Origin of the sequence: Escherichia sp. E10V5 (assembly GCF_004212315.1) — a bacterium.
In the GTDB taxonomy this organism is placed as follows: Bacteria; Pseudomonadota; Gammaproteobacteria; order Enterobacterales; family Enterobacteriaceae; genus Escherichia.
In genome coordinates this window covers 1-113589 of sequence record NZ_RHJM01000007.1, presented here as the reverse complement: position 1 = coordinate 113589, position 113589 = coordinate 1, and the positions used below count along the sequence as shown (strand labels likewise).

The 113589-nt window shown below is 50.9% G+C and carries 120 protein-coding genes, 2 pseudogenes and 1 riboswitch (1 of these 123 only partly in view); of the genes and pseudogenes, 73 read left to right on the top strand and 49 right to left on the bottom strand.

From position 1 onward, the window contains the following. Positions 1-65, top strand: the end of a protein-coding gene (locus D9738_RS06455; RefSeq protein ID WP_130259789.1) for a hypothetical protein. Its footprint begins 286 nt before the window's first position; only the last 65 of its 351 coding nucleotides appear in the window; its start codon lies beyond the left edge, outside the window; its stop codon occupies positions 63-65. 348 nt (positions 66-413) lie between these two features. On the opposite strand, the gene D9738_RS06450 is transcribed toward D9738_RS06455, so the two are convergent. From D9738_RS06450 to bioA, 3 genes are all read right to left on the bottom strand, one after another. Further along, positions 414-1697, bottom strand: a complete 1284-nt coding sequence (locus D9738_RS06450) for a putative acyl-CoA thioester hydrolase (RefSeq protein ID WP_130259788.1) — start codon at positions 1695-1697, stop codon at positions 414-416. Positions 1698-1848: 151 nt separating this feature from the next. Continuing rightward, positions 1849-2325: a kinase inhibitor gene (locus tag D9738_RS06445; RefSeq protein ID WP_000767391.1), complete on the bottom strand. Its 477-nt coding sequence runs from the start codon at positions 2323-2325 to the stop codon at positions 1849-1851. A gap of 58 nt (positions 2326-2383) precedes the next feature. Next, positions 2384-3673: an adenosylmethionine--8-amino-7-oxononanoate transaminase gene (gene bioA, locus D9738_RS06440; RefSeq protein ID WP_130259787.1), complete on the bottom strand. Its 1290-nt coding sequence runs from the start codon at positions 3671-3673 to the stop codon at positions 2384-2386. Positions 3674-3759: 86 nt separating this feature from the next. Here bioA and bioB point away from each other — a divergent pair, with 86 nt between their 5' ends. From bioB to uvrB, 5 genes are all read left to right on the top strand, one after another. Beyond that, on the top strand, positions 3760-4800 hold the full coding sequence (bioB, locus tag D9738_RS06435; RefSeq protein ID WP_130259786.1) for a biotin synthase BioB: 1041 nt from the start codon (positions 3760-3762) through the stop codon (positions 4798-4800). Further along, the gene (bioF, locus tag D9738_RS06430; protein ID WP_130259785.1) at positions 4797-5954 is read left to right on the top strand and encodes an 8-amino-7-oxononanoate synthase; all 1158 of its coding nucleotides are present in this window, start codon (positions 4797-4799) and stop codon (positions 5952-5954) included. Before bioB ends, bioF begins: the two co-directional genes overlap by 4 nt. After that, a complete protein-coding gene (gene bioC / locus D9738_RS06425) occupies positions 5938-6693 on the top strand; it encodes a malonyl-ACP O-methyltransferase BioC (protein ID WP_130259784.1) in 756 nt (251 codons plus the stop codon). The genes bioF and bioC overlap by 17 nt, the downstream gene beginning before the upstream one ends. Beyond that, positions 6686-7366: a dethiobiotin synthase gene (gene bioD, locus D9738_RS06420; protein ID WP_130259783.1), complete on the top strand. Its 681-nt coding sequence runs from the start codon at positions 6686-6688 to the stop codon at positions 7364-7366. The genes bioC and bioD overlap by 8 nt, the downstream gene beginning before the upstream one ends. 574 nt (positions 7367-7940) lie before the next feature. After that, positions 7941-9962 carry an excinuclease ABC subunit UvrB gene (gene uvrB / locus D9738_RS06415; protein ID WP_130205097.1) on the top strand — a complete coding sequence of 674 codons (2022 nt, stop codon included), beginning with the start codon at positions 7941-7943 and terminating at the stop codon, positions 9960-9962. A gap of 191 nt (positions 9963-10153) precedes the next feature. On the opposite strand, the gene yvcK is transcribed toward uvrB, so the two are convergent. After that, entirely contained in the window at positions 10154-11062 is a 909-nt protein-coding gene (gene yvcK / locus D9738_RS06410) for a uridine diphosphate-N-acetylglucosamine-binding protein YvcK (protein ID WP_130214903.1), read from the bottom strand. A 265-nt stretch (positions 11063-11327) separates the two neighbouring features. Beyond that, positions 11328-11472: riboswitch (molybdenum cofactor riboswitch) on the top strand. Between yvcK and moaA the strand changes: the two genes are divergently transcribed. The 7 genes and pseudogenes from moaA to D9738_RS06375 all read left to right on the top strand — a co-directional run. Beyond that, positions 11460-12449 carry a GTP 3',8-cyclase MoaA gene (gene moaA, locus D9738_RS06405; RefSeq protein ID WP_001295301.1) on the top strand — a complete coding sequence of 330 codons (990 nt, stop codon included), beginning with the start codon at positions 11460-11462 and terminating at the stop codon, positions 12447-12449. It overlaps the preceding riboswitch by 13 nt. A gap of 21 nt (positions 12450-12470) precedes the next feature. Continuing rightward, positions 12471-12983, top strand: a complete 513-nt coding sequence (gene moaB / locus D9738_RS06400; RefSeq protein WP_000084634.1) for a molybdenum cofactor biosynthesis protein B — start codon at positions 12471-12473, stop codon at positions 12981-12983. Positions 12984-12985: 2 nt separating this feature from the next. Next, positions 12986-13471, top strand: a complete 486-nt coding sequence (gene moaC / locus D9738_RS06395; RefSeq protein ID WP_000080885.1) for a cyclic pyranopterin monophosphate synthase MoaC — start codon at positions 12986-12988, stop codon at positions 13469-13471. Further along, on the top strand, positions 13464-13709 hold the full coding sequence (gene moaD / locus D9738_RS06390) for a molybdopterin synthase sulfur carrier subunit (protein WP_000598612.1): 246 nt from the start codon (positions 13464-13466) through the stop codon (positions 13707-13709). The genes moaC and moaD overlap by 8 nt, the downstream gene beginning before the upstream one ends. A gap of 1 nt (position 13710) precedes the next feature. Continuing rightward, entirely contained in the window at positions 13711-14163 is a 453-nt protein-coding gene (moaE, locus tag D9738_RS06385) for a molybdopterin synthase catalytic subunit MoaE (RefSeq protein ID WP_000852287.1), read from the top strand. Positions 14164-14301: 138 nt separating this feature from the next. Then, on the top strand, positions 14302-15006 hold the full coding sequence (locus D9738_RS06380; RefSeq protein WP_130214899.1) for a Bax inhibitor-1/YccA family protein: 705 nt from the start codon (positions 14302-14304) through the stop codon (positions 15004-15006). A gap of 125 nt (positions 15007-15131) precedes the next feature. Beyond that, positions 15132-15314 (top strand): annotated as a pseudogene (locus tag D9738_RS06375) (BAX inhibitor (BI)-1/YccA family protein); the annotation flags it as partial. Between the two features lie 35 nt (positions 15315-15349). On the opposite strand, the gene D9738_RS06370 reads toward D9738_RS06375, so the two are convergent. From D9738_RS06370 to D9738_RS06360, 3 genes are read right to left on the bottom strand one after another with little or no spacing between them, the layout of a single operon-like run. After that, on the bottom strand, positions 15350-16306 hold the full coding sequence (locus D9738_RS06370; RefSeq protein ID WP_130259782.1) for a YbhN family protein: 957 nt from the start codon (positions 16304-16306) through the stop codon (positions 15350-15352). Then, positions 16306-17547, bottom strand: a complete 1242-nt coding sequence (gene clsB, locus D9738_RS06365; protein ID WP_130259781.1) for a cardiolipin synthase ClsB — start codon at positions 17545-17547, stop codon at positions 16306-16308. Before clsB ends, D9738_RS06370 begins: the two co-directional genes overlap by 1 nt. Next, positions 17544-18305, bottom strand: a complete 762-nt coding sequence (locus tag D9738_RS06360; protein WP_130259780.1) for an endonuclease/exonuclease/phosphatase family protein — start codon at positions 18303-18305, stop codon at positions 17544-17546. The genes clsB and D9738_RS06360 overlap by 4 nt, the downstream gene beginning before the upstream one ends. A 132-nt stretch (positions 18306-18437) precedes the next feature. Here D9738_RS06360 and D9738_RS06355 point away from each other — a divergent pair, with 132 nt between their 5' ends. Continuing rightward, positions 18438-18848 (top strand): YbhQ family protein, encoded by a 411-nt coding sequence (locus D9738_RS06355; RefSeq protein ID WP_077737778.1) that lies wholly within the window; start codon positions 18438-18440, stop codon positions 18846-18848. Here the strand turns inward: D9738_RS06355 and D9738_RS06350 are convergent. The 5 genes from D9738_RS06350 to cecR are packed head-to-tail and all read right to left on the bottom strand — an operon-like array spanning position 18810 to position 24451. Then, positions 18810-19916, bottom strand: a complete 1107-nt coding sequence (locus tag D9738_RS06350) for an ABC transporter permease (RefSeq protein WP_130259779.1) — start codon at positions 19914-19916, stop codon at positions 18810-18812. The two genes, D9738_RS06355 and D9738_RS06350, sit on opposite strands and share 39 nt — an antisense overlap. A gap of 10 nt (positions 19917-19926) precedes the next feature. Continuing rightward, entirely contained in the window at positions 19927-21060 is a 1134-nt protein-coding gene (locus tag D9738_RS06345) for an ABC transporter permease (RefSeq protein ID WP_000070131.1), read from the bottom strand. Then, positions 21053-22789 carry an ATP-binding cassette domain-containing protein gene (locus D9738_RS06340; protein WP_130259778.1) on the bottom strand — a complete coding sequence of 579 codons (1737 nt, stop codon included), beginning with the start codon at positions 22787-22789 and terminating at the stop codon, positions 21053-21055. The genes D9738_RS06345 and D9738_RS06340 overlap by 8 nt, the downstream gene beginning before the upstream one ends. Then, the gene (hlyD, locus tag D9738_RS06335) at positions 22782-23777 is read right to left on the bottom strand and encodes a secretion protein HlyD (RefSeq protein ID WP_130205709.1); all 996 of its coding nucleotides are present in this window, start codon (positions 23775-23777) and stop codon (positions 22782-22784) included. The genes D9738_RS06340 and hlyD overlap by 8 nt, the downstream gene beginning before the upstream one ends. A 2-nt stretch (positions 23778-23779) precedes the next feature. Further along, the gene (cecR, locus tag D9738_RS06330) at positions 23780-24451 is read right to left on the bottom strand and encodes a DNA-binding transcriptional regulator CecR (protein ID WP_024191852.1); all 672 of its coding nucleotides are present in this window, start codon (positions 24449-24451) and stop codon (positions 23780-23782) included. Positions 24452-24679: 228 nt separating this feature from the next. On the opposite strand from cecR, the gene rhlE reads away from it, so the two are divergent. The 7 genes and pseudogenes from rhlE to ybiE all read left to right on the top strand — a co-directional run bounded on the left by rhlE (position 24680) and on the right by ybiE (position 31583). Then, positions 24680-26044, top strand: a complete 1365-nt coding sequence (gene rhlE, locus D9738_RS06325) for an ATP-dependent RNA helicase RhlE (protein ID WP_130205115.1) — start codon at positions 24680-24682, stop codon at positions 26042-26044. Positions 26045-26200: 156 nt separating this feature from the next. Next, positions 26201-26641: a hypothetical protein gene (locus tag D9738_RS06320; protein WP_001522657.1), complete on the top strand. Its 441-nt coding sequence runs from the start codon at positions 26201-26203 to the stop codon at positions 26639-26641. Further along, complete coding sequence (locus D9738_RS06315; RefSeq protein WP_130259777.1) at positions 26641-26922, top strand: type II toxin-antitoxin system RelE/ParE family toxin; 282 nt, start codon at positions 26641-26643, stop codon at positions 26920-26922. Before D9738_RS06320 ends, D9738_RS06315 begins: the two co-directional genes overlap by 1 nt. A 170-nt stretch (positions 26923-27092) precedes the next feature. Further along, a complete protein-coding gene (dinG, locus tag D9738_RS06310; RefSeq protein ID WP_130259776.1) occupies positions 27093-29243 on the top strand; it encodes an ATP-dependent DNA helicase DinG in 2151 nt (716 codons plus the stop codon). A gap of 27 nt (positions 29244-29270) precedes the next feature. Then, positions 29271-30233 carry a DNA-binding protein YbiB gene (ybiB, locus tag D9738_RS06305; protein WP_130259775.1) on the top strand — a complete coding sequence of 321 codons (963 nt, stop codon included), beginning with the start codon at positions 29271-29273 and terminating at the stop codon, positions 30231-30233. Positions 30234-30373: 140 nt separating this feature from the next. Continuing rightward, on the top strand, positions 30374-31444 hold the full coding sequence (locus tag D9738_RS06300) for a malate/lactate/ureidoglycolate dehydrogenase (protein WP_130259774.1): 1071 nt from the start codon (positions 30374-30376) through the stop codon (positions 31442-31444). A gap of 80 nt (positions 31445-31524) precedes the next feature. Further along, a pseudogene (gene ybiE / locus D9738_RS25045) lies at positions 31525-31583 on the top strand (protein YbiE). A 13-nt stretch (positions 31584-31596) separates the two neighbouring features. Here ybiE and ybiJ read toward each other — a convergent pair. The 5 genes from ybiJ to mcbA all read right to left on the bottom strand — a co-directional run bounded on the left by ybiJ (position 31597) and on the right by mcbA (position 35989). Then, complete coding sequence (gene ybiJ, locus D9738_RS06295) at positions 31597-31857, bottom strand: DUF1471 family protein YbiJ (protein ID WP_130259773.1); 261 nt, start codon at positions 31855-31857, stop codon at positions 31597-31599. A 264-nt stretch (positions 31858-32121) separates the two neighbouring features. Continuing rightward, positions 32122-32388 carry a C4-type zinc finger protein YbiI gene (gene ybiI, locus D9738_RS06290; RefSeq protein WP_130259772.1) on the bottom strand — a complete coding sequence of 89 codons (267 nt, stop codon included), beginning with the start codon at positions 32386-32388 and terminating at the stop codon, positions 32122-32124. A 73-nt stretch (positions 32389-32461) separates the two neighbouring features. Then, a complete protein-coding gene (gene ybiX / locus D9738_RS06285; RefSeq protein WP_130205129.1) occupies positions 32462-33139 on the bottom strand; it encodes a PKHD-type hydroxylase YbiX in 678 nt (225 codons plus the stop codon). A gap of 42 nt (positions 33140-33181) precedes the next feature. After that, positions 33182-35464 (bottom strand): catecholate siderophore receptor Fiu, encoded by a 2283-nt coding sequence (locus D9738_RS06280; protein WP_130259771.1) that lies wholly within the window; start codon positions 35462-35464, stop codon positions 33182-33184. Positions 35465-35728: 264 nt separating this feature from the next. Then, positions 35729-35989 carry a DUF1471 family periplasmic protein McbA gene (gene mcbA, locus D9738_RS06275; protein WP_130205133.1) on the bottom strand — a complete coding sequence of 87 codons (261 nt, stop codon included), beginning with the start codon at positions 35987-35989 and terminating at the stop codon, positions 35729-35731. A gap of 275 nt (positions 35990-36264) precedes the next feature. Between mcbA and rlmF the strand changes: the two genes are divergently transcribed. After that, positions 36265-37191 (top strand): 23S rRNA (adenine(1618)-N(6))-methyltransferase RlmF, encoded by a 927-nt coding sequence (rlmF, locus tag D9738_RS06270; RefSeq protein WP_165383320.1) that lies wholly within the window; start codon positions 36265-36267, stop codon positions 37189-37191. On the opposite strand, the gene ybiO is transcribed toward rlmF, so the two are convergent. The 6 genes from ybiO to rhtA all read right to left on the bottom strand — a co-directional run bounded on the left by ybiO (position 37188) and on the right by rhtA (position 43999). Continuing rightward, positions 37188-39413, bottom strand: a complete 2226-nt coding sequence (gene ybiO, locus D9738_RS06265; RefSeq protein ID WP_130259769.1) for a mechanosensitive channel protein — start codon at positions 39411-39413, stop codon at positions 37188-37190. The genes rlmF and ybiO overlap by 4 nt on opposite strands. Positions 39414-39673: 260 nt before the next feature. Then, complete coding sequence (gene glnQ / locus D9738_RS06260; RefSeq protein ID WP_032302757.1) at positions 39674-40396, bottom strand: glutamine ABC transporter ATP-binding protein GlnQ; 723 nt, start codon at positions 40394-40396, stop codon at positions 39674-39676. Beyond that, the gene (glnP, locus tag D9738_RS06255) at positions 40393-41052 is read right to left on the bottom strand and encodes a glutamine ABC transporter permease GlnP (protein ID WP_061090926.1); all 660 of its coding nucleotides are present in this window, start codon (positions 41050-41052) and stop codon (positions 40393-40395) included. Before glnP ends, glnQ begins: the two co-directional genes overlap by 4 nt. A gap of 107 nt (positions 41053-41159) precedes the next feature. Next, the gene (glnH, locus tag D9738_RS06250) at positions 41160-41906 is read right to left on the bottom strand and encodes a glutamine ABC transporter substrate-binding protein GlnH (RefSeq protein ID WP_130205139.1); all 747 of its coding nucleotides are present in this window, start codon (positions 41904-41906) and stop codon (positions 41160-41162) included. A gap of 403 nt (positions 41907-42309) precedes the next feature. Next, complete coding sequence (dps, locus tag D9738_RS06240; RefSeq protein WP_064530112.1) at positions 42310-42813, bottom strand: DNA starvation/stationary phase protection protein Dps; 504 nt, start codon at positions 42811-42813, stop codon at positions 42310-42312. A 298-nt stretch (positions 42814-43111) separates the two neighbouring features. Then, positions 43112-43999: a threonine/homoserine exporter RhtA gene (gene rhtA, locus D9738_RS06235; protein WP_130259768.1), complete on the bottom strand. Its 888-nt coding sequence runs from the start codon at positions 43997-43999 to the stop codon at positions 43112-43114. A gap of 233 nt (positions 44000-44232) precedes the next feature. Here rhtA and D9738_RS06230 point away from each other — a divergent pair, with 233 nt between their 5' ends. Both D9738_RS06230 and ompX read left to right on the top strand, forming a co-directional pair. Then, a complete protein-coding gene (locus D9738_RS06230) occupies positions 44233-44298 on the top strand; it encodes a protein YliM (protein WP_120795379.1) in 66 nt (21 codons plus the stop codon). A gap of 52 nt (positions 44299-44350) precedes the next feature. Then, on the top strand, positions 44351-44866 hold the full coding sequence (gene ompX / locus D9738_RS06225) for an outer membrane protein OmpX (protein ID WP_105289445.1): 516 nt from the start codon (positions 44351-44353) through the stop codon (positions 44864-44866). A gap of 49 nt (positions 44867-44915) precedes the next feature. Here ompX and opgE read toward each other — a convergent pair whose 3' ends face one another. Both opgE and mntS read right to left on the bottom strand, forming a co-directional pair. Beyond that, positions 44916-46499, bottom strand: coding sequence for a phosphoethanolamine transferase (gene opgE / locus D9738_RS06220; protein WP_130259767.1), 1584 nt, complete (start codon positions 46497-46499; stop codon positions 44916-44918). A gap of 268 nt (positions 46500-46767) precedes the next feature. Then, positions 46768-46896 (bottom strand): manganase accumulation protein MntS, encoded by a 129-nt coding sequence (gene mntS, locus D9738_RS06215; protein ID WP_001001761.1) that lies wholly within the window; start codon positions 46894-46896, stop codon positions 46768-46770. 185 nt (positions 46897-47081) lie between these two features. Between mntS and mntR the strand changes: the two genes are divergently transcribed. Together mntR and D9738_RS06205 are read left to right on the top strand one after the other, a co-directional pair. After that, on the top strand, positions 47082-47549 hold the full coding sequence (mntR, locus tag D9738_RS06210) for a manganese-binding transcriptional regulator MntR (RefSeq protein WP_130259766.1): 468 nt from the start codon (positions 47082-47084) through the stop codon (positions 47547-47549). Continuing rightward, a complete protein-coding gene (locus D9738_RS06205) occupies positions 47546-48664 on the top strand; it encodes an anion transporter (protein WP_130205147.1) in 1119 nt (372 codons plus the stop codon). The genes mntR and D9738_RS06205 overlap by 4 nt, the downstream gene beginning before the upstream one ends. Before the next feature lie 214 nt (positions 48665-48878). On the opposite strand, the gene ldtB is transcribed toward D9738_RS06205, so the two are convergent. Beyond that, positions 48879-49799, bottom strand: coding sequence for a L,D-transpeptidase (ldtB, locus tag D9738_RS06200; RefSeq protein WP_001056384.1), 921 nt, complete (start codon positions 49797-49799; stop codon positions 48879-48881). Between the two features lie 218 nt (positions 49800-50017). Between ldtB and D9738_RS06195 the strand changes: the two genes are divergently transcribed. Beyond that, positions 50018-51610 (top strand): ABC-F family ATPase, encoded by a 1593-nt coding sequence (locus D9738_RS06195; RefSeq protein ID WP_130259765.1) that lies wholly within the window; start codon positions 50018-50020, stop codon positions 51608-51610. A 239-nt stretch (positions 51611-51849) separates the two neighbouring features. Here the strand turns inward: D9738_RS06195 and D9738_RS06190 are convergent, their stop codons facing one another. The 4 genes from D9738_RS06190 to D9738_RS06175 all read right to left on the bottom strand — a co-directional run bounded on the left by D9738_RS06190 (position 51850) and on the right by D9738_RS06175 (position 57559). Continuing rightward, positions 51850-53109: a DUF1479 domain-containing protein gene (locus D9738_RS06190; RefSeq protein WP_130259764.1), complete on the bottom strand. Its 1260-nt coding sequence runs from the start codon at positions 53107-53109 to the stop codon at positions 51850-51852. A 151-nt stretch (positions 53110-53260) separates the two neighbouring features. After that, positions 53261-54076, bottom strand: a complete 816-nt coding sequence (gene ybiV, locus D9738_RS06185) for a sugar-phosphatase YbiV (protein ID WP_130205153.1) — start codon at positions 54074-54076, stop codon at positions 53261-53263. A gap of 145 nt (positions 54077-54221) precedes the next feature. Beyond that, positions 54222-56654 (bottom strand): glycyl radical protein, encoded by a 2433-nt coding sequence (locus tag D9738_RS06180; RefSeq protein ID WP_130259763.1) that lies wholly within the window; start codon positions 56652-56654, stop codon positions 54222-54224. 5 nt (positions 56655-56659) lie between these two features. Beyond that, positions 56660-57559, bottom strand: coding sequence for a glycyl-radical enzyme activating protein (locus D9738_RS06175; RefSeq protein WP_130259762.1), 900 nt, complete (start codon positions 57557-57559; stop codon positions 56660-56662). Positions 57560-57688: 129 nt separating this feature from the next. On the opposite strand from D9738_RS06175, the gene fsa reads away from it, so the two are divergent. Beyond that, complete coding sequence (fsa, locus tag D9738_RS06170) at positions 57689-58351, top strand: fructose-6-phosphate aldolase (RefSeq protein ID WP_130259761.1); 663 nt, start codon at positions 57689-57691, stop codon at positions 58349-58351. 147 nt (positions 58352-58498) lie between these two features. On the opposite strand, the gene moeB is transcribed toward fsa, so the two are convergent. Together moeB and moeA are read right to left on the bottom strand one after the other, a co-directional pair. After that, positions 58499-59248 carry a molybdopterin-synthase adenylyltransferase MoeB gene (moeB, locus tag D9738_RS06165; RefSeq protein ID WP_130259760.1) on the bottom strand — a complete coding sequence of 250 codons (750 nt, stop codon included), beginning with the start codon at positions 59246-59248 and terminating at the stop codon, positions 58499-58501. Further along, a complete protein-coding gene (gene moeA / locus D9738_RS06160; RefSeq protein WP_130205163.1) occupies positions 59248-60483 on the bottom strand; it encodes a molybdopterin molybdotransferase MoeA in 1236 nt (411 codons plus the stop codon). Before moeA ends, moeB begins: the two co-directional genes overlap by 1 nt. A 203-nt stretch (positions 60484-60686) precedes the next feature. Between moeA and iaaA the strand changes: the two genes are divergently transcribed. The 7 genes from iaaA to D9738_RS06125 all read left to right on the top strand — a co-directional run bounded on the left by iaaA (position 60687) and on the right by D9738_RS06125 (position 70782). Then, on the top strand, positions 60687-61652 hold the full coding sequence (gene iaaA / locus D9738_RS06155; RefSeq protein ID WP_130259759.1) for a beta-aspartyl-peptidase: 966 nt from the start codon (positions 60687-60689) through the stop codon (positions 61650-61652). Next, positions 61639-63486 (top strand): glutathione ABC transporter ATP-binding protein GsiA, encoded by a 1848-nt coding sequence (gene gsiA, locus D9738_RS06150; RefSeq protein WP_130259758.1) that lies wholly within the window; start codon positions 61639-61641, stop codon positions 63484-63486. The genes iaaA and gsiA overlap by 14 nt, the downstream gene beginning before the upstream one ends. A gap of 43 nt (positions 63487-63529) precedes the next feature. Next, positions 63530-65068 carry a glutathione ABC transporter substrate-binding protein GsiB gene (gene gsiB / locus D9738_RS06145; RefSeq protein WP_130259757.1) on the top strand — a complete coding sequence of 513 codons (1539 nt, stop codon included), beginning with the start codon at positions 63530-63532 and terminating at the stop codon, positions 65066-65068. Positions 65069-65085: 17 nt separating this feature from the next. Continuing rightward, positions 65086-66006 carry a glutathione ABC transporter permease GsiC gene (gene gsiC, locus D9738_RS06140; RefSeq protein WP_130259756.1) on the top strand — a complete coding sequence of 307 codons (921 nt, stop codon included), beginning with the start codon at positions 65086-65088 and terminating at the stop codon, positions 66004-66006. A 2-nt stretch (positions 66007-66008) separates the two neighbouring features. Continuing rightward, positions 66009-66920, top strand: coding sequence for a glutathione ABC transporter permease GsiD (gene gsiD / locus D9738_RS06135; RefSeq protein ID WP_130205171.1), 912 nt, complete (start codon positions 66009-66011; stop codon positions 66918-66920). Between the two features lie 177 nt (positions 66921-67097). Next, the gene (locus tag D9738_RS06130) at positions 67098-69446 is read left to right on the top strand and encodes an EAL domain-containing protein (protein WP_130259755.1); all 2349 of its coding nucleotides are present in this window, start codon (positions 67098-67100) and stop codon (positions 69444-69446) included. A gap of 7 nt (positions 69447-69453) precedes the next feature. Continuing rightward, positions 69454-70782: a GGDEF domain-containing protein gene (locus D9738_RS06125; protein ID WP_130259754.1), complete on the top strand. Its 1329-nt coding sequence runs from the start codon at positions 69454-69456 to the stop codon at positions 70780-70782. A gap of 46 nt (positions 70783-70828) precedes the next feature. Here the strand turns inward: D9738_RS06125 and rimO are convergent, their stop codons facing one another. The 3 genes from rimO to D9738_RS06110 all read right to left on the bottom strand — a co-directional run bounded on the left by rimO (position 70829) and on the right by D9738_RS06110 (position 74853). Then, complete coding sequence (gene rimO, locus D9738_RS06120) at positions 70829-72154, bottom strand: 30S ribosomal protein S12 methylthiotransferase RimO (RefSeq protein WP_130205175.1); 1326 nt, start codon at positions 72152-72154, stop codon at positions 70829-70831. A gap of 127 nt (positions 72155-72281) precedes the next feature. Further along, positions 72282-73517 (bottom strand): oligosaccharide MFS transporter, encoded by a 1236-nt coding sequence (locus tag D9738_RS06115; protein ID WP_130259824.1) that lies wholly within the window; start codon positions 73515-73517, stop codon positions 72282-72284. Between the two features lie 253 nt (positions 73518-73770). Beyond that, entirely contained in the window at positions 73771-74853 is a 1083-nt protein-coding gene (locus tag D9738_RS06110) for a LacI family DNA-binding transcriptional regulator (RefSeq protein ID WP_130259753.1), read from the bottom strand. Between the two features lie 233 nt (positions 74854-75086). Here D9738_RS06110 and D9738_RS06105 point away from each other — a divergent pair, with 233 nt between their 5' ends. From D9738_RS06105 to yliI, 3 genes are all read left to right on the top strand, one after another. Continuing rightward, positions 75087-77162, top strand: a complete 2076-nt coding sequence (locus D9738_RS06105) for a beta-galactosidase (protein WP_130259752.1) — start codon at positions 75087-75089, stop codon at positions 77160-77162. 83 nt (positions 77163-77245) lie between these two features. Continuing rightward, on the top strand, positions 77246-77629 hold the full coding sequence (bssR, locus tag D9738_RS06100; protein ID WP_130259751.1) for a biofilm formation regulator BssR: 384 nt from the start codon (positions 77246-77248) through the stop codon (positions 77627-77629). 110 nt (positions 77630-77739) lie between these two features. Continuing rightward, complete coding sequence (gene yliI, locus D9738_RS06095; protein WP_130259750.1) at positions 77740-78858, top strand: aldose sugar dehydrogenase YliI; 1119 nt, start codon at positions 77740-77742, stop codon at positions 78856-78858. Here yliI and gstB read toward each other — a convergent pair. Then, positions 78855-79481 (bottom strand): glutathione S-transferase GstB, encoded by a 627-nt coding sequence (gene gstB, locus D9738_RS06090; protein ID WP_130259749.1) that lies wholly within the window; start codon positions 79479-79481, stop codon positions 78855-78857. The genes yliI and gstB overlap by 4 nt on opposite strands. A gap of 246 nt (positions 79482-79727) precedes the next feature. On the opposite strand from gstB, the gene dacC reads away from it, so the two are divergent. Next, the gene (dacC, locus tag D9738_RS06085) at positions 79728-80930 is read left to right on the top strand and encodes a serine-type D-Ala-D-Ala carboxypeptidase (RefSeq protein WP_130259748.1); all 1203 of its coding nucleotides are present in this window, start codon (positions 79728-79730) and stop codon (positions 80928-80930) included. Positions 80931-80977: 47 nt separating this feature from the next. On the opposite strand, the gene deoR is transcribed toward dacC, so the two are convergent. Then, complete coding sequence (deoR, locus tag D9738_RS06080) at positions 80978-81736, bottom strand: DNA-binding transcriptional repressor DeoR (RefSeq protein ID WP_130259747.1); 759 nt, start codon at positions 81734-81736, stop codon at positions 80978-80980. A 57-nt stretch (positions 81737-81793) separates the two neighbouring features. Continuing rightward, complete coding sequence (ybjG, locus tag D9738_RS06075; RefSeq protein WP_130259823.1) at positions 81794-82390, bottom strand: undecaprenyl-diphosphate phosphatase; 597 nt, start codon at positions 82388-82390, stop codon at positions 81794-81796. A gap of 273 nt (positions 82391-82663) precedes the next feature. On the opposite strand from ybjG, the gene mdfA reads away from it, so the two are divergent. Beyond that, the gene (gene mdfA, locus D9738_RS06070; protein ID WP_130205191.1) at positions 82664-83896 is read left to right on the top strand and encodes a multidrug efflux MFS transporter MdfA; all 1233 of its coding nucleotides are present in this window, start codon (positions 82664-82666) and stop codon (positions 83894-83896) included. 40 nt (positions 83897-83936) lie between these two features. On the opposite strand, the gene ybjH is transcribed toward mdfA, so the two are convergent. The 3 genes from ybjH to D9738_RS06055 form a co-directional block, all read right to left on the bottom strand. Next, positions 83937-84221, bottom strand: coding sequence for a protein YbjH (gene ybjH, locus D9738_RS06065; RefSeq protein WP_130259746.1), 285 nt, complete (start codon positions 84219-84221; stop codon positions 83937-83939). Positions 84222-84305: 84 nt separating this feature from the next. Beyond that, a complete protein-coding gene (gene ybjI / locus D9738_RS06060) occupies positions 84306-85121 on the bottom strand; it encodes a 5-amino-6-(5-phospho-D-ribitylamino)uracil phosphatase (RefSeq protein ID WP_130205195.1) in 816 nt (271 codons plus the stop codon). Further along, entirely contained in the window at positions 85121-86329 is a 1209-nt protein-coding gene (locus D9738_RS06055; RefSeq protein ID WP_130259745.1) for an MFS transporter, read from the bottom strand. Before D9738_RS06055 ends, ybjI begins: the two co-directional genes overlap by 1 nt. Positions 86330-86412: 83 nt before the next feature. Between D9738_RS06055 and D9738_RS06050 the strand changes: the two genes are divergently transcribed. Then, the gene (locus tag D9738_RS06050; RefSeq protein ID WP_130259744.1) at positions 86413-87018 is read left to right on the top strand and encodes a TetR/AcrR family transcriptional regulator; all 606 of its coding nucleotides are present in this window, start codon (positions 86413-86415) and stop codon (positions 87016-87018) included. A gap of 81 nt (positions 87019-87099) precedes the next feature. Here D9738_RS06050 and D9738_RS06045 read toward each other — a convergent pair whose 3' ends face one another. The 4 genes from D9738_RS06045 to D9738_RS06030 form a co-directional block, all read right to left on the bottom strand. Next, the gene (locus tag D9738_RS06045) at positions 87100-87369 is read right to left on the bottom strand and encodes a hypothetical protein (protein WP_001032044.1); all 270 of its coding nucleotides are present in this window, start codon (positions 87367-87369) and stop codon (positions 87100-87102) included. 58 nt (positions 87370-87427) lie between these two features. Beyond that, complete coding sequence (locus D9738_RS06040) at positions 87428-88459, bottom strand: tyrosine-type recombinase/integrase (protein WP_061348780.1); 1032 nt, start codon at positions 88457-88459, stop codon at positions 87428-87430. An 86-nt stretch (positions 88460-88545) separates the two neighbouring features. After that, positions 88546-89517 carry a hypothetical protein gene (locus D9738_RS06035; RefSeq protein ID WP_096975267.1) on the bottom strand — a complete coding sequence of 324 codons (972 nt, stop codon included), beginning with the start codon at positions 89515-89517 and terminating at the stop codon, positions 88546-88548. Between the two features lie 12 nt (positions 89518-89529). Further along, positions 89530-90456: a phage repressor protein CI gene (locus D9738_RS06030; RefSeq protein ID WP_001589054.1), complete on the bottom strand. Its 927-nt coding sequence runs from the start codon at positions 90454-90456 to the stop codon at positions 89530-89532. 88 nt (positions 90457-90544) lie between these two features. Here D9738_RS06030 and D9738_RS06025 point away from each other — a divergent pair, with 88 nt between their 5' ends. From D9738_RS06025 to D9738_RS05960, 14 genes are all read left to right on the top strand, one after another. Continuing rightward, a complete protein-coding gene (locus tag D9738_RS06025; protein ID WP_000188448.1) occupies positions 90545-90766 on the top strand; it encodes a hypothetical protein in 222 nt (73 codons plus the stop codon). A 32-nt stretch (positions 90767-90798) separates the two neighbouring features. Beyond that, complete coding sequence (locus D9738_RS06020) at positions 90799-91308, top strand: phage regulatory CII family protein (protein WP_023568853.1); 510 nt, start codon at positions 90799-90801, stop codon at positions 91306-91308. 7 nt (positions 91309-91315) lie between these two features. Beyond that, on the top strand, positions 91316-91516 hold the full coding sequence (locus tag D9738_RS06015; RefSeq protein ID WP_000956182.1) for a phage filamentation protein Fil family protein: 201 nt from the start codon (positions 91316-91318) through the stop codon (positions 91514-91516). After that, positions 91480-91821: a DUF5347 domain-containing protein gene (locus tag D9738_RS06010; protein WP_000963473.1), complete on the top strand. Its 342-nt coding sequence runs from the start codon at positions 91480-91482 to the stop codon at positions 91819-91821. The genes D9738_RS06015 and D9738_RS06010 overlap by 37 nt, the downstream gene beginning before the upstream one ends. 67 nt (positions 91822-91888) lie before the next feature. Further along, a complete protein-coding gene (locus D9738_RS06005) occupies positions 91889-92122 on the top strand; it encodes a DUF2732 family protein (protein WP_032209919.1) in 234 nt (77 codons plus the stop codon). Continuing rightward, positions 92122-92349, top strand: coding sequence for a TraR/DksA family transcriptional regulator (locus D9738_RS06000; RefSeq protein ID WP_000752613.1), 228 nt, complete (start codon positions 92122-92124; stop codon positions 92347-92349). The genes D9738_RS06005 and D9738_RS06000 overlap by 1 nt, the downstream gene beginning before the upstream one ends. Then, entirely contained in the window at positions 92346-92648 is a 303-nt protein-coding gene (locus D9738_RS05995) for a DUF3850 domain-containing protein (protein WP_000196280.1), read from the top strand. Before D9738_RS06000 ends, D9738_RS05995 begins: the two co-directional genes overlap by 4 nt. Then, positions 92645-93502, top strand: a complete 858-nt coding sequence (locus D9738_RS05990) for a DNA adenine methylase (protein WP_130259743.1) — start codon at positions 92645-92647, stop codon at positions 93500-93502. Before D9738_RS05995 ends, D9738_RS05990 begins: the two co-directional genes overlap by 4 nt. Next, positions 93499-95913: a replication endonuclease gene (locus D9738_RS05985; RefSeq protein WP_130259742.1), complete on the top strand. Its 2415-nt coding sequence runs from the start codon at positions 93499-93501 to the stop codon at positions 95911-95913. The genes D9738_RS05990 and D9738_RS05985 overlap by 4 nt, the downstream gene beginning before the upstream one ends. Before the next feature lie 153 nt (positions 95914-96066). Beyond that, a complete protein-coding gene (locus tag D9738_RS05980; protein WP_001154431.1) occupies positions 96067-96255 on the top strand; it encodes a hypothetical protein in 189 nt (62 codons plus the stop codon). 10 nt (positions 96256-96265) lie between these two features. Beyond that, positions 96266-96499: a DinI-like family protein gene (locus tag D9738_RS05975; protein ID WP_001217575.1), complete on the top strand. Its 234-nt coding sequence runs from the start codon at positions 96266-96268 to the stop codon at positions 96497-96499. A gap of 270 nt (positions 96500-96769) precedes the next feature. Beyond that, positions 96770-96985, top strand: a complete 216-nt coding sequence (locus tag D9738_RS05970) for a hypothetical protein (RefSeq protein WP_000094764.1) — start codon at positions 96770-96772, stop codon at positions 96983-96985. Further along, on the top strand, positions 96985-97827 hold the full coding sequence (locus D9738_RS05965) for a hypothetical protein (RefSeq protein ID WP_024220380.1): 843 nt from the start codon (positions 96985-96987) through the stop codon (positions 97825-97827). Before D9738_RS05970 ends, D9738_RS05965 begins: the two co-directional genes overlap by 1 nt. 340 nt (positions 97828-98167) lie before the next feature. Then, positions 98168-99463, top strand: a complete 1296-nt coding sequence (locus D9738_RS05960; RefSeq protein WP_024220381.1) for a hypothetical protein — start codon at positions 98168-98170, stop codon at positions 99461-99463. A 157-nt stretch (positions 99464-99620) separates the two neighbouring features. On the opposite strand, the gene D9738_RS05955 is transcribed toward D9738_RS05960, so the two are convergent. Then, on the bottom strand, positions 99621-100688 hold the full coding sequence (locus tag D9738_RS05955; RefSeq protein WP_061358318.1) for a phage portal protein: 1068 nt from the start codon (positions 100686-100688) through the stop codon (positions 99621-99623). Next, positions 100688-102454, bottom strand: a complete 1767-nt coding sequence (locus D9738_RS05950; protein WP_001098431.1) for a terminase ATPase subunit family protein — start codon at positions 102452-102454, stop codon at positions 100688-100690. Before D9738_RS05950 ends, D9738_RS05955 begins: the two co-directional genes overlap by 1 nt. Before the next feature lie 142 nt (positions 102455-102596). On the opposite strand from D9738_RS05950, the gene D9738_RS05945 reads away from it, so the two are divergent. The 18 genes from D9738_RS05945 (at position 102597) to D9738_RS05860 (ending at position 113088) form a co-directional block, all read left to right on the top strand. Then, positions 102597-103430, top strand: coding sequence for a GPO family capsid scaffolding protein (locus tag D9738_RS05945; protein WP_047669567.1), 834 nt, complete (start codon positions 102597-102599; stop codon positions 103428-103430). Between the two features lie 16 nt (positions 103431-103446). After that, positions 103447-104505, top strand: a complete 1059-nt coding sequence (locus D9738_RS05940) for a phage major capsid protein, P2 family (RefSeq protein WP_050010546.1) — start codon at positions 103447-103449, stop codon at positions 104503-104505. Between the two features lie 3 nt (positions 104506-104508). Further along, the gene (locus tag D9738_RS05935) at positions 104509-105159 is read left to right on the top strand and encodes a terminase endonuclease subunit (protein ID WP_024238782.1); all 651 of its coding nucleotides are present in this window, start codon (positions 104509-104511) and stop codon (positions 105157-105159) included. Between the two features lie 95 nt (positions 105160-105254). Next, entirely contained in the window at positions 105255-105719 is a 465-nt protein-coding gene (locus D9738_RS05930) for a head completion/stabilization protein (protein ID WP_000673523.1), read from the top strand. Then, entirely contained in the window at positions 105719-105922 is a 204-nt protein-coding gene (locus D9738_RS05925) for a tail protein X (protein ID WP_000868192.1), read from the top strand. Before D9738_RS05930 ends, D9738_RS05925 begins: the two co-directional genes overlap by 1 nt. A 3-nt stretch (positions 105923-105925) precedes the next feature. Then, positions 105926-106141 carry an HP1 family phage holin gene (locus tag D9738_RS05920; protein WP_000171568.1) on the top strand — a complete coding sequence of 72 codons (216 nt, stop codon included), beginning with the start codon at positions 105926-105928 and terminating at the stop codon, positions 106139-106141. Further along, complete coding sequence (locus D9738_RS05915) at positions 106122-106634, top strand: lysozyme (protein WP_024238780.1); 513 nt, start codon at positions 106122-106124, stop codon at positions 106632-106634. The genes D9738_RS05920 and D9738_RS05915 overlap by 20 nt, the downstream gene beginning before the upstream one ends. A 1-nt stretch (position 106635) precedes the next feature. Then, entirely contained in the window at positions 106636-107013 is a 378-nt protein-coding gene (locus tag D9738_RS05910; RefSeq protein ID WP_049066388.1) for a DNZ54_00345 family protein, read from the top strand. Further along, positions 107010-107438 (top strand): Rz-like lysis system protein LysB, encoded by a 429-nt coding sequence (gene lysB / locus D9738_RS05905; protein WP_001513113.1) that lies wholly within the window; start codon positions 107010-107012, stop codon positions 107436-107438. The genes D9738_RS05910 and lysB overlap by 4 nt, the downstream gene beginning before the upstream one ends. Further along, complete coding sequence (gene lysC / locus D9738_RS25040; RefSeq protein ID WP_224732563.1) at positions 107323-107571, top strand: Rz1-like lysis system protein LysC; 249 nt, start codon at positions 107323-107325, stop codon at positions 107569-107571. The genes lysB and lysC overlap by 116 nt, the downstream gene beginning before the upstream one ends. Then, on the top strand, positions 107534-107965 hold the full coding sequence (locus D9738_RS05895; RefSeq protein ID WP_001039937.1) for a phage tail protein: 432 nt from the start codon (positions 107534-107536) through the stop codon (positions 107963-107965). Before lysC ends, D9738_RS05895 begins: the two co-directional genes overlap by 38 nt. Next, positions 107958-108404: a phage virion morphogenesis protein gene (locus D9738_RS05890; protein ID WP_000829119.1), complete on the top strand. Its 447-nt coding sequence runs from the start codon at positions 107958-107960 to the stop codon at positions 108402-108404. The genes D9738_RS05895 and D9738_RS05890 overlap by 8 nt, the downstream gene beginning before the upstream one ends. Before the next feature lie 68 nt (positions 108405-108472). Further along, on the top strand, positions 108473-109051 hold the full coding sequence (locus D9738_RS05885) for a phage baseplate assembly protein V (RefSeq protein WP_000993775.1): 579 nt from the start codon (positions 108473-108475) through the stop codon (positions 109049-109051). Beyond that, positions 109048-109407 carry a GPW/gp25 family protein gene (locus D9738_RS05880; protein ID WP_053285599.1) on the top strand — a complete coding sequence of 120 codons (360 nt, stop codon included), beginning with the start codon at positions 109048-109050 and terminating at the stop codon, positions 109405-109407. The genes D9738_RS05885 and D9738_RS05880 overlap by 4 nt, the downstream gene beginning before the upstream one ends. Continuing rightward, entirely contained in the window at positions 109394-110302 is a 909-nt protein-coding gene (locus tag D9738_RS05875; protein WP_053285598.1) for a baseplate assembly protein, read from the top strand. Before D9738_RS05880 ends, D9738_RS05875 begins: the two co-directional genes overlap by 14 nt. Beyond that, complete coding sequence (locus D9738_RS05870; RefSeq protein WP_001086824.1) at positions 110295-110900, top strand: phage tail protein I; 606 nt, start codon at positions 110295-110297, stop codon at positions 110898-110900. The genes D9738_RS05875 and D9738_RS05870 overlap by 8 nt, the downstream gene beginning before the upstream one ends. Continuing rightward, on the top strand, positions 110897-112483 hold the full coding sequence (locus D9738_RS05865) for a phage tail protein (RefSeq protein ID WP_097432672.1): 1587 nt from the start codon (positions 110897-110899) through the stop codon (positions 112481-112483). The genes D9738_RS05870 and D9738_RS05865 overlap by 4 nt, the downstream gene beginning before the upstream one ends. Beyond that, positions 112483-113088, top strand: a complete 606-nt coding sequence (locus D9738_RS05860) for a tail fiber assembly protein (protein ID WP_049143284.1) — start codon at positions 112483-112485, stop codon at positions 113086-113088. The genes D9738_RS05865 and D9738_RS05860 overlap by 1 nt, the downstream gene beginning before the upstream one ends. On the opposite strand, the gene D9738_RS25035 is transcribed toward D9738_RS05860, so the two are convergent. Together D9738_RS25035 and D9738_RS05850 are read right to left on the bottom strand one after the other, a co-directional pair. Beyond that, the gene (locus D9738_RS25035) at positions 113057-113254 is read right to left on the bottom strand and encodes a hypothetical protein (RefSeq protein ID WP_001440573.1); all 198 of its coding nucleotides are present in this window, start codon (positions 113252-113254) and stop codon (positions 113057-113059) included. The two genes, D9738_RS05860 and D9738_RS25035, sit on opposite strands and share 32 nt — an antisense overlap. After that, a partial coding sequence (locus tag D9738_RS05850) for a hypothetical protein (RefSeq protein WP_240780577.1) occupies positions 113241-113589 on the bottom strand: 349 nt, incomplete at its 5' end. The genes D9738_RS05850 and D9738_RS25035, both read right to left, overlap by 14 nt.

Sequence of the window (113589 nt, the reverse complement as noted above, 5' to 3'; positions counted from 1 at the left end):
TTAGTGGTTTGCTAATACCCTATTTTTTATCAAAGCTATCGAAATTTCAGACAAAGGGATTGTGATTGAAAATGTGGATGTCCCATACTCATTAAAAAATTTTCTGCAGGAAATAACGTCAGGGTATTTATTTAGTTTTATTTGAAAGGGAAAAAATATGTTTATGCGACGACCAGCAAAAATGAACTGGAGTGGGAGACTAAAGCGGAAGGGATAAATTTTCCTGAAACAGATGCTAAAAAAAGATTAATTAGTGTATTGGAGCGAAATAAGAAAAACGCTAAAGTTATTTTCTTTCCGTTATCGATAAAAATTGCAGCGGTTTTATTTGTCATGATGTTAATATTGACTTTCATGACTTTATAATTCCGGATGAGATGTATACACATCACCATCCGGTAATTTTAAACGTATTACTTCTTCGCTTCTGCAACCACTTTGCTACCCACGCCGCGGTTATTGTATTCCCACATGCGGTTGTAGTTAGTGTCATTCAGATTGCGCTGTACTTCGTCGCTATCGTCAACGCTGCCGGTATTACCCGCAAATGGACGATTGGAAATCACCGCATCAGCCCACGGTTTAGCCGTGTTAAAACCTTCGTTGATGGCGCTATCACGGATCACCACCTGACCGTTGGTATTGGCATCAACATCCAGCGAGCGGCCCAGTTGCGCCACGCCATCACCGGAAGCATTGAAACGGCTGTTTACGGCGAGGAAACCGTAATAGATGTTAGACAGCGTAGCCGGTGCAAACACATACGCTTCTTGCTGGGTACGGGAGTTCACCACGCGGAATTCGGTGTTATCGAACACCACCGCGCCGCGACCAGAAACGATATCCACATCCCCTTCAATATAGCTATTCGTCACCAGAGTACGCGGTTGACGATTGGTTTCCAGACGGTTTTGCACACCACTGTTGGTGACAAAGAAGGTGTTCTGACGACCGAGAATGTTGACGTTATTGATCTGCACTTTGTCGCCATCAGTACGCAGCGCCACCGCCGGATGGTTACCCGCATCTACGCTATCGCCCAGCGTGTTTTCGATGGTCAGGTTTTGCAGTTGCAGGCCATTGTTTTGTGACCAGAAAACCGCAGAGCAGAGCACGCCAATGCTGTCGCTGCGTTTGCTCTGGCAGCTATCGTACATATACCACGCTGGTTTACCTGGCATATATTTGCCGCGCGGGTTGACGTCGTGACGCCAGTCGGCAGGACTCATGCCACCATCAAGGGAAAGCCCAATCTTCACATCAATCGGTTTTTCGCCTGTACCGTAAACGGTGATTCCACCCGGAGCTGCAGGGACATAGACCGTGCCTTCATACTCACCTGGCATCACAGCAATATATTGGCGTTTATTGGTACGTTTGATAATTGCCGCATCCACCGCTGCCTGAATAGTCGTGTGCGTCACGCCCGGTGTACCCGCCGGTCCGACAACAAAGTCAGGTTGCGCAGGCAGAGTAATCGGGGAAGGATTCCACGCCGCAGCACCAGGCGTCAGGGACGCAAAATAGTGTTGAGCATCGAAATTCTGCGCTTCTTTTGCCGACAGAATCGGGCGAGAAGAGGTACCAGGCGCGGTTTGATCAGAAGGACGTTGATCGGGCGGTGTTGAGCTACAGGCGGTCAGCGTCACGCCAAAAGCCAATGCCAGCGCCAGACGGGAAACTGAAAATGTGTTCACAGGTTGCTCCGGGCTATGAAATAGAAAAATGAATCCGTTGAAGCCTGCTTTTTTATACTAACTTGAGCGAAACGGGAAGGTAAAAAGACAAAAAGTTGTTTTTAATACCTTTAAGTGATACCAGATGGCATTGCGCCATCTGGCAGAGTGATTAACTGAACATCGCGGTAATCGATGCGCTGGCGAGAGAGTGGAAATGGACGTTAAACCCGACCATCGCGCCGCTGGCACCTTCATCGACATCAATACGTTCTACATCCAGCGCGTGAACGGTAAAAATGTAGCGATGCGTTTCGCCTTTCGGCGGCGCGGCGCCATCGTACCCGGTTTTACCAAAATCGGTACGCGTCTGCAAAACGCCGTCTGGCATTGCTACCAGACCAGAGCCAAACCCCTGCGGCAATACGCGGGTATCAGCGGGTAAGTTAACCACTACCCAGTGCCACCAGCCGGAGCCGGTTGGCGCATCCGGGTCGTAGCAGGTGACAACAAAACTTTTCGTTCCCGCAGGAACATCATCCCACGCCAGATGCGGCGAAATATTATCGCCATCGTAACCCATGCCATTAAAGACATGACGATGTGGCAGCTTATCGCCATCGCGCAGATCATTACTGATGAGTTTCATGAACCCTCCTTTCTTGTTTGCAGAAAGTGTAGCCAGAAACCTTCAGGCTGACTGCTCGTTATTGGCAAAAAAATGTTTCATCTTGTACCGCACGGTTAACCGCTGCGGTCAGGCGCTGCAACTGTTCAGGGCGAATAATATAGGGCGGCATCAGGTAAATTAGCTTGCCAAAAGGCCGGATCCAGACGCCCTGTTCGACAAAGAATTTTTGCAGCGCTGCCATATTCACCGGGCGAGTGGTTTCGACCACGCCAATTGCCCCCAGCACGCGCACATCGGCAACCATTTCGGCATCACGGGCGGGGGCAAGTTGCTCGCGCAGCTGTACTTCAATAGCCGCCACCTGTTGCTGCCAGTCGCCAGATTCGAGAATCGCCAGGCTGGCGTTTGCTGCTGCGCAGGCCAGCGGATTGCCCATAAACGTTGGCCCATGCATAAAGCAACCGGCTTCGCCGTTACTAATGGTTTCCGCAACCTCACGCGTGGTAAGCGTGGCGGAAAGGGTCATCGTGCCTCCGGTTAAGGCTTTACCGAGGCACAAAATGTCCGGCGCGATTTCTGCATGTTCGCAGGCAAACAGTTTGCCGGTACGACCAAATCCGGTGGCGATCTCGTCAGCAATTAGCAAGATACCTTCACGGTCGCACATTTTGCGGATTCGTTTTAACCATTCCGGATGGTAGATGCGCATCCCGCCTGCGCCCTGGACAATCGGTTCAATGATCACCGCCGCGATTTCATGGCGATGCGCTGCCATCAGGCGGGCAAAGCCCACCATATCGCGCTCATCCCATTCGCCATCCATACGGCTTTGTGGAGCCGGAGCAAACAAGTTTTCTGGCAGATAGCCTTTCCACAGGCTGTGCATTGAGTTGTCCGGATCGCACACCGACATCGCGCCAAAGGTATCGCCATGATAACCATTGCGGAAGGTCAGAAAACGCTGGCGCGCTTCGCCTTTGGCCTGCCAGTACTGCAACGCCATCTTCATCGCCACTTCCACCGCCACGGAACCGGAGTCCGCGAGAAAAACGCATTCCAGCGGTTGTGGCGTCATTGCCACCAGTTTGCGGCACAGCTCAATGGCTGGCGCATGGGTGATACCGCCAAACATCACATGCGACATAGCATCAATTTGCGACTTCATCGCGGCATTGAGTTGCGGATGATTGTAGCCGTGGATCGCCGCCCACCAGGACGACATACCGTCAACCAGGCGTCTACCGTCAGACAAAATCAGCTCGCAACCTTCGGCGCTCGCCACCGGATAAACCGGCAGCGGGGAGGTCATGGATGTGTATGGGTGCCAGATATGGCGTTGGTCAAAGGCAAGATCGTCCGTTGTCATAATCGACTTGTAAACCAAATTGAAAAGATTTAGGTTTACAAGTCTACACCGAATTAACAACAAAAAACACGTTTTGGAGAAGCCCCATGGCTCACCGCCCACGCTGGACATTGTCGCAAGTCACAGAATTATTTGAAAAACCGTTGCTGGATCTGCTGTTTGAAGCGCAGCAGGTGCATCGTCAGCATTTTGATCCTCGTCAGGTGCAGGTCAGCACTTTGCTGTCGATTAAAACCGGAGCTTGTCCGGAAGATTGCAAATATTGCCCGCAAAGCTCGCGCTACAAAACCGGACTGGAAGCCGAGAGGTTGATGGAAGTCGAACAGGTGCTGGAGTCGGCGCGCAAAGCGAAAGCGGCGGGATCGACGCGTTTTTGCATGGGCGCGGCGTGGAAGAATCCCCACGAACGCGATATGCCGTATCTGGAACAAATGGTGCAGGGGGTAAAAGCGATGGGCCTGGAGGCGTGTATGACGCTGGGTTCGTTGAGTGAATCTCAGGCGCAGCGCCTTGCGAATGCCGGGCTGGATTACTACAACCACAACCTCGACACCTCGCCGGAGTTTTACGGCAATATCATCACCACACGCACTTATCAGGAACGTCTCGATACGCTGGAAAAAGTGCGCGATGCCGGGATCAAAGTCTGTTCTGGCGGCATTGTCGGCTTAGGCGAAACAGTAAAAGATCGCGCCGGATTATTGCTGCAACTGGCAAACCTGCCGACGCCGCCGGAAAGCGTGCCAATCAACATGTTGGTGAAGGTGAAAGGCACGCCTCTGGCCGATAACGATGATGTCGATGCCTTTGATTTTATTCGCACCATTGCCGTAGCGCGGATCATGATGCCGACCTCTTACGTGCGCCTTTCTGCCGGACGTGAGCAGATGAACGAACAGACTCAGGCAATGTGCTTTATGGCTGGCGCAAACTCGATTTTCTACGGCTGCAAACTGCTGACTACGCCGAATCCGGAAGAAGATAAAGACCTGCAACTGTTCCGCAAACTGGGGCTGAATCCGCAGCAAACCGCCGTTCTGGCGGGCGATAACGAGCAACAACAGCGTCTGGAGCAGGCGCTGATGACCCCGGACACCGACGAATATTACAACGCGGCAGCACTATGAGCTGGCAGGAGAAAATCAACGCGGCGCTCGATGCGCGGCGTGCTGCCGATGCCCTGCGTCGCCGTTATCCGGTGGCGCAAGGAGCCGGACGCTGGCTGGTGGCGGACGAGCGCCAGTATCTGAACTTTTCCAGCAATGATTACCTCGGTTTAAGCCATCATCCGCAAATTATCCGTGCCTGGCAGCAGGGGGCGGAACAATTTGGCGTCGGTAGCGGCGGTTCCGGTCATGTCAGCGGTTATAGCGTGGCGCATCAGTCGCTGGAAGAAGAGTTGGCCGAGTGGCTGGGCTATTCGCGGGCGCTGTTGTTTATCTCTGGTTTTGCCGCTAATCAGGCGGTCATTACTGCGATGATGGCGAAAGAGGATCGTATTGTTGCCGACCGGCTTAGCCACGCCTCCTTGCTGGAGGCTGCCAGTTTAAGCCCGTCGCAGCTTCGCCGTTTTACTCATAACGATGTCGCTCATCTGGAACGTCTGCTTGCTGCCTCCTGTCTGGGGCAGCAACTGGTGGTGACAGAAGGTGTGTTTAGTATGGACGGCGATAGCGCGCCGCTTACGGAAATTCAACAGGTAACGCAACAGCACAATGGCTGGTTGATGGTCGATGATGCCCACGGCACGGGGGTTATCGGTGAACAGGGGCGAGGCAGTTGTTGGCAGCAAAAGGTGAAGCCGGAACTGCTGGTAGTCACTTTTGGCAAAGGATTTGGTGTCAGCAGCGCGGCGGTGCTTTGTTCTGATAGCGTGGCGAATTATCTGCTGCAATTCGCCCGCCATCTTATCTACAGCACCAGTATGCCGCCCGCTCAGGCGCAGGCATTACGTGCATCGCTGGCGGTCATTCGTAGTGATGAGGGTGATGCACGGCGCGAAAAACTGGCGGCACTCATTACGCGTTTTCGTGCCGGAGTGCAGGGGCTGCCGTTTACGCTTGTGGATTCATGCAGCGCCATCCAGCCATTGATTGTCGGTGATAACAGCCGTGCGTTACAACTGGCAGAAAAACTGCGCCAGCAAGACTGCTGGGTCACGGCGATTCGCCCGCCAACCGTACCCGTCGGCACTGCGCGACTGCGCCTGACGTTGACTGCGGCACATGAAACACAGGATATCGACCGTCTGCTGGAGATGCTGCATGGCAACGGTCAATAAACAAGCCATTGCGGCGGCATTTGGTCGGGCAGCCGCGCAATACGAGGAACACGCAGATTTACAGCGCCAGAGTGCCGATGCCTTACTGGCAATGCTCCCACAGCGTAAATACCCCCACGTACTGGATGCTGGCTGTGGACCAGGCTGGATGAGCCGCCACTGGCGCGAACGTCACTCGCAGGTGACGGCCTTAGATCTCTCGCCACTTATGCTTGCGCAGGCACGCCAACAAGATGCCGCAGATCATTATCTGGCGGGCGATATCGAATCCTTACCGCTGGCGAATGCGACGTTCGATCTTGCATGGAGCAATCTCGCGGTGCAGTGGTGCGGTAATTTATCCACGGCACTCCGCGAGCTGTATCGGGTGGTGCGCCCCGGAGGCATGGTCGCGTTTACCACGCTGGCGCAGGGATCGTTACCCGAACTGCATCAGGCGTGGCTGGCGGTAGACGAACGCCCGCATGCTAATCGCTTTTTACCGCCAGATGAAATCGAACAGTCGCTGAAAGGCTTGCGTTATCAACACCATATTCAGCCCGTCACACTGTGGTTTGATGATGCGCTCAGTGCCATGCGCTCGCTGAAAGGCATTGGCGCAACGCATCTTCATGAAGGGCGCGACCCGCGAATATTAACGCGTTCGCAGTTGCAGCGATTGCAACTAGCCTGGCCGCAACAACAGGGGCGATATCCTCTGACGTATCATCTTTTTTTGGGAGTGATTGCTCGTGAGTAAACGTTATTTTGTCACCGGAACGGATACCGAAGTAGGGAAAACCGTCGCCAGTTGTGCGCTTTTACAGGCCGCGAAGGCGGCAGGCTACCGGACGGCAGGTTACAAACCTGTTGCTTCCGGCAGCGAAATGACAGTAGAAGGCTTACGTAATAGCGACGCACTGGCGTTGCAACGCAACAGTAGCCTGCAGCTGGATTACGCCACGGTAAACCCTTACACCTTCGCAGAACCGACCTCGCCGCACATCATCAGTACGGAAGAGGGCAGACCCATCGACCCCGTGGTTATGAGCGCCGGATTACACGCGCTGGCACAGCAGGCAAACTGGGTACTGGTAGAAGGTGCAGGAGGCTGGTTTACGCCGCTTTCTGAGTCTTTCACTTTCGCGGATTGGGTAACGCAAGAACAACTGCCAGTGATACTGGTTGTGGGCGTGAAACTCGGCTGTATTAATCACGCGATGCTGACCGCACAGGCTGTACAGCAAGCCGGACTTACCCTTGCAGGGTGGGTAGCGAACGATGTCACTCCACCAGGCAAACGTCACGCTGAATATATGGCCACGCTCAAGCGGATGATTTCCGCACCGCTGCTTGGGGAGATCCCATGGCTTGATGAACCCCCTGAAAACGCGCTAACCGGAAAGTACCTCAATCTCACCGCATTGTTGTAGCAATATATTTGGTTAAATTGCGAGCGAGATCGCGTCGTCTGCTGCCTGCAATTCAACCAATTAAATTTCAAAAGAATTGAGAAAAAATATTTACCCCCACAATATGCGGTTAGTGTGGGAATTGCCCAAGCGGCAGGGCATACGGGCTGCAGGCAGTTATCCACTATTCCTGTGGATAACCATGTGCATTAGAGTTAGAAAACGCGATGCAAGCGAGAGAATACGCGGCTTGCACGCGAATTGACGCGAAAGAAGGCTTAAGGAAATATTTGTTATTTTTCAATTAATTATATAAAAGCAATGGCAGTCATGAAAGTGACATCTCTTGCCATAAATCCGTCATCAGCCATCTTGACAATTGTTAAAAAAGCCGTTGCTTTGGGGATAACCCCGCAATCCTGGAGTTTTATCTCGTCACTGAGCAAATTATGCTCATGATTGATACCTTCGTTGACGGTGTAACAGAAATAATGTGGCGTGAAACTGTTTTTTTATCCAGTATAATTTGTTGGCATTATTAAGCACGACGAGTAAAATTACATACCTGCCCGCCCACTCCTTCAGGTAGCGACTCATGAGTAAACCGTTCAAACTGAATTCCTCTTTTAAACCTTCTGGCGATCAGCCTGAAGCAATTCGACGCCTCGAAGAAGGGCTTGAAGATGGCCTGGCTCACCAGACTCTACTCGGCGTAACGGGCTCCGGGAAAACATTTACCATTGCTAACGTCATTGCCGACCTTCAGCGCCCGACGATGGTGCTGGCGCCCAACAAAACGCTGGCAGCCCAGTTGTACGGCGAGATGAAAGAATTTTTCCCGGAAAATGCGGTGGAATACTTCGTCTCTTACTACGACTACTATCAACCGGAAGCCTATGTGCCGAGCTCGGACACCTTCATTGAAAAAGATGCCTCGGTAAACGAACATATTGAACAGATGCGGCTTTCAGCGACCAAAGCTTTGCTGGAGCGGCGCGATGTGGTGGTGGTCGCCTCTGTTTCAGCCATCTACGGTCTGGGCGACCCTGACTTATATCTTAAGATGATGCTGCATCTGACGGTCGGCATGATTATCGATCAGCGCGCGATTCTGCGGCGCCTGGCGGAACTGCAATACACCCGTAACGACCAGGCGTTCCAGCGCGGGACTTTCCGTGTTCGCGGGGAAGTGATTGATATTTTTCCGGCGGAGTCCGACGACGTTGCGCTACGTGTTGAATTGTTCGACGAAGAGGTAGAGCGGTTGTCGCTTTTCGACCCGTTAACAGGGCAGATTATCTCAACCATTCCCCGCTTTACCATTTACCCGAAAACACACTACGTTACCCCGCGTGAACGTATTGTGCAGGCGATGGAAGAGATCAAAGAAGAGCTGGCCGATCGGCGCAAAGTGCTGCTGGCAAATAACAAGCTGCTGGAAGAACAACGCCTGACTCAGCGTACCCAGTTTGATCTGGAGATGATGAACGAGCTCGGTTATTGCTCAGGCATTGAAAACTATTCGCGCTTTCTTTCCGGTCGTGGACCCGGTGAGCCACCGCCGACGCTGTTTGATTATCTCCCCGCCGATGGCCTGTTGGTGGTCGATGAATCCCACGTGACTATTCCGCAAATTGGCGGCATGTATCGAGGCGACCGTGCGCGTAAAGAGACGCTGGTGGAGTACGGTTTCCGCCTGCCCTCGGCGCTGGATAACCGTCCGCTGAAATTCGAAGAGTTCGAAGCGTTAGCCCCGCAAACCATCTATGTTTCTGCAACACCCGGTAATTACGAGCTGGAGAAATCCGGTGGCGACGTGGTGGATCAGGTCGTGCGTCCAACAGGGCTGCTGGACCCGATTATCGAAGTGCGCCCGGTAGCGACCCAGGTTGATGATCTTCTCTCAGAAATTCGCCTGCGGGCGGCAATTAACGAACGCGTACTGGTCACGACGTTGACTAAGCGGATGGCGGAAGATCTCACCGAATATCTGGAAGAACACGGTGAACGCGTGCGTTATCTTCACTCGGATATCGACACCGTCGAGCGTATGGAAATCATCCGCGACTTGCGTTTGGGCGAGTTTGATGTGCTGGTGGGGATCAACTTACTGCGCGAAGGTCTGGATATGCCAGAAGTTTCGCTGGTGGCGATCCTCGACGCTGACAAAGAAGGCTTCCTGCGTTCCGAACGTTCATTGATTCAGACCATTGGTCGCGCGGCGCGTAACGTCAACGGTAAAGCGATTCTCTACGGCGATAAGATCACCCCATCAATGGCGAAAGCGATTGGCGAAACCGAACGTCGCCGCGAGAAGCAGCAGAAGTACAACGAGGAACACGGCATTACGCCGCAAGGTTTGAACAAGAAAGTGGTCGATATCCTGGCGCTGGGGCAGAACATTGCCAAAACCAAAGCGAAGGGCAGAGGAAAATCGCGCCCGATTGTTGAGCCGGATAATGTACCGATGGATATGTCGCCTAAAGCGTTGCAGCAGAAAATCCATGAACTGGAAGGGCTGATGATGCAACACGCGCAAAATCTGGAGTTCGAAGAGGCGGCGCAAATTCGTGACCAGTTGCATCAGCTGCGTGAGTTGTTTATTGCGGCTTCGTGACAGGATAACGAAGAAGAGAGATGGCAAAAGCAAAATTGCCTGATGCGCTACGCTTATCAGGCCTACATGATCTCTGCAATACATTGAATTTGCGCGGTTTGTAGGCCGGATAAGGCGTTCACGCCGCATCCGGCATGAACAACGTGTACTTTGTCTTCAATAGGAAGCCGGAATTTTCTTTCGACTTCCCGTTAACCCAAAGCCTGTAATGCCTTTTCCAGTGCGTTATGTAACAACTGGCGGTCATGACGATAGGGGATATCGCTGGCCTCCAGTACGTCCTGAATGACTAATCTGTCGTTAACTGTAGAAACATCGACCTTCGGCCCAACAATAACCGCATCAATCACCTTTTTACCGACATACTGCTCCATAATCGCCAGCTTGTTTTCAAGCTTCAGATTCGCCGCAGGCAGGCTTAATTCTCTTCCCAAATTGCCAATATAAACCATCGGGGCTGGCGTGCGGCGTAGTGCCTGCGCCATTTCCTCAAGCAGCAGGATTGGCATCAGGCTGGTATAAAAACTGCCTGGCCCGATGATTATCAGGTCAGCCTCATTAATTGCCAGCACCGCTTCACGGGTGGCAGGTACGTTGGGGGTTAACAGTAGTTCCTGAATCGGCGTAGTTAGCTGGTCGATGTTGACCTCGCCGTAAACTTCATGTCCCTGATCGTCAATGGCCATCAGATCAACGGGATGCTCTGACATCGGAATTAATTGCGCGTCCACTTTCAACAGATTACGAATTAAATTGATGGCTTCCAGAGGCCGCACGCTAAGGTGATCCAGCGCCTTTAACATCAAGTTTCCGAGATTATGACCGGAAAGCTCGCCATTGCCGCCAAAACGGTATTCAAACATCGCGGAGGCGACGCTCGGTTCCGTTATCAGTTGGTTGAGACAGTTGCGCATATCGCCCCAGGCAATACCGCCTTCCGAGCGACGAATACGTCCCGTCGAGCCACCGTTATCCGTGGTGGTGACGATACCCGTTAAGCGAGAGCCTAAAGACGAAAGTGATGAGAGAACGCGTCCCAGTCCATGCCCCCCGCCGAGAGCAACGACACGATCAAGGTCAGCCAGCGTACGATTGCGCATATACATTCCTGAAGTCAGATTATCCGCGCTACAGTAGCGCAAATTACGGGGAAACAGCAATTAGCCTGCCAATATTGAGGATACAACTCATGGTTTTCTACCCCCAAAGGACAATATTCGCTCTGCGTCCCTGATGATGTATATCAAAGTAAAACCGCCATTTTCCCTTATTCTGTAGCGAAATAGGCCGATCATGACGCTATATACATGATTACATAGCGAAAAGGGTGAATGGTAAAAATCTCATTTACGCGCTAGTATCGGCATAACCACTAAACACTCTAGCCTCTGCACCTGGGTCAACTGATATGGTGCTTTGGCCGTGACAATGCTTTGAAAGGTTGCCACCAGGGCGAAGGAAGAAATGACTTCGCCTCCCGTATCTGGAAAGGTGTACATGGCTTCACAACTGACTGATGCATTTGCGCGTAAGTTTTATTACTTGCGCCTGTCGATTACCGATGTGTGTAACTTTCGTTGCACATATTGCCTGCCGGATGGCTACAAGCCGAGCGGCGTCACCAATAAAGGCTTTCTGACCGTCGATGAAATTCGCCGGGTTACGCGCGCCTTTGCCAGTCTGGGCACCGAAAAAGTTCGTCTGACAGGCGGAGAGCCGTCTTTACGTCGCGACTTTACCGATATCATCGCCGCAGTGCGGGAAAATGACGCCATCCGTCAGATTGCGGTCACCACTAATGGTTACCGTCTGGAACGCGACGTGGCGAACTGGCGCGATGCCGGACTGACGGGCATTAACGTCAGTGTTGATAGTCTCGACGCTCGTCAGTTTCATGCCATTACCGGCCAGGATAAATTCAATCAGGTCATGGCTGGCATCGATGCTGCATTTGAGGCGGGCTTTGAGAAGGTCAAAGTCAATACCGTGCTGATGCGCGATGTCAACCATCACCAGCTCGACACCTTTCTGAACTGGATCCAACATCGTCCTATCCAGCTGCGTTTCATCGAACTGATGGAAACGGGAGAGGGCAGCGAGCTATTCCGTAAACATCACATCTCTGGTCAGGTTCTGCGTGACGAGCTACTGCGTCGCGGCTGGATCCACCAATTACGTCAACGTAGCGACGGTCCCGCGCAAGTCTTTTGTCATCCGGATTATGCCGGAGAGATTGGCCTAATTATGCCGTATGAAAAAGACTTCTGCGCCACTTGCAACCGCCTGCGTGTCTCCTCCATTGGTAAACTCCATCTCTGCCTGTTTGGTGAAGGCGGCGTTAACCTGCGCGATCTGCTGGAAGACGATACCCAGCAACAGGCGCTGGAAGCGCGTATTTCAGCGGCGCTGCGGGAGAAAAAACAGACCCATTTCCTGCATCAAAACAATACCGGTATTACGCAAAACTTATCGTACATTGGCGGATAAAACGTCAAAAGGAGAGATCAGATGAGTCAGGTAAGCACTGAATTTATCCCGACCCGTATTGCTATTCTTACGGTTTCTAATCGTCGCGGTGAAGAAGACGATACCTCCGGTCACTATCTGCGCGATTCGGCGCAGGAAGCGGGCCATCACGTTGTCGATAAAGCCATTGTCAAAGAAAACCGCTACGCTATTCGCGCTCAGGTATCTGCGTGGATAGCCAGTGACGATGTACAAGTGGTGTTGATTACTGGCGGCACTGGCCTGACGGAAGGCGATCAGGCTCCCGAAGCACTGCTGCCGCTGTTCGACCGTGAAGTCGAAGGTTTTGGTGAAGTGTTCCGTATGCTGTCGTTTGAGGAGATTGGCACAGCAACGTTGCAATCCCGTGCGGTAGCGGGCGTCGCTAATAAGACACTGATTTTCGCCATGCCGGGTTCGACCAAAGCGTGCCGCACCGCGTGGGAAAATATCATCGCGCCGCAGCTGGATGCCCGTACGCGTCCGTGTAATTTCCATCCACATTTGAAGAAATAAGTATGTCGCAACTGACCCATATCAACGCCGCTGGCGAAGCGCACATGGTGGATGTCTCCGCCAAAGCGGAAACTGTACGTGAAGCGCGGGCGGAAGCCTTTGTCACCATGCGCAGCGAGACGCTGGCGATGATCATCGATGGTCGCCACCACAAAGGCGACGTGTTTGCTACCGCACGTATTGCCGGTATTCAGGCGGCAAAACGCACCTGGGATCTGATCCCGTTGTGTCATCCGCTGATGCTCAGTAAAGTCGAAGTCAATTTACAGGCCGAGCCGGAACACAATCGGGTACGTATAGAAACCTTATGCCGCCTGACCGGGAAAACCGGCGTTGAAATGGAAGCGTTAACCGCGGCCTCCGTGGCGGCGCTGACCATTTATGACATGTGCAAAGCGGTGCAAAAAGATATGGTGATTGGTCCGGTACGTTTGCTGGCAAAGAGCGGCGGCAAGTCGGGTGACTTTAAGGTGGAAGCGGATGATTAAAGTTCTTTTTTTCGCCCAGGTACGCGAGTTGGTGGGAACAGATGCAACCGAAGTGGCTGCGGATTTCCCAACCGTTGAAGCGTTACGCCAGCACCTGGCTGCGCAGAGCGATCGCTGGGCGCTGGCGCTGGAAGATGGCAAATTGCTGGCTGCCGTCAACCAGACGCTGGTGAGTTTTGACCATCCGCTGACTGACGGCGACGAAGTGGCTTTCTTCCCGCCGGTAACCGGAGGTTAAAATGGCAGAAACCAAAATTGTTGTCGGCCCGCAGCCGTTCAGTGTAGGGGAAGAGTACCCGTGGCTGGCGGAGCGTGACGAAGACGGTGCAGTGGTCACGTTTACCGGTAAGGTGCGCAATCATAACCTGGGAGACAGCGTCAAAGCATTAACCCTCGAACACTATCCGGGAATGACAGAAAAAGCACTGGCGGAAATCGTTGATGAAGCGCGTAACCGCTGGCCGCTGGGGCGCGTCACGGTAATTCACCGCATTGGTGAATTATGGCCGGGTGATGAAATTGTTTTTGTCGGTGTTACCAGTGCGCATCGCAGCAGTGCGTTTGAAGCCGGGCAGTTTATTATGGATTATCTCAAAACCCGCGCGCCGTTCTGGAAGCGCGAAGCCACGCCGGAAGGCGACCGCTGGGTCGAAGCTCGGGAGAGCGATCAGCAGGCGGCAAAACGCTGGTAGTTTTTAGCAGGCCGGATACCGCCGCACAGCTGCATCCGGCAATTTCACCGCTCAGTACATGCGTTTACGCTGCGTCGATGCACAGCCCCATCATTTGCAGTATCCTTAAGATATTCCTTATATCTTCAGGAGAAAGTCATGGACAGATTCCCACGTTCTGATTCAATCGTACAAACCCGAACTGGCCTGCAAACCTATATGGCACAGGTCTATGGCTGGATGACAGTAGGCTTGCTGCTTACTGCGTTTGTTGCCTGGTATGCGGCCAATTCTGCCGCCGTTATGGAGCTGTTATTCACCAACCGCATCTTTTTAATTGGTCTGGTAATAGCACAATTAGCTCTGGTTATTGTGTTATCAGCGATGATTCAAAAGCTGAGTGCAGGTGTGACAACCATGCTCTTTATGCTTTATTCAGCGCTGACGGGCCTGACGCTTTCCAGTATTTTCATTGTCTATACCGCTGCCTCTATCGCCAGCACCTTCGTCGTTACTGCCGGGATGTTCGGCGCAATGAGCCTGTACGGTTACACCACCAAACGCGATTTAAGCGGCTTCGGCAATATGCTGTTTATGGCGTTGATCGGCATTGTGCTGGCATCGCTGGTCAACTTCTGGCTGAAAAGCGAAGCGTTGATGTGGGCGGTCACCTACATCGGCGTGATTGTCTTTGTCGGATTGACGGCGTATGACACTCAGAAATTGAAAAATATGGGTGAGCAGATTGATACCCGTGACGCGTCGAACCTGCGCAAATATTCCATTCTTGGCGCATTAACCTTGTATCTGGACTTCATCAACCTGTTCCTGATGTTGCTGCGAATTTTTGGCAATCGTCGTTAATTCTTTTTTCACCACCAATATCCCGGCCATGTGTCGGGATTTTTTTATTTAAAACGATAACAAACAAGAGTCTGGTATAAAAAGCAATTTATGGCGTGGTGGTTGTGTTTTTCGCATCCATCTTTCATGGACGAAATAAGCTCCTTGAACTGGCGGGAAAATGCCATAGTGAAGAATTATGGAGTTCGGTTCGTTGCGCTTTTATAGGTGCATTAACACTCTATTACTATTTTATCGGCTTCTTTGGGATACTTGCAGCAATAGCGATAACGCTTGTCTGGCAAAGGCATACGCGGTTTTTTCATTAGTCGTAAATGCACATACTAAAGAACTTAACCGAACTTCACATCGCCGCTTCATTTTTCGCCCGTAGCTTCTTCGCCTGGCTTTCCAGCAACAGGTAACAGATCAGCGCCAGCAGCAGCGGGATAAAGTAATACAGCACACGGTAAGCGAGCAGGGCGGCGATAATTGTGCCTTTGGATGTATGCTCCCCAGCCAGTAGCGCGATAAATACCGCTTCCAGCACGCCAATACCCGCTGGAATATGCACAATTACCCCGGCAATACTGCTGACCAGCAACACGCCCAGTACAAAGAAATAGTTCACGCTTTGACCAAGTAACAGCCAGATAATCGCTCCCATTACCATCCAGTTAACGCTGGAAATCAGCATCTGGGCGAGGGCGAATTTCCATGAAGGCAGCACCAGCTTTTGCCCTTTGATGGTCATATGGCGGTGCTTTGCGAAAGCGCAAAACCACAAATAAACCGCGATAATCATCATTAAGCCAATGCCGAGAATACGCAGCGTAGTTTGATCGACATACCAGTGATCCGGCAGTTCCACCACGCCTGCGGTAAAGATAATCCCTGCCAGTAAAATATAGCCCAGCCAGTTGGTGGTAATACTGAGCGAGAAAATCCGCGTAATGGTGCTACCAGGCAATCCCAGACGAGAGTACAAACGATAGCGCATACCAATGCCGCCGACCCAGGTACTGAGCGTCAGGTTGAAGGCATAGCAGATAAACGACACCAGCATCACCTGGCGTTTCGCCAGTTTGTGACCGCAGTAAAAGCGGGCGAGCAGGTCATAGCAGCCGTAAATCAGATAACTGATGACCACCAGCCCGACCGCACTGAGCAGCGCAACGCGATTGTAGTCGCGGATGACCTTCCAGACCTCTTCCCAGTCCACCTTTTTGGCGTAGACCACCAGCAACACAATCACCGCGATAAAAAACAGCCAGGTGAGGATCTTCTTTGCTAAGCGCCAGCGCGGATGTGATTTACTCATCAGGGCTTCATCCCCGAACTTTCAGTTTCGACCCGATCCTGCGTTTCCATTGCCGGTTGTGCGGGGGGATCAACTTGCGCCAGATGTGGCGTGTGCGCCGGAAGCCAGCCCACCAGCGCCGGGAAGTGGCGTAAAAAGTGGAACGCCAGCACGCTTTTGGTCAGGTTCCACCAGGTCCGTTTTGGCAGCATACTTTCATCCACTTGCTGGCAATCGGCGGTGATAATGCCGTTAAGATTGTCTCGCAGCGTCTGGTTAAAGTTTCGATCGTGGATGATGACATTTGCTTCGAGATTCAGCGACAAACTGAGCGGATCGAGATTACTGGACCCTACCGTCGCCCAGTGATCGTCCATCAATGCGACTTTGCCATGTAGCGGGCGGCGGCGGTACTCAAACACCTGAACGCCGCCTTTAACCAGATAGTTATACAGCAAGCGTGCGCCGACTCTGACAATGGGCATATCCGGTTCGCCCTGAATGATCAGTTTGATCCGCACCCCGCGCCGTGCCGTTTTACGTAAGGCGTGTAAAAATCGATAGCCGGGGAAGAAGTAGGCGTTGGCGATAATGACTTCCCGCCGCGCCTGAGTGAGCATTTTCAGATAGTGACGTTCGATATCATCGCGATGTTCTTCGTTATCGCGCCAGACCAGCAATACCTGCGCTTCTCCCGGCTGGCGGTTTTCTTCCGCTTTATGATGACGTCGCCACCAGCGTCGTGCCGCGCTCTGTCCTGGCAGGTTTTCCAGTTCAAACTGGAGAATATCTTCAACAATCGGCCCTTCGAGGCGTACCGCGTAATCCTGTTTAGCCTCTGGACCGTAGCTGGACATATGCTCAGCGGAGTAATTCAGCCCGCCAATAAAGGCGATACGCGCGTCGATCACCACAATTTTGCGATGCATCCGGCGAAACACATTGGTGCGCATACCAAAAAGGCGAGGGCGGGGATCGTAGTAGCGGAACACCACGCCAGCCGCCGTCAGTTCATTGACAAACTCATCGCTGAGATCCGGCGAACCGTAGCCATCCAGCAAGACTTCCGCTTTTACCCCGCGTTGCGCTGCTGCCAGTAGCGCCGCATGCAGCTGTTTGCCGACGTCATCCTCAAACCAGATAAACGTTTCAAGAATGATGCGTTCTTGCGCTTCGCCAATTGCTTTAAACACAGCGGGATAATATTGCTCGCCATTTTCCAGCAACTGGATCTTATTGCCTTCGCGCCAGCTACATTTCATAAATGAATCTCCGCACTTAAAGGGGCATGATCAGAAAGGTGTCGCCATGTCCGCAGCGGCAACGCGGTTGGCGCGCTGGCGCTGGCATTTTTGACGTAGATCCTGTCCAGTCGTAGTAGAGGAAATTGCACCGGAAACGTGCGCGCCGGGCGTCCGTGGGCGCGGGTAAAAATCTCATCCAGCCCGGCCTGCACTTTTAACGGATGATTAGCTTTTTGCCGCCAGTCGTTGAAATCACCCGCCACCAATACCGGTTCGCCGTCCGGCAGCTCATTCACCCATTCGGCGAGCATCGCAATCTGCGCCTGACGGTGCGCCTCACGCAGGCCCAAATGTACGCACATCACATGAATCGCTTTCCCGGTCATCGGCGGCACAATGCGGCAGTAGAGCACGCCGCGCTTTTCCGCACCATCGACCGAAACATCACGATTCTCATAATGTTCAATGGGATAGCGCGACAGTACGGCGTTGCCGTGATGCCCTTCCGGATACACAGCATTGCGACCGTAGGCAAAATCGCTCCACATTGTGTCGGCGAGAAACTCGTAGTGCGAGGTATCGGGCCAGTTTTTCACATGTAGCGGATGAACTTCGTGCGCGCCCATCACTTCCTGCAGGCAAACTATATCGGCGCCGACGGTGCGCACGGCGTCGCGAAGTTCCGGCAAAATGAAGCGTCGGTTAAACGCGGTAAAACCTTTGTGAATATTGATGGTGAGTACCTTGAACGAAAAATGTTGTGTTTGATCGGGCATAATTTTCCCGTTTTGGCCTCTTATCTCATTGAAATAGTGTAGTCGGCGTCACAAAAAGGTGCGGTCTTACGGAATTTTCCGTAAAGTTCGGTACTCTGAGTAAGTAGAGATAAATTCTTCAGGAGAGAAGCCATGAAGTGGCAACAACGTGTTCGTGTCGCAACTGGCCTAAGTTGCTGGCAGATTATGTTGCATTTACTGGTAGTGGCGCTGCTGGTGGTGGGCTGGATGAGTAAAACTCTGGTTCACGTCGGCGTGGGATTATGCGTGCTGTATTGTGTCACCGTGGTAATGATGCTGGTGTTTCAGCGTCACCCCGAGCAACGCTGGCGTGAGGTGGCGGATGTGCTGGAAGAGCTGACCACCACCTGGTATTTTGGCGCGGCGCTGATTGTGCTGTGGCTGCTGTCCCGCGTACTGGAAAACAACTTTTTGCTGGCGATTGCAGGGCTGGCAATCCTTGCCGGCCCGGCGGTAGTATCTTTGCTGGCGAAAGATAAGAAGTTACATCACCTTACGTCTAAACATCGCGTACGCCGCTGACCCTGTCGTGGCCGTTATCACCAGTAGCGGCCACAAACTGTTCCACACAATATCCAGACTCGCATCCTTCAAATAAATCTGCTTGGTAATGTCCGTAAAGTGGCGAATAGGGTTAATCCACGTCAGGTTTTGCAGCCATACTGGCATGTTCTCCACCGGCGAAACGTAACCGGAAAGCAGAATGGCGGGCATCATAAAGACGAACACGCCGATAAACGCCTGCTGTTGCGTTGAACAAAGTGATGAAATCAACAGACCGAATCCCACCAGCGATAAACCGTAAATCACCATCGTAAAGTAGAACAGCGCCAGCGATCCGGCGAAGGGGATTTGATACGCCCAGATACCAATCGCCAGCACAATGGTGGCCTGGAAGGTGGCGACAATTAATGCCGGTACGGCTTTGCCGATGAATATCTGCCAGGTGGTGAGCGGCGAAACCAGTAGCTGATCGAGCGTACCTTGTTCACGTTCGCGGGCGACGGAAAGTGAAGTGACGATCATCACGCCGATAGTGGTGATCATGGCGATCAGCGACGGCACCACAAACCATTTGTAGTCGAGATTCGGGTTATACCAGTTGCGTACCACCAGCTCGCTGTTGTTGGGTTTCGGTTTTCCTTCCAGCAGTTCCTGCTGATAATTTTTGACGATCTGTTGTAGGTAGTTAGCGGCAATTTGCGCACTGTTGGAGTTACGCCCGTCGAGGATCAACTGCAACGGCGCGCTCTGGAAGGTATCCAGTTTGCGCGAGAAGTCAGCCGGGAAACGCACCAGTAGGAGCGCCTTTTGTGTGTCGATGGTCGGGCGGATCTCCTGTGGGCTTTTCAGCAGCAGCACATGGGTAAAGGCGCTGGCGCGGGCAAAACGTTGAGTAAGTTCTACCGAGTGCTCGCCGTTATCTTCATCGTAGATGGCGATGGTGGCGTTGGTCACTTCCAGCGTGGCGGCGAACGGGAACAGGATCACCTGAATCAGCACGGGTAAAATCAGAATCGCGCGGGTTTGCGGTTCGCGCAGCAGCGACTGCAACTCTTTGCGGATTAACGTCCATAAGCGATGAAACATGCTCTTCTCCCTAATCCAGCCGACGTTTGGTTTTAAGCCATGTCAGGCCGATAAACATCACCGCCGAAGCGATCAAAAACAGCACGTTCACCACCAGCACCACTGGAATATTCCCGGCGAGGAACAGGCTTTGCAGGGTGCTGACGAAATAACGTGCGGGAATAATGTACGTCACCGCGCGGATCACCGCGGGCATACTGTCGATCTGAAATATAAAGCCGGAAAGCATAATCGACGGCAGGAACGCGGCGTTCAGGGCGACCTGAGCGGCGTTGAACTGGTTGCGGGTAATCGTTGAAATCAGCAGCCCCATCCCCAGGGTACTGAGTAAAAACAGGCTGGAGATAAAAAACAGAATCAGCAGCGAACCGCGATACGGCACGCCGAGAATAAACACCGACACCAGCATACACAGCAACATCGCCAGCATACCGAGGAAGTAATAAGGGATCAGCTTACACAGCAGCAGTTCCGTGCGGGTAATCTCCGTAGAGAGCAAAGCCTCCATGGTGCCGCGCTCCCATTCTCGCGCCACCACCAGCGAGGTGAGAATCGCGCCGATGACCGTCATGATAATGGTCACCGCACCGGGGATAATAAAGTGTTGGCTTATCGCCGCCGGGTTAAACCAGTAGCGGGTTTGTACATCAATAAGCGGTTCAAAAGTCTGCCCGTTATCCTCCGCTCGCTGCATTTGCCAGATCTGCCAGATCCCTTCGACATACCCCTGCACAAAGTTGGCGGTATTCGGCTCACTGCCGTCGGTGATCACCTGAATCGGTGCGGTGGCGTTGGCGCGCTCCATCTGTTCCGCAAAATCCACCGGAATCACCACCAGACCACGAATTTTTCCCGCCTGCATTTTGGCGATCAGTTCCTGACGGTTATCGCTGATGGTGGCGTCGATGTAGGGCGAACCGGTCATGGTGTGGGTGAAATCCAGCGCCGCTTCGCTACGCTGTTCCAGTAAAATCCCGACGCGCAGCTTGCTGGAGTCGAGGTTAATGCCGTATCCAAAAATAAACAGCAGTAGCAGTGGGATCACTACCGCAATCAGCCAGCTACTCGGATCGCGAACGATCTGCCGCGTCTCTTTGACGCACAGCGCCCGCACGCGACGCCAGGAAAGGATCGGATTACTCATTGCCATGCTCCTTATCCCAGTCGTGGATCAGCTGAATAAAGGCTTGCTCCATAGTGGGATCGGGTTGCTCATTGTTAGCCGACTGTGCTTTCAAATCGTCCGGCGTGCCGCTGGCGATTAATTTCCCACGGTACACCAGGCCGATGCGGTCGCAATATTCCGCTTCATCCATAAAGTGGGTGGTGACCATCACCGTGACGCCTTTCTCTACCATGCTGTTGATGTGCAGCCAAAATTCACGGCGGGTGATGGGATCAACGCCGGAAGTTGGTTCATCGAGAAACAGAATGTCCGGTTCATGCATCAGCGAACAGGCCAGTGCCAGCCGCTGTTTAAAACCTAATGGCAGTTCATCGGTGGCGTGTGAGGCAATACTTTTCAGGCCAAATGCCTCGCTCATACGGGAGATTTTTTCGTTCTGCGCCCGACCGCGTAAGCCATAAACACCAGAAAAAAAGCGTAAATTCTGTTCGACCGTCAGGTTGCCGTAGAGCGAAAACTTTTGCGCCATATAGCCGAGATGCTGGCGCGCTTTACCTGAACTCTCTTTCAGATCCATCCCCAGTACCAGCGCCTGACCAGAGGTCGGCACCAGCAAACCACACATCATCTTAAAGGTGGTGGATTTACCCGCGCCGTTTGGCCCGAGCAAACCAAAAATCTCCCCACGTTTAACGGCAAAGTTGACGTGATCGGTGGCGGCAAAATCACCAAATTTCTTGGTCAGTTCTTTCGCTTCGATCACCGTCTCGCCAGGTGTACCTTCCACCGTATGTAATATTGCGCCCAGCGGCGATTCTGAGGTTCCGGCACCGCCCAGCAAGTCAATAAACGCATCTTCAAAGCGGGGCGTGGTTGGGTTGATGTCGATTTCCGGCATCCCGTCGGCATGGCGAATATCGTCTGGCGTGGCCTCTTTTTTGAGGATCAGGCGTACCGATTTCCCCTGAATCATGCCGTCGCTGACCTGTGGCAGTTTCAAGGCGCGTTGCAACAGTTTGCGGTTGCCCTCGTGTGGACTGGTCATCAGAAAGCTGCGTCCGGCCATGGTTTGCGTCAGGGCCGTCGGTTCTCCCTGATACAACAACTCGCCTTCATTCATCAGCAGCACATCGCGGCACTGTTCGGCTTCGTCGAGATACGAGGTGCTCCAGAGGATTAACATTCCTTCGCCTGCCAGCTCATGCACCATCTGCCACAGTTCGCGCCGTGAGATAGGGTCAACGCCGACGCCGGGCTCATCGAGCAGCAACACTTTCGGTTCGCCCACCAGGGTACAGGCCAGGCCGAGTTTTTGCTTCATCCCGCCGGAGAGCTTGCCCGCCAGCCGTCCGGTAAACGGACCAAGAGACGTAAACTCCAGCAGGCGAGCAAAAGTCTGTTTACGTGCTTCACCGGTGACGCTGCGCAAATCCGCGTACAGATTGAGGTTCTCCATCACCGTCAGATCTTCATACAGACCGAATTTCTGCGGCATATAGCCGAGAACGGCGTGCAGCGCAGCGTCGTTTTTGATCGGATCAAAGCCAATCACCGTGGCGCTGCCGCTGTCGGGTTTCAGTAATCCCGCCAGCATCCGCATCAGCGTGGTTTTGCCCGCACCGTCCGGCCCCACCAGCCCCGTCACATAACCGGCATGAATGGTACAATCGAGCGGCGCGACGGCGGGCTTTTCCATGCCCGGAAAGCGTTTTTCCAGGCCGTTCAGCGTGATAACGGCATCATTCATGTCCTGCCTCGTTACCGAATTGTACCGTCACCGGCATTCCCTGGCGTAACGCATCATCGGCGTCGGTCACCACAATACGCAGGCGATAGACGAGGTCGGTACGCAGATCCGGCGTTTCGACGGTTTTCGGCGTAAATTCAGCGGTTGGCGAGACAAAGCCAATTTGTCCGTGATAGGGCTTATTCGGGCGACCATCGGTATAAAGCAGCACTTTGCGACCTGGCTGGGCCTGGTCGAGATTACGTTCGTCAACATAGGCACGTACCCACACCGGACGCGTTAGTGAAACGGTAAACACTGTGCCACCTTCATTGAGCACCGTGCCAGGCTCTACCGCGCGGGTTAACAGCGTGCCATCAGACGGAGCTACCAGCGTTGAGTCCTGTAAATTCAGTTCCGCCTGCGCCAGTTGCGCCTGTGCCTGTTCGAGGCTGGCTTTCGCCTGGGCGATGTCCTGTTCACGGTTACCGGAACGGTACTGACGCAATTTATCCTGTGCTGATTTCAGCGTGGCTTGCGCCTGGTCGCGCGAGGAGCGGGCATTTTCCAGGTCATTTGCCGAAATGGTGCGGCTTTTCCACAATCCTTGCTGACGAGCATAGAAGTTCTGTGCATAGTCATAAGCGGCCTGTGCCTGTTTTACAGCGGCGGCAGCCTGAGCGATTTCTTCATCGCGATACCCGGCAAGCATCAGGTCATACTGCGCCTGCGCCACCGAAACGCCCGCTTTCGCCTGCATCAGCGCAATCTCATATGGCTTGTGATCCAGCTCGCCCAGCACCTGACCCGCTTTGATCGCATCACCTTCGTCCACCGCCAGCGATTCAACGCGACCACCGACACGGAAGCTCAGATTTACGGTGCGAATATCCACATTGCCATACAGCGTCAGGCCGTTATCCTGGCGACTTTGATACCACCAGTAGCCTCCGGCAATCACGGCGGCAAGTACCACTACCGCCAGTCCAATCACGACAGGTTTTTTCATCACTACAAACTCCTTTGCGATAATCCTTGCAAAATCAGGTCGATATGACAGGTTACCGTCTGGTTAATCAGTTCGGTCTTTTCTTCATCGAACGCGGTCCAGCCGGTACGTAACAGAATCGTTTCTTTGCCGAGACGAAACGCCAGAATCTCGCCGATCAGCGCATGGGTATGAAGGATCATGCGGGTGTCATTGGCGTCGCAGCCGGTCCAGGCGGCAATCAGGCGTGTCAGGTGGCTGTGTAGCGGGCTAATCACCTGTTCATGCACCAGATGGTAGGCCGCCGTGGGAGAGAGCTGTTCACGGGAGATAAACTTGCTGAGGTTGACGGTGTCATCCTGGGTGAGCAGTTGGATCATGTTCCTGCAGGCGCGAAGGATCAGTTCGCGGATAGCGGCGCGATCCGGCTGTGGTTGTGCGAACAAGCGTTCGGCTTCCTCGGCGTGCGGACGGAACTGCTCGCCAATAAAATCGGCAATCCACTGGGCGCAGGCGAGGTACAAATCTTCTTTCGAACCGAAGTAATAGGTAATGGCAGCGATATTCTGCCCGGCCTGGGCGGCGATATCGCGGGTGGTGGCGTTCATTCCATACTCACCAAACTGTGCCAGTGCCGCAGCAATCAGCTGTTTTTTCGCCTGTTCACCTTTGGTTGTCATGGCAGGACTATTCATAGCACAGCCCATTCTTAATCAAATGATTGATTAAGATTATGACTCATTTTTAGCGTTGTCCAGTATGGCCAGGAATTTTAGCAACGCCAGTCACAGGGATAATTTATGCGCTGCGTCACAAAAACTGCTACACTCCGCTCCCTCATGACATTGTGGTTTTTGTCATTTTCCTTTTCAGTATCTCCCTGAAAACTACACCGGTAACGGTCGGGGCGGTTCGGAGTAGTTATGTCTTTCGATTCTTTGGGTTTAAGCCCTGATATCCTGCGCGCCGTTGCCGAGCAAGGTTACCGTGAACCCACCCCTATTCAGCAGCAGGCGATCCCTGCGGTGCTGGAAGGCCGCGACCTGATGGCCAGTGCCCAGACCGGCACGGGCAAAACAGCGGGCTTTACGTTGCCGCTACTACAACACCTGATTTCCCGCGAGCCGCACGCCAAAGGGCGTCGTCCGGTACGTGCGCTCATTCTTACCCCGACCCGTGAACTGGCGGCGCAGATTGGCGAAAATGTCCGTGATTACAGCAAATACCTGAACATTCGTTCGCTGGTGGTGTTTGGTGGTGTGAGCATTAACCCGCAGATGATGAAACTGCGTGGCGGCGTTGATGTTCTGGTGGCAACGCCGGGACGTTTGCTGGACCTGGAACATCAGAATGCGGTGAAGCTGGACCAGATAGAAATCCTCGTCCTCGATGAAGCTGACCGCATGCTCGACATGGGCTTTATCCACGATATTCGTCGCGTGTTAACAAAACTGCCAGCGAAGCGCCAGAACCTGCTGTTCTCCGCCACTTTCTCTGACGATATTAAAGCGCTGGCAGAAAAACTGCTGCACAACCCGCTGGAAATCGAAGTGGCACGCCGCAATACCGCGTCTGATCAGGTGACCCAGCACGTTCACTTTGTTGATAAGAAACGCAAACGCGAATTGCTGTCGCATATGATTGGTAAAGGGAACTGGCAGCAGGTGCTGGTGTTTACCCGTACCAAACATGGCGCTAACCATTTGGCGGAACAGCTCAATAAAGATGGCATCCGTAGTGCGGCGATCCACGGTAATAAATCGCAAGGTGCGCGTACTCGTGCGCTGGCCGATTTTAAATCGGGCGATATTCGCGTGCTGGTGGCAACTGACATCGCTGCGCGCGGTCTGGATATCGAAGAACTGCCGCACGTCGTCAACTATGAACTGCCAAACGTACCGGAGGATTATGTCCACCGTATCGGGCGTACCGGTCGCGCGGCAGCTACTGGTGAAGCGTTGTCGCTGGTATGTGTTGATGAACACAAACTGCTGCGTGATATCGAAAAACTGCTGAAAAAAGAGATCCCGCGCATTGCGATTCCTGGCTATGAGCCGGACCCGTCAATCAAAGCGGAACCAATCCAGAATGGTCGCCAGCAACGTGGTGGCGGCGGTCGTGGGCAAGGTGGTGGTCGCGGTCAACAGCAACCACGCCGCGCTGAAGGTGGTGCGAAGTCTGGTAATGCGAAGCCCGCAGAAAAACCGTCTCGTCGCCTCGGCGATGCCAAACCGGCAGGCGAGCAACAACGTCGTCGCCGTCCGCGTAAACCTGCCGCTGCGCAGTAATCTTTTATGCCGGGCTATGCCCGGCATCTTCGCAACAAGTCTCTTTCTACCGCAATTATATCTTGGGCAATTTACGATCAAGGTGCTGCAACTTATTATTAATTGCGCTATCTTTAATTATAAATTGCATGCCGTATACAAAGAGGTTAGCGCATTATGGCACCAGAAACGATCGATCACTCAACCTTACATAAACTGGTTGAATCTGGCGTAGTGGATGCAGCACACGTTATTGGCACTCAGGGAGGCTGGTCGTTGACCGTGAAATACGGCCACACTGAACGGCCTCTTGCAGCACAACGCAGTCGGCAAATTCGCTTGTTTAAACGGCTGGAAACGGTTGTCAACTACCTGAAAGATGTTGGTATTGCCCGGTTTGAAGTCGACGCCTCTAATTACGACCCGGACGGTCAGAAGAAAACGACCCGACCTGACAGGGCAGAGGCATTAAAACGAGCTCATGAAGCTGCCGCGTATGATGCCTGGTTTCGTGAACAGGTGCAGGCCGCCATTGACGACCCACGTCCGGCACTCTCTCATGAAGAGGCCAAAAGTCTATTTGCTGCCCGTAAAAAAGCCTTGTTGAAGGGGGATTAATACGTCTGGAATGGAAGCCAATGTCCCTGTCTGACAGGGAGCAAATCATGGAATACATCAGTAAAGATAATCCGCAAGCGGCAATTGCCCTGGATAATCAATTTGAAGCCATTGCGGAACAGGCATGTGAACGCCCGGATATGTACCGGGCCGGACGAGTCGCTGGTACACATGAAGCCGTTGTCAGGCCGCATTATGTGCTTATCTATCAAGTGGAGGGCGATACGCTCTCGGTATTGCGTGTTTTACATACCGCCCTGCAATGGCCGCCAGCGCAATAAGCCTGCGTGCATTGTCTTTTACTACGCAATGATGCTTCTTCTGCTGCGGGAAAATCTCACCTCCAGTAAACGTTATTGCGAGCCGCTTTCCAGAAACAGAAAAACCATTACCCCTGAAAACCGAAAAATGCCACAATATTGGCTGTTTATACAGTATTTCAGGTTTTCTCATGGCATTAACCGCCGCGCTTAAAGCGCAAATCGCCGCCTGGTATAAGGCGCTTCAGGAACAGATCCCCGACTTTATTCCCCGTGCGCCGCAGCGGCAGATGATTGCGGACGTCGCCAAAACGCTGGCCGGAGAAGAAGGACGCCATCTGGCGATTGAAGCGCCCACCGGCGTTGGGAAAACGCTCTCCTATTTGATCCCCGGCATCGCCATTGCCCGCGAAGAGCAAAAAACGCTGGTGGTGAGTACCGCCAACGTGGCGTTGCAGGATCAGATCTACAGCAAAGATTTACCGCTGCTGAAAAAGATCATTCCCGATCTTAAATTCACTGCCGCTTTTGGGCGTGGGCGCTACGTTTGCCCGCGTAATCTGACGGCGCTCGCCAGCACTGAACCCACGCAACAAGATCTGCTGGCGTTTCTTGACGACGAACTGACGCCAAATAATCAGGAAGAGCAAAAACGTTGTGCGAAGCTGAAGGGCGATCTCGACACTTATAAATGGGATGGTCTGCGCGATCATACTGATATCGCGATAGATGACGATCTCTGGCGTCGTTTGAGTACCGACAAGACCAGTTGCCTTAACCGCAACTGTTATTACTATCGCGAATGCCCGTTTTTTGTTGCCCGTCGGGAGATTCAGGAAGCGGAAGTGGTGGTGGCAAACCATGCGCTGGTGATGGCGGCGATGGAAAGCGAAGCCGTATTACCTGACCCGAAAAATCTGCTGCTGGTGCTGGACGAAGGTCATCACCTGCCGGATGTGGCGCGAGATGCGCTGGAGATGAGCGCCGAAATCACCGCACCGTGGTATCGGCTACAGCTGGACTTGTTCACCAAACTGGTCGCTACCTGCATGGAGCAGTTTCGCCCGAAGACAATCCCACCGCTGGCGATCCCTGAGCGTTTGAATGCGCATTGTGAAGAGTTGTATGAGCTTATCGCCTCGTTAAACAACATTCTCAATCTCTACATGCCTGCCGGACAGGAGGCAGAACACCGTTTTGCGATGGGCGAACTGCCTGATGAAGTGCTGGAGATCTGCCAGCGGCTGGCAAAACTCACCGAGATGCTGCGTGGTCTGGCGGAGTTATTTCTTAACGATTTAAGCGAGAAAACTGGTACTCATGACATTGTGCGTCTGCACCGTTTGATTTTGCAGATGAACCGCGCGCTGGGGATGTTTGAGGCGCAAAGCAAACTCTGGCGGCTGGCCTCGCTGGCGCAATCTTCCGGTGCGCCCGTGACCAAATGGGCGACGCGGGAAGAGCGCGACGGGCAGCTGCATCTCTGGTTTCACTGCGTGGGAATACGTGTTAGCGATCAGCTGGAAAGGCTGCTGTGGCGCAGCATTCCGCACATTATTGTCACCTCCGCGACCTTGCGATCGCTGAACAGTTTTTCGCGTTTGCAGGAGATGAGCGGGCTGAAAGAGAAAGCGGGCGACCGCTTTGTGGCGCTGGATTCTCCCTTCAACCACTGCGAACAGGGCAAAATTGTTATTCCTCGGATGCGCTTTGAGCCTTCCATTGACAACGAAGAACAGCACATTGCTGAAATGGCGGCGTTCTTCCGTGAGCAGGTGGAGAGCAAAAAACATCTCGGTATGTTGGTACTGTTTGCCAGCGGGCGTGCGATGCAGCGGTTTCTCGACTATGTGACGGATTTACGGTTGATGTTGCTGGTGCAGGGCGATCAGCCGCGTTACCGTTTAGTTGAACTGCATCGCAAACGCGTCGCCAACGGTGAGCGCAGCGTACTGGTGGGTTTACAGTCTTTTGCCGAAGGGCTGGATTTGAAAGGCGATCTTCTCAGCCAGGTGCATATCCACAAAATCGCTTTTCCGCCTATTGACAGCCCGGTGGTGATCACCGAAGGAGAATGGCTGAAAAGCCTCAACCGCTATCCGTTTGAGGTGCAAAGCCTGCCGAGCGCCTCGTTTAACCTGATCCAGCAGGTTGGGCGTTTGATCCGAAGCCACGGCTGCTGGGGGGAAGTGGTGATTTACGATAAACGCTTGCTGACCAAAAACTATGGCAAGCGACTACTGGATGCATTACCGGTATTTCCGATTGAGCAACCGGAAGTCCCTGAAGGTATAGTTAAAAAGAAAGAAAAAGCGAAATCCCCACGCCGTCGGCGGCGTTAATGATGTGAGTCAGGTAAGGAGTCGTAAATGGACTATCGCAAAATCATTAAAGAGATCGGGCGCGGGAAAAACCACGCGCGCGATTTAGACCGGGATACTGCGCGCGGTCTGTATGCCCATATGCTCAACGGTGAAGTCCCTGACCTCGAGCTGGGCGGCGTATTGATTGCGCTACGTATCAAAGGGGAAGGGGAAGCAGAGATGCTCGGCTTTTACGAAGCCATGCAAAATCACACCATCAAGCTGACGCCGCCTACCGGCAAGCCGATGCCCATTGTCATCCCCAGTTACAACGGTGCGCGTAAACAGGCCAACCTGACGCCGTTGCTGGCACTTCTGCTACACAAACTCGGTTTTCCTGTGGTGGTTCACGGCGTTAGCGAAGATCCAACCCGCGTGCTGACCGAAACCATTTTCGAACTGATGGGTATTACGCCAATGCTACATGCCGGGCAGGCGCAGGCGAAGCTCGACGAACATCAACCGGTGTTTATGCCTGTAGGCGCGTTTTGCCCGCCGCTGGAAAAACAACTGGCGATGCGCTGGCGGATGGGCGTGCGTAACAGTGCGCATACCCTGGCGAAACTGGCGACGCCATTTGCCGAAGGTGAGGCGCTGCGTCTTTCCAGCGTTTCGCATCCGGAATATATCGGGCGAGTCGCAAAATTCTTTAGCGATATTGGCGGACGAGCGCTGTTAATGCATGGCACCGAAGGTGAAGTTTATGCTAATCCGCAACGCTGCCCGCAAATCAATTTGATCGACCGTGAAGGGATGCGGGTGCTGTATGAAAAACAGGACACTGCTGGCAACGAGCTACTGCCACAAGCAAAAGACCCGGAAACCACGGCGAAGTGGATTGAGCGTTGCCTGGCTGGCAGCGAACCGATTCCTGAATCGCTGAAAATCCAGATGGCTTGCTGCCTGCTGGCGGCGGGTGAAATGGCAACCGTTAACGACGGTCTGGCGCGCGTTAATCAGGCATTTTAATTTTTTTCTCCGCCGGATGAGCAATGTCATCCGGCCTTTACCCCACCGCAATATGAAATTCCTGCATCTTTATTGACCTTCCCGCGTCCGGCGTGCAGCATAAAAAAACAACAAACACAAAACATAAACAGGAGTTAACCATGGAAAGTGGTCATCGCTTTCATGCTCAGACGCTGCACAGTTTTATTCAGGCTGTATTTCGTCAGATGGAGAGCGAGGAACAGGAAGCAAAATTAGTTGCCGATCATTTAATCGCGGCAAATCTGGCTGGGCATGATTCACATGGTATTGGCATGATCCCAAGCTATGTGCATTCCTGGAGGCTGGGTTCTTTGCAAATCAACCATCACGCCAAAATTATCAAAGAGGCGGGGGCTGTGGTCACGCTTGATGGCGATCGCGCATTTGGTCAGGTAGCGGCACACGAAGCGATGGCGCTGGGGATTGAGAAAGCGCGTCAGCACGGCATTGCCGCCGTGGCGCTACATAACTCGCATCATATCGGCCGAATCGGTTATTGGGCGGAACAGTGCGCGGCGGCGGGGTTTGTCTCTATCCACTTTGTTAACGTGGTGGGTATTCCAATGGTTGCTCCGTTCCACGGCCGCGACAGCCGCTTTGGCACCAATCCGTTCTGTGTGATTTTCCCACGTAAAGATAATTTCCCGCTGTTGCTCGATTACGCCACCAGCGCCATCGCATTTGGCAAAACCCGTGTCGCCTGGCATAAAGGCGTCCCCGTTCCACCAGGCTGCCTGATTGATGTTAACGGTGCGCCGACGACCAATCCGGCGGTAATGCAGGAGTCGCCGTTGGGGGCGCTGTTGACCTTTGCCGAACATAAAGGCTACGCGCTGGCGGTGATGTGTGAAATTCTTGGCGGGGCGCTTTCCGGCGGTAAAACGACGCATCAGGAAACGTTACAAACCAGTCCCGATGCCATTTTTAACTGCATGACCACTATCATCATCAACCCGGAACTCTTCGGCGCACCGGATTGTAGCGCGCAGACCGAAGCCTTTACCCAGTGGGTGAAAGCTTCGCCGCATGATGAAGATAAACCGATTTTGCTACCGGGCGAGTGGGAAGTGAATATGCGCCGTGAACGGCAGGAGTTTGGGATCCCGCTGGATGCCGGGAGCTGGCAGGCCATTTGCGATGCAGCGCGACAGGTTGGTATGTCAGAAGAGACGTTGCAGGCTTTCTGCTAACAATTAGCCAGCTAAAAAAAGCCCGTCCAGTATCGGACGGGCAAACAAGGGTAACATAGGATCAATGAGGGTTAGAGCATATGCGTCTGTCGGCAAACAGACAGGGAAATACTGTGCTGGACGTAGCGTAAACGCTTGATCCGGCTTACGAATTACTTATAAATTACCGCGGTACCACTTAATTTATTAGTGTTGGTGGCGGAAGTAATGCTGTATCCACTAGCACCGGCTGCCGCAGCTTTCTCAGCCAGTTTCGCTTCCAGGGCATCGAGGGTGGATGCGCCATCGGCAGAAACTACGCCGATTTTATTCATGCTCTGGGCCTGAGATGCCGTTACCGGTTCCGCCGCAAACACGCCAAATGACAGAGTTGAAAGAGCCATAGCAGCAACAACAGTATTGATAGTTTTCATAATTAATCTCTCGCAGGTGATTTTTGTTTAAGTGACGTTGTTTCGTCGATGTGATGAGTATCACGTTTTTTTACGAGAGATAAAATCGAAGAGAATTGACCGCCTTGTTCAAATAAATTGATTGATATCTAACATATTGATAAACCATTTATTTGTTGTACTTATGGACCCGTTTTATATCGCGTGGCAGTCACGATAGCGTTAAAGGCACGGAATGCCACGCAAAATACAAATTATACTCGCTATGCATCGCGCCAGTTGCAGTTAACGTAACTGGCTGTCTTTCGAACCTCTGCGATTATATCCTGTATAAGCTGGTTTTTGTAAATCTTTCTCCTGCTGACAATGAATGCATAAGCGCACGCCAGGAATGGCTTCCCGACGGGCCTGCGGGATGGGGGCGCCACACTCTTCACATTCATACAGGCTTTCGCCACGCGGAATTTCATCCCGAGCTCGGGCAATCGCATCTTCAATTGTACTGTTGATCTGTTCGTTGACGGCGTCATCGTTAGCCCAACCGGATGCCATATCGTCCCCTCCATATCAATGCTTGTACAGTTAAGTGTAGCTAATATAGGGACGAACTCGGGCAGTTCAAGCGTCAGATCTCCGACCATTCCCGCAGCAGATTATGATAAAGATTGAGCAGCGACAGGATCTCTTCACTTTCGCCATAGCGGCTTTTCAGCGACTGAATATTGTTGTCCAGTTCAAACAGCATGGCGCGCTTTTTATCATCGCGGATCATCGACTGGATCCACATAAATGATGCCACTCGCACGCCGCGGGTTACGGGTGTCACGCAGTGCAGGCTGCTGGAGGGGTACAACACCAGATCGCCAGCCGGGAGTTTTACCCGATGTTGTCCGAAGGTGTCATTAACGACCAGTTCGCCGCCGTCGTAGCTTTGTGGATCGCTCAAAAACAGCGTGGCAGAAAGGTCAGTGCGCATCCAGCCGTTTTGTGGATGGCTGCGTACTGCGCCATCCACATGAAAACCATAAGTTTCATTGTTCTGATAGCGATTAAACAGCGGTGTGGAAAGGGTACGCGGCAAGGCAGCGGCAAAGAACAAAGCATGTTGGTTAACCGCGTTCAGCACCTCATTTTGCAGTGCGGCGTACAGGGCGCTGCGGGTGTCCACTTGCTGATTGCTCTTAACTTGTGCGCCTTGTGCACCGGTGGTGACTCGTCCATCAACCCATTCGGCTTGTTCCAGTTGTTCGCGAAACCGGGCGACGTCCTGTGGCGATAGCACGCCAGGAATGTGGTACATCATACAAATTCTCCAAAAAGTGGGGCCGTGCGCCCCACATCTGAATCAGAAATGCATATTGGCGGTGAGCAGGAACGTTCTTGGTTCGCCCGGGTGATAACGGTAGCCGCTCTTGTTGATCGAGGCGACGTAATCGGTATCAAACAGGTTGTAGACATTTAGCTGGAAGTCGAGATTGCGATTAACCCGATACCCCAGTTTGGCATCGGCGACCCAATAACCTTCGGTAAATGCTGGCGTTCCCACCGCGCCGTCTGAACCTTTATGCATACTGCCGATGTAACGCGCGCCCGCGCCAACGGAAATATCATCGGTTGCCTGATATTGGCTCCATAAGGTAAAGGCGTGCTCCGGCGTATATGGCAGTGATGATGAACCATCCTGAGCCACGTCCGCGCCATTTTTAATGGTCGCTTTTTGCTGGGTATATCCGCCAATCACCTGCCACGCGGGCGTGATATTCCCGGCCACGGATATCTCATAGCCTTCGACGCGTTTTTTACCGTATTGCGAGTAAGTTCCGTCATCGTTTTGCTCAACTTCATTTTCGATATCAGTACGGAACAGCGCGGCGGTAAGCAACAGGCGTTTATCCAGCACCTGCCATTTGGTGCCAATCTCACTGGTGTTGGCTTTTTGCGGTTTAAAGTCGGTGCGGCTGGCGCTGTTACCGCTGCCAGACTGCGCAAGGGCGAAGTTGTTGCCGCCTGGCGGCTGCTGGGAAACGGCATAGTTAATATAGACATTGCCGTTTTCCGTCAGGTGATACAGCGCCCCGGCTTTCCAGTTCACCAGATTGCCCGACTTGGCAGTGTCGATGGTGGTGACCGGAGAGCCGTTTGCCACGCCAGCAGGGCAGGTGACTGCGCCGCGTCCACTGCCGCCGCAGGCGGTGGCACTGTCATATTCAGTATGATAATTATCCAGACGGATCCCGCCGTTCAGCTCAAAATCACGGGTGATTTGCAGCGTATCGAAGGCATAAATTGCGAAGGTATCCGTCTGACCATCGGCGTTTGCGCCGTTGCGCGTCAGGCCGCCGGGATGAATGCTGCTGTCAGGATGATAAATATTCACCGCCGGTAACGTCACCGGATTAACGCCGTAGTTGGTCTGCGTTTCACGGGTAAATTCCACGCCAGTACTGACATCATGACCGACAGAGCCGGTATAAAATGTGGTAGTCAGGTTGGTCTGGTTGGTGAGAATTTTATTACTCACATCTTTGGTGTTCGCCGTACGTGACCAGGTCCAGGTATTCACATCGCTGGTGGGCTGGGTAATATTCGACGCCCCGCCCATAATCGCCGTCATCAGGTAATCCTGCTTTACGCGCGACCAACGAGTCGTATTGCGAATGGTGGTGTTATCGTTGATGTCGTGCTCAAAACGCATGGTGGCGGTATCGGTGGTCGAATCGTCGTAATCGGAATCCGTGCCATAAAAGTTATGCGTATCTACTTTTCCGGAATGATTCAGTGCCGCTGTTCCCGCAGATGGGGCGGAATAGCCCGGCAAACCGATGGTCGGAATGCCGCCGTCTGGCGTGTTGTGCTGGGTGACATGCAGATAATTAAGATACAAACGATTCGCTGTGCCAAGGCCAAAAGCGACAGAAGGGGCGACGCCGTAACGCTCATTTTTGACTTTGTCGCGTCCGGCATCGTGCGTTTTTTCGCCCATCACATTCAGACGCACCGCGGAGGTATCGCCAATCACCTGATTGACGTCCAGCGTGCCGCGGCGGAACCAGGCGCTGCCAATACTGGCGGAGGCGTCAATGCCGGAATCATTGCGTGGCTGCTTGCTGATCATATTGATTGAGCCCGTCGGCGCGCTGCGCCCGTAGTCGGTACCGGACGGGCCTTTAATCACTTCGACCTGTTCGGTATTGAAGGTGTCGCGCGAGACGCTGCCGATATCGCGAATGCCATCAATATAAATACTGTTAGAAGTATCGGCACCGCGCATATAAATGGCGTCGCCAGTGGTGGAGTTACCGTTCTCACCAGCAAAAAATGCGCCTACGCCGGGGACGTTTTTGAGTGCGTCGGTAAGGTTAGACGCGCCCTGATCTTTAATCACCTGTTCGGAAATCACCGTCATCGTGCGGGTCGTATCCGCTACCGGACGCGAGAATTTCGGATCGGCAGATTGTTGTGGCGCATAAAGCGAAGGCGTTGATGCTTCGACAACCAGCGTGTCATCCGCGTTAGTTTGCCCTTCGGCGGCGAGTGCCTGTGCCACAGGCGTGATGCCAATACAAAGACCGGCAAAGAACGTGAGCGAATGAAATTGTCTGGCAGGGAAATTGCGATTGTTTTCCATTTAGCAGGTGACTTTTTCTTATATGTTTAAGTTTTCACTGTCACGAGAAAGCATCTCTGCGGATGCAATGCCACTGTTAATCCCGTAATAGTACTTGTGAAAGTGATAATAATTTTGATAAGCATTATCACTTGGAGCGATTTTCTATCACCCATTGCGCGAAAAAGAAATACATTTATTTACATTGTGTTCATATTTGATGTTTTTTGATTACAAAACAGACGAAAACTGCATCCAGAGGCGAATGCAGTTACGTTGGTGGGGTTATTTGTAGATGGTTGCAGTACCGAACATCTGGTCATTTCCGCCTGCGGAATTAATGACATAACCTTTCGCGCCTTGTTCGCGCGCTTTTTCTGCCAATTTATCCTCCAGATCGCTTAGGTTTGATGCGCCGGTCGCCGAAACGGTACCGGCGGGCCGTAGCTGACCGCTGTCCTGGTTACTCAGAGGCTGCGCGGCATAAGCCGTGAGAGAGATTCCGCTCAGGACGGTGGCAATCAGTAGTGCGAGGCACTTTTTCATAATGACATCCTCAGAAATACAACGAGTAGTGCCTGATAAGTGTAGGTCGCCTGTGCGATGCAAATGACGCAAAAAATTGACAGAGATGTGCTTGTTTTTTGAACGATATATTTTTACAAAATAAGACCAATCAATGACATGCATGATGCTGATTTTTATGGTGAATTGCCATAAACCATAGTCATGTTAAGGTTTTGGGGAATGATAAATGCAGCCAGATATTTACCCTGTCGCGTTATGCGGGTATCTTACGCCGCTGCTTAAAGGAGAATGCTATGTCCGCCCAGAAACCGGGGTTGCATCCGCGCAACCGTCATCACAGCCGCTACGATCTCGCCACGCTTTGTCAGGTCAATCCTGAACTCAAGCAATTCCTCACGCTTACACCCGCCGGGGAGCAAAGCGTAGACTTTGCCAATCCGCTGGCGGTGAAGGCGCTCAATAAGGCGTTGCTGGCCCATTTTTACGCCGTAGCGAACTGGGACATTCCGGACGGTTTTCTCTGCCCGCCAGTACCGGGCCGGGCGGATTATATTCATCACCTTGCCGATTTACTGGCAGAAGCAAGCGGAACAATTCCATCTAAAGCCAGCATTCTGGATATCGGCGTTGGTGCGAACTGTATTTACCCGCTGATTGGCGTACATGAATATGGCTGGCGTTTTACCGGCAGCGAAACCAGCAGCCAGGCGTTAAGCAGTGCGCAGGCGATCATCAGTGCTAATCCGGGGCTTAACCGCGCCATTCGTCTGCGTCGGCAGAAAGAGAGCGGGGCGATTTTTAACGGTATCATCCACAAAAACGAGCAATACGACGCGACCTTGTGTAACCCGCCATTCCACGATTCCGCCGCTGCGGCACGGGCAGGTAGTGAGCGTAAACGCCGTAACCTTGGGCTGAACAAAGACGATGCACTGAACTTTGGTGGTCAGCAACAGGAGTTGTGGTGTGAAGGCGGTGAAGTCGCCTTTATCAAAAAGATGATTGAAGAGAGCAAAGGCTTCGCGAAGCAAGTGATGTGGTTTACCTCGCTGGTATCTCGTGGTGAAAACTTACCGCCGTTGTATCGTGCTTTGACGGACGTGGGCGCGGTGAAGGTGGTAAAAAAAGAGATGGCCCAGGGGCAAAAGCAGAGTCGCTTTATTGCCTGGACCTTTATGAACGACGAGCAGCGTCGCCGTTTTGTCAATCGCCAGCGTTAAAGCGTTGGCTCCCCCGGTGGCAGCGGTTCTGCCGGGGCCGCGCCCGGCGCCGGCAGCACCTGATAAGTCTGCACTGGCGCGCGAACACCCGCCAGGTCGAAATGCTTTTTCACCTGGCTGTCGAGGGCAAAGCGTACCGTCCACTGTTTGAGTGGCAGAGTGGTGAACGACACTCGCAACGTAAACGCGGTATTGCTTAAGCCGACAATCCCGGCAAAGTTCGGTTCACCAATAATCAGCCCGCGAATTTCTTCGTTTTCCATCAGTTCCGTTACCGCATCTTTCAGCGCCTGATTGGCTTTATCAGTATCTTCATGGCGATCAACATCGTAATTTGCCACCACTGAACCAATGCCACGGACAAAGTTGGCAAAGGTGGTAATCGAAGACCACGGAATGATGTGATACGCCCCGGTATCCTGGCGCACGCCAACGGATCGAATCGACATTCGTTCCACCGTACCCGTCAACGGCCCGATGGTCACTAAATCTCCGGTGTTCATACCGTTTTCAAACTGAATAAATACCCCGGTGATAATATCTTTCACCAGCGTTTGCGAACCGAAAGAGATAGCCAGCCCCAACGCCCCCGCACCTGCCAGCAGCGGCGCAATGTTGACGCCGATTTCCGACAACACAATCATGATGGTGATGGTACTGATGATCACTGCCAGCGCGTTACGAAACAGCGTCAGCAGGGTACGCGTGCGGGCGCTGGGTAGCGGGCGGCCATGAATATCCGAAGCCAGCCGGTTTTCGATCAAACTGGCGAGCACCGTCCAGCCAACCGCTGAGAAGAAAAGAATGAGCGCGATACGGATCAGGATATCTACCGTTTTTTGCCCCGCACCGTTTTGCAGCCAGTTCCAGAAATCGAACAATCCCCATGCGCTCAACAGCAACATTACCGCCACGCAGACTGTCAGAATACGCGCCGTTTTCAGCGCCGCCGAAAGCCAGCCATTCAGCCGTTTTTGCAGCTCCGGATAATTTCGCTGAGTATGTGGCGAGAGAGTGATGGTTTTCGCCAGCCAGCGGGAAAACATACCGGAAACAAACGCTGCGATACCAATAATCGCCAGACTGCGTACCGTCGCGCCCATCATAAATTTCAGGCTGTTGCCTGGATCGAACAACGAAAAGAAAAACAGCACGATAAAATAGGCGCTTGCCAGCCAGTGCCAGACCAGCGCAAAGGCGCGGATAAACAGGCTGAAAAAGGCCAGCGAATGCTCCGCAAAGTTGAGCAAATGTTGGGTAATCTCTTTTTTATTACGAAAGATCAGGTACAGCGCCCAGATGGTCATGCACAGCATGATTGCCACGTTTGCCAGCGCGCCAATTTGTACATTCACCTGATTAGAGATAATCGGCACTGCCACAATCAGGCCATAGCCTATCAAACTGCTTAACCAGCTAAGGCGGCGACTCCAGTAACGGGCGCTCTCGTCCTGAATCGTGAACGGGCGCAGCTCCGCCACGTTTGGGCAAAAAATCAGGCGTAGTACGGCTTTGAAAAATTCAATCAGGGCAAAGGCGTTGAGAAACAAACTTTGTTGGAAAGCGATGGTGCGACTGCCCGCATTCAGGTTGTCGCTTAAAACCTGACCGACAAATAATGTCAGAGCCAGTAACAGCAGGTCGATAATAAACGCCCCGATAATCATTGCCGGAAGCTGCAACCAGTTACTGCGCTCACGATTTTTTTGCCGCGCCCACTGGCCCATTTTGCGATACAGCGGCAGTGCGCACAGGCGAATCAGCCAGTAAAAACCAAACACTAAAACCGCTAACATTGAAAAATGGGTCAGCGCATTGCTGAAGGTTTGTGGATTAAACGGCTTATGCGGGGAGCCGGTGATATTGCGATAAAGTTGCCCGAAGCGGGCGGAAAGGGCTTCACCATAATGGCGGCTGACTTCGGTGACCTTTTGCAGCACAGTTTGCTCTTCAACCAGCGTTGGCGGCACGATCTTCGGGACCGGTTCCGCAGGGGGCGTCGCGGCGACGGTGCGCAACTGGTCGATCAACTCTTTACGCGAGGTGTCATTATCCAGCACATCCGCCAGTGCGCCATAGGCCGCTTTTTTTTGTTCGATATCCGGTTCCGGGGCCGATTCAGTCGTTGAGTCCGTTGTCGTTGTGGTTGTAACGCCGGGTATGGATACCGCGTGGGCAGGTGCGCCCAGCAGGCAGAAGAGGATGAACAGGATCCACCGCATGACTCCTCCAGTGAGAAAACAGTGCAAAAAGATAAGTATAGATGCTGGGGGAGGGGCGATTTTAAATGAGAGGAATCTGGTGTGCCTCCCTTTCGGGTGAAAGGGAGGAAGGGATATTAAGCAGGTTGCTGACAACGTGCGGGCTTTTTTGCCGGATGCGGCGTGAACGCCTTATCCGTCCTACAAGTTCATGCAATTTTAATAAGTTGCCATATATCCTGTAGGCCTGATAAGCGTAGCGCATCAGGCAATGTGTCTTATTAAGAGACGTGCTGTAAAAATTCCTGCAAGCGCTGGCTCGGCGGATTTTTGATCAACGCCTGCGGATCGCCATCTTCCGCAATCCGGCCTTTGTCGATAAAGATCAGGCGCGAAGCTACTTTCTCGGCAAAACCGATTTCGTGGGTCACGATCACCATCGTCATGCCTTCTTCAGCCAGATCCTGCATAACCTTCAGCACTTCATGGCGCAATTCCGGGTCAAGAGCGGAAGTCGGTTCATCAAACAACATCATTTTCGGTTTCACCGCCAGCGCGCGGGCAATCGCTACACGCTGCTGTTGACCACCAGAAAGTTCGGAAGGGTAGTGATGTGCACGTTCTGCCAGACCGACTTTCGCCAGCAGTTCACGTGCCAGTTTTTCCGCCTCTTCTTTGTTCGCGCCACGCACGCGTAGCGGGCCAAACATGACGTTTTCCAGCGCCGTCAGATGCGGGAAAAGGTAAAACTGCTGGAACACCATACCCGCTTCCTGGCGAATCAGGCGCTCGTCAACTTTCGGATCGTTAACCTTCAGGCCATCGACAATCAGATCGCCGGAGGTGATTTCTTCCAGTTTGTTGATGCAGCGCAGGAGGGTCGATTTACCGGAACCGGACGGCCCGATAATCACCACGACTTCGCCCTGGGCAATATTCAAATCGATATTGTGCAGCACCTGGGTTGGGCCAAAGTGCTTGGAGACGTTTTTAAATTCAATCACAGGATTTTCATCCTTCTTTCCAGTCGACGCAGAATAAAGCTCAGCACTAGGGTAATAATCAGATAGAACACCGCCACGGCGCTCCAGATTTCAAGGGCGCGGAAGTTACCGGCAATAATTTCTTGCCCCTGACGGGTCAGTTCCGCCACGCCGATAACAATAAACAGCGATGTATCTTTAATGCTGATGATCCACTGGTTACCCAGCGGCGGCAGCATGCGGCGCAGTGCCAGCGGTAAAATGACGTAGCGAATGGTTTCCCAACGTGAAAGGCCGAGCGCCAGTCCTGCTTCACGAAAACCTTTGTGGATTGACAGCACCGCACCACGCGTGATTTCCGCAATGTACGCGCCGGAGTTGATCATGATGGTGACCACCGCCGCAGTAAACGGGTCGATGCGTAAGTCGTTAAACGCCATCGGCAGGGCGAAGTAGATAAACATCACCTGGACGACGATAGGTGTGCCGCGGATCACTTCAATAAAGACCAGCGCGACGTGGTTGGCTATCCAACCACCGAAGGTGCGTGCAAAACCTGCCGCCAGTCCGATAACCAGGCCGCCAGCCAGACCGAGGACCGAAATCCACAGGGTCATTTTGGCGCCTTCAATCAGAAGCGGAATGGCAGGCCAGATGGCACTCCAGTCAAACTGCATATGTTGTTCCTGTTACCGTGGTGTAAATACCCGAGCCAGAAGGTTGGCGGGGAGAAACGCTGGCCCGGTATGCAAAAGGCCACCGGGCCATAAATTAAAGGCAATCATTATTTCGGTTCAGTACCGAACCATTTTTTGTAGATTTCGTTGTATGTGCCGTTCTCGCGCAGGGTTTTCAACGCGCCGTTGATTTTGTCACGCAGCTCGTCGCTACCTTTCGGGAACGCAATACCGTATTGTTGTGCTTCCAGAGAGTCACCTACCGCTTTGAACTGACCGTTCCCGGCGGTTTTGATGAAGTACAGAATGTTTGGTGTGTCGTGCAGGACGGCGTCTGCGCGGTTGGTACCCAGTTCCATATAGGCGTTATCGATGTTCGGGAACTGACGCAGATCTTTGGTTTTGATGTTCGCTTTTGCGTAATCAACGGAGCCGGTGCCGCTTTTCACAGCAACCACTTTACCGTCGAGATCTTTCACGCTTTTCACATCGTTATTGTTGGCTTTCACCATCACTAACAGGCCGCTTTTGTAGTAGCCGTCAGAGAAATCGATCGCTTTTTTACGCTCGTCGGTAATGGTAATGCCCGCCAGCGCCAGATCGATGTTTTTGGTTTGCAGTGCTGGGATGATGCCGCTGAAATCCATTGGTTTCAGTTCGTAATCCAGCTTCAGTTCTTTGGCGATAGCAGCCCACAGATCCACATCAAAACCAACGTATTTGTCGCCCTGTTTAAATTCAAACGGAACGAAGGCGGTATCCGTCGCCACAACCAGTTTTTTATCCGCGGCATGAGAAGAAACCGCAAAAGCCAGGGTCAGTGCAGCCAGTGAAACTTTTAATACAGACTTCATAGCATTTCCTTTTTTCTATCCACGGGACGATCCCCTGCGTGACATTTACGTATATGAAAAAATCGTGCCAGTTTTACAACTCTTTGATTTTTATAGGAGCAGTTAAAACGGGTTGCACAATTTATGGGGCAACATCTCCGGTCTGCACCATATTGGGGCGCCAAAGTGGTGCGCAAAAATAGTGCACTCAACACATAGGTTATTTAGCGTAAATTATGATGAAAAAACAATCTTTATGTAACGATTGTGTGATGTTGCTGATACAAATATTTTACTTTGACAGGCGGGAAAGACGATGAGTTGCACTAAAAAAGTGCGTAGAGGCGGGCAGCAATACAAAACGGCTTCCTGCCAGGAAGCCGCCTTTATCGCTTACTTAAGTTCTGCACCATCTGCGATGGATTTATTCGATATTAGATTCGATAAACCACAAGAATTTATCCAGGTCGCGGGAAGCGGCGGTCAGGATATCTGCGGTGTCGTCATCTTTCGCTTCGCCAATCGCTTTACGTACATCATTAGCGACAATCGCGTAACGGTCAGCCAGTTCTTTCAGGTGATCCTGAACGCTGTGGATGTCCAGCGGGTAGCTTTTCAGCGGGGTTTTGCTGTTAATAACTTGAGTGGTACCAAGGGCAACGCCGCCTAGCTGCACCGCGCGCTCTGCCATAGTATCCAGGTGATCGGTCAGTGCGGTACGGAAACCATCCAGCATCTCATGTACGGCAATGAAGTTAGCGCCGCGCATGTTCCAGTGCGCTTGTTTGGTAATCAAAGAGAGATCAATAAACTGGATAACCTGGCGATTCAGCAACTCAACTGTCGCTTTCTTCTCGCTGTCAGAGACATCGTTGCGGGTATAAAGCAGATTTGTCGCTTTTGCTTTAACTAATTTAGCGGTACTCATAATTTCATATCCTCTTGATGTTGTGTCCCAGTAATTAACGAGACTAAGTATAGCACCACCCTGGTGTTCCGCTATTCTGGCTGTCCCTATCACACTAATAGCGGTAACAAGCGTGAAAAATAAAAACCATATAAATTCACATAGTTATGTATATTGCTGGAGGCGATTCTTATTTTCTTTTTTACGCGAGCTATTCAGAGAGAATAGGTTTTAGGATAACAAGATATATAAAAAGGGCAGGGATGAAGAGTCGTGTAATATTCTGCATGGTTATGCATAACCATGCAGAAAGCTAGCTTTAATTAATATCTAATTCTTTAATTTTAGTCTCTTTGCGCGCTGTCAGCGTTGAGCCCATTGAGGCGGCAATAATCGCGCCGAGGGCCAGTAGTTGTATTGGCGCCAATGTCTCACCGAGGAAAATCATTCCGGAAACGGCAGCCAGTGCAGGTTCCATACTCATTAGCGTACCAAATGTCCGGGTCGGCAGACGGGTGAGGGCAATCATCTCAAGCGAATAGGGCAGAGCGGTAGAGAGGATAGCGACAGCCAGACCCAATGGAACAACCGACCAGTGCCAGAGCGCCTCTCCGGCCTGGAATGCGCCAATCGGCACGAAAATAAGCGCCGCAATCAGCGAACCGATTGCCACCGTCGCCGGGCCGTGTTCCGCACCGGCGCGTTGCCCACTTAATATGTAGATAGCCCAACAAGCACCGGCGCCGAGCGCCAGCGCACAGCCGGTTAGGTCGACATGCGAAACATCCTGCCCCAGCGGCAGCAGGAACCACAGGCCGAGTACCACCAGCACAACCCAAACAAAGTCTACGGGGCGGCGTGAAGAGAACAGCGCCACTGCCAGTGGTCCGGTGAATTCCAGCGCCACCGCAATCCCAAGCGGTACGGTCTGAATAGAAAGATAAAAAAGATAGTTCATTCCCCCCAGTGAGATGCCGTAAAACAACAGCGGCAAGCGCTGTTCCTTGGCAAACCGCAGTCGCCACGGTTTAAAGAATGCGATAAGAATCAGTGTTCCCAGCGCCAGGCGCAGTGCAGTCACGCCCGGCGCGCCGACCAGTGGAAAAAGCGACTTTGCTAATGAGGCCCCGCCCTGAATAGACGCCATGGCAACGAGCAATAATAATATCGGTAACCAGACCGGCATTTTACGTAATGTCCCTGGCATCCGTTCCCCCATAAATTTGTATAGTCAGGTAAAGCGAGGAGTGTACTGGATATAACTAAAACTGGTTGAGCATTTGTTGAAAAATTTTTCCCCGATTTGACTAAAATGCGCCAGGATTGATTGATTCATCAGCTTGGTGATTAGGAATAATCTGGATGAACGGCAGTGAAAATATGCGTAATACTTACGCAGTTCACTGAAAAAATGATGTAAATTTAGATGGATAGCGGCATGTGGAAACGTTCTGTTACATGAAATGGCCCGTTAGACATCACAAATCGCGAAGAGTTTCCCATTAATTTTTGATATATTTAAAGCTTAGGACTTATTTGAATCACATTTGAGGTGGTTATGAAAAAAATTGCATGTCTTTCAGCACTGGCCGCAGTTCTGGCTTTCACCGCAGGTACTTCCGTAGCTGCTACTTCTACCGTAACTGGCGGTTACGCTCAGAGCGACGCTCAGGGCAAAATGAACAAAATGGGCGGTTTCAACCTGAAATACCGCTATGAAGAAGACAACAGCCCGCTGGGTGTGATCGGTTCTTTCACTTACACTGAAAAAAGTCGTACTAACAGTGCAGGCGATTACAACAAAACCCAGTACTACGGCATCACTGCTGGTCCGGCATACCGCATCAACGACTGGGCGAGCATCTACGGTGTTGTAGGTGTGGGCTACGGTAAATTCCAGGACACCAACTACCCGACCTATAAACACGACACCAGCGACTACGGTTTCTCCTACGGCGCAGGTCTGCAGTTCAACCCGATCGAAAACGTTGCTCTGGACTTCTCTTACGAGCAGAGCCGTATTCGTAGCGTTGACGTAGGCACCTGGATCGCCGGTGTTGGTTACCGCTTCTAATCACTTCGGTGATATAAAAAATCCGCCCCTCGGGGCGGATTTTTTTATCTTAGGATTTCGGGTCGAAAATATCGGTTCCGAGATGGTTGTAGTCCACCTTCTGTAACTGGAAGTTGGTGATGTAGATTGGCCCGGCTTTCTTCTCGGAAATAAACGGGTAGTTGATGTTGATTTCCTGCGCTTTAATTCCCGTCCACTGTGAGAAAAAACCTAAGAAATCATTGGCTGAACGGCGGGCTTTAATCACCCGATGCGCTTTATCGTCGCTGGAAATGACCATAAAAGGCACCTGGAAATTCTGCTGATATTTATCATCGTGGGCCAGGTATTGCACTTCTTTTCCGCGTTCTTTAAAGGCTAAACCGTGGTCTGAAAAATAAACCATGGAGAAACTGCTGCCGCTGTTGCGTAACTGGTCGTACAGTTTGCGCAGTAAATCGTCAGTTTGCGTCATGGTGTAGAGATAGCACGATGTTTCTTTCGATTGTACAAAGGTTTCGTATTTGCCTTGTGTCCGGTCACAGGCCTGAGGATGTGAGCCCATCAGATGCAAAACAATCAGTTGCGGCTGCGAGTGTTCTTCCGCCAATACCTGAGCAGTCATTGTCAGTAGCTCTTCGTCTTTAGCGTTCTTATCTGCTTCAAAATTACCGTTTTTCAGGAATTGCACTTCATCTGCACGTTTAGCGATGCTGGCGATAGCCGTATCGTATTCGCCGATTTGCCCCTGATTAGAAAACCACCAGGTCTGGAATCCTGCTCGGTTGGCCAGGGTCACAAAGTTATCCTGAAACTGTGGTTTGCCATCGACCACGCGGTTAAGCGTTAATCCGAGAGATTTCTGTGTGGAGCCACTGGCAGCAATATAATCAGAAAAAATCAGGCCGTTAACGCTGCTGGCAAACGGGGTATTATTCCAGTGACCGCCAAAGGCACCGAGGGCATCGCGACGTGCGCTTTCGCCAATGACCACCACATAAGTGTGATATTTGGGTTTAACTGCAGTGACTGTCCAGGTATCTTTCATCCCGGAAAGTTTCGCCATCCGTTCCTGCTCTTCAATCACCTCGTTATTGTTGACGATGACATCCCTGGCAAAACGAAATACCGGATAACCGGTGTCTTTGAGTTTAAATACACCGCCCCAGGCGAGATTTTGAACCGGAGCGACAAAAAATGTCGCCACACTGAATACCAGACACAGGCTGTCGAATTTATTCCAGCGTGCTTTTTCATCCTCTATTTTCCGCCTGATCGCAATCACGCCGAGCGCAAAAATAAATAAGCCGACCAGATAGCTATACCACGGGAAGATCGTAAGAATTTCGGTCGACTCTTCCATATTGGTGGAATGCAGCGCCAGCAATGTATTGAAGTTAGGCGCACCGTACGCCTGAGCAAAAGGGAAATAACAGGCCGCCACCAGCGAACAGACGCCTATTAAGGTTTTTTGCACGCGCGGCAACATCCGCCATAGCAAAAGCAAAATGGCAGTAAAAGCGGCGGTGTAGAGAAAACTAAAGGGATAACCTAAACCAAGGTTAATCAATAGCGACTGTAAAAAGTAGAACGCAGTCCACGGGCTAAAAACCCGGCTACGGGAAACAAGCGATTCTTTAAGGGTTAAGTTCATATGCCACTATCGTAACAAACGCCATGTGCTTACCCTGGCGTCAAGGGTCAATACCTGCAAGAGTGCGTGAAGAGGGGGAAGGGTCCGCATCTGCGAGCCGCAATATACGCAGGGCTGCAAGAAGATAGAGCGAGCTGCCGTTCAGGTCAACTACTGAGGAACAAATCTTTTGCGAAGAGAATAGCAAATCCGATAAAAAGTGGGGGGGCAATCCAGAACAATCTATGCCTGCAATAAAGCAGGAGCAAAGCGGCGTACCGCGACGCCGCTATTTATCGGAAGGTTTATCTTGCTGCGGTTTGTTGTTGACCATATCGCACAACATCGAGAGCAGCATTAACCGTACTTTAAAGGGAGAGTGACTAAACACGCGCATACACCTCTTGAACTCATTCATAAGACCTCCTGACTTGCTAATCCCGTCGTTCCATGAGGGATGATTGCATTACATACAGATATAGCACAGGCTATATTATATAGCTATTGCTAAAACGTTAATTTTTTGTACCTTCGCAACTCTGGTTTACAATGTGCGCACGAAATGAGAACGCTATGTATGTGTCACCATAATGAGGAAGCACAATGAGTCGTCGCGCAGGTACGCCAACAGCAAAAAAAGTGACGCAGTTAGTGAACGTGGAAGAGCACGTTGAAGGATTCCGCCAGGTCAGAGAGGCACATCGCCGTGAACTTATCGACGATTACGTTGAGCTGATTTCTGACCTGATGATGGAGGTGGGAGAAGCGCGCCAGGTTGATATGGCCGCCCGTCTGGGAGTCTCTCAACCTACGGTGGCTAAAATGCTTAAGCGACTGGCAACAATGGGATTGATTGAAATGATCCCCTGGCGTGGCGTGTTTTTAACGGCAGAAGGAGAGAAGCTGGCGCAGGAAAGTCGCGAGCGTCATCAGGTCGTCGAAAATTTCTTGTTGGTGTTGGGCGTTAGCCCGGAAATCGCCCGTCGCGACGCGGAAGGCATGGAGCACCATGTCAGTGAGGAGACGCTGGACGCCTTTCGTTTGTTTACCCAGAAACACGGTGCTAAATGAGCCTGCCTTTTTTACGCTCGCTGCAAGGCGATCGCTTTTTTCAGTTATTAATTCTTGTTGGCATCGGATTAAGTTTTTTCGTTCCTTTCACACCTAAGTCCTGGCCTGGCGCTATTGACTGGCACACCATCATCACCTTAAGTGGCCTGATGCTGTTGACCAAAGGTGTTGAATTAAGCGGTTATTTTGATGTGCTTGGGCGAAAGATGGTGCGCCGTTTTGCTACTGAGCGTCGACTGGCGATGTTTATGGTGCTGGCAGCGGCGCTGCTTTCTACGTTTCTGACCAACGACGTCGCGCTGTTTATTGTGGTTCCGCTGACCATCACGCTAAAAAGACTGTGTGAGATCCCGGTTAATCGGCTGATTATTTTCGAGGCGTTGGCGGTGAATGCCGGATCGTTGCTGACGCCGATTGGCAATCCGCAAAATATCCTAATCTGGGGACGCTCTGATCTTTCGTTTGTCGGTTTTATTGCCCAAATGGCCCCGCTGGCTGGTGCGATGATGCTGACACTACTGCTGCTGTGTTGGTGTTGTTTCCCTGGAAAGGCGCTGCAATACCATACTGGTTCGCAGATGCCGGAGTGGAAGCCTCGGCTGGTGTGGAGTTGTCTGGGGCTGTATATCGTCTTCCTTATGGCGCTGGAGTTGAAACAAGAGCTGTGGGGGTTGGTGATTGTGGCGGCGGGCTTTGCGCTTCTGGCGCGTCGCGTGGTGCTGAGCGTGGACTGGACGTTGCTGCTGGTGTTTATGGCGATGTTTATCGACGTCCATTTACTGACCCAACTTCCGGTATTACAGGGCGTGTTGAGCAACGTGAGTCATTTATCTGAACCTGGATTATGGCTGACGGCGATTGGTTTATCGCAGGTAATCAGTAACGTGCCGGGCACGATTTTGCTGCTCAATTATGTGCCTCCGTCTTTACTACTGGCATGGGCGGTAAATGTAGGTGGCTTTGGTTTATTACCCGGATCGCTGGCAAATTTGATTGCGCTACGGATGGCGAACGATCGCCGTATCTGGTGGCGTTTCCATCTCTATTCAATACCGATGCTGTTGTGGGCGGCGCTGGTGGGATATGTTTTGTTGGTTATGATCCCGGCGGGGTAAGGTCTGACAAATTAAAAAGGCGGATTATTAGTCCGCCTCTGAGTGTTGGTAATACGCGCTTTGTTCATGCCGGATGCGGCCTACAAAAACTTGCGGATTCAATATATTGCAGGTTCTGCGTAGGCCTGATAAGCGTAGCGCATCAGGCAATTATGTATTGCCATGAGCAGCCTCAGGCGGATTATCACTCCGCCTTTTGCTTAAGTTTTAACGATTAATTCAGGCGAACCGGCATCCCGGAACGGTTTTTAATCGCTTCATCCAGAACAACCTGATCAACGTCTGGCTGACCAGTCACTGTCTGCACGCTCTTCGTCAGAGTAATTGGTACAATTTCCTGACCTTCAAACTGGGCTTCGGTGGTAGACAGCGGGTTATGGACTTCAATATAACGGCTGCCGTCTGGCTCGGTAGTCGCTTTTACCGGCTCATCAATAAACTGCACGCGAGTACCGACTGGCACTTTCTCGAACAGGAATTTAATGTCTTCGTTACGCAGACGCACACAGCCGTGGCTTACGCGCAGACCGATACCGAAGTTAGCGTTGGTGCCGTGGATAGCGTACAGGCGACCGATGTACAGTGCATACAGCCCCATTGGGTTATCCGGGCCAGCCGGAACGACAGCCGGAAGTGGTTCGCCTGCTGCGCGGTACTCGGCGTGCATTTTGGCGGTCGGTGTCCAGGTCGGGCCTGCTTTCTTACGCTCTACTTTGGTGGTCCAGTTGATAGGTGTGTCTTTACCTAACTGACCAATCCCGATCGGCAACACGATAACGGTGTTGGTCCCTTTCGGATAGTAGTACAAACGCATCTCTGCGCTGTTAATGACGATACCTTCATGCACGGTATCTGGCAGGATCAACTGCTGTGGAATGTTCAGTACGGTGCCGCCTTTCGGCAGGAAGGTATCCACACCAGGGTTAGCTTCCATCATGTTGGAAAGACCCATCTGGTACTCGGCAGCAAAATACTCCAGCGGCTGAGTGTTACCTTCAGGGATAGTGATCACCTGATTCTGACCAACCAGGCGACTCCCGTCGGTTGGCAGAGGATAAGTTACCGCAGAGGCGGTACTGCAAAAGCCGACAACAGCGAAGGCCGCTGCGAATAATGTTTTCAATTTCATATTCATGTTAAGCGAGATTTAGTGCCTGGCAGGCCATTAGGTTGAGAATATTAGAGTATTGGAAGCGCATTATATGTTCATTCCAGCTAACAGTGAAATCAGATGTGTACTAAATCACATTTTTTGCCTTTGGGAAGAGTGTAGACCTTAAGCGACGGACGGGATCTTCTTTCAGACTTATGGCATAATGCGCGGTTTGTCATATCTCTTTTCAGGATACGCCTGTGTTAGTTTCCAGTAACGTCACCATGCAGTTCGGCAGTAAGCCGTTGTTTGAAAACATTTCCGTCAAATTTGGCGGCGGCAACCGTTACGGCCTGATTGGCGCGAACGGTAGTGGTAAATCCACCTTTATGAAAATCCTCGGCGGCGACCTTGAGCCGACGCTGGGCAACGTTTCCCTCGATCCGAATGAGCGCATTGGTAAGCTGCGCCAGGATCAATTTGCCTTTGAAGAGTACACCGTGCTGGATACGGTGATCATGGGGCATAAAGAGTTGTGGGAAGTGAAGCAAGAGCGCGACCGCATCTATGCTTTGCCGGAAATGAGCGAAGAAGATGGCTACAAAGTGGCCGATCTGGAAGTGAAATACGGCGAAATGGACGGTTACTCTGCAGAATCGCGTGCGGGGGAATTGTTGCTTGGCGTCGGTATTCCACTGGAACAACACTACGGCCCGATGAGTGAAGTTGCTCCTGGCTGGAAGCTGCGTGTGCTGCTGGCGCAGGCGCTGTTTGCTGACCCGGACATTCTCCTGCTCGACGAACCGACCAACAACCTGGACATCGACACCATTCGCTGGCTGGAGCAGGTGCTGAACGAGCGTGACAGTACCATGATCATCATTTCGCACGACCGTCACTTCCTCAACATGGTTTGTACCCACATGGCGGATCTGGACTACGGCGAACTGCGCGTTTATCCGGGCAACTACGATGAGTACATGACGGCCGCGACCCAGGCGCGTGAACGTCTGCTGGCTGATAATGCCAAGAAGAAAGCGCAGATTGCTGAGCTGCAATCCTTCGTTAGCCGCTTTAGCGCCAACGCCTCGAAATCTCGCCAGGCGACTTCGCGCGCGCGTCAGATTGATAAAATCAAACTGGAAGAGGTAAAAGCCTCCAGTCGTCAGAACCCGTTCATTCGTTTTGAGCAGGATAAGAAACTGTTCCGTAACGCGCTGGAAGTGGAAGGTCTGACCAAAGGGTTTGATAACGGTCCGCTGTTTAAAAATCTTAGCCTGCTGCTGGAAGTCGGTGAAAAACTGGCGGTACTGGGTACCAACGGCGTCGGTAAATCGACCCTGTTAAAAACGCTGGTGGGCGATCTGCAACCGGACAGCGGCACTGTAAAATGGTCTGAGAACGCGCGCATTGGTTACTATGCCCAGGACCACGAATATGAGTTCGAAAATGATCTGACCGTGTTCGAATGGATGAGCCAGTGGAAGCAGGAAGGCGATGACGAGCAGGCGGTGCGCAGCATTCTCGGTCGTTTACTGTTCAGCCAGGACGACATCAAAAAGCCAGCTAAAGTGCTTTCCGGTGGGGAAAAAGGGCGGATGCTGTTTGGTAAGTTAATGATGCAGAAACCGAATATTCTGATCATGGACGAACCGACCAACCACCTGGATATGGAATCCATCGAGTCACTGAACATGGCGCTGGAACTGTATCAGGGTACGCTGATCTTTGTTTCTCACGACCGTGAGTTTGTAAGCTCCCTGGCGACCCGCATTCTGGAAATCACTCCGGAACGCGTGATCGACTTTAGCGGTAATTACGAAGATTACCTGCGTAGCAGAGGGATCGAGTAAGTTATTGCCCGTCACCCCGATACAGTCGGGGTGACGGTGGCTGAGGACAAACGCAAGATTGCCTGATGCGCTACGCTTATCAGGCCTACGCAGGACCTGCAATGTATTGAATCTGCAAGCCGTTTTAGGTCGGATAAGGCGGTAACGCCGCATCCGGCATGAACAAAGCGCACTTTGTCAGCAATCTGAGCAACATCGAACCTGCTTCCTTAACCTCACTTCCAATAATCCATCAACTCTTACACGTCCATGCCCAGTGCGCGCTTACCGTGAATGTTCAGATCATCCAGTGTAAAGCGGCTTTTCCAGTTTGCTTCATAATCTTCCCGCGGGAAGTCGCCCGGTGATGCGCCTTTTTCCAGCGCCATTTTGACTTTGTGTGCATAAGCCCGATTTTTCTCGCACATTGGCGCAGCAGGGATATACATCACGTTGCCCCAACCCTGTTGATTGTCTACTGGCGCGACGGAGTGAATCACATCGCAGTGCCACCAGACGGAATCCCCTGCTGTTATCGCGGGAATGGATGTCAGCGCTTTAATCAATAGTGGATGCCATTTCTCTGAAATGGGAAGAACTTTGCCAGGTGCAACCCCGCACAGTTCATCGTCCGGTACGTCATCCAGCAGCGGGCGCAATAAAACATACGCCATCGCTTCCGGGATAGGCACCACATGCAACAATCCCTGACCCGATATCATATCAGAGAGCGCAGTCCAGCCTTGAAACGTGCGGAACACTGAACATTTGGTCGTGTTATCCACCGTGTACTCTTCGACATCGGTCCGGTGTGCAGCATCCCAGGGATCGTAATCATCGAAATTACCATTGAACACATTGGCAAAAACGCGCTGATAAGCGGGCAATAACCACCGTTCCAGCGCACCAGAATCGGTATGCGCCCCCAGACCTTTAGATGTAGTACCTGGAGGACGGCGACGGATCCTGTCCGGGTAAATCACACTGATATCAGGATCAAACCACTGCTTGCCGTTGCTTTCAGACTTCCACAGGCGGTTCAGGAAAGATTGCACAGCAGCCATATTTTCGCTCTGCCGCGCCTGCATCTGTGCTTGTGACCAGTAAATGGGATAGATTTCGGGACGAGAAGCCTCCAGTGAGCCGAAAAAACTGTCGCCAGGGCCTTTATAAACATCATCAAAATGATTGCTATCGAGATAATCGAGCATGGCACGATCCCACGCCAGCGCCTGCTCGCGAGGGAAATGACCTTTTATTACTGCACAGCCGCGACGTTTAATTTCATTGCGAGTGACATCGCTTACTGTCCCTGCGGCAATATCGCTATAAGAAACTTCCGGCCAAACCGGCAGCCCTTGCGCTTTTAGGGCATCGATTTCAGCAACACGCGTTTCGATTTTTGCAGAGAGTGTATCGAAAACCTGTTGTACATCACCGAGCTGTTCCCGCAGCGCAGCTTTCATTTCTCGGATAGCCGCTTTCGCATCTGTGGGCAGCGTCTCACAGGAAAAAGTCATATCAACCCCTCATCTTTCGTTCGAAAGTAAAATGATTACGATTGATACTTTAAGTTAAAAATAAGTTAACGCAAGATAAAGATCTTGAGTCACCGCACAAAGCGAGCAAAAAGGCGAGAGGCCGAAGTGGTCACTCCGGCCCGGGGGAAGATCAACGATTGAAAGGAGCGATGTTATCCAGCACTGCCTGAATCACATTCAGCGCGCCTTCATGATTATTGTCATCGGTAGCGTAATGAGCGATTTGTTTAATATTTTCCGCAGCATTGCCCATCGCAAAGGAATAACGCGCCATTTTCAGCATCTCCGCATCGTTACCGCTGTCGCCAATCGCTACCACATTTTGCGGCGACAGATCCCAGCGTTTCAGTAACCGCGAAATACCGTTCGCTTTATGCAGGCCAGGTATAATCAGGTCAATAAACCCAAAACCACTGGTCACCGGTTTCATAATGCCGTCGAGTGCAATGTGCAGTTTGTCTATCACCTGTGGGATCTGTTCATCCGGCAGGTTCAGAGAAAACTTGAACAGTACGTCGTCAATGTCCTGGTAATCCTTTACAGGTTTCAGGCGATGGTAGTGTTTTGCCATCAATGCAACGAATGATTCCGGGGCATTTTCACTGATGTATGCACTTTGCAGACCACAGGCGACAAAATTCAGTTGTTTATCTTTCAATAACTCGCCAATAACAATCCGCGATTCATGTCGAGTCAGTTCGCCGTGAAAAAGCTGCTTGCCGTGTTCGTAAACCAGAGCGCCGTTTTCTGCAACAAAAGAGATTTCATCTTTTAGCTCAGGGAAGAAGGAAATGAGCTGGTAATACTGGTTACCGCTGGCGACAACGAACTCAATATCGCGATTTTTCAGTTCCTGATATTGCGCCATAAAACGCTCATGATTGTACGTTTTGGCGTCGTTTAGAAAAGTACCGTCCATGTCTGTGACGATAACTTTTACGCTCATAAGAAGTGCTCCTGGCAATGAATGCAAACCGCCACAGTGTAATAACAATGTGACGCAGGGCACAAATTTATTTCGAATGTAATTGAGCGAGAAATTGACACTGTGAATGATATAGCCCGGCGACGGTGGCCGCCGGGCGGAAGAGTTACAGCATATGTTCGGTACGGGCGATGATATCGTCCTGTGCGTCTGGAGAGAGCGCGGTGAAGAAGGCGGAATAACCTGCTACGCGCACCACCAGATCGCGGTATTGATCCGGATGTTTTTTCGCTTCCAGCAATGTTTCGCGGGAAACGATGTTGTACTGAATGTGCCAGCCTTTATGCACTTCGAAGAAGGTGCGCAGCAGGATCATCAGTTTCTGCTTGTCAGATTCGTTCTCCAGCGTCGCCGGGTTCAGTTTCTGGTTGAGCAACACACCGCCGAGAATCGCTGCGGTAGGCAGTTTACCCACTGAGCCGATGACCGCCGTTGGGCCGAGATGGTCGGTGCCGGAGGCCGGGCTTGCGCCTTCTGCCAGCGGGGTATGCGCTTTACGTCCGTCCGGCGTTGCCATGGTCTGTGCGCCGAATGGTACGTTGGCGGAAATAGATGATGTACCTGCGTAATAATTGCCGCCGATCGGGCCACGACCGTAGCGTGGGTTATGATACTGTTTCAGTTCGTCGATATAGGTCTGATAAGCGCGAGCCAGCAGCGTATCGACGGTATCATCGTCGTTGCCGTACTTCGGCGCGCCGTTAATCAGACGCTGACGCAGCTGCTCGTGAGTCAGACCGTCGAAGTCTTCCGCCAGCGCGGCAGCCAGTTGTTGCTGACCAATCACGCCCTGTTCAAATACCAGTTTCTTCACTGCCGCCAGGCTGTTGCCGAGGTTGGCAATGCCGACCTGCAGGCCAGAAACCCAGTCATATTTCGCGCCGCCTTGCTTGATACTTTTCGCTCGCTCAATACAGTCATCCACCAGCGCCGAGCAGAGAATATCGTGCACGTTCTCTTCCAGCATGGTGTCGACGACATATTCGATTTCGATTGATTTGCGGGTGTAGTAACGGATTTGCGTATCCCACGCGTCCATGACTTCATCGAAGTTGTTGAAGTTACCCGCTGACAACGCTTTTTCTTGTGGCAGGAACACTTTGCCGCTGGTGGCATCACGACCACCTTCCAGCGCCGCCAGCATCACGCGAGCGAAGTTGATAAAGCTCATGCCGGTGCAGCGATAGCCCCATTTACCGCCGACGGCGGTTTCGATACAACCAATCGCTGCGTAGTCGTAAGCGTCCTGCGGTTCAATACCGAGTTTAATAAATTCCGGAATCACGATTTCGTCGTTGTTGAACGCCGGCATCCCGAAGCCGCAGCGGATCACCTGCACACAGGCATCGAGGAAATCGTTGCTCATTCCCGCATGGTAACGCACGCTGAGGTTAGGCTGAGTCGAACGCAGGCGACCGCAAGATTCGAGGATTGCGTAAGAGAGTGGATTCACCGCGTCCATCGGCTGACCATCAACCAGATTTTGCCCGCCAATGGTGACGTTCTGATACAGCGGACTTCCCGCAGAGGCTTTTGAGTGCGAGCCGGAGCGGATCTTGTTCACTTCCAGCAGTTTCAGCCAGCAGCTATGCAGCATCTCGATAGCGTGTTCGCGATCCAGCGTCTGGTTGAGTTCAACGTCGCGGCGATAGTACGGATAGAGATACTGATCCATACGACCAAACGACACCGAGTGACCGTTAGATTCAATCTGCAAAATCAACTGGATGAAGTAGCACAGTTGCAGCGCCTGCCAGAAAGTTTGCGGCGGCTGGTGGGCGATGATGTCGCAGTTTTCTGCCATCGCCAGCAGTTCATCGCGACTACTTTCGCGGGATTCGGTGGCGGCCATTTCTCGCGCCAGAGCAGCGAAACGTTCAATGTGTTCACTGACTGCCACCAGTACGATATCAATCGCTTTCAGGAACTGCTCGCCGTGCAAATCTTCCAGCACAGTCAGGTTGATACGTGAGCGGCGCTCTGCCACTTTCTCGCGCAGACCATCAAGCCCTTTTTCCAACAGCAGCGGGAAATTGACCGCCAGGTGCGCATCGCCGGAGGTCATATTGCCCTCCGCTTTAATGATGCCAGTCGCCAGCAGGCCTTTTTGCTCATCGGTAAACATGCCATAGCAGCGATCCTGTACAGTCTGACCGCGCCACCATGGGCACACTTCATGCAGAACACGTTTGTTCTCTTCGCTGACCGCAAAACCAGCACCCGGACGATCCGCCAGATCATCAATCTCTTTTTCGATCCAGGAGACGGTATATTCCGGGAAGATCGGCGCGGCGCGGACTTCACTGGCCTGGTTGCCGATGATTAACTCATCGTGTTTGATCCAGATGGTGCGATTCGCCAGGTGGTGCGCCAGCGCCAGCGCGCGACGTACCGGGATCGGCTTATCGAGATGTTGTTGATACATCTCAGTATAGTGCTGTGCGCGCTCGGTACAGACCGGCGGTTTCACAATATGCACCAGCGCATTTTTGTGCGCTTTAATGCGGTCGCTGAGCGTGTCCAGTTTCAGTGTGGTCATGGTTGTTATCCTCGTAAGGTCGCGGTTAACCCTTTCTGGCAGGCATACTGCTGGGCAAAGTCGAGCAGTTCTGGCGCATCAAGCGGTTTTTCCGGGGCGTCATAGGGCAGATTAAGTAAGTGATATTTGTTGATGCCCAGCGTGTGGTAGGGCAGGAAATGAATTTCGCTAACGTGCAACTCATCGGCGGCAAAATCGGTAATGGCTTTCACACTGGCTTCATCGGCATTAAAGCCCTGAATCAGCGGCACGCGAATAATGATTTTTTTGCCCGCCGCCGCGAGTTTTTTCAGATTATCCAGCACTCTGGCGGCGCTGCCGTCAGTCCACTGTTTAAACGGCGCGTCGGCAACGTGTTTTAAATCGGCAAGAAACAGATCGATATAGGGCAGAGAAGGGGCGATATATTTCCACGGCACATGCAGACAGGTTTCTACCGCAGTATGAATACCGGCCTCGTGGCTGGCTTGCAGCAGCGCCGTCGCCATTTCCGGCTGCATAAACGGCTCACCACCGGAAAGCGTTAAACCGCCGCCGCTGCGATCGTAAAATGGTTTATCGCGCAGAACGGTCGCCATGATCTCCTCAACGCTTTTCGCTTCACCGCACACGGTTAATGCCTGAGTCGGACAGCAGTCGGTCAGCGCCGTCAGATGTTCAGGCGTTAACTTTTCCCTGTGAATGAGTAAACCATTCAGCGCGCGCTCAATCACTTCCGGAGCGGTTTTTGAGCATAGTTCGCAGCCTTCCAGACACAGTCGTGCGTCATACAGCAGATCTTGCGTGCGGGCGCGGCTTTCCGGGTTCTGACACCAGCGGCAGCCCAGCGAGCACCCCTTAAGGAAAACTACCGTGCGGATACCGGGACCGTCGTGGGTCGAATAGCGCTGAATGTTGAAAATCATAGATGTCCCTCTTTTTCGTTCAAACATTAAAATACTTTCGAATGAAAGTTAGATTGATGTACATCAACTGTTCAGAGAGTTTTTTCGTGATAGTCTGATTTCATACAAAAGTAGATTTAGAGGATGACTATGGAACTGTATCTGGATACTTCAAACGTCGCCGCAGTGAAGACGCTGGCTCGTGTTTTTCCATTGGCGGGTGTGACCACTAATCCAAGTATTGTGGCGGCAGGTAAGAAGCCTCTGGAAGTTTTACTTCCTGAGTTACATGAGGCGATGGGCGGACAGGGGCGTTTGTTTGCGCAGGTCATGTCTACTACTGCTGAAGGTATGGTGAACGATGCGCGTAAACTGCGTTCTATTATTGCGGATATCGTGGTTAAAGTACCTGTGACTGCCGAGGGGCTGGCAGCGATTAAGCTATTAAAAGCGGAAGGTATTCCGACGCTGGGTACGGCGGTGTATGGGGCAGCGCAAGGGCTGCTGTCGGCGCTGGCGGGTGCGGAGTATGTTGCGCCTTACGTCAACCGAATTGATGCCCAGGGCGGGAGTGGTATTCAGACGGTGACCGACTTACACCAGTTACTGAAAATGCACGCGCCACAGGCGAAAGTGCTGGCAGCCAGTTTCAAAACCCCGCGTCAGGCGCTGGACTGCTTACTGGTAGGATGCGAATCAATCACACTGCCGCTGGATGTCGCGCAACAGATGATTAGCTATCCGGCAGTTGATGCCGCTGTGGCGAAGTTTGAGCAGGACTGGCAGGGGGCGTTTGGCAGAACGTCGATTTAACCGGACTTTCTGCATCCTCATAAATTGCTGATGACGTGGCGGAGTGCACTGATGCCTGCCGCGTCTTATCAGACCTGGAAATCTGCGCCCGAACCGTAGGCCAGATAAGGCGTTCACGCCGCATCTTATCAGGCCCGGAGCTGGCAATTAATGCCCGCACACCTCACACCCCGGATTACGCATCAGTTTCATTTCGCGAAACTGACAGGTCATCGCATCGTACATCACGATTTTCCCGCTGGCAGGTTTGCCATAACCTGCCAGCAGTTTGATCGCTTCCATTGCCTGCAACGAACCAATCACCCCAATCAACGGTGCCATTACGCCCGCTTCCACGCAGGTTAACGCGTTCTCGCCAAACAAACGGCTAAGGCAGCGATAGCACGGCTCACCGTCCTGATAAGTAAAGACCGTGATTTGCCCTTCCATACGAATTGCCGCGCCGGAAACCAGCGGCACCTTCGCGGCAAAACAGCCCGCGTTCAGTTGATTACGTACCGCAACGTTATCCGTACAGTCGAGCACCAGATTGTGTTCAGCAATCAACGCAGCCAGTTCAGCGTCATCAAGCAACGCGTTTATCGGCGTAATCGCGATATGTTGATTGATCCGCGCCAGTGCGTCACGGGCTGATTCTACCTTCGGTTGCCCGACCGTGGCATCACTGTGCAGCGTCTGGCGCTGCAAATTTGAGAGCGAAACCGTGTCGAAGTCGAGCAGCGTCAGGTTACCGACGCCGGCGCTTGCCAGATACTGCGAGGCTGCGCAGCCGAGGCCGCCCAGGCCAACTACCAGCACGCGGGAATCTTTCAATGCTTCCTGACCGTCAAAATCAAAACCACGCAGGATGATTTGCCGATTGTAGCGCAGCATCTCCTGATCGCTGAGTTCCGCCATTACAGGCCTCCGAACAACGCATTAAATGGCTCGACTTCCACCCATTCGCCCGCTTCAACATTGCCGCGATCGCGCTCCAGCACGATAAAGCAGTTGCCGAGGCTAAAGGAGCTAAATATATGTGAACCCTGATGCCCGGTGGTCGTGACTTCCAGTTCGCCGTCGGCGTTGCGTTGCAGCACGCCGCGCTGGAAATCAAGACGTCCAGGGGATTTCTTGAGACGAGATGCCGTGCGTACGCGCTGGCGCGCGGGCAGGCCACTGGCGGTATTGCCGCTTAATTTGGCCAGCAAAGGTTGTACTAATTGATAGAAGGTCAGCGTCGCAGAAACTGGATTGCCCGGCAGGCCGCAGAACCAGCTATTCGCGAGTTTACCAAACGCGAACGGTTTACCCGGTTTAATCGCCAGTTTCCAGAACGCAATTTCGCCCAGTTCTTCGAGAATGGTTTTGGTGTAATCCGCTTCACCAACCGAAACACCACCGGAACTGATCACCACATCCGCCTGGCTGTCGGCTTCAATAAATGCGGCGCGCAGGGCATGTGGATCGTCGCGAATAATCCCTAAGTTGATTACTTCACAACCCAGCTGTTCTAACATCAAATGCACCGCGAGGCGGTTGGTATCGTAAATTTGCCCATCGCCCAGAGGCTGACCGGGTAACTGCAACTCATCACCCGTGGAAAATAGCGCCACTCGCACTTTACGAATCACCGGAGCTTCGGCAATCCCTAGCGAAGCAATCACTGGCAGTTCAGCGGTAGTCAGGCGAGTACCTGCCGGAAAAACAACCGCGCCCGCAGAGATATCTTCACCGCGACGGCGAATATTTTGCCCGCTATGCACTTCAGCGGTAAAACGTACGCCATTGTCCGTTAGTTCAGTCTGTTCCTGCATGACCACTGCTTCGCAGCCTTCCGGTACTGGTGCGCCAGTCATAATGCGGATGCAGGTGCCAGCAGGCCACTCGCCATGGTAAGGCTGACCGGCAAACGACTTCCCGGCAACGGGCAGCGGTTGTCCGGAGGTGATATCGGCCAAACGTACCGCGTAACCGTCCATTGCGGAGTTATCAAACCCTGGGACATCCAGCGGCGAAACCACATCGCTCGCCAGAATACGGCCAAAACACTGTACCAGTGGCAGCGTTTCCTGGGCGGTCAGTGGGGTAACGCGAGAAAGCATCTCATTAAGCGCGGTGTCGAGCGACATCAATCCGGTGGTAAATTCCATGAAAACACTCCTGCGGAGGCAAAATCGAATTTGCCTATTATGTCAGAAAAACGCCACAGACTGTATGCCACCTCGGTCGTAGAGCAGACGCTCTCCTTTACATGCCATATACATCTTTCTATATTCAAAAATTGAATGAGTAATTCATAAAAATTCTGATATTTATAGCAAAAGTGGCGAGCCACCCTTAATGGACGAAGACTATGGGCAAAGCAGTCATTGCAATCCACGGCGGCGCAGGCGCAATTAGCCGCGCACAGATGAGTCTGCAACAGGAATTACGCTACATTGAGGCGCTGTCTGCCATTGTTGAAACCGGACAGCAAATGCTCGAAGCGGGCGAAAGCGCGCTGGATGTGGTGACAGAAGCGGTGCGCCTGCTGGAAGAGTGTCCGCTCTTTAACGCCGGAATTGGCGCCGTCTTTACGCGTGATGAAACGCATGAACTGGACGCCTGTCTGATGGATGGCAACACCCTGAAAGCGGGGGCGGTGGCGGGCGTTAGCCATCTGCGCAACCCAATTCTTGCCGCTCGTCTGGTGATGGAGCAAAGCCCGCATGTGATGATGATTGGTGAGGGGGCGGAAAACTTTGCTTTTTCTCATGGCATGGAGCGCGTCTCGCCGGAGATTTTCTCCACGCCTTTGCGTTATGAACAGCTGCTGGCGGCGCGTGAGTGTGGGGAAACCGTCCTCGACCATAGCGGCGCTCCGCTGGATGAAAAACAAAAAATGGGTACGGTGGGCGCCGTGGCGTTGGATTTACACGGCAATCTGGCGGCCGCCACGTCCACGGGCGGAATGACCAATAAATTACCCGGACGAGTGGGCGATAGTCCCTTAGTGGGTGCCGGATGCTACGCCAATAACGCCAGTGTGGCGGTTTCTTGTACTGGTACGGGCGAAGTCTTCATCCGCGCGCTGGCGGCGTATGACATCGGCGCGTTAATGGATTATGGCGGTCTAAGCCTCGCGGAAGCCTGCGAGCGGGTGGTGATGGAAAAACTCCCGGCGCTTGGCGGCAGCGGTGGCTTAATCGCTGTCGACCACGAAGGTAACGTCGCACTACCGTTTAACACCGAAGGAATGTATCGCGCCTGGGGCTATGCAGGCGATACACCAACCACTGGTATCTACCGCGAAAAAGGGGACACCGTTGCCACACAGTGATGAACTTGATGCCGGTGATGTCCTGGCGGTCGATAATCTCAACATTGCCTTTATGCAGGACCAGCAGAAAGTGGCTGCGGTGCGCAATCTTTCTTTTCGGCTGCGACGCGGCGAGACGCTGGCCATTGTCGGGGAATCAGGTTCCGGTAAATCTGTCACAGCACTGGCATTGATGCGTCTATTGGAACAAGCAGGCGGTCTGGTGCAGTGCGATAAAATGCTGTTGCGGCGACGCAGTCGTGAAGTGATTGAGCTTAACGAGCAGAGTGCCAGTCAAATACAGCATGTGCGCGGCGCAGATATCGCGATGATTTTTCAGGAGCCGATGACCTCGCTGAATCCGGTATTTACTGTGGGTGAGCAGATTGCCGAGTCGATCCGTTTGCATCAAAACGCCAGTCGTGAACAGGCGATGGTAGAGGCGAAGCGGATGCTGGATCAGGTTCGCATCCCGGAAGCCCAAACCATTCTTTCGCGTTATCCGCATCAACTCTCCGGTGGGATGCGCCAGCGAGTGATGATTGCAATGGCGCTGTCATGTCGCCCGGCGGTGCTGATTGCGGATGAACCGACCACCGCACTGGATGTCACGATTCAGGCGCAGATCCTGCAATTAATCAAAGTATTGCAAAAAGAGATGTCGATGGGCGTCATCTTTATCACTCACGACATGGGCGTGGTGGCAGAGATTGCCGATCGGGTGCTGGTGATGTATCAGGGCGAAGCGGTCGAAACGGGCAGCGTTGAACAGATTTTTCATGCGCCACAGCATCCTTATACCCGCGCGCTGTTGGCTGCCGTGCCGCAGTTGGGGGCGATGAAAGGGCAAGATTATCCTCGCCGTTTCCCGCTGATATCACTTGAACATCCGGCTAAACAGGAACGACCTGTCGAGCAGAAAACGGTGGTTGATGGCGACCCTGTTTTACAGGTGCGTAATCTGGTGACCCGTTTCCCTTTACGTAGTGGCTTACTGAATCGCGTTACGCGAGAAGTGCATGCGGTTGAGAAGGTCAGTTTTGATCTCTGGCCTGGCGAAACGTTGTCGCTGGTGGGAGAGTCCGGGAGTGGCAAATCAACCACCGGTAGGGCGTTGCTGCGCCTGGTTGAATCCCAGGGCGGCGAAATCATCTTCAAAGGGCAGCGAATCGATACCCTTTCACCTGGCAAACTTCAGGCATTGCGCCGCGATATTCAGTTTATTTTTCAGGACCCTTACGCCTCGCTGGACCCACGTCAGACCATTGGTGATTCGATTGTCGAACCGCTGCGTGTACACGGTTTATTGCAAGGTGAAGAAGCTGCTGCACGCGTTGCGTGGTTGCTGGAACGCGTTGGCCTGTTACCTGAACATGCGTGGCGTTACCCGCATGAGTTTTCCGGCGGTCAGCGTCAGCGCATCTGCATTGCTCGCGCGTTGGCATTGAATCCAAAAGTGATCATTGCCGATGAAGCCGTCTCGGCGCTGGATGTTTCTATCCGTGGGCAAATCATCAACTTGTTGCTCGATCTCCAGCGCGAGTTTGGCATCGCCTTTCTGTTTATCTCCCACGATATGGCCGTTGTAGAGCGGATTAGTCATCGTGTGGCGGTGATGTATCTCGGGCAAATCGTTGAAATTGGTCCACGGCGTGCGGTCTTTGAAAATCCGCAGCACCCTTATACACGTAAATTACTGGCGGCAGTTCCGGTCGCTGAACCGTCCCGACTACGACCGCAGCGCGTGCTGCTGTCGGATGATCTTCCCAGCAATATTCATCTGCGTGGCGAAGAGGTTGCCGCCGTCTCGTTGCAATGCGTCGGGCCAGGGCATTACGTCGCACAACCACAATGAGAGTACGCATTTTTGCGTAGATAACATTCAGGCGGAGAATAAAATGGCAAGAGCTGTACACCGTAGTGGGTTAGTGGCGATGGGCATTGCCGCAGCGTTGATGGCACCTTGTGCATTCGCTGCCAAAGATGTGGTTGTGGCAGTGGGATCGAACTTCACTACGCTCGATCCGTATGACGCGAATGACACGTTATCTCAGGCGGTAGCGAAATCTTTTTATCAGGGACTGTTCGGTCTGGATAAAGAGATGAAACTGAAAAACGTGCTGGCGGAGAGTTATACCGTTTCCGATGACGGCCTCACTTACACCGTGAAATTGCGCGAAGGGATTAAGTTCCAGGACGGCACCGACTTTAACGCCGCAGCCGTCAAAGCGAATCTGGACCGAGCCAGCGATCCGGCAAATCATCTAAAACGCTATAACCTGTACAAAAATATTGCCAAAACTGAAGTGGTCGATCCGACAACGGTGAAGATTACGCTCAGGCAACCGTTCTCCGCGTTTATTAACATCCTCGCTCACCCGGCGACCGCGATGATTTCACCGGCGGCGCTGGAAAAATATGGTAAGGAGATTGGTTTTCACCCGGTCGGAACTGGCCCGTATGAACTGGATACCTGGAACCAGACCGATTTTGTGAAGGTTAAAAAATTTGCGGGTTACTGGCAGCCAGGCTTGCCCAAACTGGACAGCATCACCTGGCGTCCGGTGGCGGACAACAATACCCGCGCGGCAATGCTGCAAACCGGTGAAGCGCAGTTTGCTTTCCCTATCCCTTATGAACAAGCTGCGCTACTGGACAAGAACAAAAATATCGAGCTGATGGCCAGCCCGTCGATTATGCAACGTTATATCAGTATGAACGTGACGCAGAAACCATTCGATAACCCAAAAGTGCGTGAGGCACTGAATTACGCCATCAACCGTCAGGCACTGGTGAAAGTGGCCTTTGCGGGATATGCCGTTCCTGCCACTGGTGTGGTGCCACCGAGTATTGCCTACGCGCAAAGTTATAAACCGTGGCCTTACGATCCGGCTAAAGCGCGCGAACTATTAAAAGAGGCGGGATATCCCAACGGTTTCAGTACCACATTGTGGTCATCACATAATCACAGTACCGCGCAGAAAGTGCTGCAATTTACCCAGCAACAGCTAGCGCAGGTGGGGATTAAAGCCCAGGTAACGGCGATGGATGCCGGGCAGCGGGCGGCAGAAGTTGAAGGTAAAGGGCAGAAAGAGAGCGGCGTGCGAATGTTCTATACTGGCTGGTCGGCCTCGACCGGTGAAGCTGACTGGGCGCTATCGCCGCTGTTCGCCTCGCAGAACTGGCCACCGACGCTGTTTAATACTGCGTTTTACAGCAATAAGCAGGTGGATGACGAGCTTGCCCAGGCGCTGAAAACCAACGATCCGGCGGAAAAGGCGCGCTTGTATAAGGCGGCGCAGGATACCATCTGGCAAGAGTCGCCGTGGATCCCGCTGGTGGTAGAAAAACTGGTGTCGGCACACAGCAAAAAACTGAGCGGTTTTTGGATTATGCCAGACACTGGCTTTAGCTTTGAAGATGCGGATTTGCAATAAGTAGCGCAGGGAGAGGAATGCTTAATTACGTTATCAAACGCTTGCTGGGGCTGATTCCGACGCTGTTTATTGTCTCGGTGCTGGTGTTTTTGTTTGTCCATATGCTACCCGGCGACCCGGCGCGATTGATTGCCGGTCCAGAAGCCGATGCGCAGGTCATCGAACTGGTGCGTCAGCAACTGGGGCTGGATCAGCCGCTGTATCACCAGTTCTGGCACTATATCAGCAATGCCGTGCAGGGGGATTTTGGTCTGTCGATGGTGTCGCGTCGTCCGGTTGCCGAGGAGATCGCCAGCCGTTTCATGCCTACGCTGTGGTTGACCATTACCAGTATGACATGGGCGGTGCTGTTCGGCATGGCGGCGGGTATTATCGCCGCCGTCTGGCGTAACCGTTGGCCGGATCGATTAAGTATGACCATCGCAGTATCAGGGATTTCATTTCCGGCATTTGCGCTCGGAATACTGCTGATTCATGTTTTCTCTGTTGAACTTGGCTGGTTGCCTACCGTAGGTGCAGACAGTTGGCAGCATTACATATTACCTTCTCTGACGCTCGGCGCGGCGGTGGCGGCAGTGATGGCGCGTTTTACCCGCGCCTCGTTTGTTGATGTTTTAAGTGAGGATTATATGCGTACCGCGAGGGCGAAAGGGGTAAGCGAAACCTGGGTTGTCCTCAAGCATGGTTTACGCAACGCCATGATCCCTGTGGTCACCATGATGGGATTGCAGTTTGGCTTTTTGCTCGGTGGTTCCATTGTGGTGGAGAAAGTTTTCAACTGGCCCGGACTTGGACGCTTACTCGTTGACTCCGTAGAAATGCGTGATTACCCGGTGATTCAGGCAGAAATTCTGCTCTTCTCGCTGGAGTTTATTCTTATCAACTTAGTGGTGGATGTGCTTTACGCCGCCATTAACCCGGCTATCAGGTACAAGTAAGGATGCGACTATTTAACTGGCGACGTCAGGCGGTGTTAAACGCTATGCCACTGGTAAAACCTGACCAGGTACGTACACCGTGGCATGAGTTCTGGCGACGTTTTCGCCGTCAGCATATGGCGATGGCCGCCGCACTGTTCGTCATTTTGCTGATTGTGGTGGCAATTTTTGCCCGTTGGATCGCCCCCTATGATGCCGAAAATTTTTTCGATTATGACAACCTGAATAACGGCCCTTCTTTGCAACACTGGTTTGGTGTCGACTCGCTGGGGCGTGATATTTTCAGCCGTGTCCTGGTCGGCGCGCAAATCTCGCTGGCGGCGGGTGTGTTTGCTGTCTTTATTGGTGCGGCGATCGGTACGCTATTGGGTTTACTGGCGGGATATTACGAAGGCTGGTGGGACCGATTGATTATGCGTATTTGCGATGTGCTGTTTGCCTTCCCGGGTATTTTACTGGCGATTGCTGTTGTTGCGGTGTTAGGAAGCGGTATTGCCAACGTAATTATCGCAGTCGCCATCTTTTCCATTCCGGCTTTTGCCCGTCTGGTGCGCGGCAACACGCTGGTGTTGAAACAGCAAACTTTTATTGAATCGGCGCGCAGTATTGGTGCCAGCGACATGACCATCTTGTTGCGCCATATCTTGCCCGGGACTGTCTCTTCCATTGTCGTCTTTTTCACAATGCGTATTGGCACTTCGATCATCTCGGCTGCCAGCCTTTCATTTCTTGGCCTGGGGGCGCAGCCGCCGACACCAGAATGGGGGGCTATGCTCAATGAAGCGCGAGCGGATATGGTCATCGCGCCGCATGTGGCGGTTTTCCCGGCACTCGCTATCTTCCTTACCGTGCTGGCTTTCAACTTGCTGGGCGATGGCTTACGCGACGCGCTGGACCCGAAAATTAAAGCATAGCCACGGCAGAATATTGCTTAAAAATGTAATGGCGTCATAGGAAATTATTGCTATACGCAAATGTTGTAACTTTCTGCCGATTTTGTAGAATCAGGTAATTGGGTAAATATGCTGTTGTAAAAGTCTATTTATGCAGCAGGGCAGCGTACTGATAGTTATTTTGTTACGTGTATTAACATGCTTAGTTTATACGAAAAGATAAAGATAAGACTGATTATTTTATTTTTGTTGGCTACGCTGTCATTTATTGGTCTTTTTTTCATCATTAACTATCAGTTGGTATCGGAAAGGGCGGTAAAACGTGCCGATAGCCGCTTTGAACTTATTCAAAAAAACGTAGGTTATTTTTTTAAAGATATTGAGCGTTCTGCCTTAACGTTAAAGGACTCGTTGTATTTATTAAAAAACAGTGAAGAAATTAAACGTGCCGTCATTCTGAAAATGGAAATGATGCCATTTCTGGATTCGGTAGGATTGGTTCTGGATGATAATAAATATTATCTCTTTTCACGTCGGGCGAATGATAAGATCCTTGTTTACCATCAGGAAAAAGTAAATGGGCCGCTTGTCGATGAGGCAGGACGCGTCATCTTTGCCGACTTTAACCCGTCGCAGCGGCCCTGGTCGGTGGCATCAGACAACTCGGTCAGTAGTTGGAATCCGGCCTACAATTGCTTTGATCGACCAGGGAAAAAGTGTATCTCTTTTACCCTACGAATTAATGGAAAAGACCGTGACTTACTGGCGGTTGACAAAATTCATGTTGACTTAAACTGGCGCTATCTGAATGAATATCTTGATCAAATCAGTTCGACTGATGAAGTGCTGTTTTTGAAACAAGGCCATGAGATCATCGCCAAAAACCAACTCGCCCGTGAAAAACTGATTATTTATAATAGCGAAGGAAATTATAACATTATTGATTCTTTCGATACGGAATATATCGCAAGAACATCAGAAGTTCCAAATAACGCGTTGTTCGAAATATATTTTTATTATCCCACAGGTAATTTATTTAACGCATCAGATAAACTCTTTTATCTACCATTTGTATTTATTATTATCGTACTGCTGTTGGTTTACTTAATGACCACGCGTGTGTTTCGTCGACAATTTTCCGAAATGACAGAACTGGTCAATACGCTGGAGTTTTTGCCCGATTCTACTGAACAAATGCAGGCGCTGAAAATCCGTGAAGGCGATGCGAAAGAGATTATTAGCATAAAAAATTCCATAGCGGAAATGAAAGATGCCGAAATTGAACGTTCGAATAAACTGCTCTCGCTAATCTCCTACGATCAGGAGAGTGGTTTTATCAAAAACTTGGCGATTATTGAATCTAATAATAACCAATATCTGGCCGTCGGGATCATCAAACTGTGCGGACTGGAAGCCGTCGAAGCTGTGTTTGGCGTCGAGGAACGCAATAAAATCGTCAGGAAACTGTGTCAGCGAATTGCCGAGAAATATGCGCAATGCTGCGATATAGTGACATTCAATGCCGATCTCTATTTATTATTGTGCCGGGAAAATGTACAGACGTTTACCCGCAAGATAGCGATGGTAAATGATTTTGACAGCAGCTTTGGTTATCGTAATCTGCGTATACACAAATCTGCCATTTGTGAACCTTTGAAAGGTGAAAATGCCTGGAGTTATGCCGAAAAACTGAAACTGGCGATTTCCAGTATCCGTGACCATATGTTCTCTGAGTTTATTTTCTGTGATGACGCGAAACTCAACGAAATTGAAGAGAATATCTGGATTGCGCGTAATATTCGCCATGCAATGGAAATAGGCGAATTGTTTTTAGTCTATCAACCGATTGTTGATATGAAAACCAGAGACATTATCGGCGCAGAAGCATTATGCCGCTGGATCTCTGCGGAACGAGGGATAATCTCACCGCTGAAGTTTGTTACGATTGCTGAAGATATTGGGTTTATCAATGAGCTTGGCTATCAAATTATTAAAACCGCAATGCGTGAATTCAGGCATTTTAGCCAGCGTGCGGCCCTGAAGGACGGTTTCTTACTGCATATTAATGTTTCGCCCTGGCAGCTAAACGAACCACACTTTCATGAGCATTTTACAACTATCATGAAAGAACATGATCTGCAGGCGAATAGTATCTGTATTGAGATCACTGAAACAGTGATCGAACGAATTAGTGAACATTTTTATCTCAATATTGCACAACTGCGTAAACAAGGGGTAGGGATATCGATTGATGACTTTGGCACAGGGCTGTCAAACCTGAAACGTTTTTATGAAATTAACCCTGACAGCATAAAAGTAGATTCGCAATTTACCGGCGATATTTTCGGCACCGCGGGAAAAATTGTACGCATTATCTTCGACCTGGCACGCTATAACCAGATTCCGGTGATTGCAGAAGGTGTTGAGAGCGAAGAGGTTGCGCGTGAATTAATCAAATTAGGCTGTGTTCAGGCCCAAGGGTATCTTTACCAGAAGCCTATGCCATTCTCTGCCTGGGATAAAAGTGGAAAGTTAGTAAAAGAGTAGTTTAGGTATGTCCAGAATCAATAAATTCGTACTTACAGTCAGTCTGCTGATTTTTATTATGATTTCGGCAGTTGCCTGCGGGATCTACACTCAAATGGTGAAAGAACGGGTGTATGGCCTGAAACAGTCCGTTATTGATACTGCTTTTGCGGTGGCAAATATTGCTGAATATCGGCGTAGTGTGGCAATTGATCTCATCAATACGCTAAACCCTACGGAAGAACAATTGCTGGTTGGCTTACGCACAGCCTATGCCGATTCGGTTTCTCCTTCTTATTTGTATGATGTTGGACCTTATCTGATTTCCAGTGATGAGTGTATTCAGGTAAAGGAGTACGAGAATAACTATTGTACAAATATCATGCAGGTGGTTAAGTATTTGCATGTTAAGAATACGGGGTTTATCTCTTTTGACGGTAAAACCTTCGTCTATTATCTCTACCCGGTTAGCCATAATCGTAGTCTGATATTTTTGCTTGGGCTGGAGCGCTTTTCTTTACTGTCAAAATCACTGGCAATGGACAGCGATAACCTGATGTTCTCACTTTTTAAGAATGGCAAATCGGTTACTGGTGATGAATATAACGCCAAAAACGCCATTTTCACTGTTTCGGAAGCGATGGAGCACTTCTCCTATTTGCCGACAGGATTGTATGTGTTTGCCTATAAAAAAGACGTTTATTTTCAGGTATGTACGTTTATCATCTTCTTTGCCGCATTGGTGGCGGTTATATCAGGGGCCAGCTGCCTCTATCTGGTACGCAGAGTGATCAATCAGGGCATTGTTGAAAAAGAAGCCATTATTAATAACCATTTTGACCGTGTGCTGGACGGTGGGCTTTTCTTCTCGGCGGCGGATGTCAAAAAACTCTACAGTATGTATAACTCAGCGTTTCTTGACGACCTGACGAAAGCGATGGGCAGAAAATCCTTTGACGAAGACTTAAAAGCCTTGCCGGAAAAAGGCGGATATTTGTGCCTGTTTGACGTCGATAAATTCAAGAACATTAACGACACTTTCGGTCATTTGTTGGGCGATGAAGTGTTGATTAAGGTTGTGAAAATCCTTAAATCACAAATTCCGGTGGATAAAGGCAAAGTCTATCGTTTTGGCGGCGACGAATTTGCGGTGATTTATACAGGTGGAACGCTGGAAGAGTTGCTATCGATATTAAAAGAAATCGTTCATTTCCAGGTGGGAAGCATTAATTTAAGCACCAGTATCGGCGTAGCGCATTCAAATGAATGTACCACCGTTGAACGGCTGAAAATGCTGGCAGATGAGCGACTGTATAAGAGTAAGAAAAACGGCAGGGCGCAGATTAGCTGGCAATAATGTTTATAGCAGGCCGGGAAAATAAATTTGCCCGGCCTGGCATTAATTAAACCCGACTACCCCACAAATCGTACTCATCGGCATGCTCGACTTTCACACGCAGGATGTCGCCTGGCTTAACCTTGGTTTCACCGTTGAGATAGACCGCGCCGTCGATTTCCGGCGCATCAGCCATACTGCGGCCAATCGCGCCTTCTTCATCCACTTCGTCGATGATCACCAGAATTTCACGGCCAACTTTCTCCTGCAGGCGCTCGGCGGAAATCTGTTGTTGCAGTTGCATGAAACGATTCCAGCGTTCTTCTTTCACTTCTTCCGGGACCTGGTCCGGCAGAGCATTGGCATCTGCGCCTTCAACCGGGCTGTATTTAAAGCAGCCAACGCGATCCAGACGTGCTTCTTTCAGGAAGTCGAGCAGCATCTGGAAATCTTCTTCCGTCTCGCCAGGGAAGCCGACAATAAAGGTTGAACGCAGGGTCAGTTCCGGGCAGATTTCACGCCATTTTTTGATACGTGCCAGTTGGCGATCCACCGAACCTGGGCGCTTCATCAGTTTGAGAATGCGCGGGCTGGCATGCTGCAGCGGAATATCCAGATATGGCAGGATTTTGCCTTCAGCCATCAGCGGGATGACGTCGTCCACGTGCGGATAAGGGTAAACGTAGTGCAGACGTGTCCAGATCCCCAGTTTCGATAACTGTTCGCACAGGCTGACCATGCTGGTTTTTACCGGCTCGCCGTTGTGGAAGCCAGTACGGTGTTTTACATCAACGCCATAGGCGGAAGTATCCTGTGAGATCACCAGAATCTCTTTAACGCCCGCATCCACCAGACGTTTCGCTTCGCTTAATACTTCGCCAATCGGGCGGCTCACCAGATCGCCGCGCATTGAAGGAATAATGCAGAAGGTGCAGCGGTGGTTACAACCTTCGGAAATCTTCAGATAAGCGTAATGACGCGGGGTCAACTTAACACCCTGTTCCGGCACCAGGCTCAGGAACGGATTGTGTTTCGGTTTTGGCACGTAGTGATGAACGTGCTCCAGAACCTGCTCGTAGCTATGAGGCCCGGTGATTTCCAGCACTTTCGGGTGAACTTCGCGGATCTGATCTTCTTTTGCCCCCAGACAACCAGTCACAATCACCTTGCCGTTTTCATTCAACGCTTCGCCAATGGCTTCCAGAGATTCTTGCACCGCGCTGTCAATAAAGCCGCAGGTGTTGACGATCACCATATCTGCGTCGTCATAGCTCGGTACTACGTCATAACCTTCAGTACGCAGTTCGGTAAGAATGCGCTCTGAATCGACGAGGTTTTTCGGACAGCCGAGGGAAACAAAGCCGATTTTCGGCTGGGGAGTTACTTTGCTCATAGCTTAAAAAATATTCAGTTACAGGAAAGGTCAGGGCAGGGATTCTACAGAGTTCTGGATAAAATTTGTATCGTAATCTGGTCAACAGGCGAGGAAAACGCCCCAAATATCGGGGCGCAAATGATTGTCATGCTACTGGGTTTTCAGTTAGCGCCTCCGCAGGCTGGCTACTGGATTTGTCCCGCAGCGTAAAGACCGAAATAAGTGTGAAGCAACCGGCAATCGCCCCCAGGATTAGATAGGTTTCAGCAAAGCCAATGGTGTCATACAGATAGCCGGCAATGGGTGAATAGATTGCCGTGGCGATGGATGCCACAAAAAGCACCAGCAGGTATACCGTCGAAGAGAGTTTATGATCAAAGTTAGCCGCGATAAATTTAAACACAGACACCAGGATCAGTGGTTTTTCGATGGCGTGCATCATTTTAACGGCCGCAATCCACACTGGCCCCAGTTGGATAGCAGAACCGGCAATGCGTAGCGACATAATGGTTCCGGCAATCACTAATGCCCATTTGGCGCCAGTGCGGTTAACAAACCACGGCATCAGACAGAGAAATAAGGTTTCTCCACAGACCTGGACAGAAGCCAGAATCCCGTACCAGCGATTGCCTTCTTCTGGCGTCGGGAATTGCAGCGAAAAATATTGTGCGAATTGTTGATCGTAGGTGTCATAAATTTGCGTTACGAACAGAGTGAACATCAATAAAAACCAGAACTGACTATTTTTCGCCAGTTCAAGCGCATGGATAGCTTTCAACGAATTGGTTTTTTCAATTTCCGCCTCGGTCAGTTCAATTTTGGTAAACATAAAGCAGATTGCGGCGATCACAATGGCACAGCTTGCCAGCCAGAAAGAGAGATTAGGGCTGGTATCAATGTATTTACCCACAATCCACGCGGCAGCGGCCCATCCCAGAGAGCCCCACATTCTTACGCGACCATATTCAAAATGATAACGGCGCGAAACTTTATCTATCCAGGAATCCAGAACGCCACAGCCAGAATTAAAAATGATCCCCAGGTAAACGCCACCCAAAACAGCGCCCAGCCAGAAGTTATGAACCAGAAGCGGGGCATACACATAAATAAAGAATGGGCCTACGGGAAGTAATAATGCGACGAGGAGCCAGATGAGTTGTTTCTTAAGACCAAATTTATCGGAGATGAAACCGAAGAACGGCTGCATTAATAACGCAATGAAAGCATTAACGGAATAAAGCAATCCTGTGCGTGTGGCGGTAATTTCCAGATGCTGTGTCGTCCATATGACAAAAAATGCCATCGTTGCCGACCAGGCGAAGAGGTACAGAAAATCGAAAATACTGAGCAAAATATAATTACGTTTACCGGGCAATAACATAGCCATATCCTCAATCACTGGCGTTGGGTCATTTACCGTTGGCACAGGCATTAGCTGTGCTTACTGGTTATTGTTTTGGTATGCATCTCCGGAAATGTCATACGTTAACAATTTCATTTTTACTCTGACCCTGACCGCGATGATTAGGCAATGTGTTAAATGAATGTTTGAGATTTACATCACAATTATTGCTGATAATAAAAAAGATTTAGCGAAACAGATCACTAAATCTTTTTATGAGAACGTATTACTTTTATGCCTTTCGTGTTAGCTCATCTGCCAGTGTGCGAAGGTGTTCAGCAATATTCATCAGATCAGTCTGTGGTGAGTGCAGGGGACCAGCAGAGTTACGCACGACCAGGCGGCTGGGAAGGATGGTTGAAGAGCGGAGCATCGCGTGTTCATCGTCCGGCTGTAAAATTTGTTGAACGGCAATTTTCCCTTGTAAATCAAAGTCGATTGCGACCGTCGTTAGCGAAGGTTCAAAAAATGCACTCTCATAGGTGTCGTCATAGCCTATGACAGAAATATCTTGCGGGATTTTACGTTTTTGTTGATGTAAGGCGCTTAATGCCCCCAATGCCATCTGATCATTGGCGATCAGAAGAGCGGTTACCTGTGGTGTTTCACGTAGCATTTGTAACGTCGCCAGATAGCCGCTTTGAGCGTCCCAACTACCATAATGAATGGCCAGCGGCGTCAGTTGGAGTGAAGCGAGGGTGTCGCGCCAGGTATTGAGTCGTAGCCGCGCTGGTACTGAATTTTCAGGGCCAGAGATCAAGCAAAATTGACGATGCCCCAAATCGTAAAGATGTTTCACGCTGGCGCGTGCACCTTCTGCGGGATTAAAAGTGACGTTAAATACCGGGCTATAAGGGTCCACGTCGAGAAACAAACACAATACATCGCTGTTTTCAGCAACCAGTGTTTCAGCCAATGCCGTTTCCAGCGGTGCGTTGATAATAATCTTTGTTACCCGTTGTGCTTTTAATTCATTAATTGCAGCCTGAATACCTTTAATATCAACATCGTCAATCATGGATATCAGCACCTGATATCCCTGTTCTCCGGCATATTTTTTCACTGCTGCCGCAATTTGCGAGGGGGCATGCAGGGCAAGTGAAGTTGTAACCAGCCCGACCGTTTTGCTCTCTTTCCCTACCAACTGTTGAGCTACGCGATTTGGAACGTACTGAAGTTCGGCAATGGCTTGTTCAATTTTTTGACGTGTTTTAGCAGACACGTTCGCTGAATTGTTAAGCACCCGCGACACTGTCTGATAAGAAACATTGGCATGACGAGCAACATCGGCAAGGGTTGCAGCTTTGGTTTTCATATTCGCCCCGGCTAAAAGATTTGTCACAGTATACCGCAGTGAATGTCATACGTATCACGCTCACCTGTCTCAGTGCCGGTAAGCTGAACCGACGAACCTGTTTGAAGGGAAAAACGCGTACTTGATCACATTCCTGCCGGACATTCCTTGCATAACGAAGCAATAAATTACTAGATGACATTATTGTGAACGAATAACATTTTTTGTCTGTTTAAAACAATTCAGGAGTCAGCATGGACAAGTACCCACCGATCATCCCCAGAGCCCCATGGTTACTTCATGGCGCTGATTACAATCCGGAGCAATGGTTACATGTCCCTGGGATTCTGGAAAAAGATTTCGCCCTGATGCAACAGGCTGGTTGTAACACCATGTCGGTGGGCATTTTTAGCTGGTCAATGCTGGAACCCACAGAGGGTGAGTATCGCTTTGACTGGCTGGATGAGGTGCTGGATAAACTTCATGCTGGTGGGATCTCTGTCTTCCTCGCAACACCAAGCGGAGCCAAACCCGCCTGGCTTGCTGCTCGTTATCCAGAGGTTCTGAGAGTTAGCGCCTCACGCGAGAAAATGCTTCACGGTGGTCGCCATAATCACTGCCTTTCTTCGCCAGTGTATAAAGATAAAGTGACGCAAATTAACCGTAAGCTGGCGCAGCGATACGCCAATCATCCGGCGGTTCTGGGATGGCATATCAGTAATGAGTATGGCGGAGAGTGTCATTGTAATGGATGCCAACAGGCGTTTCGCCGTTGGTTGCAGACGCGTTACACCACTCTTGAGGCGCTTAATCAGGCATGGTGGACTGGCTTCTGGAGTCATACATACAGTGACTGGTCACAAATTGAATCTCCTTCCCCAATAGGTGAAATGTCCAACCACGGTTTGAATCTTGATTGGCGGCGCTTTGTCACATCGCAGGTAAAAGAGTTCTATCAAATGGAAATCGCGCCGTTAAAAGCAGAACGCCCCGATTTACCTGCGACGACCAATTTTATGTGGTATTTCAATGACTACAACTACTGGGCATTAGCCGAAGTGGTTGATTTTGTGAGTTGGGATAGCTACCCCATGTGGCACAAACAGGAAGATGAACGCGCCGTAGCCTGTAAAACTGCGATGTATCACGACCTGATGCGTACCTTGAAAAATAAACCGTTTATTCTGATGGAATCCACGCCCAGCCAGACAAGCTGGCAGCCAACCAGCAAATTGAAAAAGCCGGGAATGAATATTCTTTCTTCCTTACAGGCCGTCGCTCACGGCGCAGACGGCGTGCACTATTTTCAGTGGCGTAAGAGTCGTGGTGCCGTGGAGAAGTTTCATGGTGCGGTGGTTGATCACGTCGGTCATCTGGAGACGCGTACCGGGCGCGAAGTCATACAACTGGGGCAACGGCTGGCTCATCTTAAACAACTGGTTGGGACGAAAACGCAGGCCAAAGTTGCCATTATTTTCGACTGGGAAAACCGCTGGGCGGTCAATGATGCTGCCGGGCCGCGCAATTGCGGGATCCACTACGAACAAACGGTAGTGGAGCATTACCGACCTTTCTGGGAGCAGGGCGTGGCGGTCGATATTATCAATGCTGATTGTGATCTTACGGGTTATCAGTTAGTTATCGCTCCAATGCTCTATATGGTTCGCGATGGATTTGCTGCGCGTGCTCGTGCCTATGTCGAAGCTGGTGGCAATTTTGTTACCACTTACTGGTCCGGGATTGTCAATGAAACCGATTTATGTCACCTGGGTGGGTTCCCTGGCCCGTTGCGTGACCTGATGGGCGTATGGGCTGAAGAGATTGATAGTCTTAATGATTATCAGCATAACGAAGTTATCTGCGAGCCGAATGCGTATGGACTGCAGGGGCAATGGCAGGCACGGGAATTATGTGCGGTTATTCACGCCGAAGGTGCTCAGGTTCTGGCGCGCTATGGTGAGGATTTTTATGCGGGTACACCTGCGTTAACGGTAAATCACGTCGGACAAGGTCGTGCTTTCTATGTGGCTTCGCGTAATGATGCGTCATTTCATCAAGCGTTTGCCGCGATGTTGATCAACACACTTCATCTCCCAAAAGCACTTGCTACTGCACTTCCTGCTGGCGTTATTGCAACGCGTCGGACAGACGGCGAGCAGGAATGGGTTTTTGTACAAAATTACACTGCTCATGTACAAAATGTTGTGCTTCCTGGAGCGTGGCGAGTGGCGGAAACGGGCAAGGCTTGTTCACAACAATTAGAACTGGCACCGTGGGGATGTGAGGTACTGGAAAGAGAAATAATGTTAATTAATATTAATAAAATGTGAAGTATTGATCCTTGACAGCATTTTGCTCAAAAAATAGCCATACTATTTAATTGCAACAAGGTTGGAAAGAGGAGGATCGAAGTATGTTCGTTGACAGACAGCGAATCGACCTGCTGAACCGGTTGAAAGACGCTCAAGTTGACCTCGCTGCATACGTGCATTTGAGGAAGGCCAAAGGATACATGTCCGTCAGCGAAAGCAATCATCTACGAGATAACTTTTTTAAACTGCATCGCGAATTGCACGATAAATCGCTGCGGTTGAATCTTCATCTGGATAAGGAAGAGTGGGATGCTCTTCATCATGCTGAAGAAGCATTAGCGACAGCCGCAGTATGTTTGATGAGTGGGTATCATGATTGCCCAAATTTTATTACCGTCAACGCCGATAAGCTTGAAAATTGTCTGATGAGCTTAACGCTGAGTATCCAGAGCCTGCAGAAGCACGCCATGCTTGAGAAGGCCTGAAAACTAAGGGGGAGAATGCATCTCCCCCTTCATGTTTAAGTTTATGTAAAAATGCATTTGTTGCGCTTTTGACTGACTACGCTTTAAGCCAGAGTCAATCCGGAGGCGTTATGCATCGACAATCTCTTTTCCTTGTGACCCTTTTCTGTGTTTCTTCCGCTCTCTGGGCGGCGCCTGCAACGGTAAATGTCGAAGTATTGCAAGACAAACTCGACCATCCCTGGGCGCTGGCCTTTTTACCCGATAATCACGGTATGTTAATCACGCTGCGTGGTGGCGAGTTACGCCACTGGCAAGAAGGAAAAGGATTATCTGCGCCGCTGGCTGGTGTGCCGGAAGTCTGGGCGCACGGGCAGGGAGGCTTGTTGGATGTAGCTTTAGCGCCTGATTTTGCCCAGTCTCGCCGCATCTGGTTAAGTTATTCAGAACAGGGAGATGATGACAAAGCCGGTACTGCTGTAGGTTATGGCCGTTTGAGCGATGATCTGACAAAAATAACGGATTTCCGCACCGTTTTTCGTCAGATGCCTAAGCTTTCTACCGGTAACCATTTTGGCGGACGGTTGGTGTTTGACGGCAAAGGTTATTTGTTTATTGGTCTGGGGGAAAACAATCAGCGCCCGACGGCGCAGGATCTGGATAAATTACAGGGCAAACTGGTGCGTCTGACCGACCAGGGCGAGATCCCGGATGATAATCCTTTTGCAAAGGAATCCGGTGCACGCGCTGAGATCTGGTCTTACGGCATTCGTAATCCGCAAGGGATGGCGATGAATCCGTGGAGCAATGCGCTGTGGCTGAATGAGCATGGTCCGCGCGGTGGTGATGAAATTAATATCCCGGAAAAAGGCAAAAATTACGGCTGGCCGCTGGCATCCTGGGGCATCAATTACTCGGGACTTAAAATACCGGAAGCGAAAGGAGAAATCGTTGGCGGAACCGAACAACCGATTTTCTACTGGAAAGATTCGCCCGCCGTGAGCGGTATGGCCTTCTATAACAGCGACAAATTCCCCCAGTGGCAGCAAAAATTATTTATTGGCGCGTTAAAAGACAAAGATGTCATCGTGATGAGCGTCAACGGCGACAAAGTGACAGAAGATGGCCGCATATTAACGGACAGAGGGCAGCGAATTCGTGATGTTCGCACTGGGCCCGACGGTTATTTGTACGTATTGACCGACGAGTCCAATGGCGAATTACTGAAAGTAAGTCCACGTAATAATTAGCTAACGGGGATCATCACCACTTTACGCACTGCGGGGCGTTCAGTGAGCTGTTGATACCAGCGTTCCAGATTTGGGCGCGGTGTCCAGGTCAGACCGACGTTAAACAAATTGTAGATAAACGGTGCAATAGCGATATCACCCACGCCAAATTTATCACCAGAGAACCATTTCACTTTTGCCAGTTCCGCATCAAGAAGGGCAAACAGAGCGTCGCATTCCTTGCAACTGGAATCAATGGCGGCCTGGTCGCGCTCTTCAGGCGGTGTTCTGACCAATCCCATCAGGATCCCGCGATGGGCATTACTGAGCGTCTGGTTTGCCCAGTCCATCCATTTTTCCGCTTCTGCACGACGTGCTGGCGAGTCGATCCACAAGCGGTTTTGCCCGTACTGTGCTGCCAGGTAGCGGACAATGGCGTTCGATTCCCAGAGAATTAAATCACTTTCGTCGTCGCGCAACAGCGGCACCAGCCCGTTGGGATTCATCGCCAGAAAGTCGGCGTCATGGTTTACTCCAAACTCACGGCCCGCGAGAATTTGCTCATAAGGTAGATCCAGTTCTTCGAGCGTCAGCAACACTTTTTTTACGTTGGTTGAATTATTCCGACCCCACAGCGTAATCATACTCACCCCTTTTTACACAGGCAGCCACAGGCTGAACAGGACTCTGATGGTGGAGTAAAGTTAACTTTTAAGCAACAGTTGGTAAAAAAATGACGCCAGAAGCAGCGAAGCGGCAGGATATTGCATAAACTTTAAAAACTTTACCAACTTACGGTTTCTTTAAGTTTGTGTGTGCGTTATTAATCACCGAACTTATCATACGGCGATATAACGTATTTTTTTTGAATGGATACTCGGGTGGCATTTATGACGCAATACTCCTCTTTCCTTCGTGGTCTTGCAGCGGGTTCTGCATTTTTATTTCTTTTTGCCCCAACGGCATTCGCGGCGGAACAGACCGTTGACGCGCCGGGCGTGGATGCGCGTGCATGGATTTTAATGGATTACGCCAGCGGAAAAGTGCTGGCTGAAGGTAATGCGGATGAGAAACTGGACCCAGCCAGTCTGACCAAAATCATGACCAGCTATGTGGTTGGGCAGGCGCTCAAGGCCGATAAGATTAAACTCACCGATATGGTGACGGTCGGTAAAGATGCCTGGGCGACGGGGAATCCGGCGCTGCGCGGTTCGTCGGTGATGTTCCTCAAACCGGGCGATCAGGTTTCAGTGGCCGATTTAAACAAAGGCGTGATTATTCAGTCCGGTAATGACGCCTGTATTGCGCTGGCAGATTATGTCGCGGGCAGTCAGGAGTCATTTATTGGCTTGATGAATGGTTATGCTAAAAAATTGGGCCTGACCAACACCACCTTCCAGACGGTGCACGGCCTTGACGCTCCGGGGCAGTTCAGTACCGCACGCGATATGGCCTTGCTGGGCAAAGCGTTAATCCACGATGTACCGGAAGAGTACGCCATTCATAAAGAGAAGGAATTTACCTTCAACAAGATTCGCCAGCCTAACCGTAACCGTCTGCTGTGGAGTAGTAATGTCAATGTCGATGGTATGAAGACCGGTACTACGGCAGGTGCCGGTTACAACCTGGTGGCCTCCGCGACCCAGGGAGACATGCGCTTGATCTCTGTGGTACTGGGAGCGAAAACCGATCGTATCCGTTTTAATGAGTCCGAAAAGTTGCTCACCTGGGGCTTCCGTTTCTTTGAAACCGTGACACCAATTAAACCTGATGCCACCTTTGTGACCCAGCGAGTCTGGTTTGGCGATAAGAGTGAAGTGAATCTCGGTGCTGGCGAAGGCGGATCGGTGACTATTCCGCGTGGACAACTGAAAAACCTGAAAGCCAGTTATACATTAACCGAACCGCAGCTCACCGCACCGCTGAAAAAAGGCCAGGTCGTCGGAACCATTGATTTCCAGCTTAACGGTAAATCTATTGAACAGCGTCCGCTGATCGTAATGGAGAATGTGGAAGAGGGGGGATTCTTTGGTCGGATGTGGGATTTCGTGATGATGAAATTCCATCAGTGGTTTGGTAGCTGGTTCTCTTAATCTTTAGATGACCGGATGGCGCGTTGACGTCATCCGGCGATGCTTAATTAATACATTAACTTAATACGCTGCGTTTGCGCGTACTTCACATACTCATCTTCCGGACAACGATCGCTTACTACGATATCAAAGCGTTTCAGGTCGCCCATGCGTGCCGGACGTACCTTACCAAACTTACTGTGGTCGACAACCAGCACATGCTTTTGCGCCATCGACATAGCCCAGTGTTTTACCGGCAACTCTTCAAGATTAAAACAGGTTGCGCCTTTTTTGATATGTACACCCGCAGCGGAATAAAAAGCGATATCCGGACAAAAATTATTCAGCGTTTGTTGAAAATCGATAGGTTTGAAGATGGCGTTGCTGGCGTGAAATTCTCCACCACTAAGAAACGCCCGGCAATGTGGTTTCTCTTGCAGCGCCAGAAAGGTATTCAGTGAATAACAAACGGCGGTGAAAGGGATTTCATTATCAATCGCTTCAATAATCCAGGGCGTAGTGGTGCCGCAGTCAAAAAAGAGGGTCTGACCGGGTTCTACCAACGTCGCGGCCAGTTTCGCAGCGCGGCGTTTTTCTTCCACCAGACGGGATTTTTGGTCGCTTAGCAGGTAATGGCTGGCGCTGCGTGGTTCGAGAACGATATAGCCGCCGAGTAATACGACGGGGGCGCTGTTGTTATTCAGGTCGCGACGAATCGTCATCTCTGAAACCCCAAGTAGGGCGGCGGCGTCCTTCAGATGTAACTTATCGCTGCGTTTTAATTCCTGGAGTAATTGCCCGATGCGCTCTTCGCGACGTGTTTCCATATTCCCTCTGAATAGTTATTGAAGCGAGCCGCCTGATATTACACGTTTTATCCGAAATCAGCCACGTACCCAGCCTTTACGGATCGGTAAGGCGAAACAGAAGCGATACCACGATTGCAGTCGCTGGTAGAGCACCGCCCCCGCAGCTTGCCAGATAATCTGCGCGCTAAGGCAACCAATCATTCCCGCCAACAACCCACCAAGCATATCCAGTGGCCAGTGGACGCCAAGGTAGACCCGCGACCAGGCAATAATTACGGCCAGCACCATGAGAAGCGATCCGGACCACAAACGATGCCAGATTAAAAATGCCAGAGCGAAGGTGAAGATCACCGTGCCGTGATCGCTTGGGAAAGAGTCATCCGCCGCATGGTGCAGGAAGTTATAGCCGATATTCTCGACAAACGGGCGGTCATGTGGAAATAAATGACCCATCCACCAGGAAACAAACAGACTTACAGCCAGTGCGATCGCTATTTTTATCACTATCTGCCGTTGCGCCGTACGTCCCCACAGCCAAAGTACCCCGGCCAGTAGCGGCACCACAGTAATCAAATCTTTGGCAATAAAAATCGCCAACGAGATCATCCACGGAGAAGAATCTGGCGTGGCATTAATTAGAGAGAATAATGAGTAATTGAGATTTTCCAGCATAACTTCCAGACTCATAAGGTGTTTAATGGGGAGCCGTCAGGCAAGGCGGTGAGAATAAGGTGCATGTTAAACAGGGTAAAGCGGCATCGTCTTATTTCTCATAAGCGGCCCGTATTACGTGAAGTAATGGTAACGCGCGGTAGTTAAATAAAGCTTAAAAAAGAGAATCTAATCGCCGATTAATGTAAGAATGTGCTTAAGGAGCAAAAATTGCTTTCTCGTTAGCCACGCTTTTATTAAACTTTGCGCGATTATTATTGGCGAAGAAATTGCATGCAAAATAGATTAGCTAATGGTGCCAGACTTGGACGTCAGGCATTACTTTTCCCTCTCTGTCTGGTGCTCTACGAATTCTCAACCTATATCGGTAACGATATGATTCAGCCCGGTATGTTGGCCGTGGTGGAACAGTACCAGGCGGGCATTGATTGGGTTCCTACCTCGATGACCGCGTACCTTGCGGGTGGGATGTTTTTACAGTGGCTGCTGGGGCCATTGTCGGATCGTATTGGTCGCCGTCCGGTGATGCTGGCGGGCGTAGTGTGGTTTATCATCACTTGTCTGGCGATATTACTGGCGCAAAACATTGAACAATTCACGCTGTTGCGCTTCTTGCAGGGCATAAGCCTCTGTTTCATTGGCGCTGTGGGTTACGCCGCAATTCAGGAATCCTTCGAAGAGGCGGTTTGTATCAAGATCACCGCGCTGATGGCGAACGTGGCGCTGATTGCTCCGCTACTCGGCCCGTTGGTGGGGGCGGCGTGGATCCATGTGCTGCCCTGGGAAGGGATGTTTGTATTATTTGCCGCATTGGCAACGATCTCCTTCTTCGGTCTGCAACGTGCCATGCCAGAAACCGCCACGCGTATAGGTGAGAAACTGTCGCTGAAAGAGCTCGGGCGTGACTACAAGCTGGTGCTGAAGAATGGTCGCTTTGTTGCGGGGGCGCTGGCACTGGGGTTTGTTAGTCTGCCGTTGCTGGCGTGGATTGCCCAGTCGCCGATTATTATCATAACCGGCGAGCAGTTGAGCAGCTATGAATATGGTTTGCTGCAAGTTCCCATTTTCGGCGCATTAATTGCGGGGAACCTACTGCTGGCGCGACTGACCTCGCGTCGCACCGTACGTTCGCTGATCATTATGGGCGGTTGGCCGATTATGATTGGTCTGTTGGTCGCTGCTGCGGCAACGGTCATCTCATCGCACGCGTATTTGTGGATGACCGCTGGGTTAAGTATTTATGCTTTTGGTATTGGTCTGGCGAATGCGGGACTGGTGCGATTAACCCTGTTTGCCAGCGATATGAGTAAAGGTACTGTCTCGGCGGCGATGGGGATGTTGCAAATGCTGATTTTCACTGTCGGTATTGAGATCAGTAAACACGCGTATCTGAACGGCGGCAATGGTCTGTTTAATCTCTTCAACCTTGCCAACGGAATTTTGTGGCTGCTGCTGATGTTTATCTTTTTAAAAGATAAACAGGTAGGAAATTCGCACGAAGGGTAAAAAAATGCCTGATTGCACAATGCAATCAGGCATTTTCGAATTAATGGTGATGGTCATCGATCTGATGTTCGATAACCATCCCTTCGCCAACGCTGGCAAGGTGACGAACATACGGATGTGGACGGTAAGCCGGAGCAGGAGTCGGGGCCACATAGACGGTTTGCGGCACAGTAGCGACACTGACGGCTTGTGGAACGCTGACAGAATCAGGGACCACTACCACTTTGTATCCACTTGGCACATCGACGGTAACGCTTTGCGCCATCGTTGTACCGGCAAAGCTCATGAGAAACGCGCCCAGCAAAACATAATTCTTCATAATCATTTCGTCTGAAATAATCCGGTGAGTTAATTTCTGCGAATTATGCAGCCTTCATTCAGGCGTTGTGTTGCCGGGCGTGCTGCCGTTTTATTGATTAAATGGCGCTTCGTGTTTAAGAACTTTATCAATCACGTCCAGTACGCCTTCACGGTTATTGGAACCTGCACGATATTTCGCCGCTGCAACAACCGCGCTGCCGGCATTTTCCATTGCGAAGCTGTACCCTGCCTGACGCAGCATCTCAATATCATTACCGCCATCGCCAAAGACCACGACTTCGCTGTCGTCTATTCCCCATAATTTCTGGAGTTGACGCAGGCCATTGGCTTTATGTACGCCGGGGATGATTAAATCGATGCTGCCGTTGCCGGTATGCACTGGCACCATAATATCGCCGATGGCTTCATGTAATGCTTTCTGTACTTGTGGAATCAGTTCATCGGAAAGATTCAGGCCAAACTTGAAGAAGATATCTTCTAGGTTGTCAAAGTTATCGACGTATTCCAGACGGTGATAATACATTTCCGCCACGGTTTTCATGGCATCGTCATATTTTTTGAGGGTATAGGCGCTATTTTTGCCGCAGGCAATAATCTCCACTTCCGGGCGCGTCAGCAAATGCGCCACGACAGTGGCAAAAGCATCTTTCGATAGCTCACCATTAAAAACATCTTTGCCTTCGCTCACTACCCAGCCACCATTTTCCGCCACAAAAGCAATTTCATCGGCAATTTCGGGGAAGAATGAGATCAACTGATAATATTGATTCCCGCTGGCAACCACAAAGCGAATACCTTGTGCTTTCATCTGCTGATATTGGGCCATAAACCGCTCGCGGTTATAGGTTTTTTGATCGCTTAAGAAAGTACCGTCCATGTCTACCGCAATTAATTTAATGCCCATCAACTATTCTCCATCGCAGTCTGCGTTTTTGTATTGGGTTTGGCGACGGCTTTTGCGACGATAGCCGCGAGAATAACCAGCGCCAGTACAACCAGCATTGCACTACGTAATCCATAATGTTCGCCGAGATAGCCCAGCAGTGGCGGCCCGACGAGGAAAGCCAGATAACCGGTCGTGGCCACTACGCTGACACGGGTTGGCGCATCGGGGCCGGTATCACTGGCGGCTGAAATGGTCAGCGGGAAGCCCAGCGAGGCACCCAGTCCCCAAAGAACGACAGATACCCCGGCGACCCAGGCGCTATCAACAAAAATAATTAGCCCGATACCCAACGCACCCATTAGTGCACTGGCACGTACCACGGCAACGCGGCTGTAGCGATCAATAAACCAGCCGCCTGTAAAACGTCCAACGGTCATCCCCAATGTGAAACCTGCGTATATCAATGAGCCGGACGTTGGGCTAAATCCGTGGCCATCAACCATTAATAAGGGTAACCAGTCGTTGGCAGAACCTTCTGCAAAAGCCATTGCCAGCACCACGACACCAATTAATAGCAACTGAATATCGCGATAAAAAGGAACCCCTTTTTCACTATGCTGCGTGCCATCGGCAGCATTTTTTCCCGTACCGTCAGGGATTGCCTGAATAGCGATATAAATAGGCGCGATGCCCACCAGCGCCGCCAGCAAAATGTGAACAGTTGCCGGAACTCCAAAGGCCGTCAGCGCCATCCCTACACCAGCCCCCGCCAGCGTACCGAGACTGTAGAAGCCATGCATCATCGGCAAAACCGTTTTATTCATTTCTCGCTCAACGGCAGCACCTTCAACGTTTATCGCCACTTCTGCGGAACCAAAACTGGCGCCAAAAACGCCAAGACCAACGGCAAAGAGCACAGGAGATGTCAGCCAGAGCGCCAGACTTAATATCATCATCCCGATCAATGCGCAGGACATCGTGACCAGGATGACATTACGCGTCCCAAAGCGTTTTACTAACCACGCCGAGCAGAGAATGCCGCTCATCGAACCGATTGACAGACCAAAGAGCACTCCGCCCATTTCGGCGATAGAGACAGAAAGAATGTCGCGGATAGCGGGCGTTCTGGTTGCCCAGGAAGCCATTAGAAGGCCCGGCAAAAAGAAGAACATGAACAGCGCCCAGGTACGGTGTTTCAAGGCATTACGTGAAGAATTTACTGTCATAGATCACGTCAAAAAAAGAAGAGAGAAGACAACCTTAGCAAGGTTGTGTACATTTGTACACAATTGCAGAGAGAGGAAATGACATGCGTCGCGCTAACGATCCACAACGGCGAGAAAAAATCATCCAGGCCACTCTCGAGGCGGTGAAACTTTACGGAATACATGCCGTGACGCACCGTAAAATAGCTACCCTTGCCGGGGTACCGTTAGGGTCGATGACCTACTATTTTTCAGGAATTGATGAGCTATTACTGGAGGCGTTCAGTAGCTTTACGCAGACTATGTCACGGCAATATCAGGCATTTTTCCTCGATGTCAGCGATGCCCCCAGTGCCTGCCAGGCCATCACTGAAATGATCTACAGCTCGCAGGTTGCAACGCCGGACAACATGGAACTGATGTATCAACTCTACGCGCTGGCCAGTCGAAAACCGTTATTAAAAACAGTGATGCAAAACTGGATGCAGCGCAGTCAGCAAACACTCGAACAATGGTTTGAACCTGGAACGGCCCGGGCTCTGGATGCTTTTATTGAAGGGATGACGCTGCATTTTGTCACTGACCGTAAGCCGCTATCGCGCGAGGAGATTTTACGGATGGTGGCACGAGTGGCGGGGCAGGAGATAAATTTCAGGCAACAAAAAACCCATTTATGTAAACGGGTTAATGAAAACAATAAGTTAGAGTAAAAACAATAAGTTGGGTTGGTGGTCAGTGGTGGTTATTACGGGGTAATGTCAACCGCTGCCGCCACTTTGTCGCCACTTGTTTTACCTTAGACGCCAAGGGCCTCTATCTTCAATCTGTTCGACTAACCCCTCCTCTTCTAGTTCACGCAATAGTGCAACAACCCAATATTGTTGGTTCGAACTTGTTGCTTTCCGTTTTTCTCCCCAATCGAGGCCGCTTAGACGAAATACCTCAGCTTGCTTAACGCCGTTGCCGTTTTTTTGGGCATCAGGGTGAGTTTTAAGTACGGATAAAGCCAATTCTTTGGCTCTGTTGCGCAATTCCGCTCCCTGATGCTGAAACTTATTCATTGATAGTGCTCCATGTGAAAAAAAAGAATATTAGCTCAACAGGGCAAAATACGCATTTTCAAAAAATTGCTATTGATGTTGGTAGTGTTGCCAGCGGATTAAACCGTAATGCAGTTTCCAGGTGATCCGGTGCCAGATGTGCGTAACGCATAGTCATTTTTATGTCGTGATGTCCGAGGATTTTTTGCAAAGCAAGGATATTTCCACCCGACATCATGAAATGCGCCGCAAACGTATGGCGCAGAACGTGTGTCAGTTGACCGCGAGGGAGCACGATAGACGTTTTTTCCATCACGGATAAAAATTGAAAATAGCAGTCTGTAAAGAAATTGAACCCATCAAGCGCCATGATCTCTTCGTAAAGCTCTTTACTGATAGGGATGCTTCTGTTTTTCTTCCCCTTCGTTCTTACAAAGGTAATTCGGTATTTGGTCACTTGCGAGCGGGTAAGATTTATTGCTTCTCGCCAGCGTGCGCCTGTGCTTAGGCATATCTTGACTACCAGTGCCAGAATTGGGTCCTGACGTTTGCAATCAGCCAGCAGTTCAACAATCTGCTCATGGGTAAGCCATGCCATCTCTTTTTCTGCGATGGTGAATTTTCGCATGTTCTCCAGTGGGTTCGGATACGACCATTCGCCCAGGCGGGATAGTTCGCTAAAAACACTACTTAGATAGCTTTGCTCCAGGTTAATGGTGACCGGGCTTGCTCCTTTCTTCCATTTCTCGCTGAAGTAGATCTCACCTGTCAGGCGTTTATCTCGATAGTGGGCAAACATTTTAGAGGTTAGATCAGTTGCAAGGGGATTGCCCAGAGCGTCAACCATCAGCAGCAATTTGTCATAGACATGCTGCCCAGCAGTCAGTGATTTACCATGTAGTTTGAACCATAGCTCAACCACGTCTTTCAGTGTTCGACGATCCACTGATTCACCCAGCCAGGGCTTTGCTTCGGTTTCTTCCATCGTGTGACGCTCAAAAGCCAGTGCTTCGCCTTTGGTGGCGAATTGTTTACGCACACGACGCCCACTACGTCCGGCGGGGTAACATTCGCAAAGCCATTTTCCTGTGGTGAGTTTTCGTACAGCCATAAAAAATGCCCTCCAATAGAGAGCATTTTTACTGTATGCATAACCAGTGTCAATGTATGTTTATGTATTTTATATACATCACTTATTTAATCGGAGGATTTTTCTGAATGAGAAGGTTTGATTTTTTCTTTCGCGGTAGACCATAGCGTTTGGAAACTTGGCGGATAATCCATTTGATCAGAAAAAGCAGAATCTCCAGACATGTTCCAGTCCTTAAATACCTGAATAGCATCTTCTTTGGTCGCAGTCGAACCGTAAATTTGTAGGAAGACTTGACCAAACATTAAGGCATGCCTTCTGTCTTTTCTGCGAATGGACTCATGAGTATACTTTTTGGAGATACTCAGACAGATATAAGAAAGCCATGATAAAATGGAAATTCCAATCAGGCCTCTGGTGAATAGATAAAATAGTTCAAATCCTTTAGCATTTATGAAATCAGTAACAAAATATAATGATATGAACGAAAAAATGACAGCGGAAAGACCGGCTATTGCACCAGCAATAGCCCATGTTTTGGCGAGTGAAATAAAGTGATCATCATCATCACCTAAATCATCTTTTACACTATTGACATATTCGGGAATTTTTTGATCAATTCTCTCTTGATGTGCTCGACTGGTTAATTCGTTATTTGAAGCCTCTAACTCTTTTATCCTAGAAAAAGTTTGCTCAAGTAAAGATTCTTTTTCTATGTTTAAATTTTCTAACTCTTTGTTTTTTAATGATAATGAGGTGTTGCTTTCTTGCAAATCAGATAAGCGAGCTGTATAAAAACGTAATAAGCTTCTGAATTCATTATTATCTTTTTTTAACACGTTAAGTTGTAATTCAATATCTTCGTCGCTAAAGCCGACTCTATCTAAGTTTTGGAGATGGCGTCTATATTGATCCTTGAATTCTTCAATTTCACCATTTTTCAACAAGTTCTTTAGATATGTGCGTTCATGTTCAGGAAGTGGAATAGAATCATCATGTATAAAATCAACGTATTTTTTAAACTCTGATTTGGTGATGCTGTTTTGTATTGTTTCTTTTTTGTGTTCTTTAGAGTCCATGATAAGTCCAAATTAAATGTTTTTAATGAAAGCACAGTGGCATTTTGCTAAAAGTTTTATATTCTCAATGTCACATATGAAATCAGCATGAGTAGATATTACTTTAACTTTTCCTACGGGTATGCGGACCAATGTTCTAATGTTTATTTTGCCTTCAATTTCTACTAACCATTCACCATCAGATATTTCTTTATATCCATAGTCTACTACGAAAACATTTTCGCTATCGATCACAACCTGCGGATTTATAAGGTTGTGTGGTATTAAAGATTTATCAAAGTGGATATAGTCCGCATCTATTAACTTACCATTTATTAGCTTATATGCTAATAACTTTGCTACATCAGTATTTACATCGTTCGATTTTGAGCCTTTTCCAGTAACGAGCCAATCTAGTGATATACCAGTTTCAAGTGCGCATTGGATAATCCAATCGGCTGGAAATGTATCCCTCATATAACGATTAGCTAGTGTGCTTTTTGAAATACCCAAATGATCAGCTAAAGCTTGTCTTGTCTTAAATCCATAGGCTGCAACGATTCGCTCTATTGCTGCTTTTCCGTTTTGATTTATAGTAACAGTGTTCTCATTTGGGTTTTTAGGTTCTCTGTTGAGGTGCCGAGATTCACTGTTACAATTGTCGTGACTTTTATCTGCAAAGCTTTCCATTTCGGTATCAGTACCAAATGCTAACCACTCAATCGATACACCAGTTTCCATACTACAGATAACAACCCAGTCAGCTGGGAAAGTGTCACGCGCATACCTGTTCGCCATTGTGCTCTGTGATATCCCCAGATGATTGCAGAATGCTTGGCGTGAAGAAAAACCATACGCTTCTAATATCCGCTCGATGACTGCTTGCCCTCCGCGATTCTGCATGATTAAGGATTTCTTTTTTTCGTCCACATGGCGAAATGTGATTTCGTGTGTTGACATAACCGAATTGCGATCCTATTCTCCGAAATGTGAAGTTTAAGTCACGATTAAAACTGACTCACCACAAGCCAATAGGAGATGTTGCATCATGACCCCTAACATTTCAATAACTCTGAATACGCCACATGTCACAATCGAGCGTTATAGCGAACTTACTGGTCTTTCAATCGACACAATCAACGATATGCTGGCAGATGGTCGCATCCCTCGGCATCGTCTTCGTAAAGACAAAAAAAGAGAAAAGGTAATGATCAACCTTGCTGCTCTTACCGTTGATGCACTTACTGATTGCAATGTTGTGTTCAACTAGTTCCATTTTGGGATACATCAGGGGTGTCGACTATGTTTGATTACCAAGTTTCCAAACATCCACATTTTGATGAAGCCTGTCGTGCATTCGCACTGCGCCACAACCTGGTGCAACTGGCAGAACGTGCAGGCATGAATGTGCAGATTCTGCGGAACAAGCTGAACCCAGCTCAACCTCATTTATTAACCGCACCAGAAATCTGGTTGCTTACCGATCTGACTGAAGATTCAACGCTAGTAGATGGTTTTCTGGCTCAGATTCACTGCCTGCCATGCGTACCGATTAATGAGGTGGCAAAAGAGAAACTGCCACATTACGTCATGAGTGCAACCGCAGAGATCGGGCGTGTTGCTGCAGGTGCGGTATCTGGCGATGTAAAAACCAGTGCAGGTCGTCGTGATGCTATCAGCAGCATTAACTCTGTTACACGACTGATGGCGTTAGCTGCTGTTTCATTGCAGGCCCGTTTACAGGTTAATCCTGCGATGGCAAGTGCAGTTGATACTGTAACTGGCCTCGGTGCTTCATTCGGTTTGCTGTGAGGTGCTTATGCTGACGAAAGAACCATCATTTGCATCGCTGCTGGTAAAACAAAGTCCGGCAATGCACTACGGTCACGGCTGGATCATGGGTGAGGATGGTAAACGCTGGCATCCGTGCCGTTCACAAGATGAATTGCTGGCAGAACTATCTACGAAAAAACGGGGGAACAAATGGCTATTGAAGGCGCTGCGGCGACTGTTCCATTAAGCCCCGGTGAACGCCTGAATGGACTTAATCATATAGCGGAATTAAGGGCGAAAGTTTTTGGCCTGAATATTGAGTCAGAGCTTGAGCGGTTTATTAAAGATATGCGTGATCCACGGGATATCAATAACGAACAAAATAAACGAGCACTGGCTGCCATATTCTTTATGGCAAAAATTCCAGCTGAACGTCATAGCATCAGCATTAATGAGCTGACCACTGACGAAAAGCGGGAGCTGATTAAAGCAATGAATCATTTTCGTGCAGTGGTGAGCTTATTTCCCAGACGGCTAACCATGCCGAATTAACCAATTAATGAAAATCATGGCGTAAACCCGCCGGGCATCCCTTTATCTAAATTCAGGAGAATTGATTATGCGTAATATTGAAACCCTCACGACTAAAACCGGACCGGACGACGCAGGGCTTAATATTTTACTGACAGAGGCTCGTCTGGAAGAACGCCGGGCAAGGGCTGAAGCAATGGCTGCTCGCCTTGATAGCCTGGCGTGTCATATCACATCCAGCCAGCTAAACCACGTCGAAGCGGCAGAACTGCTGCGTGTAACTGCTGAAGCAATCCAGAACGAAGCGCAGGAGATCCACTAATGGCTGATGCAATGGATCTCGTACAGCAGCGCGTTGAAGAAGAACGCCAGCGCCATATTCGTGCTGCCCGTGCCAAAACACCGGGCGTGTCTCGTGTGCTTTGCATTGAGTGTGAAGCGCCAATTCCGCCAGCACGACGCCGCGCCATTCCGGGAGTGCAGCTTTGCATTACCTGCCAGGAAATCGCAGAGCTGAAAGGCAAACATTACAACGGAGGTGCTGTATGACAAGGGCAGTGCGTATCCATCAATTAAAAATTGCACCTAAGTATTTCAACGCTGTGGTTGCAGGTCAAAAGACGGCTGAACTTCGTAAAGACGATCGTGGCTATAAAGTTGGTGATGTTCTTTCTCTTTGCGAATGGAAGCATGGCGTATTTACGGGTAGGGAATGGGCCGCTGTTATCTCTCATGTGCTTCCGGTTAATGACGTCATGGCAGTTTCAGAACAATGGGTGATGCTATCAATTCGCCCATTAACCCCATTAGAAGCTTTAGGATATGTTATTGCAGGAGGTGCTGTATGAGCACCATCCTGAAATGGGCGGGTAATAAAACTGCCATTATGTCCGAACTGAAAAAACATCTTCCTGCTGGCCCGCGACTGGTTGAACCTTTCGCGGGTTCCTGTGCTGTGATGATGGAGACGGATTACCCCAGCTATCTTGTTGCGGATATTAATCCTGATTTAATCAACCTCTATAAAAAGGTTGCTGCTGATTGCGAGGCGTTTATATCTCGTGCCAGAGCTTTATTTGAGGAAGCAAACAGGGAGGTGGCTTATTACAACATAAGGCAGGAGTTTAATTACTCCACTGAAATTACTGATTTCATGAAAGCGGTATATTTCCTGTATCTCAATCGTCATGGTTACCGTGGGTTATGTCGCTATAACAAGAGTGGGCATTTCAACATCCCCTACGGTAATTATAAAAATCCGTATTTCCCTGAAAAAGAAATTCGCGCATTTGCAGAGAAAGCCCTGCGGGCAACCTTTATCTGCGCGAGTTTTGATGAAACGCTGGCGATGCTGCAGGTGGGAGATGTGGTGTATTGCGATCCGCCTTATGACGGCACGTTTTCCGGTTATCACACTGACGGCTTCACTGAAGATGACCAGTATCACCTGGCATCCGTTCTTGAACATCGATCATCTGAAGGTCATCCGGTCATTGTTTCTAACAGTGACACATCCCTAATTCGTTCGCTGTATCGCAATTTCACTCACCACTACATCAAGGCAAAACGCAGCATCGGCGTGTCGGCTGGCGAGAGTAAATCTGCAACAGAAATCATTGCTGTTTCCGGGCCGCGCTGCTGGGTGGGATTTGATCCTTCGCGTGGCGTGGATAGTTCTGCTGTGTACGAGGTGCGTGTATGAGTCATGACGATATGAGCAACTCTAGCGGCTTTAACGAGGCCGCTGCATCATTTTCATGGAACGGCCCGAAAAAGGCCATTAACCCTTATCTGGACCCGGCGGAAGTTGCGCCGGAGTCTGCACTTTCAAACCTGATCACTCTGTACGCTGCCGATAACGAGCAGGCACAACTGCGCCGCGAGGCACTGAGTGAGCAGGTCTGGGAGCGTTATTTCTTTAATGAATCCCGTGATCCTGTCCAGCGCGAAATGGAGCAGGATAAGCTCATTAGCCGGGCAAAGCTGGCGCATGAGCAGCAGCGTTTTAACCCGGACATGGTCATTCTGGCGGACGTCAACGCCCAGCCTTCCCATATCAGCAAGCCGCTGATGCAACGTATCGAATACTTCAGCAGCCTGGGCAGGCCAAAGGCTTATTCCCGCTATTTGCGTGAGACGATTAAGCCATGTCTGGAGCGACTGGATTGTGTACGCGACAGTCAGCTATCCGTTTCTTTCCGTTTTATGGCAAGCCATCAAGGGCTTGAGGGCCTGCTGATCCTGCCTGAAATGAGTCAGGATCAGGTAAAACGCCTGTCCACTCTGGTAGCAGCGCATATGAGCATGTGTCTTGAGGCCGCTTGTGGTGATTTGTACGCCACCGATGACGTTAAGCCAGAAGAAATCCGCAAGACATGGGAAAAGGTGGCAGCGGAAACCCTGCGTCTGGATGTTATCCCGCCTGCATTTGAGAAACTTCGTCGGAAAAGAAACCGCCGCAAACCTGTGCCCTATGAACTCATACCGGGTTCGCTGGCACGTATGCTTTGCGCCGACTGGTGGTATCGAAAATTGTGGAAGATGCGTTGCGAATGGCGGGAAGAGCAGTTGCGTGCTGCCTGTCTGGTCAGCAAAAAAGCATCCCCCTATGTTAGCTATGAAGCAGTGACACATAAACGTGAGCAGCGCCGCAAGTCGCTGGAGTTTTTCCGTTCTCATGAACTGGTGAACGAAGACGGAGACACGCTGGATATGGAGGATGTGGTAAACGCCAGCAGCAGCAACCCGGCGCATCGCCGCAATGAGATGATGGCCTGTGTTAAAGGTCTGGAGCTTATCGCGGAAATGCGTGGTGACTGCGCCGTTTTTTACACTATCACCTGTCCGTCACGTTTCCATTCCACGCTCAACAACGGCAGACCCAACCCGACCTGGACAAATGCGACGGTAAGACAAAGCAGCGATTATCTGGTCGGCATGTTTGCTGCATTTCGTAAGGCTATGCACAAAGCCGGGTTGCGCTGGTATGGCGTGCGGGTGGCTGAGCCGCACCATGACGGTACTGTGCACTGGCATCTCATGTGTTTCATGCGCAAAAAAGACCGCCGCGCCATTACTGCATTGTTGCGTAAGTTTGCTATCCGTGAAGACCGCGAGGAACTGGGCAATAACACGGGTCCACGCTTTAAGTCTGAGCTGATAAACCCGCGCAAAGGAACGCCGACAAGCTACATCGCGAAATACATCAGTAAGAACATTGACGGACGTGGTCTGGCTGGCGAGATCAGCAAGGAAACGGGTAAATCCCTGCGTGATAACGCCGAATACGTTAATGCCTGGGCGTCTCTGCATCGTGTTCAGCAGTTCCGCTTCTTTGGTATTCCGGGGCGTCAGGCGTACCGTGAACTTCGCTTGCTGGCTGGTCAGGCGGCAAGGCAACAGGGTGACAAAAAAGCAAGTACGCCGGTACTGGATGACCCGCGCCTTGATGCCATCCTGGCTGCCGCTGATGCTGGCTGTTTTGCCACCTACATCATGAAGCAGGGCGGCGTACTGGTTCCCCGCAAATATCACCTTATCAGAACAGCTTATGAAATTAACGAAGAGCCGACCGCTTATGGCGATCACGGTATTCGTATTTATGGCATCTGGTCACCCATTGTACAGGGCAAGATCTGCACTCATGCAATGAAATGGAAAATGGTTCGTAAGGCCGTTGACGTTCAGGAGGCGGCAGCCGACCAGGGCGCTTGCGCCCCTTGGACTCGTGGCAATAACTGTCCCCTTGCTGAAAATTTGTACCAACAAGGGAAAGACAAATCAGCTGATGGAGATACCAGAACGGATATCACCCGCATGGATGACAAGGAGTTGCACGATTACCTGCACAGTATGAGCAAAAAAGAGCGCCGGGAACTGGCTGCAAGGTTACGCCTGGTGAAACCGAAACGGCGTAAAGACTACAAACAGCGAATTACAGACCATCAGCGACAGCAGCTCGTCTATGAACTGGAGTCCAGAGGATTTAATGGCAGCGAGAAAGAGGTCGATTTACTCCTTCGCGGCGGCAGTATTCCGTCAGGAGCAGGCCTGCGTATCTTCTATCGGAACCAGCGTTTGCAGGAAGATGATAAGTGGCGAAACCTGTATTAATTACGCGGGTTAACAATTCGTGCTCTTAATAATACCAGGCATATCAGGCTGATGAACGTAAAAAAACGTTTTACATCAGTAAGATTATTATATACTGTAAATATAAACAGTGGTTATGTGTACAGTATTGCTTGTGGTGTCATAGGAGGAAAGATGCAGGACTATTTTTTGGAGTCTTTGAAGCTCCAGCGCATTGATTTTTTTCTTAAGCTTGTAGCGGCTAGTGAGTGTAGTGATGAAGAGAAGGGGCTGGCTTTGCAGTGGGTTTCTGAACTGACAGATGAACTCATGGCAAAAATCAGAAGCCACGAATACAACCGCTCAATGGATGTCATCAGCTGAGGGGACTTTTATGCGCATTGAAATAATGATCGATAAAGAGCAGAAGATTAGCCAGTCTACCCTGGACGCCCTTGAATCCGAGCTTTACCGCAATCTGCGCCCCCTGTATCCCAAAACGGTAATTCGTATCCGTAAAGGTAGCTCTAACGGTGTGGAACTGACCGGACTGCAACTGGACGAAGAAAGGAAGCAAGTGATGAAAATTATGCAGAAGGTGTGGGAAGACGACAGCTGGCTGCATTAAGAAACGTTGCTGGCGTCTGAACTTGCTTCTGGCGTCAGCAAGGTTGAACAACGAGCTGTGCGAGGCGTTAGTGTCAATTTGTTACCTTAACCACGATATATGCCAGGAAATTAACAGTTCTTAAGAAACCGCTTGCATGATCGAGCGCATTGAACTTAAGTTTAAGTAACGAAATCAACAGATGATATTGTTGTCTAAATTTTAAAGATAATCTGTTGAGGTTGTAGGCGTCGGAGTGTAGACTTCCGCGCCATGTAAAAAGGGGGAGTTATGTCAAGCATCGCCGCATTTAGCCTGGGTAACCCAGTTGAACGTCTGGCAAGGGTTCTTAAAGAGAACCAGGACAAACTCAATCTTAGTAAAGATGGTTTTGTGTCCGTAGACTTGTCTAACAAAAGAGCAATGGATGCCATCAAGGCACAGATGGATAAGCTTGAAGGCATCAAAACGAGCACTGTAAAAGAGAAAACTAATAGAACCAGATAATGGCAACATTACTTTTAGCAGTGATTTTGGTTAGTGGTTTTATTTATGTAAACCTATCACTTTCAACAAGATACCGATATAAGCGTTCCAACGGCTGGGACGCTTATTTTTTTGTGGCTGCCTGGGGTATCGTTTTTTTTCTCCTTGGCGGTTTTTTCACCTTTATTTTGAACGTCAGCGGAGGGTTTCGTTGGCTGGCTAATGCCTTGAATCTAACACCTGACAGTTTTAATGGCATGTTGTCTTCATCGAAAGACAAACTTCAAAGAATAAATGAAATCAAACAGATAGCATGGGTTATGATTTCAATTGTCCTCGCTGCGATTTCAGGTTTTGGAAATAAGTTACGCACATCACGTGGAGATCGTCGCTGGGATGCCTTAGCTAAAGCTGTGGGTAATAACGCTTTCGAATCATTACTCATGGAAGCGTCCGCAAGACAGTTTCCGATCATAGCAACTCTGTCGTCTCGCAAAATCTATGTTGGTCTTGTTACTTGTCCGGCGTTAGAAAACGGGCTTTCAGAGCACCTTGAACTTCTCCCGATGTTAAGCGGATATCGGGATAAAGATGATCTAACGATTAGTATCACGACTAACTATCACCAACATTATCTTGATAGTGGTGTGATAAGTGGAATGTCTCGGCTTAATATCGAAGATTTCCGTGTGCTCATACCAAAAGATGAGGTTGAAACAATTTCGTTTTTTGATACTGAGACATATAACAAATTTAAAGAAAATGAAGCCAGGGATAGAAAGAGCTGTCGAAAGATTGGTAGTAAAAGTGCATCTTCGCGCAGCAAGCGTGCAGCAGATGCTGAGTCAAATGATCGTGCATGACTATGCTGCATGAGATCGCATGATCGTTTGAGGATCGTTTTTGCTAAGGCCCGCCAGAACTGGCGGGCTTTTGCGTAGATCATGCACCTGCATGAAAACTACTACATAAAGCGGGCAGGCGTGGCGGGGATACGAGCGCGCGCTGCTATATTGCGTAGAGCCTTTACGTAAGCATTAGTAATGTTGACTCAGATAGAAAACGAATCGAACATTGAACGCTATTAAATGAATAAATGTGTGAAAGAAGAAACTACTATCAATTGCGTTCTCCTGTGTGAAAAGGTTAAAATTTAAAAAATTAAAATTTCATCCTGACAGATTAATTTAAAAGGGCATTCATATGAATGAAGAATTTCAAAAAACGATTAACTCATTATATAGCTTAAAAAAAGCTGTTGAAAAAGTGGCTACTGACGAAACTAACCTTTCGGATGTGAAAGGTGTTAAAGCTCCTGCTTTATATCCTGTTGATTTTCTAGATATGATTGGTTTTATAATAAGAAAAATAGAAAAATATGGTGAAGTGGAATTAACGGATGATGAGATTTCTGAACTGAGTTTTTTACCGATTAGAATTGATAATATTAAAGAAAATATAGTTCCACATCTCTTTGGAAATAACTCGTCTGATGCTATTTCATCATTTGTTGAAACTATTGCGTTTATTACTCAGTATTTAGATGACATTTTCTCTTTAGAACGACTGGATAATGCTAATCTTCTGCCGAGAAATATGACAAGAAAAATAAAAAGCATGGAGGCTAGGTTAAATAAAGCAGCCCCTGATATAGAATCATTGGAAAATAAGATAAATAAAATAAATGATGCTCATGTTGCGGCTGAAAACATTCCTATCGATTTGGAGGAATTACGCTCTTATAATAAAGAAGCTATGGAGTTAAAAGAAAAGATTAATAAATCAATGTTTAATCTTAGTGTCTTAGAAGAAAAAGGACGTGATATTTTAGATAAAATGACACAACAAAATGTCGAAGCAGCAAAATATCTAGAAATGTGTGAGCAGGCTATTAGAGCATCGACATCTAAAGGTTTAGCCGGTGCTTTTGAAATCAAGGCTAATAAATTAAATAATAGTATCCAACTATGGGTTTTGGGATTGGCAAGTGCACTGGCGACGGGGGGGTACGTGGGTTTTGAAAGGCTCAAGGTTTTATCTGATGTGCTAAACAATGCAAATCCAAATGCAGTAGTTATTGTTACTCAGTTACTTCTTTCAGTGTTCAGTATAGGAGCTCCGTTATGGTTTGCATGGCTCTCTACAAAACAAATAAATCAAAGATTTAAATTGGCAGAGGATTATGCTTTTAAGGCTTCAGTAGCGAAGGCTTACGAAGGCTATCGAAATGAAGCAAGTAAGGTATCTAATGGAGAATTTGAAAGGCGTTTATTTGATTCGGCATTGAGTCGTCTCGAAGAAGCACCTTTGCGCTTTGTGAAGGATGATGACCATGCAACCCCTTGGAATGAGTTGTTAAATTCAAAAGCATTCAATAAGTTCCTTGACGCTTCTGTTGAAAATGTGAATTTTGTTAAAGGGATTATTAGCAAGAAAACAGGTGGGGCGAGAATGGCTAGTAATGATTCAGCTATTATTCCAGAAAAAAAAGTTGAATGACAGAAGGATAATAATTAAGGGATGTCAGTCAACATGGTAATTTCTTGGTGTTGATTGTTTTATTTATCAAAAACATTTTAAGTTAGTCTGATCTTCGCGTTCGGTAGGATCAGACTACTAAATTAACGATATGATTTCATTGATTACGAATGGTTAATTAAGTTGTAGGGATAGTAATCGAAAGATTACTATCTTCAATACCTAGTTTATAAGGCTCAAACATAATTACTTTTTCTCCAAGCCACTCGTTAAGCTCTGTCATTCGTTTTTGTAGCGGGGTCAACTCATTGCGCACAAAGACTTTACTAGCTTTACCTGCATCTCCAAAACCGCCGATGTTCTGGGGAATTATCCCCATCATTTGCGGCGGTACGCGGTGTGCCGCCATCATGTCATCCCGACTCACGTTTTTGATGTTCAAAAACTCATCCTTCGCCGCCACCTCTGACAACGGGATGATCTGAAGCCCGTCCTTTTTGCCGTTAGGCGAGTACATAAACAGGTTGCGGAAGTTGCCAGGGCCTTTGGCGCTTTTCATCGCATTGCGGAGGTTGTTCACATCCTCCTGGTTCTGCGCGGCATCGGTCATGTACATGATGAAGCCTGCATGACTGCCGTTAATGTAATACTTCCGGCGGAACAGCGTGGCGGACTCGTTGAGCAGGGCTGACGGAATGGCAGAAAGATAACCGGGCAGGCCGTAGATCTCCTGGTTGATGTCCGGTTCCATCAGATGAAAGATGCTGCCTTTCGTGAACTGATATGGCTGCGTGGTCATACCGTATTGCACAAACCAGTAGGTATCCAGGTCTAACCCGCGTCGGGTGTATTTTGCCAGGGCAGGTTCAAGGGCGATAACTTCACCGAAGCGGTTCGTGCGTTTCTCCAGGTAGGCGTTACCAAATACCAGATAGTCCTGCACAAAACGTGAAAAAGCCTGCTGGCTGAGCAGCGGGTGAGGGATGTAGGTACTGGTCAGAATGTTGCATTTTACTGCAATCGGGGAGCTGTGATGCACGGCAGCGCGGAAGGTGCGTGCCAGTCCGTCAAAACTGACGGGTGGCTCATACCAGCGATCCGTCTGTACGCATTCCACATAGTCCAGCAGTTCGCGGCGGTCCAGTACAGGAATGGGATCACCAAAGCTGAAAGCTTCGGCTGAAGTTTGATTTTTATGCTGGCTCTGTTTCGTCGCCGCAGCGCGGTTTTTCTTACTCTTTCCCATCAAAAAATCTCCACAATATTGCTGGTATTGGCGGACTCGCCCTGCAGCGGTTCGTTAAACAGTGCGTGCATTGTTGCCCAGGCCAGATCGGCGTGGCTGGCTTCTTCGCTGCGGCTGGCTTCATAGGTCGGGCGGTTGCCGCTGGCGGTGGTGGCGCGACGGATAGCCATGAATGACTGCGCAATGTCGGTGTGCCCGGCGTCAAACTCCAGACGGCGGTGGCTGATAATGTCGTAGGCCTTGAGTACCAGGGCGTTTTTAACGTTGGGGTTGTAGACAAACTCCCGGACGGCAGGAAAAAACGCTTTCACGTTCTCGTAAACCCCGTGACCAACGCCGGTTGAGTCGATACCGATATAGGTCACGTTGTACTGTTCGGTCAGTTTTTTGATGGCGTCAGCCTGGGCGCGGAAGTCCATCCCGCGCCACTGGTGACGCTCAAGAATGCGGAACTTACCACCCGGCACGGCTGGCGGTGCCACCACCACGCATCCGGCGCTGTCGCCGTTTTGCGTGCCTTTTGCCGGGTCATAACCGATCCACACTTCGCGCCAGCCAAACGGGCGCAGCGCCAGTGCATGAAAGTCGGTCCAGACTTCCCAACTGTCCACCATGCACGCCTGCAGCTCGCTGAGCGGAAACACGGACGCGAGATCGTCCACAAACTCGCACATCAGCAGGTTCTGGTATTCGTCCGGGCTGTACTCCATGCGTAGCTGGTCGAGGTCGAACAGGTTACAGCCGCCGCGCACCGCATCTTCCACGGTGACTATCTGGCGGTATTGCCCGTCTGCGCACAGCAGGCCGGGGGCCAGATTGCTGTGGGACAGGTCGATGTCCACCTTATCGGCTTTGTTGCGCCCACGGTTGAACAGCGCACCGGACCAGAACGGATAAGCACTGTGTGTCAGACTGGATGGCGTGGAAAAATAGGTTTGTCGCCATTTTTTGTGAATAGCCATACCGGAAGCCACTTTGCGCAGCTCCTGGAATTTTGGTATCCAGAAATATTCATCCAGATACAGGTTGCCGTGATAACTCTGGGCCGTGCGGGCATTGGTGCCGAGGAAATACAGTGTGGCCCCGTTGGGAAGCACCATCGGATCGCCTTTCAGCTCCACCTCTACTTCTTTGGCAAAGTCGATGATGTACTGTTTGAATACGTGGGCCTGTGCCTTACTGGCAGAAAGGAAAATCTGGTTACGTCCGGTCAGCAGGGCGTCAATCAGGGCTTCACGGGCAAAATAGAAGGTCGCGCCGATCTGGCGTGACTTCAGCAGGTTGCGGATGCGGTTGGTTTTTCCGGCTTCCCACCAGTGGCGCTGGTAGTTGAACATGGAGGAATGGAAGATTTCTTCCAGCTTCTCAATCTGTTCATCGGTGAAAACATTCTTTTCCGGCTGACGGCGTGGGCCTTTGTTGCGGTTGGCGACGTTAGGGTTTAAGTCGGCTTCGTTGCCACCATTGTTAAACTTGCCGATCCGCGCGTGGCGTTCCGACTGGCGCGCCAGCAGGTCAATCTCTTTGAAATCTTTCCCTTCTTTGTGCTCCTTCATAATGAGCTGGCAATAGCGTGCGGCGGTGGTGAGCTGCATCTGATCCAGCGGCCCATAATCACCCCACTTGTCGCGTTTTTTCCAGCTGTGAACAGTTGCAACTTTCTCGCCCAGCATTTCAGCAATGCGGGCTACGCGGTATCCCTGAAAGTACAGCAGCATGGCCTGCCGACGGGGATCGAGATCTGCGGGTGTCAGTGTGGTGTTCATGGCACAAACCTACAGCCTTGAATGAAGGCTTTCCCCGCCTGCGGTTTGTGTGGTTGTCGGTACAAATACCGCGCATTGTTTCACTGCCCCCATCACCGCAACCATAAGGCTCCAGTAAGTTTTTTCTAACGGAGCACGGCTCATGACAGTGAAAGCAAAGCGTTTTCGCATCGGGGTGGAAGGTGCCACTACCGACGGACGCGAAATCCAGCGTGAATGGTTGGAACAGATGGCAGCCAGCTACAACCCGGCGGTGTATACCGCGCTGATTAACCTTGAGCACATCAAGTCTTATCTGCCGGACAGCACCTTTAACCGCTACGGCAAGGTGACGGCGCTGTTTGCTGAAGAAATCACGGAAGGTCCGCTGGCAGGCAAGATGGCGCTGTATGCCGACGTTGAGCCAACGGAGTCCCTGGTGGAACTGGTGAAAAAAGGCCAGAAATTATTCACCTCTATGGAAGTCAGCCCGAAGTTCGCTGATACGGGCAAAGCCTACCTGGTTGGCCTGGCTGCCACTGATGATCCTGCCAGTCTGGGTACGGAAATGCTGACATTCAGCGCCAGTGCAGCCCATAACCCGCTGGCAAACCGCAAGCAGAATCCCGCCAATCTTTTTACCGCTGCAGAGGAAACGGTGATCGAACTGGAAGAAGTCCAGGATGACAAACCGTCCCTGTTTGCCCGCGTCACGGCGTTGTTTACCAAAAAAGAGCAGTCCGATGACGCCCGGTTCGCTGATGTGCATAAGGCCGTGGAGCTGGTCGCCACTGAGCAGCAGAACCTGAGCGCACGCACCGAAAAATCCCTGTCTGAGCAGGAAGAACGCCTGTCTGAACTGGAGACTGCTCTGCAGGAGCAGCAAACCGCCTTTAACGAACTGGTGAATAAGTTGAGTCATGAAGACAGCCGCCAGGACTACCGCCAGCGTGCAACAGGCGGTAACGCCCCCGCTGACACTCTGACCAATTGCTGATGGAGCACAAAACCTGATGAAGAAGAATACCCGCTTTGCTTTTAACGCTTACCTGCAGCAGCTGGCGCGTCTGAACGGTGTGGCAGTTGAAGAACTGTCCAGCAAGTTCACCGTGGAGCCGTCTGTACAGCAGACGCTGGAAGACCAGATCCAGCAGTCTGCCGCTTTCCTGACGCTGATTAACGTCACGCCAGTGACTGAGCAGTCCGGTCAGCTGCTGGGGTTGGGTGTTGGTAGCACCATTGCCGGAACCACTGACACCACCGCGAAAGAGCGTGAACCTGTCGATCCTACGCTGATGGTCGATGTGGAATACAAATGCGAGCAGACCAACTTTGACACGGTACTGACCTACGCGAAGCTGGACCTGTGGGCGAAGTTTCAGGATTTCCAGGTGCGTATCCGTGACGCCATCGTGAAACGTCAGGCACTGGACCGCATCATGATCGGCTTTAACGGCGTGAAGCGTGCGAAAACCTCCAACCGTAGCGAAAACCCGCTGCTGCAGGATGTGAACAAAGGCTGGCTGCAGAAAATCCGTGAGGATGCACCGGATCATGTCATGGGCAGCACCACCACGGGCGGTGAAACCACACCGGGCGCGGTGAAAGTCGGGAAAGGTGGCGAATATGCCAACCTGGACGCCGTGGTGATGGATGCCGTCAATGAGCTTATCGACGTGGTCTACCAGGACGATGACGATCTGGTGGTGATTTGCGGCCGTGAACTGCTGTCTGACAAGTATTTCCCGCTGGTCAACAAAGAGCAGGAAAACAGTGAAAAACTGGCTGCCGATATGATCATCAGTCAGAAGCGCATGGGGGGCCTGCAGGCCGTGCGTGCGCCGTTTTTCCCGCCGAATGCGCTGCTGATCACCCGTCTGGACAACCTGTCCATCTACTGGCAGGAAGACACCCGCCGCCGTTCAGTTATCGACAACCCGAAACGTGACCGGATTGAAAACTTTGAATCCGTTAACGAAGCCTATGTGGTTGAGGACTACCGCTGCGCAGCACTGGTGGAAAACATCCAGATTGGCGACTTCAGCGCCGTCGCAGTAGAAACCGGAGCGTAATCCATGAGCCTGAGTCCCGCACGGCAGCATCGCCTGCGCGTTCAGGCTGAACAGGCCGCCCGCGAGGGCGGCAGCGTTCGCCACGCGTCGGGCTATGACCTGATGCTGCTGCAACTGGCGGAAGACCGCCGCCGTCTCAAGGGCGTTCAGTCCACGGTCAAAAAAGCGGAAATCAAGGTGGAGCTGCTGCCGAAGTACGCCGCCTGGGCTGAGGGTGTACTGGCTGCCGGAGGCGCTCAACAGGATGACGTGCTGATGTACGTGATGCTGTGGCGCATTGATGCCGGAGATTATGCCGGGGCGCTGGAGATCGGGCGTCATGCCCTGCGTCATGGCTGGGTGATGCCGCTGGGTAACCGCAACGTGCAGACCGTGCTGGCAGAGGAAATGGCAGACGCTGCGCAGAGCGCAATGCTTGCCACTACCGGCTTTGATGCCGATCTGTTGCTGCAGACGCTGGAGCTGACAGACGGTCTGGATATGCCGGACCAGTCACGGGCGCGTCTGCATAAAGCGATTGGCACTGTCCTGAGTGAAAGTAATCCGGCTTCCGCCCTTAATCATCTCAACCATGCGTTACAGCTCGATCCCCGCTGTGGCGTGAAAAAAGACAAACAGCAGCTGGAGCGCAGATTGCGCAATGACAGTCGCTGACAGAACGTGCCCCCGCGCACGGGCGGCACGGGGTGGCGAAAGGCACCGCCACATCAAAACCTCGTCCACCGCCCTCTATTTCAGGAGAAAGCAGCATGAAGTTTGTTGCGCCAGAACAGGCACCGGAACAGGCGGAAATCATCAGAAATACGCCGTTCTGGCCTGATGTGGACCTGTCGGAGTTTCGCAGCGTGATGCGCACTGACGGCACGGTGACGCAGCCGCGTTTAAAGCAGGTTGCCCTGTCGGCAATTTCGGAGGTCAACGCAGAGCTGTATGAGTTTCGCAGACGCCAGCAGATGCTGGGGTATGCCTCGCTGGCAGAAGTTCCGGCGGAACAGCTGGACGGCAAAAGTGAGCGCATTCAGCACTATTTCAACGCGGTTTACTGCTGGGCACGCGCCATGCTCAATGAGCGTTATCAGGACTATGACGCCACAGCGTCTGGTGTGAAGCGAGGCGAGGAACTGGCGGAAGCAAGCGGTGATTTGTGGCGTGACGCCCGCTGGGCCATCAGCCGGGTGCAGGATGCGCCGCACTGCACAGTGGAGCTTATCTGATGAAAGTGCGTGCGTATCAGTATGACACGGTGGACGCGCTTTGCTGGCGTCATTACGGGCGCACGCAGGGTGTCACGGAGCAGGTACTGAAGGCAAATCCGGGGCTTGCCGAATACGGCCCCTTTTTACCTCACGGGCTGCAGGTGGAGCTGCCGGACATACCGACAACCACCACCGTGCAGACCGTCCAGCTATGGGACTGAATTATGACGCTTGAGCGAATCAGCGCCTTTATCACGTACTGCATCGCCGTTGTCCTGGCCTGGCTGGGCGATTTGTCCATCAAGGATGCCTCAACGCTGGGCGGCCTGATGATTGGTGTGCTGATGCTGGCTATCAACTGGTACTACAAACACAAAGCCTACCAGCTTCTGCGCGACGGGCAGATCTCGCGGGAGGACTATGAATCCATCAATCGTTAAACGCTGCCTTGTCGGGACCGTGCTGGCTATTGCTGCCACGCTGCCGGGTTTTCAGCAGCTTCACACCTCCGTGGAGGGGCTGAAACTGATTGCCGATTACGAAGGCTGTCGTCTGCAGCCGTATCAGTGCAGCGCGGGTGTATGGACTGACGGCATTGGTAATACATCTGGCGTCATTCCCGGCAAAACCATTACGGAACGACAGGCAGCAGAAGGGCTTATCTCCAACGTGCTGCGTGTGGAGCGGTCACTGGAAAGGTGTGTGAAGCAACAGCCACCGCAGAAAGTGTATGACGCGGTGGTGTCATTTGCCTTCAACGTGGGGACAGGTAATGCCTGCAGCTCCACGCTGGTGAAATTACTCAATCAGCGGCGCTGGGCGGATGCGTGCCGACAGTTGCCGCGCTGGGTTTATGTGAAAGGTGTGTTTAATCAGGGGCTGGATAACCGCCGTGCGCGGGAGATGGCCTGGTGCTTACAGGGAGCAAACTGAAATGAAAAAGAAATTAATCAGCGGGCTGTTTCTGATGTTATGGATGGCGCTGTTAATCGAAGCAATGGTGTATCCGCAGGGGATTTTTCCGGTACTGGCAGCGTCCGGCGTTTGGGTAGCCTGTTTGCTGACATGGGCGGTAATTCCGGTAGCACTGGCTGCGTTAATTAAGAATGGCCCGCTCTGGCAGGAGTTGAGGGCATCTTTGCTGAAGACAATTACCCGAAAAGAAAACGTATTTATCAGCTGGATGATGCGATTGCTGATTGTCGTCAGTCTCGCCTGGACGGGGTGGGCTATTACCCTGGTCTTTTATCTACTGACCGTTATTGCCTTCTGGATCACCCGTAATCAGATGGCTCAACAGGTAGCAGCATGAACCGGTTGCTGCTGGTTGTGCTGGCGTTATTACTGGCGGCGCTGGGCTGGCAGACGTGGCGGCTGGCTGATGCCAGCCAGACCATCAGCACGCAGGCAGACGAGCTGCAGAGCAAAAGCCAGGCACTGGCAAAGAGCAACAGCCAGCTTATCAGCCTGTCCATTCTGACTGAAACCAATAACCGGGAGCAGGCGCGGCTCTATGCCGAAGCAGAACAGACCAGCGCGCTGCTGAGACAACGACAACACCGGATCGAGGAACTGAAACGTGAGAACGAGGATTTACGTCGCTGGGCTGATACTCCTTTGCCTGCTGACATTATCCGGCTGCGGGAACGTCCGGCACTCACCGGAGGTACGGCTTACCGTCAGTGGTTGTCCGCGAGTGACGCCGTGTCGGCTGGATCAGGCAACGCCGCGCACTAATGGTGATCTGAACGCGTTGCTGGATGAAACGGAGGCTGCCTGGGCGGTCTGTGCAGACAAAGTGGACATGATTATTGCGTGTCAGGAGCGAAACAGTGAACAAACCACAATCCCTGCGCCACGCCCTCAATAAAGCGGTGCCTTATGTCCGCAATAACCCGGACAAACTGCATCTGTTTGTGGATAACGGTTCGCTGGTTGCCACGGGGGCCAGCTCCATGTCGTGGGAGTACCGTTACACCCTGAACGCGGTGATTGAGGATTTCAGCGGCGACCAGAATCTGCTGATGGCCCCGGTTTTGCTGTGGCTGAGGGATAACCAGCCCGATGCCATCAATAACCCGGCGTTACGGGAAAAACTATTCACCTTTGAGGTGGATATTCTGCGCAACGATGTCTGTGATATCAGCCTGAACCTGCAACTGACGGAGCGTGTGCTGGTCAGCACTGACGGCAGTGTGTCGAGCGTTGAAGCTGTAGCGGAACCTGATGAACCTGAAGAAATGTGGACGGTGAAACGTGGCTGAACTGCAGAAAGTGGACGACTGGCTGAGTGCCTTGCTGGCGAATCTGGAACCAGCCGCAAGAAGCCGCATGATGCGCCAGCTGGCGCAGGAACTGCGCCGGACACAGCAGCAGAATATCAGAATGCAGCGCAATCCAGATGGCAGCAGTTATGAACCTCGACGGGTAACAGCACGCAGTAAAAAGGGGCGCATCAAACGTCAGATGTTTGCAAAGCTGCGCACCACAAAATACCTGAAAACTGCCGCCAGCGCCGACTCTGCCAGCGTACAGTTTGAAGGCAAGGTGCAGCGTATTGCCCGTGTTCACCATTACGGCCTGCGTGATCGCGTCAGTCGCAAAGGACCGGAGGTCCGTTACGCAGAGCGCCGCCTGCTGGGTGTAAATGATGATGTTGAGGCAATGACCCGCGACATGATTCTGCAATGGCTGGCGGGGTGATCTTTGTATCAGCACTGATACAAGTTGCAGCACTGCCGCCTTTCTTCCCCTGATGGCAACCTTTCCCTATGAACGCACAATTAACCGAAATCATGCGCCTTATCACCAACCTGATTCGCACAGGGGTAGTCACCGAAGTGGACAGGGAAAACTGGCTTTGCCGGGTGAAAACGGGCGAGCTTGAAACCAACTGGATTAGCTGGCTGACGCTGCGTGCCGGGAATGCCCGCACATGGTGGCGACCATCGGAAGGTGAGCAGGTGGTGCTGCTGAGTCTGGGCGGCAATCTGGAAACCGCCTTTGCGCTGCCCGCTGTCTATTCGAATCAGTTCGCACCACCGTCGACGTCGGCGGACGCCTGCGTGACAGAACATCCTGACGGTGGCTGGTTTGAATACGAACCCGCCACCGGGCGCTGGTATGTCAGGGGCATCAAATCAATGGTCATTGAGGCCGCTGACAACATCACCATGAAAACCAGTGAGTTTGTACTGGAGGCTGACCGCACGCGCATTAACAGCGAAGTGGTGATCAATGGTGGCGTTACCCAGGGCGGCGGAGCGATGAGTTCTAACGGGATCGTGGTTGATGCGCATCAGCATACTGGCGTCCTGAAAGGCGGCGATACAACCGGAGGCCCGGTATGACGCTTTATAGCGGGATGAACAATACCAGCGGTAAAGCCATTACTGATATTGACCATCTGCGTCAGTCGGTGCGGGACATTCTACTGACACCGCAGGGTAGCCGCATTGCCCGTCGTGAATATGGTTCCCTGCTGTCGACACTGATAGACCAGCCACAAAATCCGGCATTACGCCTGCAGGTCATGTCGGCAGTGTATGTGGCGCTGAGTCGCTGGGAGCCACGGCTGACGCTGGATTCCATCACCATTAAAAGCAATTTTGACGGTTCAATGGTGGTGGGGCTGACCGGGCGGCGTAATAACGGTGTGCCTGTTTCCCTTTCCGTATCAACAGGAGCAGAGAATGGCAGTGATTGACCTTTCGCAGTTGCCTGCGCCGCAGATTGTGGATGTGCCGGACTTTGAGACGCTGCTTGCCGAACGCAAGGCAGAATTTGTGGCGCTTCATCCGAAAGATGAGCAGGAAGCAGTAATGCGTACGCTGGAGCTTGAATCTGAACCCGTCACCAAATTGCTGCAGGAGAACGCTTACCGTGAGTTGCTTCTGCGCCAGCGCATTAACGAAGCCGCGCAGGCTGTGATGGTGGCTTACGCGATGGGCGGCGATCTTGACCAGCTCGCTGCCAACTACAACGTGACACGCCTGACGGTGACGCCTGCTGATAATGATGCTGTGCCGCCCGTTGCAGCTGTGATGGAAAGCGATGAAGCGTTACGCCTGCGTGTGCCTGCAGCCTTTGAAGGGCTTTCTGTTGCGGGGCCAACTGCAGCTTATGAATTTCATGCCCGAAGCGCCGACGGTCGGGTGGCGGATGCCAGTGCAACCAGCCCGGCACCTGCAGAGGTGGTACTGACTGTCCTGAGTCGTGAAGGCGACGGAACAGCAGAAAAAGACTTGCTGGATGTGGTGGAGAAAGCCCTGAACAGTGAGAACGTCCGCCCGGTGGCTGACCGTCTGACGGTTCGCAGCGCAGAAATCATCCCGTACCGTGTGGAAGCTACCATTTTTCTTTATCCGGGACCGGAAGCAGAGCCGGTAATGGCAGCGGCAAAAGTCAGCCTGCAGAGGTACATCGCCAGTCAGACGCGGCTGGGTCGGGATATTCGCCGTAGCGCCATTTTTGCCGCCCTGCATGTTGAGGGTGTGCAGCGTGTGGAACTGGCTTCTCCGCTGGCGGATGTGGTCCTGAACAAAACACAGGCGGCATCATGTACGCAGTGGAGCGTAACCAACGGAGGAACGGATGAATAGTCTGCTGCCACCGGGTTCAACGCCACTGGAGCGCCGACTGGCACAAACCTGCAGCGGGATTTCTGATTTGCAGGTGCCGCTACGTGACTTGTGGAATCCGGCGACCTGTCCGGTCAGTTTCCTGCCTTATCTCGCCTGGGCGTTCTCTGTGGATCGCTGGGACGAGGGCTGGACAGAAAGCGTCAAGCGCCAGGTGGTGAAGGATGCTTTTTATATTCATCAGCATAAAGGAACCACCAGTGCCGTGCGGCGGGTGGTGGAGCCGTTCGGCTTCCTGATCCGCATTATTGAGTGGTGGCAGACCGGAGAAACACCGGGCACGTTTCGCCTGGATATCGGCGTGCAGGACCAGGGCATCACTGAAGATACCTATCTGGAACTTGAGCGACTGATAAGCGATGCCAAACCATGTAGCCGTCACATGATCGGCATGTCTATCAATCTGCAGACCAGCGGCCCGCATTGGGTGGGAGCCGCCAGCTATCTTGGCGAAGAAATCACGATCTATCCGTATATCAACGAAACAATTATTTCCGGCGGCACCGCGCATGAAGGCGGGGCGGTCCATGTTATTGACACAATGAGAGTGAATCCATGAGCACAAAATTTTATACCCTGCTGACGGATATTGGCGCGGCGAAACTTGCCAGCGCCGCCGCGCTCGGTGTGCCTTTAAAAATTACCCATATGGCAGTCGGCGATGGCGGCGGAATATTGCCAACGCCGGACGCAAAGCAGACAGCACTGGTAAATGAGAAACGCCGGGCTGCGCTGAATATGCTCTATATCGACCCGCAGAACAGCAGCCAGATTATTGCCGAACAGGTGATCCCTGAAAATGAGGGCGGTTGGTGGATCCGTGAAGTGGGCCTGTTTGATGAGTCCGGGGCATTGATTGCCGTGGGTAACTGCCCGGAAAGCTATAAGCCGCAACTGGCTGAAGGCAGCGGGCGTACCCAGACCGTGCGCATGGTGCTGATTACCAGCAGCACGGACAATATCACCCTGAAAATCGACCCTGCCGTCGTGCTGGCAACCCGCAAGTATGTGGATGACAAGGTACTGGAGCTGAAGGTGTACGTGGATGACCTGATGGCAAAACATCTTATCGCACAGGACCCACATTCACAGTACGCGCCAAAAGCCAGCCCGACATTTAGCGGAACCCCCAAAGCGCCAACGCCAGCGGCGGGGAATAATACCACGCAGGTTGCGACCACTGCGTTTGTACAGGCGGCACTGACGGCCCTTATTAATGGTGCGCCAGCCACGCTGGACACGTTGAAAGAAATAGCCGCAGCCATTAACAATGATCCGAATTTCAGTACCACCATTAACAATGCGCTGGCACTGAAAGCACCGTTGTCGAGTCCGGCACTCACCGGAACGCCAACAGCCCCCACGGCGGCGCAGTCGGTCAACAATACACAGATTGCCACTACGGCTTTTGTGAAATCGGCGATTGCAGGAATGGTGGGTTCTGCACCTGCTGCACTGGATACACTGAACGAACTGGCGGCGGCACTGGGAAATGATCCGAACTTTGCCACGACAATGCTTAATGCGCTGGCAGGTAAACAACCGCTGGACAATACGCTTACCAATTTGAGTGGAAAGGATGTGGCTGGTCTTCTCGCATACCTTGGTTTGGGAGAAGGCTCAGCATTACCTGTTGGGGTGCCTGTTCCGTGGCCTTCAGCCACTCCGCCAACAGGCTGGCTGAAATGCAATGGTGCGGCTTTTTCTGCTGAAGAATACCCGGAACTGGCAAAGGCTTACCCGACAAATAAATTGCCTGATTTACGCGGTGAATTTATTCGTGGATGGGATGATGGGCGCGGGGTGGATGCGGGGCGAGCCTTGTTAAGTCTTCAGGATGACTCTTTTGAAGCTCACAGACATGAGTCCTTTTTTTACGCGGGTATTTCACGCAATGAAACACCATTAAAAAATCTTCCAAGTTCAGACGAGATGCTGACTTTAAGTTCCACAACTAATGCCTTGTCCCCGGACAGTATTGATGCCACCAATTCGTTAATTGGTAATGATGATTACAACTGTCTGATTGAAGGAAATAAAAATAACAAACGAACGGCAACGGGGTTGAGTACCAGTATTGTCGGTGCAGCAGAGACACGCCCACGTAATATTTCATTTAATTACATTGTGAGGGCTGCATGATGTATAACGCTATCTTAAATAATAAATTTATTGCCACAAAGGCAGGAGAGATTACCGTTTATAACTATGACAGTGAGACACGGGAGTATATTTCTGCATCAATTGAATATCTTGCTGTGGGTGTCGGTATCCCCGCATATTCCTGTTTAGATGCTCCTGGCACACATAAGGCTGGTTATGCAATCTGCCGTTCTGCAGATTTTAACTCATGGGAATATGTGCCAGACCATCGCGGTGAAATCGTCTTTAGCACCGAAACAGGAGAATCAAAAGAAATCACAGCTCCGGGTGATTACCCTGATAATACAACCACTATCGCCCCGTTAACACCATACGATAAATGGGATGGTGAGAAATGGGTGACGGATACCGAGGCACAGCATAGCGCCGCAGTAGATGCAGCAGAAGCACAACGCCAGTCGCTGATTGATACTGCAATGGCTTCCATCAGTCTGATTCAACTGAAATTACAGGCCGGACGGAATCTGACGCAGGCAGAAACCAGCCGACTTAACACGGTGCTGGATTACATTGACGCGGTGACGGCAACAGATACCAGCACCGCGCCTGATATTATTTGGCCTGTATTCCCTGAGACTGATTAACCTCAATTAGTATTGGTTCGCCTTTCTCATTAATTGTTAGCTCCATGCCCTGAGGAATTTCTGTCATAGTAAAAAACCAATTGTCCTCCGGTAATTCAATAGCCCCGGTCACGTCATGAAGACCGGGGATTACTTCAGTCAAAGTAACTGGATTAAACAGGCGCACAATAAACCCTCCAGGAAAAAGCATTTGATGATGGTCTGCCGTCGTACATCTGGCAGCGGGCATAAAAGCCGGTATTTGTTACCTGATCATCCACGATCATTGAAACGTGAACATTATTAGGTGTGCTCTCGTAATCCGTTCTTATTCTTTCCGCGATACTGATAAAACGTGAAAGTTTAGGCAGTGCAATTGGGTAAACAACTTTAGCCAGTCCATTATCATTAGATCCACCGGTTCCAAATACTTCTATTGCACCATCTGACCAGCGTATCCATGCACCATTGGCATTAGCTCCTCGCTGAATGACATATCTGGCTTCTCCCAAACCAACGTTT

Bases quoted from the DNA above. Each gene is read 5' to 3' on its own strand.
- D9738_RS06020 (WP_023568853.1), top strand. From the start codon at position 90,799: ATGTTTGATTACCAAGTTTCCAAACATCCACATTTTGATGAAGCCTGT.
- fsa (WP_130259761.1), top strand. From the start codon at position 57,689: ATGGAACTGTATCTGGATACTTCAAACGTCGCCGCAGTGAAGACGCTG.
- lysB (WP_001513113.1), top strand. From the start codon at position 107,010: ATGAACCGGTTGCTGCTGGTTGTGCTGGCGTTATTACTGGCGGCGCTG.
- deoR (WP_130259747.1), bottom strand. From the start codon at position 81,736: ATGGAAACACGTCGCGAAGAGCGCATCGGGCAATTACTCCAGGAATTA.
- glnP (WP_061090926.1), bottom strand. From the start codon at position 41,052: ATGCAGTTTGACTGGAGTGCCATCTGGCCTGCCATTCCGCTTCTGATT.
- yvcK (WP_130214903.1), bottom strand. From the start codon at position 11,062: ATGCGCAATCGTACGCTGGCTGACCTTGATCGTGTCGTTGCTCTCGGC.
- yliI (WP_130259750.1), top strand. From the start codon at position 77,740: ATGCATCGACAATCTCTTTTCCTTGTGACCCTTTTCTGTGTTTCTTCC.
- D9738_RS05880 (WP_053285599.1), top strand. From the start codon at position 109,048: ATGACGCTTTATAGCGGGATGAACAATACCAGCGGTAAAGCCATTACT.
- D9738_RS06300 (WP_130259774.1), top strand. From the start codon at position 30,374: ATGGAAAGTGGTCATCGCTTTCATGCTCAGACGCTGCACAGTTTTATT.
- D9738_RS05865 (WP_097432672.1), top strand. From the start codon at position 110,897: ATGAGCACAAAATTTTATACCCTGCTGACGGATATTGGCGCGGCGAAA.
- D9738_RS06010 (WP_000963473.1), top strand. From the start codon at position 91,480: ATGGCTATTGAAGGCGCTGCGGCGACTGTTCCATTAAGCCCCGGTGAA.
- D9738_RS06050 (WP_130259744.1), top strand. From the start codon at position 86,413: ATGCGTCGCGCTAACGATCCACAACGGCGAGAAAAAATCATCCAGGCC.
- D9738_RS06000 (WP_000752613.1), top strand. From the start codon at position 92,122: ATGGCTGATGCAATGGATCTCGTACAGCAGCGCGTTGAAGAAGAACGC.
- rlmF (WP_165383320.1), top strand. From the start codon at position 36,265: ATGTCCGCCCAGAAACCGGGGTTGCATCCGCGCAACCGTCATCACAGC.
- D9738_RS05930 (WP_000673523.1), top strand. From the start codon at position 105,255: ATGAAGTTTGTTGCGCCAGAACAGGCACCGGAACAGGCGGAAATCATC.
- bioF (WP_130259785.1), top strand. From the start codon at position 4,797: ATGAGCTGGCAGGAGAAAATCAACGCGGCGCTCGATGCGCGGCGTGCT.
- mcbA (WP_130205133.1), bottom strand. From the start codon at position 35,989: ATGAAAAAGTGCCTCGCACTACTGATTGCCACCGTCCTGAGCGGAATC.
- D9738_RS05950 (WP_001098431.1), bottom strand. From the start codon at position 102,454: ATGAACACCACACTGACACCCGCAGATCTCGATCCCCGTCGGCAGGCC.
- gstB (WP_130259749.1), bottom strand. From the start codon at position 79,481: ATGATTACGCTGTGGGGTCGGAATAATTCAACCAACGTAAAAAAAGTG.
- moaA (WP_001295301.1), top strand. From the start codon at position 11,460: ATGGCTTCACAACTGACTGATGCATTTGCGCGTAAGTTTTATTACTTG.
- D9738_RS06035 (WP_096975267.1), bottom strand. From the start codon at position 89,517: ATGGACTCTAAAGAACACAAAAAAGAAACAATACAAAACAGCATCACC.
- moeA (WP_130205163.1), bottom strand. From the start codon at position 60,483: ATGGAATTTACCACCGGATTGATGTCGCTCGACACCGCGCTTAATGAG.
- D9738_RS06130 (WP_130259755.1), top strand. From the start codon at position 67,098: ATGCTTAGTTTATACGAAAAGATAAAGATAAGACTGATTATTTTATTT.
- moaE (WP_000852287.1), top strand. From the start codon at position 13,711: ATGGCAGAAACCAAAATTGTTGTCGGCCCGCAGCCGTTCAGTGTAGGG.
- D9738_RS06045 (WP_001032044.1), bottom strand. From the start codon at position 87,369: ATGAATAAGTTTCAGCATCAGGGAGCGGAATTGCGCAACAGAGCCAAA.
- D9738_RS06205 (WP_130205147.1), top strand. From the start codon at position 47,546: ATGAGCCTGCCTTTTTTACGCTCGCTGCAAGGCGATCGCTTTTTTCAG.
- moaD (WP_000598612.1), top strand. From the start codon at position 13,464: ATGATTAAAGTTCTTTTTTTCGCCCAGGTACGCGAGTTGGTGGGAACA.
- D9738_RS06175 (WP_130259762.1), bottom strand. From the start codon at position 57,559: ATGATTTTCAACATTCAGCGCTATTCGACCCACGACGGTCCCGGTATC.
- D9738_RS06345 (WP_000070131.1), bottom strand. From the start codon at position 21,060: ATGAGTAATCCGATCCTTTCCTGGCGTCGCGTGCGGGCGCTGTGCGTC.
- D9738_RS06355 (WP_077737778.1), top strand. From the start codon at position 18,438: ATGAAGTGGCAACAACGTGTTCGTGTCGCAACTGGCCTAAGTTGCTGG.
- rhlE (WP_130205115.1), top strand. From the start codon at position 24,680: ATGTCTTTCGATTCTTTGGGTTTAAGCCCTGATATCCTGCGCGCCGTT.
- D9738_RS06360 (WP_130259780.1), bottom strand. From the start codon at position 18,305: ATGCCCGATCAAACACAACATTTTTCGTTCAAGGTACTCACCATCAAT.
- D9738_RS05970 (WP_000094764.1), top strand. From the start codon at position 96,770: ATGTCAAGCATCGCCGCATTTAGCCTGGGTAACCCAGTTGAACGTCTG.
- D9738_RS05945 (WP_047669567.1), top strand. From the start codon at position 102,597: ATGACAGTGAAAGCAAAGCGTTTTCGCATCGGGGTGGAAGGTGCCACT.
- D9738_RS05870 (WP_001086824.1), top strand. From the start codon at position 110,295: ATGAATAGTCTGCTGCCACCGGGTTCAACGCCACTGGAGCGCCGACTG.
- ybiV (WP_130205153.1), bottom strand. From the start codon at position 54,076: ATGAGCGTAAAAGTTATCGTCACAGACATGGACGGTACTTTTCTAAAC.
- mdfA (WP_130205191.1), top strand. From the start codon at position 82,664: ATGCAAAATAGATTAGCTAATGGTGCCAGACTTGGACGTCAGGCATTA.
- mntR (WP_130259766.1), top strand. From the start codon at position 47,082: ATGAGTCGTCGCGCAGGTACGCCAACAGCAAAAAAAGTGACGCAGTTA.
- moaB (WP_000084634.1), top strand. From the start codon at position 12,471: ATGAGTCAGGTAAGCACTGAATTTATCCCGACCCGTATTGCTATTCTT.
- moeB (WP_130259760.1), bottom strand. From the start codon at position 59,248: ATGGCGGAACTCAGCGATCAGGAGATGCTGCGCTACAATCGGCAAATC.
- gsiB (WP_130259757.1), top strand. From the start codon at position 63,530: ATGGCAAGAGCTGTACACCGTAGTGGGTTAGTGGCGATGGGCATTGCC.
- D9738_RS06320 (WP_001522657.1), top strand. From the start codon at position 26,201: ATGGCACCAGAAACGATCGATCACTCAACCTTACATAAACTGGTTGAA.
- hlyD (WP_130205709.1), bottom strand. From the start codon at position 23,777: ATGAAAAAACCTGTCGTGATTGGACTGGCGGTAGTGGTACTTGCCGCC.
- D9738_RS06125 (WP_130259754.1), top strand. From the start codon at position 69,454: ATGTCCAGAATCAATAAATTCGTACTTACAGTCAGTCTGCTGATTTTT.
- gsiC (WP_130259756.1), top strand. From the start codon at position 65,086: ATGCTTAATTACGTTATCAAACGCTTGCTGGGGCTGATTCCGACGCTG.
- D9738_RS05995 (WP_000196280.1), top strand. From the start codon at position 92,346: ATGACAAGGGCAGTGCGTATCCATCAATTAAAAATTGCACCTAAGTAT.
- D9738_RS06280 (WP_130259771.1), bottom strand. From the start codon at position 35,464: ATGGAAAACAATCGCAATTTCCCTGCCAGACAATTTCATTCGCTCACG.
- ldtB (WP_001056384.1), bottom strand. From the start codon at position 49,799: ATGAATATGAAATTGAAAACATTATTCGCAGCGGCCTTCGCTGTTGTC.
- ybiJ (WP_130259773.1), bottom strand. From the start codon at position 31,857: ATGAAAACTATCAATACTGTTGTTGCTGCTATGGCTCTTTCAACTCTG.
- D9738_RS05920 (WP_000171568.1), top strand. From the start codon at position 105,926: ATGACGCTTGAGCGAATCAGCGCCTTTATCACGTACTGCATCGCCGTT.
- D9738_RS05940 (WP_050010546.1), top strand. From the start codon at position 103,447: ATGAAGAAGAATACCCGCTTTGCTTTTAACGCTTACCTGCAGCAGCTG.
- D9738_RS06180 (WP_130259763.1), bottom strand. From the start codon at position 56,654: ATGACCACACTGAAACTGGACACGCTCAGCGACCGCATTAAAGCGCAC.
- D9738_RS06055 (WP_130259745.1), bottom strand. From the start codon at position 86,329: ATGACAGTAAATTCTTCACGTAATGCCTTGAAACACCGTACCTGGGCG.
- D9738_RS05990 (WP_130259743.1), top strand. From the start codon at position 92,645: ATGAGCACCATCCTGAAATGGGCGGGTAATAAAACTGCCATTATGTCC.
- gsiD (WP_130205171.1), top strand. From the start codon at position 66,009: ATGCGACTATTTAACTGGCGACGTCAGGCGGTGTTAAACGCTATGCCA.
- D9738_RS06105 (WP_130259752.1), top strand. From the start codon at position 75,087: ATGGACAAGTACCCACCGATCATCCCCAGAGCCCCATGGTTACTTCAT.
- D9738_RS06025 (WP_000188448.1), top strand. From the start codon at position 90,545: ATGACCCCTAACATTTCAATAACTCTGAATACGCCACATGTCACAATC.
- glnH (WP_130205139.1), bottom strand. From the start codon at position 41,906: ATGAAGTCTGTATTAAAAGTTTCACTGGCTGCACTGACCCTGGCTTTT.
- ybjH (WP_130259746.1), bottom strand. From the start codon at position 84,221: ATGATTATGAAGAATTATGTTTTGCTGGGCGCGTTTCTCATGAGCTTT.
- dacC (WP_130259748.1), top strand. From the start codon at position 79,728: ATGACGCAATACTCCTCTTTCCTTCGTGGTCTTGCAGCGGGTTCTGCA.
- D9738_RS05960 (WP_024220381.1), top strand. From the start codon at position 98,168: ATGAATGAAGAATTTCAAAAAACGATTAACTCATTATATAGCTTAAAA.
- D9738_RS06350 (WP_130259779.1), bottom strand. From the start codon at position 19,916: ATGTTTCATCGCTTATGGACGTTAATCCGCAAAGAGTTGCAGTCGCTG.
- D9738_RS06380 (WP_130214899.1), top strand. From the start codon at position 14,302: ATGGACAGATTCCCACGTTCTGATTCAATCGTACAAACCCGAACTGGC.
- bioB (WP_130259786.1), top strand. From the start codon at position 3,760: ATGGCTCACCGCCCACGCTGGACATTGTCGCAAGTCACAGAATTATTT.
- D9738_RS05875 (WP_053285598.1), top strand. From the start codon at position 109,394: ATGGCAGTGATTGACCTTTCGCAGTTGCCTGCGCCGCAGATTGTGGAT.
- D9738_RS05935 (WP_024238782.1), top strand. From the start codon at position 104,509: ATGAGCCTGAGTCCCGCACGGCAGCATCGCCTGCGCGTTCAGGCTGAA.
- D9738_RS05925 (WP_000868192.1), top strand. From the start codon at position 105,719: ATGAAAGTGCGTGCGTATCAGTATGACACGGTGGACGCGCTTTGCTGG.
- rhtA (WP_130259768.1), bottom strand. From the start codon at position 43,999: ATGCCAGGGACATTACGTAAAATGCCGGTCTGGTTACCGATATTATTA.
- D9738_RS06340 (WP_130259778.1), bottom strand. From the start codon at position 22,789: ATGAATGATGCCGTTATCACGCTGAACGGCCTGGAAAAACGCTTTCCG.
- D9738_RS05910 (WP_049066388.1), top strand. From the start codon at position 106,636: ATGAAAAAGAAATTAATCAGCGGGCTGTTTCTGATGTTATGGATGGCG.
- cecR (WP_024191852.1), bottom strand. From the start codon at position 24,451: ATGAATAGTCCTGCCATGACAACCAAAGGTGAACAGGCGAAAAAACAG.
- dinG (WP_130259776.1), top strand. From the start codon at position 27,093: ATGGCATTAACCGCCGCGCTTAAAGCGCAAATCGCCGCCTGGTATAAG.
- rimO (WP_130205175.1), bottom strand. From the start codon at position 72,154: ATGAGCAAAGTAACTCCCCAGCCGAAAATCGGCTTTGTTTCCCTCGGC.
- bioC (WP_130259784.1), top strand. From the start codon at position 5,938: ATGGCAACGGTCAATAAACAAGCCATTGCGGCGGCATTTGGTCGGGCA.
- ompX (WP_105289445.1), top strand. From the start codon at position 44,351: ATGAAAAAAATTGCATGTCTTTCAGCACTGGCCGCAGTTCTGGCTTTC.
- D9738_RS05915 (WP_024238780.1), top strand. From the start codon at position 106,122: ATGAATCCATCAATCGTTAAACGCTGCCTTGTCGGGACCGTGCTGGCT.
- moaC (WP_000080885.1), top strand. From the start codon at position 12,986: ATGTCGCAACTGACCCATATCAACGCCGCTGGCGAAGCGCACATGGTG.
- D9738_RS06445 (WP_000767391.1), bottom strand. From the start codon at position 2,325: ATGAAACTCATCAGTAATGATCTGCGCGATGGCGATAAGCTGCCACAT.
- ybiB (WP_130259775.1), top strand. From the start codon at position 29,271: ATGGACTATCGCAAAATCATTAAAGAGATCGGGCGCGGGAAAAACCAC.
- D9738_RS05980 (WP_001154431.1), top strand. From the start codon at position 96,067: ATGCAGGACTATTTTTTGGAGTCTTTGAAGCTCCAGCGCATTGATTTT.
- bioA (WP_130259787.1), bottom strand. From the start codon at position 3,673: ATGACAACGGACGATCTTGCCTTTGACCAACGCCATATCTGGCACCCA.
- D9738_RS06030 (WP_001589054.1), bottom strand. From the start codon at position 90,456: ATGTCAACACACGAAATCACATTTCGCCATGTGGACGAAAAAAAGAAA.
- D9738_RS06110 (WP_130259753.1), bottom strand. From the start codon at position 74,853: ATGAAAACCAAAGCTGCAACCCTTGCCGATGTTGCTCGTCATGCCAAT.
- ybiX (WP_130205129.1), bottom strand. From the start codon at position 33,139: ATGATGTACCACATTCCTGGCGTGCTATCGCCACAGGACGTCGCCCGG.
- D9738_RS06015 (WP_000956182.1), top strand. From the start codon at position 91,316: ATGCTGACGAAAGAACCATCATTTGCATCGCTGCTGGTAAAACAAAGT.
- D9738_RS06370 (WP_130259782.1), bottom strand. From the start codon at position 16,306: ATGAGTAAATCACATCCGCGCTGGCGCTTAGCAAAGAAGATCCTCACC.
- D9738_RS06190 (WP_130259764.1), bottom strand. From the start codon at position 53,109: ATGACTTTTTCCTGTGAGACGCTGCCCACAGATGCGAAAGCGGCTATC.
- iaaA (WP_130259759.1), top strand. From the start codon at position 60,687: ATGGGCAAAGCAGTCATTGCAATCCACGGCGGCGCAGGCGCAATTAGC.
- D9738_RS05955 (WP_061358318.1), bottom strand. From the start codon at position 100,688: ATGGGAAAGAGTAAGAAAAACCGCGCTGCGGCGACGAAACAGAGCCAG.
- dps (WP_064530112.1), bottom strand. From the start codon at position 42,813: ATGAGTACCGCTAAATTAGTTAAAGCAAAAGCGACAAATCTGCTTTAT.
- D9738_RS05985 (WP_130259742.1), top strand. From the start codon at position 93,499: ATGAGTCATGACGATATGAGCAACTCTAGCGGCTTTAACGAGGCCGCT.
- mntS (WP_001001761.1), bottom strand. From the start codon at position 46,896: ATGAATGAGTTCAAGAGGTGTATGCGCGTGTTTAGTCACTCTCCCTTT.
- bssR (WP_130259751.1), top strand. From the start codon at position 77,246: ATGTTCGTTGACAGACAGCGAATCGACCTGCTGAACCGGTTGAAAGAC.
- ybiO (WP_130259769.1), bottom strand. From the start codon at position 39,413: ATGCGGTGGATCCTGTTCATCCTCTTCTGCCTGCTGGGCGCACCTGCC.
- opgE (WP_130259767.1), bottom strand. From the start codon at position 46,499: ATGAACTTAACCCTTAAAGAATCGCTTGTTTCCCGTAGCCGGGTTTTT.
- D9738_RS06115 (WP_130259824.1), bottom strand. From the start codon at position 73,517: ATGTTATTGCCCGGTAAACGTAATTATATTTTGCTCAGTATTTTCGAT.
- ybjG (WP_130259823.1), bottom strand. From the start codon at position 82,390: ATGCTGGAAAATCTCAATTACTCATTATTCTCTCTAATTAATGCCACG.
- D9738_RS06040 (WP_061348780.1), bottom strand. From the start codon at position 88,459: ATGGCTGTACGAAAACTCACCACAGGAAAATGGCTTTGCGAATGTTAC.
- uvrB (WP_130205097.1), top strand. From the start codon at position 7,941: ATGAGTAAACCGTTCAAACTGAATTCCTCTTTTAAACCTTCTGGCGAT.
- D9738_RS05885 (WP_000993775.1), top strand. From the start codon at position 108,473: ATGAACGCACAATTAACCGAAATCATGCGCCTTATCACCAACCTGATT.
- D9738_RS05975 (WP_001217575.1), top strand. From the start codon at position 96,266: ATGCGCATTGAAATAATGATCGATAAAGAGCAGAAGATTAGCCAGTCT.
- D9738_RS05965 (WP_024220380.1), top strand. From the start codon at position 96,985: ATGGCAACATTACTTTTAGCAGTGATTTTGGTTAGTGGTTTTATTTAT.
- D9738_RS06005 (WP_032209919.1), top strand. From the start codon at position 91,889: ATGCGTAATATTGAAACCCTCACGACTAAAACCGGACCGGACGACGCA.
- ybiI (WP_130259772.1), bottom strand. From the start codon at position 32,388: ATGGCATCCGGTTGGGCTAACGATGACGCCGTCAACGAACAGATCAAC.
- clsB (WP_130259781.1), bottom strand. From the start codon at position 17,547: ATGAAATGTAGCTGGCGCGAAGGCAATAAGATCCAGTTGCTGGAAAAT.
- ybjI (WP_130205195.1), bottom strand. From the start codon at position 85,121: ATGGGCATTAAATTAATTGCGGTAGACATGGACGGTACTTTCTTAAGC.
- D9738_RS05860 (WP_049143284.1), top strand. From the start codon at position 112,483: ATGTATAACGCTATCTTAAATAATAAATTTATTGCCACAAAGGCAGGA.